Origin of the sequence: Amycolatopsis sp. NPDC049688 (genome assembly GCF_040674975.1) — a bacterium.
Classification (GTDB): domain Bacteria; phylum Actinomycetota; class Actinomycetes; order Mycobacteriales; family Pseudonocardiaceae; genus Amycolatopsis.
The window spans coordinates 1-113355 of the sequence record NZ_JBFANY010000002.1 but is presented as its reverse complement, the minus strand read 5'-3'; the positions used below and the strand labels follow the sequence as shown (position 1 = coordinate 113355).

Sequence of the window (113355 nt, the reverse complement as noted above, 5' to 3'; positions counted from 1 at the left end):
CGCTGGCGGTCATGGGTCAGCGCTGGTCCGCGTACAGCCGGTAGACGACGTACACGGCGAACCAGGTGATGGCCACGCCCGCGAGGACCAGCAAGGTCGTAAACAGTGCTTCCACGGCTGGCAGCTTAGTCCGCCCGGCCCGGGACGGCCCTGCGCAGGGTCGGCGCGGTGAGCACGGTCACCCGCCCGGAAACGCCGTGAAGGCCTCCCTGCCGGAGCAGGGAGGCCTCCACGGGAAACGAACTCAGGCGACCGAGATGGCCAGCTGGTGCAGGCCGGGGCCTTCGGCGGTGACCGAAGCCTCGCCGTTGCCGGTGCGGTGCAGGGCGCGGACCGTCCACTCGCCCGGCGCCGCGTAGAAGCGGAAGTCGCCGTCGGCCGACGAGACGACCTCGCCGGTGAAGTCGCCGCCGCCGTCCAGGAGCCGGACGAACGCGCCGCCGACCGGCCCGTTCGCGCCCGTCACCTTGCCGGCCAGCACGACCTGGCCGCGCGTGTCGTAGTCCGCCGGCGTGGCCTCCTGGACCGGTGCGCCGCAGCTGTCGTCAACCGCCATCACTTGGCTCCCAACTCGACCGGCACGCCGACGAGCGAGCCGTATTCCGTCCATGACCCGTCGTAGTTCTTCACGTCTTCGTAGCCCAGCAGCTCGTGGAGCGCGAACCACGCGATCGAGGAGCGCTCGCCGATGCGGCAGTAGGCGATGGTGCCCTTGCCCTCGTCGATGCCCTCGTCCTTGTACAGCTCCTTGATCTCTTCCTCGGTCTTGAAGGTGCCGTCCTCGTTGGCGACCTTCGCCCACGGCACGTTCAGCGCGCCGGGGATGTGCCCGGGGACCTGGGACTGCTCCTGCGGCAGGTGCGCCGGGGCGAGCAGCTTGCCGGAGAACTCGTCGGGCGACCGGACGTCGATGAAGTTCTTCGAGCCGATCGACTGGACGACCTCGTCGCGGAACGCGCGCAGCGAAAGGTCCTGGTCCTGCGCCTTGTAGTCGGTGCGGTCGCGCTTGACCTCGTCGGAGTTCAGCTCGCGGCCGTCGAGCTCCCACTTCTTGCGGCCGCCGTCGAGCAGCTTGACCTTGTCGTGGCCGTACAGCTTGAAGTACCAGTACGCGTACGCGGCGAACCAGTTGTTGTTGCCGCCGTAGAGGATCACCAGGTCGTCGTTGGAGATGCCCTTCTCCGAGAGGAGCTTCTCGAAGCCCTCCTTGGAGACGAAGTCACGGCGCACCCCGTCCTGCAGGTCGTTCCGCCAGTCGAACTTCACCGCGCCCCGGATGTGGCCGGCGTCGTAGGCGGTGGTGTCCTCGTCGACCTCGGCGAACACGACGCCGGGGGTGTCCAGGTTCTCCTCGGCCCACTGGGTGGTGACCAGGACGTCTTCACGGCTCATGGACAGAACTCTCTTCCTTGGTTGTTCTTCAGGACGCGCGGGCGGGGCTGAAGCGTTTGATGAGCAAGTACATTTCGCAGCCCAGACAGAAGTTGAAGGCCGCGTTGAGGAAGGCGGCGAACAGCGCGAACGCCGTCGCGACGATGCCGAGCGGGGTGAGCCCGACGGCGAAGCCGACCGTGCCGACCAGGGCGAACACGAACCCGACGGCCTGGGCGAACCGCAGCGGCGCCGCGTCCTCCCGCTCGGACGTCGGACCCAGGCGCGGGGCCACCAGCGTCCGGTAGACGATCGAGTACGGCGCCGGCTTCAGTCCGACGAAGGCGCCGATGGCGAACACGACGGTCTGGAGGGCCAGCAGCGGCCACCACTCGGTGACCAGCACGACCGCGAGCACGATCGTCGTCAGGATGGCGGCGAACCGCGGGCCTCGCGGGTCGACGGCCGGTCCGGCGGGCATTCGTTCCTCCAGCTGGAGCAGAGGGGGTGCGTGCGAACGGCACGCGTCAGCGGCATCAGGGCTGGCTGGGTCTCCGGACGTCGTTCAGCGCCGGTCGGTGTGAGCGCGACACAGGCTGCTGCGGACGCGGCAGAGGTCGACTGCGCGTCGCTGCGTCAAGAAGGTGGTCAGCCCGGTCACGGGTGCGAGGGTACCCAGAGCTCCCTCAGAGTGGGAACCACGTTCATACCTTGGGACGATTCCCGTTTTCTGGGACAACGCCCTGGTCAGGGTGTCCGAGTCGTGAGATGCGGCCGCAGCGCGTCGAGCAGTTCGGGCCCCTTGGGGACGCCGCCGACGCGCAGCAGCTCCCGGCCGTCCGGGGTCAGCGCGATCGTGGTCGGCGTCCGCAGCACGGACAGCGACTGCGCGATCTCCGGGGCGTTCGTGACGTCGAGTTCGACGTGGTGCAGGCCGTCGGTGCGCTCGGCCAGCGGCGCGAGCACGGCCTTCGCGTGCCGGCAGGGCGCGCAGAAGGTGGTGGAGATCTGGACCAGCGTCACGGCGGACGCCGGGTCGAGCACGTCGGTGACGGGGCCGGGCAGGTCACGGGCCGGCTTGGCGTCCCGGACCCGGCCGTTGCGCACGCGCAGCAGCACGCCGACGGCCGCGGCGGCCACCAGCGTCGCCACGAGCACCCACAGCCCCGTCACCGCCCGCTCCCTACCTGCTCAGATCCGCGAAGGACACGTTCGCCGCTTCGCCCTTGATCGTCACCGATCCGCTCTGCACCCGCACGCCGGTCGGGGTGACCGACAGCGGCAGGTCCTTCGTGCTGATCGACGCGTTGAAGTTCGGCATCAGCACCTTCTGCACCGCCTGCGGGACGACCGTCGTCTCCTGGTCGTTCCCGAACTGCAGGCGCTTGGGGAGGAAGTTGATCGTGCCCTTGGCCGCGTCCGCCTCGATCATCGCGAAACAGAAGATTTCCAGATCCTTGCCCGCGAACGGAAGGTGTCCCGAAATGCGGACACCGGTGCTCGACTCGTCCTGGTCGGCCTGGCCTTCGGTGGTCTTCGCCGGGGTCGGCGTCGGCTCGCTCTGCCCGCTGTCGCCGTTCTGCACGTACTCGGTGGTCGACGGCTCGATCCGCAGGTCCTTGATCTTGTCCAGCGGGGAGAGGCGGGCCAGGTCGGCGGCCTTGATGGTGACCGAGCCGGTCAGCTTGCCGATGGTGATCGCCTTCGTGTTGCCGTTCGTGAGGTCCGACAGCGGCGCCTTGACGTCCTCCAGCTCGGCGTTCACGGCGACGTCCTGCAGCTTGTCCGCGACCGGGATGCCGGCGGCGGACACGCTGATGTGGCGGTAGTCACCGCCGAGGGCCTGCGTGAGGAACGGGAAACCGTGGATCGTCACCGAGGGGTCGTCGCTCAGCTGCAGCTGCGTGCGGGCCTTCTGCGAAATCATGTGCTCGGCGAACGCCGCGGCCCCGAAATCGGCGCCCACCAGCAGCAGGACCAGCACGACGAGGGCGATCACCCAGCGCCGGGCGCGGCGGCCGCGGCGTCGTGCGTCCGGCCTCGGTGCGGGTCGGTCGTCCCGGGTCACGGGCCTGCTCACCATCGCGTCCGTACTCCTGTTCGTCGGGGACACCCGGATTCCTCCAGGTGTGATCGATCCAGCAAGGGTTAGGTGCCCGGCCGTTCAGCCGCTATTCTCACTTAGCACCGACCAACGCCGCTGTGCGGCGACGACTCGAGAAGGCGGTGCGGCTGATGAGCCTGGACCTTCTGGTACTGACTGCGGAGGCCGACGCCACCTCGGTGCTGCCCGCGCTGGACCTGCTGCCGCACACCGTACGCGTCCGCGCTCCCGAGGTGACGGCCCTGCTCGACGCGGGCCACCGTGACGTGATCCTCCTCGACGCCCGCAGCGACCTGGCTTCGGCGAAGAGCCTCTGCCGCCTGCTCAAGGGCACCGGCGAAGAGGAAGCGGCCACCCCGATCATCGCCGTCGTCGGCGAAGGCGGGCTCGTCGCCGTGAGCGCCGAGTGGCGCACCGACGACATCCTGCTGCCGACCGCGGGGCCGGCCGAGGTCGACGCCCGGCTGCGGCTGGTGACGACCCGCGACGGCGGTTCCGCGCAGGTCGAGGCCGAGCTGCGGGTCGGCGAGCTGGTCATCGACGAGGCGACCTACACCGCCCGCCTGCGCAAGCGCACCCTCGAGCTCACCTACAAGGAGTTCGAGCTGCTCAAGTACCTCGCGCAGCACGCGGGCCGGGTGTTCACCCGCGCCCAGCTGCTGCAGGAGGTCTGGGGCTACGACTTCTTCGGCGGCACCCGCACGGTCGACGTCCACGTCCGGCGGCTGCGCGCCAAGCTCGGTCCCGAGCACGAGCAGATGATCGGGACCGTCCGCAACGTCGGCTACAAGTTCGAGCGGCCGGCCAAGGGCGGCGTGCCTCGCCAGGCGACTCCGGCCGAAGCGCCGGCCGAAGCTCCCGAACTCGCGCACTGACGTCCCCACGTTCACCTGGACGCGGTGACAACCGTCGCGTTGCCTCATCCGCGGGTACGGTCGCAGGGTGACCGGAGAGTGGCGGCAGGAACTGGACGAAAAGCAGCTCGAGGACGTCCGCGGGCTGCTGCTGGCCGTGCGGGAAGCCGACGGGCGGCCCGAGGTCGAGCCCGGGGGTCCGCTCCCCGGCGAGTTCGACGGCGGTGAGCACCTCGTCGCCTGCGTCGACGGCGAAGTCGTCGCGTACGCGCACCTCGACACGACCGGCGACTCCTTCGGGCACCAGGTCGCCGAGCTGTTCGTGCACCCCGCCCACCGCAACCGCGGCTACGGCGCGAAGCTGCTCCAGGCGCTCGACGAGCGGGCCGCGGTCGGCTTCCGGGTCTGGGCGCACGGCGACCACCCGGCCGCGCGGAAGCTCGCGCAGAAGACGGGCCTCGAGCGCAAACGCGAGCTGCTGATCCTGCACGTCGACGTCGAAGGCGCGGACTGGCCGGAGCCGATCCTGCGCGAGGGCGTCTCGCTGCGGACGTTCGTGCCGGGGCAGGACGAGGACGCCGTCGTCCGGGTCAACGCCCGGGCCTTCGACTGGCACCCCGAGCAGGGCGCGCTGACCGCCGACGACGTCCGCGCGGACGAAGCTCGTCCGTGGTTCGACGCGGACGGTTTCTTCCTCGCCGAACACAAGGGCGAGGTCGTCGGGTTCCACTGGACGAAGGTGCACGAGCCCACCCCGGGCCGGTTCGGCGGCGAGCGCGTCGGCGAGGTCTACGTCGTCGGCGTCGACCCGGCCGCGCAGGGCGGCGGGCTCGGGCGGGCGCTCACGCTCGCCGGGCTGCGGTACCTCGCGGGCCGCGGGCTGCGGCAGATCATCCTGTACGTCGAGGGCGACAACGCGCCCGCCCTGGCGGTCTACACCAAGCTGGGGTTCGCGCGGTACGAGACAGACGTCCAGTACGGTCGGTAACCGTTACAAACGGCGTGCCAACAGTCCGTCACAGTGTGCGAACGCCCAGGTCACGGGCCGGACACGGCACTCTTTCGGGCTAGTCGCCCTGCTCACATCGACCGCCTTGTTCACTTTCCGTTCATCTGGAGAGGGGCACCCGTCCACCGTGGCTGCCTAATGTCCGGATCCGGCGCGGCAGCACAGCCGCGACGACCCGGTCAAGCTCCTGATGGAGGAAACAGCAGTGAAGATCATGCGGCCCCTGAGCGCGGTGGGCATCGTCGCGAGCGCCGCCCTCGTGCTCGCCGCCTGTGGTTCCGACCCCGCGGCGACCAACAGCAGCAGCTCGAACTCGGCTTCGGCGCCCGCTGCCACCGGCACCGCCGACGTGGAGTGCGGTGGCAAGAGCCCGCTCTCCGCGGAAGGTTCGTCGGCGCAGAAGAACGCCATCGACATCTTCACGCAGCAGTACGGCAAGAAGTGCTCCGGCCAGCAGGTCAACTACAACCCCAGCGGCTCGGGCGCCGGCGTCAAGCAGTTCAACGCCAACCAGATCGACTTCGGCGGCTCGGACTCGCCGATCAAGGACGCGGACCTCGAGGCGGCCAACAAGCGCTGCGCGAGCGACGCGCTGAACATCCCGCTGGTCGTCGGCCCGATCGCGGTCGCCTACAAGCTGTCCGGGGTGGACAAGCTGGTGCTGACCCCGTCGGTCACCGCCAAGATCTTCAGCGGCGGCATCACCAAGTGGAACGACCCGGCCATCAAGGGCATCAAGGGCAACGAGAGCCTGAACCTGCCGGACAAGGCCATCCAGGTCGTCTCCCGCTCCGACGAGTCGGGCACCACCGACAACTTCCAGAAGTACCTGGGCGCGGCGGCGAAGGCCGACTGGACCAAGGGTGCCGGCAAGAAGTTCAACGGCGGCGTCGGCAACGGTGCGCAGGGCTCCAACGGTGTCGCGACCGCGGTGAAGGCCTCCGACGGCGGCATCACCTACGTCGAGGGCGCGTTCGCCAAGGACGGCCTGACCCCGGCCCTCATCGACAGCGGCTCCGGCGGCGTCGAGCTCAACGCGGCGAACGTGGCGAAGTCCCTGGACGCGGCCAAGTTCCTCAAGGACGGCTCGAAGGACCTGGCGCTCGACCTCAACGGCATCTACGCCAGCAACACCCCGGGTGCCTACCCGCTGCTGCTGACGACCTACGAGATCGTCTGCTCGAAGTACGCGGACCCGAACGTCGCGAAGGCCGTCAAGGCGTTCCTGACGGTGGCGGCCACCGACGGCCAGCAGCCGCTGTCGGCCAAGGGCTACGTGCCGATCCCGCAGTCGCTGCAGACCAAGGTCCTCGACTCCATCAAGTCGATCTCCTGACCCGGTCTTGCGATCGTTTCCCGAGTTGAGACAGGCTGGACCAACTAGTCGATGAGCGAGTCATCCTCGACGCGAACGCCCACCGGCGACCCCGGTGGGCGTTCGTCGTCCGCCACCACGCCCCCGGAGGTCCCGATTTCGGCGCAACCAGCCCCGCCGGCGGCGAACGAGCCGCCCGCGAGTGAGAAACCGAAGAAGGTGCGGCCCGGTGACCGCATCTTCCAGAACCTGACCACCGGGGCAGGGGTCTTCGTCGTCGCCCTGATCGGCCTGATCGGGCTCTTCCTGCTCATCCAGGCCATCCCGGCGCTGCAGGCCGACAAGGCCAACTTCCTGACCAACCACGGCTGGACGACCAGCGACCCGGCGAACATGTCGTTCGGCATCCTCGACCTGCTCGAGGTCACGGTGGCGACGTCGCTCGTGGCGCTGATCATCGCGATGCCGGTTTCGCTGGGCATCGCGCTGTTCCTGACGCAGTACGCGCCGCCGCGCCTGGCCCGCCCGTTCGCCTACGTCATCGACCTGCTCGCCGCGGTGCCGTCGATCATCTTCGGCCTCTGGGGCATCCTGGTGTTCGCCCCGGCGATCGAGCCGTTCTCGCAGTGGGTCAACGACACGTTCTCGTGGTTCCCGCTGCTGGCGCCGGGCAACGTCGCGCCGAGCGTGCGCGGCACGATCTTCACCGCCGGCATCGTGCTGGCCGTGATGATCCTGCCGATCATCACCTCGCTCTCGCGCGAGGTGTTCGAGCGGACGCCGACCCCGCACATCGAGGGCGCGCTGGCCCTCGGCGCCACCCGCTGGGAGGTCATCCGCACCACGGTGCTGCCGTTCGGCAAGGCCGGCTACGTCGGCGCGTCCATGCTCGGCCTCGGCCGCGCGCTGGGCGAGACGATCGCGCTGGCCGTCATCCTGCTCATCCCGCAGGGCAAGAACTTCGACTGGAGCCTCTTCGACGGTGGTGCCACCTTCGCCTCGAAGATCGCCGCGAACTACAGCGAGTTCAACAACGAGGTCTCGGCCGGGGCGTACATCGCGGCCGGCCTGGTGCTGTTCGTGCTCACCTTCGTCGTGAACTTCGCCGCCCGGTCCGTCATCGGCAAGAAGGGGGACTGAGCATGTCCGTCACCTCGCTCGAAGCGCCCGCGGCGACTCCGGCGTTCCAGCAGGTCAGCCTGGCCCGCAAGGTCAAGAACGGGCTGGCCACCACGCTGGTCTGGCTGTCGTTCCTGATCGCCGTCGTCCCGCTGGTGTGGGTGCTCTACACGGTGATCGCGAACGGCATCAAGCGCATCCCGTACAGCAACTGGTGGTCCGAGGACTTCGGGGACGTGCTGTCCGACGAGGTCGGCGGCGGTGTGCTGCACGCCATCATCGGCAGCCTGCTGCAGGGCCTCGTCTGCGCGATCATCGCGGTGCCGATCGGCATGCTCGTCGCGATCTACCTCGTCGAGTACGGCCGCGGCAAGCTCGCCAGGGCGACCACGTTCATGGTGGACATCCTCTCCGGTGTTCCGTCGATCGTGGCCGCGCTGTTCATCTACGCGCTGTGGATCACGACGCTCGGCCTGCCGCGCAGCGGGTTCGCCGTCTCGCTTTCCCTGGTGCTGCTGATGATCCCGGTGGTCGTCCGCTCGTCGGAGGAGATGCTGCGGATCGTCCCGGACGACCTGCGCGAGGCGTCGTACGCGCTGGGCGTGCCGAAGTGGAAGACGATCATGAAGATCGTGCTCCCGACGGCGTTGTCCGGCATCGTCGGCGGCGTCATGATGGCCCTCGCCCGCGTGATGGGCGAGACCGCGCCGCTGCTGGTCCTCGTCGGTTATTCGGCCTACACGAACTGGGACATCTTCCACGGCGAGCAGGCCGCGCTGCCGCTGCTGATGAACAACGAGCGCGTCAGCAACCCGATGGACCCGGGCTCGGTCGGCTTCGACCGGATCTGGGGTGCGGCCCTGACCCTGGTGCTCATCATCGCGCTGATCAACCTCCTCGCCACCGTGTTCGCGCGCCTCGTCGCCCCGAAGAAGAAGTGAGCTGTTCCTGATGGCCAAGCGAATCGATGTCAAGGACGTCGACATCTACTACGGCAAGTTCCACGCCGTGGACGGCGTCACCCTGTCCGTGCCGCCGCGCAACGTCACCGCGTTCATCGGCCCGTCGGGCTGTGGCAAGTCGACGGTGCTGCGCACGCTCAACCGCATGCACGAAGTGATCCCCGGCGCCCGCGTGGACGGCCAGGTGCTGCTCGACGGCGAGGACATCTACGCGTCGTCGGTCGACCCGGTCCAGGTGCGCCGCACGATCGGCATGGTCTTCCAGCGCCCCAACCCGTTTCCGACGATGTCGATCAAGGACAACGTCGTCGCGGGCCTGAAGCTGGGCGGCACCAAGGGCAAGAAGACCCTCGACGACATCGCCGAGCGCGCCCTGCGCGGCGCGAACCTGTGGAACGAGGTCAAGGACCGCCTCAACAAGCCGGGCGGCGGCCTCTCGGGTGGTCAGCAGCAGCGTCTGTGCATCGCGCGGGCGATCGCGGTCCAGCCGGACGTCCTGCTGATGGACGAGCCGTGCTCGGCACTGGACCCGATTTCGACGCTCGCGATCGAGGACCTGATCGGCGAGCTGAAGAAGGACTACACGATCGTCATCGTCACGCACAACATGCAGCAGGCGGCCCGGGTTTCCGACCAGACGGCGTTCTTCAACCTCGCCGGCGTCGGCCAGCCGGGCCGGCTGGTGGAGCTGAACGACACGGAGAAGATCTTCTCCAACCCGGACGAAAAAGCCACGGAAGACTACATTTCCGGTCGCTTCGGCTGAGCAGCCGTTGCTGCGGAAGGCCTTTCTCACCGGCGCTCGGGGCCGGTGAGGAAGGCCTTTCGTTTTGTCCAAAATGGAGAGACGAAAAAGCCCCCGGCGCCGGCCGGGGGCTTTTCCTTTTGCAGGCTCAGATTTCGTCGTCGGTGCCGTAGCCCGGCATCTTGCCGGTGACCACGAAGATCATCCGCTTGGCCACCGAAACCGCGTGGTCGGCGTAGCGCTCGTAGAAGCGGCCCAGCAGCGTCACGTCGACCGCTGAAGCCACCCCGTACGGCCATTCGCGGTCCATCAGGACCGTGAACAGGTGGCGGTGGATGTCGTCCACCTGGTCGTCGTCGGACTCGATCGACTTCGCCGCTTCGATGTCCTTGGAGTGGATGACCTGCTCGACCTGGCGGGCCAGCTTGACCGCCACCTCGCCCATCTCGGCGAAGTACGGGCGCACCGAATCCGGCAGCACCGGCTCGGGGTGACGGCGCCGGGCGGCCTTCGCCACGTGGAGCGCCAGGTCGCCCATGCGCTCCAGGCTTTCGGCCGCGTGGATCGCCGCGAGCACCGTGCGCAGGTCCGTCGCCACCGGCGCCTGGAGGGCCAGCAGGGCGTACGCCTGCTCCTCGCACTGGGCGCGGGCGTCGTCGACCTTCGAGTCGTCGCTGATCACCTGCTCGGCGAGACTGAGGTCGGCCTCCAGGAGGGCGCGCGTGGCGCGCTCCATGGCGTCGGCGACCTGGACCGACATCCCCGCCAGGTGGTCGGCGAGCTGTTCGAGTTCGACATGGTAGGCCTCACGCATGGCCCAACCCTACGGCCAACCGTGGCCAAACACCGCATCGCCGGGTGAACCGCACGTGAACCCGGACTAACGATCCTCGCGGATCAGCCGTTGCTCGTGCTCTTGCGGGTGGTGGTGGACTTCGAGGTGCCGCTGCTCTTCGGCTTCGACGTGCTGGTCGGCGGCGCCTGCTCGCTGCGCGGGATCGGCGCGTTCGGGTCGGGCAGCGGGGTGTTGTTGCGCAGCGCTTCGAACAGGGCCTTCGTCTTGCTGAGGACGAGCACCTCGTTGCCGCGGCTGTTGGCGATGCCGACGGTCGGGACGGTGAGGAAGGTGATCTTCGACGGGTCGAGGCCCTTCATCGACTGCGCCAGCGTCATCATCTGCTTGACGCCGAGGTTGTCGCCGAAGGTGGCCTTCGCGAAGGCGGTGATGAAGTCGCTGAGCTTGCCGGGGTCGAGCACGACGTCCGAGGACATGACCTTCTTCAGCAGGGCGCCGATGAACTCCTGCTGCCGCTTGATCCGGTCGTAGTCCGACTTCGCCACGTCCGCCTTGACGTGCCGCGCGCGCACGAAGTTCAGGGCCTGGTCGCCGGAGATCGTCACATCACCGGTCTGCATCAGGACCTTGCCGAGGATCTCGTCGTCGATCGGGATGTCGGTATGGATGGTGACCCCGTGCACGGCGTCGACCATTTCCTTGAAGCCATTGAAGTCGATGCCGACGAAGTGGTTGATCCGCAGGCCGGTGATCTGCTGGATCACCTTGGTCACGCAGGCCGGCCCGCCCACCGCGTACGCGGTGTTGAGCTTGGCGATCTTCTGCCGCGGGGAGACCTGGTCGGTCGTCTTGTTCTGCGCGGGGTCCCAGCGCTGGCAGTCGGGCCGGTCGATCTCGAGGTCACGCGGGAACGACGTGACGACGACCCGCTTCCGGTCGGCCGGGATGTGCGCCACCATCACGGTGTCGCTTCGCGCGCCCGGGTTGCTGTCGGCGGTGCCGACGCCTTCTTCGGCGGAGGCGCCGTCGCGGGTGTCGGAGCCGACCATCAGGAAGTTCTCGTCGTTGGCCTGCGCGTCGGCGTCCTGGATGTCGGACGAGTTCTCGTCGAGCGCGGAGACCTGGGTGAACTTGGCGTCGAAGTAGGTCTGCGCGCCCCAAGCACCACCGATGCCGAGGAAGACGAGCCCGGCGACGACGGCGGCGGCAATCCGCCCGAACCGCGCCGCCCGGTCGGTCTTCAGCTGCTTCTTCTCCTGCAGCCGCGTCTGCTCGGGTTCGGGCGCTTCTTCGGGCGACGGCGTGGTGGCGACGACGCGGTGCAGGGCGGTGCGGGTGCTCTCGATGAGGGAGGTGGGCGAGAGCCGTTCACGGCGTTCCCGCCGCTTGGCTTCCTCGGCTTCCATCTCGTCGTGCGCGGCGGAGAACCGGGCGAGGGTGTGGTCGATCTTGCGGCGGTACTGGGTCGCCTCGTCGATCGCTTCCATCTCGTCGGTCATGGTGAGCGGATCGAGAGCGGCCCGAGGGGGCACGCCGGCCGGAGCATCGGCGGCTGGGGGGTGGCCGTCGGGCGCTGCGCCTTCGGCTGCGCGGCGGGCCGCGGGGCCGTCGGAAGTGCGCTGGGATGCGGCTGCTTCGGCACCTGGTGTGCGGCGGGGGCCGTCCTGCGCGGCGCCTTCGGCGGCGGCCGCTGCGCGGCGGGCAGCCGGGCCATTGGCGGCGCGGCGGGGCGCTGGGCTGTCCGGGGTGAGCCGTTGGGCGGCGGTTTCCGCTGCGCGGCGAGGGGCGATTCCGTCGGCGCCAGGCGTGCGGCGGGGCGCTGGGCTGTCGGGGGTGGGCCGCTGGGCGGCGGTTTCCGCGGCGGCTGCGCGGCGAGGGGCGATTCCGTCGGCGCCGAGCGTGCGGCGGGGCGCTGGGCTGTCCGGGGCCGGGCGCTGGTCAGCACCTGCACGGCGGGCACCGTCGGCAACGGCTGCGCGGCGGGGTGCCGGGCCATCCGGACCCTGGGGCGCGGCTGCGTCGGCAGCTGCTGCTCGACGGGCACCATCGGCAGCGGCGGAGCGGCGAGGTCCTGGGCCATCCGGGGCCGGGCGGCGCGAGGGCGCCCCTTCCGGTGCGTTCGCTGCGCGGCGGGGGCCATCGAGCGGCCCTTCCGCGGCGGCCCGGCGAGGTGCGGGGTGCTCGCCGGTGCGGCGAGGGGCGATCCCCTCGGCGCCGGCTGTGCGGTTGGGGGCGATTCCGTCGCCGCCGGGCGTGCGGTTGGGGACGATCCCGTCCGCACCCGGCGTGCGGCGGGGTGCCGGGCTGTCCGGCGTGGGCCGCTGGGGCGCGGCTGCGCGGCGAGGCGCGGGGCCGTCTGCCATCGCTCGGCGGGGGGCCGGACCGTCGGGGCGCCGGGTCTGCGCGTCCGCGCGGCGGGGGCGCGGGCTGTCCGGGGTCGGTGCTGCTCCATCTGCCGCGGGGCGGGTCTCCGCTGCCTCGGCGGCTACCCGGCGGGCTCTCCGCGGGGGCTGCGGGGCCGCCGCCGTCTGCTGGGGGCCCGGGTTCGCTGCCGGGGGGCGGCGCTGGAGGGGGGCCTCCGGCTGGGGGGCCGCCGCCGTGGTGCGTCGCGGCTGGCGGGGGCGCGGGGTGCGTGATTGACGCGTCGCGTCCGTGGGTACTGGGTTCTCCGTAGGTCCCTGTGCCGCGCGCGGCTGGGCCGGCGGGACCCGGCGTCCCGGCTGGTCGGCACGGTCCTGCTGCTCCCGGGGCGGCACCGGCCGGGTGCCGGTGGTCCGGGCGACGACGTCGGAGACGCTGATCCCGCCCTGGTCCTCCATCGACCGGCGGCGGCCGGTGCGGCGACCGGTTCCCGGGCTGTCGTGCTCGTCCGGCACTCGGTCTCCTCTCGCGCGTCCGGTGGGCGGACTGGAACTTGGCCGTCTTCCCCCGCAGGAGGTGATCGTTCCCCCGGCGGTTTTCGTTATCGTACGGATACCCCCCGTTCGTGACGACACCCTCCCGGAATTTTCTTCACCTTCAGTCGACGAACGGCCGGTGGGCGTCGACAAACGGGTGATGCACCGCGTCGGTGAACCGGAGTAATGCCGTGCTTGCGTTACTCAGAGTGGGTTATTAACTGTGCCGTTTGCGCGTCGTGATAGGCCACTTTGTTGCGGCCCGCGCGTTTCGCCGCATAGAGCAGCCTGTCGGCGCTGCGCAGCTGGCGCTCCGGCGACCCGGCGCCCCGTGCCGCGTGTGCCAGGCCCGCGCTGATGGTCACCCGCAGCCCCGGCTGGAGTTCTGACCAGGGGTGACGCGCGACACGCAGCCGGGCGCCCTCGACGAACCGCACCGCGTCCCGGGCGTCGACGCCCGGCAGCCACAGCACGAACTCCTCGCCGCCGTAGCGGGCGCAAAAGCCGCCCGGCGGCAGGTCCTCCTGCAGCAGATCGGCGACCCGGCGCAAGACGCGGTCGCCGACGAGGTGACCGTACGTGTCGTTGACGCTCTTGAACCGGTCGAGATCGACCAGTGCGATCCCCAGCGGCGGACGGTCGGTGAACGGTCCGTACAGCCGCTCGTCGAGGTACCGGCGGTTGTAACTCGACGTCAGCGCGTCGCGGAGGCTGCCGTCGCGGGCGATGTCCAGCGCGGACCGCAGGTGCAGGTAGGCGCGGCGCCAGTCGCCCTGGGTGGCGAGCAGGCCGGCGATGGCTTCGTGCAGGCGGAGCAGGTCCGGCGGCCGCGCGCCGGCTGCGCATCCCAGTGCGCCTTCGCTCTCGGCTGTGCCCACCTCCGCCACCCCTTGGTTGTCGTCGCGGTGGCGGCCGCGCTTGAGGCGCCGGTACGGGGGAAGGTGAATTTCGCTCAAACGGGACGGTGACGGTTACTCTGCGACACCGTCAGCCCAGAGTCCGGAGAACGGCTCGATGGCCTTGAGCTGCTCGAACTGGTCCTTGGCCCAGTAACTCACATTGGCCGACGGATCGTTCAGTAACGATGTGTAGTCGGTCCAGGCGACCCAGCGCCAGTCGCCGACCTCATCCGGGTTCGGCGCCGGCTCGGTGTCGGCCCACGCGGCGAACACCGGGCAGAACTCGTTCTCGACGATCCCCTGGAACGGCGGCGTCCGGTAGCGGTAGTTCGGCAGCACACAGTGCAGCCCGGACAGCGACGGCATCCCGAGCTCGTAGCCGGCGCGCCGGCGGACGGCGTCCTCGAGGGTTTCGCCGGGTGCGGGGTGGCCGCAGACGCTGTTGGTCCAGACCCCCGGCCAGACCTTCTTGTGGAGCGCGCGCTGGGTGATCAGCAGGGCGTTGTCGCTGCGCCGCAGGACGTAGCACGAGAAGGCCAGGTGCAACCGGGTGTGCTCGTGGTGGCTGGCCAGCTTCGGGCCGGTTTCGCCGGTGGGCACGCCGTCCTCGGTGACGAAGACGATCTGCTCGGTTTCGGTTTCGGTCGCGGTATCCACGTGCCCCAGTGAACACGACGGCGCGCGGTGGCCCGTACCGCGAGGCGGGTGGGTTACCGGTGGTCCGCCCGGCGGGGTGACGGCCGGTTACCGCGCGTTGAGGTGCTCGACGAGCAGCGTGGTGACGGCCTCCGGGGCCTCCTCGGGCGCCCAGTGCGTGACGTCCTCGAGCATTTCGAAGCGGTAGGGCGCGGTGACCCAGTTCGCGGTGTCGAGAGCGGCGGTCGAGCCGAAGGAGACGTCCTCGGTGCTCCAGACGTACAGCGTGGGGACGGCGATCTTGCCGATTTTCCCGCCCGGGCGCCCGCCCCGGTACCAGTTGAGGGCGGCGGTGAGCGCGCCCGGCTCGGACAGCCGCTGCACGTAGTCATCGACCTTGGAGGGCGGCACGCGCCGCTCGAACATGTCCCGCAGCGCGCGGGCGTCGTTCTCCAGCATCCGCCGTTCGGTGACGCGGGTCTGCCGCCACTCGGTCATGTAGCGGCTGCGCAGGTACTGGTCCTCGTCGGTCTTCATGGCCTCGGCGAGCGCGGCGGGGTGCGGCGTGGAGACGACGGAGAGGCTGCGCAGCCGCTCCGGGTGCGCGTCGGCGGTCCACCAGGCGACGGCGCCACCCCAGTCGTGCCCGACGAGGTTGAACTTGGGCCAGCCCAGCGCTTCGGTGATGGCGACGACGTCCCCGACGAGGTGATCGATCGAGTAGTCCCCGGCCTGCTCGGGCCGCACATCGGGCGAGTAGCCACGCTGGTCCGGCGCGACGGCCCGGAACCCGAGAACACCGAGGGTGGCGACCTGGTGCTCCCACTCGACGGCGGCTTCGGGGAAGCCGTGCAGGAGGAGGACGGGCCGTCCGTCCTCGGGACCGGCGGCGATGGCGTCGAAGGAACCGGCCTCGGTGGGAATGCTGATGTGGTCGATCACGGCTCGAATCTACTTCGCGCGGTTGAACGCCAGGTCAACGGTCGGAGAGCGGCAGCAGCGCGCAGTCCGGGCCCAATCGGTCGAAACCGAGCACCTCGACGTGACTGCTGGTCAGAACGTGCAGGGCGCTGCGGCCGGCCAGCGGGCGCAGGTCCAGCACACCGGTGCCCCGCACGGTCAGTTTTCCGAGGTGGCGGAGACCGGCCAGCGGCGTGAGATCGAGCACGGTGTGTCCGGTGTTGAGCCGGAGATCTTCCAGCCGGGTCAGGCCGGAGAGCAGCGAACTGTCGGCCAGGGTCACGCCCGTGAGGTCGAGGAGCCGCAGTTCGGTCAGTTCCGCGACCGGTGCTGGATCGACGGCGGGACACGCGAGCAGCCGCAGCCGCTGCAGCCCGTTCGCCCAGCGTCCGAGCAGGCTCACGTCCGTGAGTGCTTGGCATCCTTGGAAGGAGAGCGACACCGGCGCGGTGAGGAAGGTCAGCGGCGTCAGGTCGGTGAACCGGAACGCGTTGCTCAGCGACAGCGAAGACAGGCCGGCCAGGGGCACGAGGCCGGCCAGCCGCTCCGGGTCGTCGATCCAGCTCAATTGCAGGTGCCGGAGCTCCGGCAGTTCGGCCAGCGCGTCCCAGCCGTGGGTCTCGACCCTGGCTTCGAAGGACGTCAGCCCGCGCACCTCGGTGAGTGGCGTGAGGTCGAGCGATCGGGGCAACGCCGGTCCGGTGAGGGCCAGCCTGGCCAGCCCGGTGCCGGCCAGCGAAGGCAGGTCGTACCCGGCGATGTCCGCGACTTCGAGGGACTCCAGGCGGCAAAGGTCGCGCACGAAGCCGAGCCGGCCGTATCCGTCGTCGAACGAGCAGCGCAGCCCGACGAGCCGGCGCAGGCGGTCCAGTCCGGCGAGCATCGCGGGGTCGGTGATGCTGAGAAACCCGTCGATCAGCGGGGAGTCGGCGAGCACGCGTTCGGCGAATTCGGCGGGTTCGAACTGTGCCCTTGCCGCGACCAGTTCCATCGCGACCACCGGATCCTGATGGGAGCCGTACCGGGCGAGGAGTTCCAGGGCCTGGGGACCGCCGATCAGCGCGGCCGCGCGCACGGTCGCCGCCGTCGAGAGCGGTTTTTCGGGATCGCAGTCACGCAGCAGGTCGAGGACGAACTCGCCCGCCGACGCCAGCGCCGACGCTTCGGCGAACGTCTTCGGCGGGATCAAGGCGGCGGCCCGGTCTTCGATCTCGTTCCGCAGCTGCTCGTTCAGCTCGGGCGAGGTCTCCAAACAGGCCAGCGCGACGAGGTCGAGTTTGAGCCGCCGCTTTTCGTCCGCGTCCCAGCTGAGGATCCCGTCGAGCAGGGCCTCGCGTTGGGCCGGGTGGGCGTGGCCCGCCGCCAGGACCACCACCTCGCGCCACTCGTCCAAGTGCGCGTTCGCCGTCAGGACGCCGATGTCGTCCTCTTCGATAGCAGCCTGCGCGGCGAGGTACTCCTGGAACGTCCGGTGCACGAAGTCGATCCGGCCCGGCACCGGTTCGCGCAGCACGCCGCCGCGGTCGAGGAGGTGGCGGAACACCGTCCGCGGAGTCACGTCGATCTGGCCCATCGACCGGAGTTTCGCGGCGATCCGGCGTTCCGTGTCACCGGCCGTGGCGTCCGTGTGGCCATTGCGAACCAGCCAGTACGCGAGGTGCCGCAGCAGTACCAGTTTCTCCGTCAGGGAAAGCCGAACGGTGGCTTCGATCCGCCGTTCGACGTCACGGCTGCTGAGCAGCATGCGCAGTGCGACGTCGTAAAGCTCCATGCGGTTGTCCGGCAGGTGCCCGCTGCCTTCGTGGTGCAGGGCGCAGAGCAGCGCGCACAGCAACGGGTTCTCGGCGAGCCGCCGCAACGCGCTGTGCGCGCTGATGGCCGCGAGCAGGGCATCGCGCTGGGCGTCGAGTGGCTCGCCCGGCAGCGCCGCGTGCCAGCGCGTCACGAACGTCCGGACGTCCTGGCGCGTCATCGGCTGCAGCCGCACCTCGCTGAACCCCTCGCCCCGCAGCCAGTCCGGGGCCACCGCGGCCGGGCGGGTCGTGACCACGAATCGAGCGCGCGGGAACGCCACGACGAGCTCGCGCAGCCATTCGCGCACTTCGCGGCGACGCTCGTCCGGGACTTCGTCGAGGCCGTCCACGAGCAGAACTCCGCGACCGCGGCGCAGGCGCTGTTGCACCCAGCCGGCCGGCATCTCGTCGGCGATGTGTCTGCCGACCTCGTCGAGGAAGTGCTCCGGGGTGGGCAGGGGGGTGTGGCTGAACCGCCGAAGCCGCACCAAGAACGGCTCCAGCTCGTCCCAGCCCTCGATGTCTCGCAGGCGACGGCTCGCGCACTGCACGGCCAGCCACTGCAGGAGCGTTGTCTTGCCCGAACCGGCTTCGCCGCGCAGGAGGATCCGCGACGTCCGCGGCAGCACGTGCTCGATCCGGTCGGCGGCTGCCGCATCGTCGTTCGAGGTGACACTCAGGCTCAGGTAGGCGACCGATAGCGGGTACAGCCGCGTCGCGTCGGTCAGGCCCGCGCCGTACAGCGCCATGCGGTCGAGCGCGGTGATCACCTGACGGCGGAAATCCGCCGCGAAGTCGTCCGGGGGCCGGCGTTCCGGCAGGACACTCAGCACGTTCCGGACGGTTTCGAGGATCTCCGTCTCCCGGCGCAGGATCTCGACGAGCGCGCCCGGCTGGAATCGCGGCAGGGTGCTGGTCACCTGGACGAGGTAGGCGCAGCATTCCCGGAGGACCCGCTGGTACAGCTCGACGGCGTCCGTCGAGAGGAGGAACTCGTGCGGGACCCGAGGCGCCGTTCGGAGAAGGTAGCGATAGAGAAAAGCCGCGTCGAGGTCGATATCGAAGAGGTCGTCATCGGTCAACTCGGCGCGTTCGAAAGTCTCCCGCGCGGCGTCGATCGTGGCCGCTCGCTCGTTTTCCGGTACCGCGCGGAACTCGACGTCGAGGAACGGCAGCAGGCGGTCGGCTACCCGGTCTTCGAGGTTGGTGAACAGGAGCCGGAGTTTGCGGCGGTCGTTGAGGCCGGTGACCTGCTTCTCCAGCAGGTCGAGGGCCCTGGCCGAGGCGTCCGCGGCGATCGGGCGGTCGCCCAGCCAGATCTTCGCGGCGGCCTTCACCACCGCAGTCGTCAACGCGATTGCTGAGGCTTCGAGGCTCACCGGTATCAGGTTAGCCCAGCACCTCCGCCGTTGTGGCCACCGTCACCAGCGGGCCGTACAGCCGCAGGATGTCCAGCGCCTTCGCGTGGCTCTCGTCGTCGACACCCGCGCAGGCGTCCGATACCACCGTCACCGAGACGCCCGCGTCCGCTGCCGCCAACGCCGTCGACAGCACGCAGCAGTCCGTCGAGACGCCCGCGAGGACCAGGCCCGCGCCGCCGACGCGGGTGGCCATTCGCGGGGTCCACTTGCCGAACGTGGTCGCGTCCACAGTGGACGCCGGGTGGAACCGGTCGATCACCTGGTACAGCGGTGCGTTCGGTGGCTGCAGGGCGAACGGCCACTGGGCGTAGTACCGCTTCCACGCTCCTTCCGGCTGCGAGGGCGCGACGAACCGCGTGAACACGACGTTGTTGCCGAAGGCCGTCACCAGACGCTCGATCGGCGGGACCACCTCGGCGAAACGCGGGGTGAACCACGGGCTCGCCCGGTCGGCGAACACGTTCTGCAGGTCGATGACTGCCAGGACCGACTTCACGCCGCCTCCTGCACGCGGATCCGCCGCCGGGTCGACAATGTCACCAGGAAGCCCAGCGCCAGGGCCAGCAGGACGCCGAGGTTCGCGTACGCCCATGCCCCGTCGCGGCCGCCGAGGCCGAACGGTGCCAGCAGGTACCCCTGCCACTTCAGCCAGTCCGCGGACGTGTTCGTCACCAGGCCCCAGCCGAGCGCCGTCGCCACCAGCACCAGGGCGATCGGCCCGACGCGGACGTCGCCGTACCGGCCGGCCGGGTCGAAGAGGTCGCGCTCGGCGTAGTCGCGGCGCCGCAGCAGGACGTCCGCGAGCATCACGCCGCACCAGGCCGCGACCGGGACGCCCAGTGTCACCAGGAAACCCTGGAACTGGCCGAGGAACTCGCCGCCGAAGAAGACGATGTAGATCGTGCCGAGGATCATGATCACGCCGTCGACGAGCGCCGCCGCCGGGCGCGGGATGCGCAGGCCCGCCGAGAGCAGGGCCAGCCCGGACGAATAGATGTCCAGCACCGCCCCGCCCACCAGGCCGAGCACCGCGACGACCGCGAACGGCACCAGGAACCACAGCGGCAGCAACGTCGTCAGCGCGCCGATCGGGTCCGCGGCGATCGCCTTGTTCAGGTCGGGTGACGACCCGGCCAGCAGCAACCCGAAGACCAGCAGCACCAGCGGGGCCACCGACGCGCCGAACGTCGTCCAGCCGACCACGCCGCGGCTCGACGACGAGCGCGGCAGGTAGCGCGAGTAGTCCGCGGCCGCGTTGACCCAGCCGAGGCCGAACCCGGTCATCAGGAACACCAGCGCGCCGACCCACTGCTGGGCCGAACCGGACGGCAGCGCGCCGACCGCGTCCCAATGCACGTCCCCGGCCACCAGGACCACGTAGACCACCGTGAGCACGCCGGTGATCCAGGTGATCCACGTCTGCAGCTTCATGATCGCGTCGAAGCCGAGCACGCCGGCGGCGACGGTCAGCGCCGCCACCACGACCAGCGCGACCACCTTGGTCGGTGTCCCGCCGCCCCAGCCGAGCCGCTCGAACACGGTCGCCGTGGCCAGCGTCGCCAGCGCGGCGAGCACGGTCTCCCAGCCCACCGTCAGCAGCCACGAGATCGCCGACGGCAGCCGGTTGCCGCGCACGCCGAACGCCGCCCGCGAAAGCAGCATCGTCGGCGCCGACCCGCGTTTGCCGGCGATGGCGATGAACCCGCACAGCAGGAACGAGAACAGGATGCCGACCACGCCGGCGACCAGTGCCTGCCCGAACGAGATGCCGAAGCCGAGGGTGAACGAGCCGTAGCTCAGCCCCAGCACGGACACGTTCGCGCCGAACCACGGCCAGAACAGCTGCCGTGGCCGTCCGCGCCGCTCGGCGTCGTCGATCACGTCGAGGCCGTTGGTCTCCACCTCGAGCCTGCGGGAACCGGTCATCGCGTGGCCTCCACCAGCTGGTCGATCTCCTCCCGGACCGGCGCGGTCGCCGGCCCGGGGCGGGTCACCGAAAGGGCGGCCGCCGCGTTGGCGCGCACGGCGGCGTCGAGGAGAGTACTGCCGTGCAGCAGCTCCGCGGCCAGCACGCCGCAGTGCGTGTCGCCCGCGCCGGTGGTGTCCACCGCGTCGACCGGAAACCCGGGGACGTCGGTGATCCGGCCGTGTTCGTGCACGCGGCAGCCCTTCGCGCCATCGCGGACGATGGCGACCGGCGGCAGCTCGCCGAGCACCTCGGCTTCGCGGGCGTTGCAGCTCAGGATGTCTATTGTGGACAGTAGGTCATGGAGGTCTCCAGGGTTGATGTCGCCGATGAGCGGGCCAGGATCGAACAGGATCCTCGAGCCGGGAAGACGGGGCAGCCATCCGAGGAGGGCCCCGCGATTGATCTCGTGCAACCAACTGTAGCCGCTCACGTACACCACGTCGTCAGTCTTTGGGGTGATCCGGTCGAGCAGTTCGGCGCGCAGCCGTCCTTCGGCGCCGGTCCCGGTAGCGAAGGTGCGCTCGCCGGTCGCATCGACGAACACGACGACGACCCCAGTGTCTACTTCGGACACTGGCAAGTGCGCCAGCTCCACCCCTTCGGCGGCGAGGGCCGCGCGGGCGATGTCACCGAAGGCGCCGATTCCGTGGCAGCCCGCGTAAAGCACCCGCGCGCCCGACCGCGCAGCGGCGGCCATCACGTTGAAACCACCGCCGGGCAACAGGTTCGCCGACGACGCCAGGACGTCCCCGCCGGCCGGGGGCAGGGCCGGCACCGCCATGACGAGGTCGACGACGACCTGCCCGGTGTGCACCAGCCGCCCGGTCATCGGCGGCGCAGCTTCAGGAGTTCGTCGACCAGCGGCCCGAATTCGAGCCGGTTGACGGCGAGCACGGTCTCGACGACGTCGGGGCGGAACGCGCCGATGCCGTGCGCGGCACCGAGCATCGCCCCGCAGATCGCGGCGACGGTGTCGGTGTCGCCGCCGAGGCCGGCGGCCAGGCGCAGCGCCGCCGGCGGGTCGTCGCCCATGGCTTCGGCCAGCGCGAACGCGGCGACGACGGACTCCTGCGACGCGACCGACGTGCCGATCACCCGCGCGACCGCGTCCGCGACGGCGGCCGGGGCCATGCCCCGCACCCAGCCGCGCGCCCAGCGGATCCGCGCGGCGATCTCCCCGCCGGGTGCCCAGTGCCCGCGTTCCCCGCCGACGACGGCGGCGCGCTCGCCCGCGTCGAGCGCTTCGGCCAGGCCCGCGCCGTCGACACCGGCGGAGACGACCGCGGCCACCGCGGCGGCCGAGGCGATGCCGAGGCTGGTGTTGTGCGTGACCCGCGCGGTCGCGACGACCGCGTCGACCAGCGTGTGCAGGTCCTCGGACGGCGTGGCGATGCCGACCGGCGTGACCCGCATGGCGGCGCCGTTGGTCGTTCCGGTGCGGCCGGCTTCGTCGGCCGGGACGCCGTCCTGCAGCCGCGACAGTGCCCGTTTGGTGGACGGCCCGAGCAGGTCCGCGGATCCGCGGCGGACCATGTCCGCCTCCCAGATGAGCAGGGCGTCGGCGAAGACGTGCGGCTCGACGGTGCCGCGGCCGTCGATGAGCAGCCGGGCCAGCAGGATGGCCTGTTCGGTGTCGTCGGTGACCGAACCGGCGGGCATCGACGGCGCCACCGGCTGCTCGGCGACGGCGGTGAGCAGGCCGGTGACCGGTCCGTAGGTGGCGGCGATGGCGGCTCGGGACATCGACTGCGTCGGCATGCCGAGCGCGTCGCCGACGGCCAGCCCGGTGAACGCGCCGAGCGCCCGGTCCCGCGCGCTCACCGGTGCCCGAAGGTGAGGTGGAACTGGAACCGGTCCGGGTCCAGCAGGCTGACGACCCGCTCGACGAGCCGGCCTTCGACGTCGACCGAGGTGCGCTCGGCACGGAGGAAGAGCTCGCCGATGCTCCGGCCGAGCAGTCCGGCGGCACCGGCGTCGAGGCGTTCGGTGCTGATCCACTGGTCGCCGCCGACGGAGATCCGCCCGGCGGCTTCGAGGGTCTTGGTCAGGGAGCCGTCCCGCAGGCCGGTCCCGGGCAGGTCGGCGAGCGGCCCGGCGGCGGGCACGGTGGCGGTTTCGAGCGAGATGCCGCGGTCGTGCTCCCGCCGCAGCCGCCGCACGGCGACGTAGGCCGTCTCGCCGAATTCTTCGGCCAGGGCGGCGTCTTCGACGGTCTCGATGCCGAGCAGTTCGGTGGTGACCGGCGCGCCGGCGTCGGCGAGCGCGCGGGCCCAGCCGATCCGCTGGTCGAGCTGGACGCCGTCGAAGGTGACGAACGACCCGACGCCGGCCTGGGTGGAGATGAGCTCGAGCTGCTGGAGTTCGGACAGCGCGCTGCGGACCGTGCCGCGGCTGACCTGGTACTGCAGGGCGAGCTGGTGCTCGCCGGGAAGGCGTTCGCCGTGGGCGAGACGCCCGGAGCGGATCAGGTCGGTGAGGTCACCGACCAGCTGTTGCCGCTTGCTGTACATGTACACACCTGTACACGCGGTATCGGTGCAGGTCAAGCGGCCACGAGGGGGCGCGCGGCCGCGTCGGCGGCGATCATCTTGCCCGCCTTTTCGGCGACCTTCCCGGCGACGACCATGATGATCGCGAAGGCGACGGCGAAGATGGTCGTGCTCAGCCAGACCATGGTCGAGACGGGCAGCGTGAACGCGCCGACGATGCGAACCGAGCTTTCCAGCGCGAAGCCGATGCCCCAGATCACGCTGCAGCGCCGCAGGATGGCGTTGAACGCCTCGTTTTCGCCGAGCCGTTCCCACGCGGCTTCGTTTTCGGCTTTGCCGCGGGTGAGGAACGGGCGCATCGTCTTGGTCATGATCGGGGCCGCGGTGAACGCCGAGGCGAGGATGACCAGGCCGGTGATGCCGCTGCCGAGCGAGTCCTTGGCGATCATCATCCGGGCGTCACCGGTGACGAAGGTGAGCAGCATGCCGACGACGTTGGTGGTGAGCACGACCAGCGCGAGGCCGTTGAGCGTGCGGTCCTTGGCGAACTGGTGGAGGGTCCGGGCCAGCGGGAAGACCCCGGCGGCGGCGAGCGCGGCGAAGTCACTCGCGCCGAGGGAGTGGAGGGCGTAGTAGACCGCCATGGGGACGGCGATCTCGATCGCGAGGGTCTTGAGGAGGGCGGTTCCGGGCTGGTTCGTCGTCATGAGATGAGCTTGTCGCGGGGGGAGCTTCGGGAAGGATGCCGTCCGCCACGACTTGGGACTGACAGATGTCACGGCCTCACGTTTCGGGCGGCTGCGTCGTCTACTGGGTATGACGACGTTCATGCGCGGCACGATCGCGCTGCAGACGCTGGCGCTGTTCCTCGCGCCGATCACCGCGGGGCTGCTGCTGGCCACCCCGAACGGGCATGTCCTCCACAGCGCTTCGGCGTACACGGTGTGGGTGGTCGCCGTGGTGCAGGTGGTTGCGGCCGTCCTGGTTTGGCGGTCGGGGCGGGGCTCGCCGCGGGTGGCCCTCTACGCGGTCGTGTTCCTGGGGCTCGTGACCGCGCAGGTGTTCCTCGGGATCGCGCACGTCACGACCGTGCACGTGCCGCTGGGGGTGTTGCTGTTCGGGGTGAGCCTGGTGCAGCTCAGCCGCCCGAGTGCATGTCTTCCGCTTCGGGGACGCAGTCGTCGTCCGGATCGTCCAGCCAGCCGTGTGGCAGCGTGACCTTGCCCGGGGAGCCCTGGCGTCCTCGCGGGCCGGTGGCGGCTTCGGGGAAGGGCGCGTCGTGGTCGAGCTGGGCGATCAGGTCGTCGAGCTGGTCCATCGACGACAGCATCGCGAAGCCGCGGCGGAGTTCGGAGCCGACCGGGAAGCCCATCAGGTACCAGGCCATGTGCTTGCGGATGTCGCGCATCGCCTTGTCGTGGCCGTCGTGCTCGATGAGGAGCTCGGTGTGGCGGCGGAGGACGCCCGCGACCTCGCCGAGGTTCGGCGGGGTCGGCAGCGGGCGCCCGGCGAAGGCGGCTTCGAGTTCGCCGAACAGCCACGGCCGGCCGAGGCAGCCGCGGCCGACGACGACGCCGTCGCAGCCGGTTTCCTCGACCATGCGCAGGGCGTCGGCGGCGGAGAAGATGTCGCCGTTGCCCAGCACCGGGATGCTGGTCACCGCCTCCTTCAGGGCGGCGATCCTGGACCAGTCGGCCTGGCCGGAGTAGCGCTGCGCCGCGGTCCGGGCGTGCAGGCTGACGGCGGCGGCGCCCTCGGCTTCGGCGATGCGGCCGGCGTCGAGGTAGGTGTGGTGGTCGTCGTCGATGCCGATGCGGAACTTCACCGTGAACGGCGTGTCCCCGGCGGCCTTGACGGACTCGCGCACGATGGCTTCGAACAGCTTCCGCTTGAACGGCAGCGCGGCCCCGCCGCCCTTGCGCGTCACCTTCGCGACCGGGCAGCCAGAACTGAAGTTAAAACTGACAATCGAGCAGCTGATGTCACACTGTCGGTATGGGGTAGTCGACGGGCAAAGTTCCTCGTGGTCGCTATGGCCGACGGCATCCGTCGTAAGACTCGCTTCGTGAGTGGCGCCGTCTGCGGTCTGAGGTAACGGGCGAGTTGAAAATTTGGCCGAGCTATCGGGGCAGGCTGGGTGCCGTTGAGTGCCCTTCCCGGTAGTGGCGATCGCTTCAGACGGCGGTTCCTCATCCTGGCGATTGGTCCGTTCCAGTGAGGTTTCGGGCGACGTCGGCGAAAAGTGTCGGAGCGTCCCGCTATTGTGCTGCGTGCACGCGTCATAACAGCAAAGTTACTGATAGTGACTGCTGCTTGCCGGGCTCATGACTTGCGGCTCACGCCTGCTGCTCGTCACTGTCGTTGTCATGGAGGTGACACAGTGAGTGAGCGCAGCCGCTACTACAAGGCGGGAGTCAGGGAAGCTCTGTTCATGCTAAGTCGAGGTCGCTGTTATGCGCCGAAGTGTTCGCAACGGGTCCTACGCATAGTCGACGACGATCCGAGTATCAACATTCAGATAGCGCACATCAACGGCCTGAAACCGGGAAGTGCCCGGTTCGATCCGACGATTCCCGTGAAGACTCTGAACAGCTTCGGCAACTTGCTCTTGCTTTGTCAGTCCCATCATCGTCCGGTGGATGACAAGGCAAAAGAAGACAAATACCCAAAGAAGCTACTTTTGAACTGGAAGAAGGACCGCGAAGTCGGTGCCTATAGTCAGCTCGCCGGACTCGATATTCTTGGCAAAGATGAGCTGGAGGCAATGCTGGTGTCCGCGGTTGTGGACACCAAGGACGAAATCTTGGAAGCGATCGACGAGGTCGCGATGATCAGCAAAAGTACGGCTGCGACGCTGAGGGATCTGGTAAAGGAATCCTTTGACAGCCCCTACCTGGATCTCGATGCGGTAGCGCTGCTCGCGGACTCTGCCGCATCGCTGCGACACTTACCAGACTCTGCAGCAATCCTCAATGATGCCGCAGGACGATTGCGGGATCTTGCTGACAGTGCTGCAACATTGAACGACGCTGCATCGAAACTGAGTAACGCAGCGGACAACGCTGGGATGCTCCATTCGGCGGCTTCGAATCTCAGTTCGGCATTCACGTCGGCGATGAATAACGACACCGCATACGAAATTCGTCAGGTAAAGTCGGAAGTGGAAGCGGCTTCACAACAGTTATCTCAAGTAGTGGAGGAGATCAACGAGGCTACGCGCTACGCAAGTCAGGCTGAATATGGAAACACAATCATCGAGCAGGTGGATGACGGCCGAAATTGGCTCTACTTCAAGTGGGGTTTAGGGACTGGAGCAGTCGCGGTCACTGTTCTCGCTATCTTGATCACAATCATGATCGTTCAGTCCAAAGGTGGGTGAATCGTGCATCGATGGCGTAGTGACCTCGAGGGTTAAGTGAGCCCACTTTAAACCTAGTGTCGCGATATGTCGAAGTGTGCTCAGCCGCCGGAGTGCATGTCTTCGGTCTCCGGGCGGCTGTCGTCGTCCGGGTCGTCGAGCCAGCCGTGGGGCAGCGTGACCTTGCCCGGCGATCCCTGACGGCCGCGCGGCCCGGTGGCCGCCTCGGGGAAGGGTGCGTCGTGGTCGAGCTGGGCGATCAGGTCGTCCAGCTGGTCCATTGACGACACCATGGCGAACCCGCGGCGGAGTTCGGAGCCGACGGGGAAGCCCATGAGGTACCAGGCCATGTGCTTGCGGATGTCGCGCATGGCCTTGTCGTGGCCGTCGTGCTCGATGAGCAGTTCGGTGTGGCGGCGCAGCACCCGGGCTACCTCGCCGAGGGTGGGCGGGGTCGGCAGCGGGCGCCCGGCGAAGGCCGCTTCGAGTTCGCCGAACAGCCAGGGGCGGCCGAGGCAGCCGCGGCCGACGACGACGCCGTCGCAGCCGGTTTCGGTGACCATGCGCAGGGCGTCGTCGGCGGTGAAGATGTCGCCGTTGCCGAGTACCGGGATGCTGGTCACGGCCTCTTTCAGCGCGGCGATCTTGGTCCAGTCGGCCTGGCCGGAGTAGCGCTGGGCGGCGGTGCGGGCGTGCAGGCTGACGGCGGCGGCGCCCTCGGCTTCGGCGATGCGGCCGGCGTCGAGGAAGGTGCGGTGGTCGTCGTCGATGCCGATCCGGAACTTCGCGGTGAACGGAACACCGGCCGGTTCGGCGGCTTTCACGCAGGCGGAGATGATGTCGGCGAATAGCTTGCGCTTGTACGGGAGCGCTGCTCCGCCGCCCTTGCGGGTGACTTTAGCGACGGGGCATCCCCAGTTGCTATCCACGTGGTCGGCGAGGCCTTCGCCGACGATGATGCGGACGGCTTCGGCCATGGTCTTCGGGTCGACGCCGTAGAGCTGCATGGACCGGGGCTTTTCATTGGCCCCGAAGGTCATCATGTGCATGGTGCCGGGGTGCCGTTCGACGACGGCGCGGGCGGTGATCATTTCGCACACGTAGACGCCGGCGCCGTACTCGGCGCACAGCTGCCGGAAGGCGACGTTGGTGATCCCGGCCATCGGAGCGAGCACGACTGGGGGATCGACCTGGTAGGGGCCGATCTTCAGGGCGGGCTTGCTCAGGGTGGTGGTCACGTCCTCCATTGTCGCTTGTGGTGTCGATCACGTCGACCAGGGGCGGTCAAGCTCCGCTTCGGCCGGGCTGTAAGTGGTTGACGAGCCGCGTAGGCGATGTCTGGAGCGAGTGATGATCTCGCCGCCGAACGCGTCTTTAAGGAATGGAAACGCTCCAGACGTCGGCGTTCCACCCGTGGCCCTTCGTGTGGGTGGTGCTCGATTCAGCTTTGCAATCGAAGCGGTGTGGAGTTCACGGTCAGGACGCAGTTTCTTTTTCCAACTCGACTATCTCAGTATCGGTAATCTTTCCGCGCAGGGCGGCGCCGGTCCGCCAGTTGTTCGTCAGGTGGCCGTGGCGGCCAGCAACGATCGAGGTGCCGACGCCGAGGCGTGCTGCGATGACGGCAAGCGAGTTACGGGTCGCGGCGTCGGCAACCTCTTGATTAAATGAGTTGTCAATCAAGGTGTCCGCGGCGAATTCGTCGGCTTCGGACTCCGCGGTATCTTTTTCTGCTTGTTCGACGAACAGGTTTAAATAAGTTTCTCGCTTTGCGTGCAGCAAGATGTGCCCGATCTCGTGCGCAATGCTGAACCAGAAGATGTCAGGCTTCCGTCCACGGGCTGTGATTCCGATGACTGGACTGTCTTTGTTCAGCCATGTGGTGGCCCCGCATAGCCGAGTCTCGGGGATCTCGCGGACGAACACCAGTGTGACGCCTGCTTCGGCCAGTGCGCGGCGTGTCGCAACGAAACCGTCAACGAGCGGCAGGGTCGTGAACCGCGGGAGCGTTCGAGTGAAGCTCCGCAGGGCGCGTGCTCGAAGGGGGCCGACATCGGCGCTCTCGGCGGAAAGCTCGACCAGGCGGAGCCATAGCGCCGTGTTCTTCTCGGCCACGCCAAAGGCTTGGCTTCGTCGGAATGACACGCGAGCCCTTTTCCAGGTCGCTGCGAAGGCTTCGGGGCTGGCGACGCCGAAAAACCTGAGAATCTTCTCAATGCGTGTCACGTCCTCGTCGTCAGGAGAGACGATCTGGTGGCGATGTAACGTCTCGGCGTCGAAATCGTTTGCCCAGTCGACAAAATCGCCGAGTTTCTGTTGTGCTTTTTTCTTACTTTCATAAGTGCTGTGGAATACGTCCAGCTCGACCCAGCGGCGAGCGGGGATATCCAATGCGCGCTCAAGAAGAACGGCGATGTCCGACGAGATTCCTATGGACCCGTTGACGATCTGATTGATGTGCTTGGGGGTCAGTCCGGTGCGCTCGGCCAGTTCGGCCTGGCGTATTCCACGGTTCATCAGGACGTCGCGCAGCACGGTCCCCGGATGGATCGACCAGTCTGGGTTGAATTCCTCTGCGCGCGCGCCGGCCGGGGCGCTCACCCGGCTGCTCCGAGGCAAGAGCGACCGGCCACCGCAAGATCGACGATTTCGAGGTGGGTCACGCTTCCTGGCTGATCGTGAGGGAAAGGCACCCGGGCTCCGTCCTGGTCGTGGGCCACCGCGCGCAGCACGGCCTGGCGGTAGGCCAGGGCGATTGCCGCACTCGGACTCCGGGTGGCCGGCGTCAGCATCCCGATGATGCCCCAGGTCAGCACCTCGGCAAGTGAGGGACTCGTGGTCCGCAGCAGGTGGATAAGCATCATCACCTCCTGGTGTACGCCCGGGAAGGTCTGCTCGATCACGTCGGGAGAGGCCAAAACCGCCGCGAGGGCAGCATTGGACGCGGTCAGAAGCACACCTCAGTATGCCCCGACAAGGTAACGACGGCAACCTCACCCGACCGAGTGAGTCGACCAAAAAATACACCAATCTCGCGACTTTTTGAGCGTAAGGTGATCCCGAGACCGAGTAGAAAATCTTGGTCCAGGTACACCCAAGGAGGCCCCCATGCGGGTCCATGCGTACGCGGCCGGTAACTCGGCCGCGATCACCCACCCCGACGCCGACCCGGCGACCGCACTGGTCGCACTGATCTCGATCGACTCCGGCGACCAGGTGTTCCGCGTCGGAGACGACACGGAGCTCGACGCCGAGCTGGCCATCGGAGAGCTGTTTGGCGACACCCCCGGGCACGTGCTCGTCCACCACTGCCGCCAGGTCACGGTCACCGTGTCCTACGTCGGTACCGCGAAGACGGTTGAGGTTCACCCGTCCGCGCACGTGAAGAAGGTCCGGAAGGAGGCCATCGCGGCCTTCGGCCTGGACCCGGCGACGGCGTCGGACCTGGTGCTGCGCCTGCCCGGGGCCGCCGACGACCTGCCGCCCAACAGCCCGATCGGCGCGTTCGTGCCCAAGGGCAGCTGTGCGCTGCAGCTCGACCTCGTCCACCTCGTCCGCGCGCAGGGGTGACGGCCATGTCAGAAGCCGACCTCGACCCCGGCAAGCGTCGGCTCGAGCGGGACGTGGTCTCGCCGCGATTCGAAAGCGGGGTCGAGGCCGGCTCCTGGCGCCTGATCAGCCTCGCCTGGCCCCACCTGACCGTCGCCATCACCGCCGGAGACGGCCACGAGCTCGGCATGCGGCTCCTGGTCGACGGCTACCCGGGCCAAGCGCCCGCCGGGCAACCCTGGGACCTGGCCACCGACACCCCGCTGCCGCCGTCACGCTGGCCGACCGGCGGAATGACGGCCTTCGTTTTCCGCCGCGAGGACTGGTCGATCCAGAACGGCAACGCCCCCTACCTGGCGTGTGACCGCCGCGCGCTCGCCGGGCATCAGTGGGCGAGCCAGCACCCAGAACGGGCGTGGAACCCGAATCGCTCGATCGAGTTCTACCTCGAGCAGATCCACCATGAGCTCAGCGCCGCGACGATCCCGCACCCCTGACCAGAGGAACCCTTCGATGCCCGACCCCTTCGGCAGCCTCACCATCAACGCGGCGCTGTTGTCGGATCTGCTCATGCAGCTGGCCCACCGCGGTGGCGGCGTCCGTGAATCCGGCGCGTTCCTGCTCTCGCCCCGTGACAGCACAGGCGAGGGCCGCGCGACGGTGACCGGATTCGCGCTCTACGACGACCTCGACCCCCGCTCGCTGACCGGAGGGATCACCTTCCACGCCGAGGGCTACACCGCACTGGCCGCGACGTGCCGCCGTCTCGGGGTGCGGGTGGTCGGCGACGTCCACACCCACCCCCGCGACTGGGTCGGCCAGAGCACCACCGACGCAACCCACCCGATGTCGGCGCTACCCGGGCACATCGCACTCATTGCACCGCGCTACGCCGTCGGCGACATCACCGTCCGAGACCTGGGCGCGCACCGGCATCTCGGCGGCGGGCGCTGGCAGTCCTACTACCGCGACGACGTCGCGACACTGCTCCACGTGACAGGCATGCGGCTGCCGCGCTGGCTGCGCGACCTCACCCACCGGCTCCGCGCCGTGCTGACCTCCAGGAGGAGCCGATGATCGACAACATCGAGGTCGACGCGGTACACCGCACGGCCCTGCTGGCCATGCACGACGACACCGAGCCCACCCTGGACGCCGCACTAACGGCCCAGGCCGAGACCGGGGTGATGATCTTCGCCGACGCGGACGCTTGCGTCACCGTGGACGGGCAGGCGGCGCTGCTGACCGCCGCTGCCACCGGCGTCCGCGCCTTCGGCCACGTTCACGTGCTCGCCGACGTTCCCGACGCCCGGGTACTTGCCGGCGTCGCCCGCGGGCGGTCGCTGATCGAAACCCTGCGCGGCGAGGGCGTCGAGGTGCTCGCCGACACCACCCTCGTCGAGGACCGTCGCCGGCCGATCTTGCTGATCGGAGCGACGGCGGCACCCGAGCACGGAGCCGGGCAGATCGTGCTGCGTGCATCCTGGTTCGGCTGGACGGCGACGGTGACCCCCGCCGCCGACGCCGCCTCCGGGAGCGACACCACCTGCCCGCTGGCCGCCGTCACCGCTGGAGCTCTGGGCATCAGCGAGATCTTCGGGGCCATGCGGGCGCGCCCAGGCGAGGACAGCGGCTACAGGACCGCAACGGTGAATCTGTGGCATCCGGGCAGCGACGAGGACGCCGGCCCGGCGCTGGCACACGCGCCGCTGGGTTGGTGGCTGGTCGGGCTCGGCCACCTCGGACAGGCCCACGCATGGGTGCTCAGCTGGCTCCCGTACCAGGCCGAGCAGCCGGTCGAGGTCGTCCTGCAGGACACCGACCGCACCATCCTCGCAAACCACAGCACCGGGGTACTCACACCTCGCGGATCAACCGGCACCCCGAAAACCCGGCTGGTCGCCGCGGCACTCGAACACGCGGGCTTCACCACTCGAATCGTGGAGCGGCGCCTCGGCGCCGACCTGCATGTCGCCGACACCGAGCCCCACGTAGCGCTCCTTGGCGTCGACAACCTGCCGACCCGGCGCCTGACCTCCACGGCTGGATGGCGCTTCGCCGTCGATGTGGGCCTGGGCAGCGGCCACGCCGACTTCTCGTCGATGCTGCTGCGCCGGTTTCCCGGAACCCGGCGCAGCGAGGACGTGATCGCGTGGAACACGCCGCCGCAGGCGGCGGTGGTTCCGGCCAGCACGGCCTTTCGCGACCTTGCCACACGCGGGGACCCCTGCGGCGTCGTCACGCTTGCCGGCACCGCCGTCGGGGCCGCGTTCGTGGGCGTCATCGCCGCCTGCCTGGCTGTCGCCGAAGCCTGCCGGGAACTACACGGCGGCCCCGGCCACGACGTTCTCACGCTCGACCTCGCCGCGATGGACACCACCACGGCCCCCGCCGACATCCCGGCTGACGTCGTCAGCACCTCGCTGCTTCACCGATGACCCAGCCTTCGCAGGCATTTACGTCCTTTGGGTACTGCCTGCCAGCTGACCGTCTTGGAAACACCGAGCTCGGCGAGAGATGTCGACGCGTTCGGAGAGTTGGTGCAGCGGCCGACATCGGCGAAATCGCGAAGCGGACGCTGTGTTCGGACTCTTGGACGTGCTGACCTGACGCGACATGTTGTCACGATGTCAACGTGTTGACATCGGGCAGCCGGAACCGAAGTTGGAAGTGACAACCGTTCGAATGCTGGCCGCCGAGGCTCTCCGCAACGTGCTGTTCGTGACGTTCGGCTGCGTGAACCATGGGCACCACCTCGGTCAACGATGGCCGGGCTGGTTCGGTCACGGCCAGCCTGTCGCCGGCTGGACTGGCGACGGGCTCAGCCGGTGATGTAGCGAACAGTAGGAACCTCGCGGCGAAGCTTCTGCCGGAAGGGAGCGACGCTGGTTCGGAAGGTTACGGAAGCTACCGGCGCTCCTGCGGGGGCGGTGCGGTCGGGACTCGAAGTGGGCCTGGGCGTGCGCATACCGAGGAGCAAGGGCGATGGCGGTCGGACGCAGGCGACTTCGGCTCGAAATGCAACGGCAGGCAAGCTGCGGAGCTGGCCGAGGCATGAAAAAAGCTGAGTGACAGCCCGATGGCGTCACCCAGCGCAGCAAGGTCGAGTTCTCTCCTACTGCTTACCGACTAGCGCATGCAAGCCTGCCGCAACCGAGATACCAACCAGCATTGCGCAGCTCAGGCCGCCGAGAATTCCGACAGCAACGCCTGCGACAGGGCCAGCCGCGCTTCCGACGGCAAGGCCGGCGTTGATACCTGCGACGATCCCTGCGAGCATTCCCGCGATCCCGGCGAAACTGATGATCATCAGGGTGCGCACCGTCATGAGGCTGGAATCGGCGCGAGGTCGCTCACCGCCTGCCTCTTCCGCCTGGCCGTTCGAGTTGTCTATGGTCGACATCGGAGTCCTTCCTGCTGCCGCGGGACTGGACCAGGACGGCTCCCGGTTGCCTCCGGGGGCCGTCGTCTTTTCGACGGCCACGCCCAACGCCTGCTCCAGAGAACTCAGGGTTCCAGGCGTCCGCTAGTTCGTCAAGATGAGGATAAATTCGCGATTTTGAGGAACTCGGTTACACTAGCGCCATGGAGCGAGGAAAGACGGTGGATGCCATCGGGCCGACGGGGCAACGTCTGGCGAAGCGAGTCGCCGAGCTTCGCCAGGCAGCCGGTCTTACCCAGGCTGATCTCGCAGGCCGGATGACCGAGCTTGGGCGTCCGACGCTGCTGTCCGCTGTGTCCAGGATCGAGAAGGGGCAGCGCCGTGTCGATGCCGATGATCTGGTCGCGTTGGCCTTGGCGCTCAATGTTGCACCGAACTACCTGCTCCTGCCTACCACTCCGGACGCGGACTTGGTGCAGCTAACTCGATCGACGGAGCTCACCATCGGCTCCGCCTGGCGGTGGGCGGCTCAGGAACCTCCGTCGTTCGCAAGCAACCGCGAGGGCTACTTCATCTCCTACTCTAATCGTGACGGATTTGCCAACGCGAAGTGGCTGGCGGAGATCCTTCGAAGCGCTGGCCACAAGGTCTGGTTTGACGCCTGGGAGCTGAAGGTTGGAGACAACATCGCTGCCCGAATTCGGGACGCCATCGAGAGCGCCGACGCGGTGGTCGTGGTCTTATCTGAGGACTATGCATCGCGGCCTTGGATGAGCCGAGAGATCAGCATTGCCGCAGCCCAGCCCAACCCGCGGTTCCTGCCGGTCCGCTTCGAAGAGGTCGAGGCGCCGGGCCTGCTGGGTGACTACAAATACCTCGATTTGTTCGAGCTAGAAGAGGTTGAAGCCAAGAGGCAGGTCCTTGAGGTGTTCGAGTCAGTGAGTCGCGCAACGGAGCCGAGGTCGTCCTAGTTCCTAGCGATCCCTGCCATGGGTGCGAGCACGTCTGGTGGATTGACCTCGTAGGCCGATCTTCAGGGCGGGCTTGCTCGGGGCGGCGGTCACGTCTCCATTGTCGCTGGTGACGGCAAGCACGCTGATCTGGGGCTTACGAGACGGTGCCCTTTGGGACTGAGCCGTGGCACGCTGTTGCCGTGCGCGATTCAGAGCGGCCACCCGGTCCGACTTGCTGTCATCACGGTGGCTTTCCGCCGCGTTTGAGGGATCGTTTGATGGGGCGGTCGGGGCGGTGCACTGCCGTTGGCGTGGGTGGTGCGCGGTGCATGATGAGAGTCGATCGCCGAGGTCGTGTCCGGCGGATCATGGGAGATCGGACGGAAGACGTTATCGATGCCTGGAAGGTGGTTATGGCCAGCCAGCAAGACCAGCCGGTGAAGCAGCGGTCGCCATGGGTTTCGGGTTCGTTCTATCTGACGGTCTTCCTCGCCGTCGTTGCGATTTTGCTCGTCGCCGCTCGCGTGTTGTCGATCTGGGTCGTGCCGATCATCGTCGTAGGCGGCCTGCTTGGCGTCTCGGTCGTGGGTGCGCTCCAACTCCGTCATGACGACCGGCTCAGTGAACGCGGATTCCTGAAACTCATGATGGTTGCTGTAGGCAGGCTGCCTGCAATGCTGGTCCGAAGTCCTTCACGCGTGCAGCCGACGGCCGAAGGTGAGCAGGGCGCTTGAGCGCTGCTTTGAGCAGGGGCGAACCTAGCCGGAACCGGGTATTGTCATCGTGTTGACATCGGGCAGCCGAAGTTGGAGTCGACGTGGTCGGCGAGCCCCTCGCCGACGATGATCCGGACGGCTTCGGCCATGGTCTTCGGGTCGACGCCGTAGAGCTGCATGGACCGGGGCTTTTCGTTCGCCCCGAACGTCATCATGTGCATGGTCCCGGGGTGCCGTTCGACGACGGCGCGGGCGGTGATCATCTCGCACACGTAGATGCCGGCGCCGTACTCGGCGCACAGCTGCCGGAAGGCGACATTGGTGATCCCGGCCATGGGGGCGAGCACGACCGGCGGATCGACCTCGTAGGGGCCGATCTTCAGGGCGGGCTTGCTCAGGGTGGCGGTCACGTCCTCCATTGTCGCCTGTGGTGTCGGTCACGCCGATCCAGGGCGGCTGGAACTGCCGCTCAGCGGCGTGCCGACCGCCGTCGGCATAGGGTCCGGCGTATGACGAACGAGCCCCTCCGCTGGGGAATCATGGGGACCGGCGGGATCGCCGGCGCCTTCGCCCAGGACCTGAAGCTCACCGGCTCCGGTGTCGTCGCCGCGGTCGGGTCACGCACCGCTGGGAGCGCCGGGCGGTTCGCCGACCAGCACGGCATCGACACCCGCCACGGCAGCTACGAAGCCCTCGCCGACGATCCGGATGTCGACGTCGTCTACGTCGCCACCCCGCATCCGATGCACCACGGGAACGCGCGGCTTGCGCTCGAGGCCGGGAAACCCGTGCTCGTCGAGAAGCCGTTCACGATGAACGCCGGAGAAGCGCAGGACCTCGTCGATCTCGCGCGCAGCCGGAACCTCTTCCTCATGGAAGCCATGTGGACACGCTTCCTGCCGCACGTCCGGCACATCCGTGAGCTCCTGCCGCAGCTCGGAGACGTTGTCACCGTGGCCGCCGACCACGGGCAGTGGTTTGCCGAAGATCCGGCCTTCCGGCTGTTCGCGCCGGAACTCGGTGGGGGCGCCCTGCTCGACCTGGGGATCTATCCCGTGTCCTTCGCGTCGATGGTGCTCGGGGCGCCCGAGCGCGTGGCCGCCATGGCCACGCCCGCCTTCACCGGGGTCGACGCGCAGATGTCGATGCTCTTCGGCTACGCCAGCGGTGCCCAGGCCGTCCTGAACTGCACCTTGAGCGCCGTTTCGCCGACCACCGCCTCGATCGTCGGCACCGACGCGCGCATCGAGGTCGACGGGCCCTTCTACGCTCCCGCCTCCTTCACCCTCGTTCCGCGCGGAGGCGAACGGCGTCGCTTCGAATACGTCGACGAAGGCCGGGGCCTGCGGCACCAGGCCGATGAGGTGGCGCTGCGGCTGGCCGCCGGGGAGACCGAGAGCCCGCTCATGCCGCTCGGTGAAACCGTCTCGATCATGACCACCATGGACCAGGTGCTGGCCGCGACCAGGACGTGATCGCGGATTGAGTAGTGCTACGGATCCGCAGGTCGGCGCGGTGCGTGACGCTGTCCGGTATGACCACCGACGCAGATGTGCTCCTCCGGCTCGCCGGCGAGATCGACGACCTGGGGCGTCGTCTCGCCCTGGTGGGTTCCGAACTGCGGACCGTCCGGGACGGGCAGTCCGAGCCGGCCGTCCAGCCGGAACCGGCGCAGCCCGAGCAGGCCGTACAGCCCGAGCAGGCACCGCAACCTGAGCCACAACCCCAGCCCCAGCCCCACCCGCAACCGCCTCCCCGGTCGCTGCGGCCCGAGTCGGTCCCCTGGCCGCAGTACCAGTGGCAGCCGCCGCCGCAGCCGCAGTACGTTCCGCCGCCGCAGTACCCGCGGCCGCCCTACCAGCCCGTTCCGCGGCCGACGCTGGGCGAAAAGCTCGGCCGGGAAGGCGCCGGGAGCCGGGTCCTCGCCTGGGTCGGCGGGGCCGTCACCCTTCTCGGCGTCGTCCTGCTGCTCGTGCTCGCCGTGCAGCGGGGCTGGCTCGGGCCACTGCCGCGGGTGCTCGTCGGGGCCGGGTTCGGGCTGGCGCTGACCGGCGCCGGGGTGTGGCTGCACCGCAAGCCCGCCGGCCGCACCGGTGCCTTCGCGCTCGCCGCCACCGGCATCGCCACGCTCTACCTCGACGCCGTCGCCGCGACCGCGCTGTACGGGTTCCTGCCGGTGCTCGCCGGGCTCGGTGCCGGGCTGGTGGTCGCCGTCGGCGGGCTGCTCGTCGCCGTGCGCTGGGACTCGCCGCTGCTGGCCTCCGCCGTCGTCGTCGGCTGTGTCGTGTGCGCGCCGATGATCGTTCGCGGGTTCACCCCCGAACTGGTCACCTTCCTGCTGATGGTGCAGCTCGCGACGGCGCCGGTGCAGCTGCGCCGCGACTGGTCGTCGCTGACGCTCGCGGCCGGTGTCCCGCCGCTGCTCGCCTCCGTGATCAGCACCGCCGTGCTGGGCGGGGGCGGCAGCTGGGCCAACACCGCCGCGGCCGGCGGCGCCGGGGTCGCCGGCGTGGCGCTCGCCCTGGTCGTGCTGCGCCGCCGCGAGAACGACCCCGGGGCGCTGTCCGTGCTGGCGACCGCCGTGCTGCCGACGCTGATCGCGGCCGTGCTGCTGCCGAAGGCGCAGGCCGTGCCGATCACCGCCGGTGCGGGTGCCGTCCTGCTCGGGGTCTGGGCGGCGCGCCGCTGGTGGCCCGGGTTCGGCGGCCAGGTGGCCGGGCTGGCCGGCCTGCTGGCGATCCTGCAGGCGACGGTCACGCAGTTCGACGGCCCGGCACGCGCCGGGGTCCTGCTCGGCGAAGCGCTGCTGCTGGTCGTGGCCGCGGTGGGCGGCCGCAACCGGGGTGCGCTCGCCGCCGCGCTCGGCTTCGCGGCGATCGGCGGCCTGATCGGGGTCGTCTTCGACGTCACGCCCGCGCTGCTGATCGTGCCGCGCGGCCGTCCGGTCGCCGAGCTGACCGGCGCCCTCGCGGTCGGCGCGCTGATCCTCGCCGTGTCGGTCGCGCTGCCGTGGGCCGCGGCCCGGCTGGAAGTGTTCCGCGGGCCGGCCGATGACCTGCCGATCTGGCTGCTGGCCGGGGTTTCGGCGCTGTACGGCGCCGCCGGGGTCGTGCTGTGCGGTGCCCTGCTGGCGGTTCCCGGCCGCACCGGGTTCCTGCTCGGCCACGCGCTGATCACGGTGTCCTGGACGGTCGCGGCGCTCGTGCTGCTGCTGCGCGGGATCGACGTCGTCGCGCTCCGGGTGACCGGGCTGATCCTGGTCGGCGCCGCGGTGCTCAAGCTGGTGCTGTTCGACCTGTCCGCGCTGGACGGCCTGGCCAGGGTGGGCGCGTTCCTCGGCGCCGGTCTGGTGCTGCTCGCGGCCGGCACGCGGTACGCCCGGCGGGTCGCGTCACGTTAAGTGCGGGAAGAAATTGTCGGTGCCCCGTGGTTATCTGGGTCACCAGACCGCTACCGAGGGGCACCGACATGGCCACACCGAAGCTGAGCGACCGCGCCGACGAGAAGATCGCCTGGCTGACCACCGTCACGCCGAAGGGCAGGCCCGCGCCACGGCCGGTGTGGTTCGTCCTCGACGGCGACGACATCGTCCTGTTCAGCGAGCCGGGCACCGCGAAGCTCCGGCACATCGAGGCGAACCCCGGCGTGAGCTTCCACCTCAACAGCGACGAGCACGGCGGCTCCGTCCTCGTCGTCACGGGGAAAGCGCACGTGGAGGAGGGCAAGGCGTCCGAGGCGCCCGGGTACCTCGACAAGTACGGCCCGCACTACGCGAGCATCGGCTTGACCGCGGACGGGTTCGACGCGAAGTACTCCGTCCGCATCCGCGTGGTGCCCGAGCGCTCCTGGGGGTTCTGAACCGGTCCACTTCGGACCGTCGCCGGGCCGGATCCGTGGGAAAGTCACGGATTTCCCAGCCGGTGGGCGGTCCGCGGTCCGGTTAAGGTGGTTCGGTGGCCGAACACACCGGCGAAACCCGCAACGAACAGCTCACCCGCAACGTCGGCGAACTCCTGCAGGAGTTGCGGGTCGCCCAGGCCGGGGTGCAGATCCTCTTCGGCTTCCTGCTGTCGGTCGTGTTCACCGACCGGTTCCACGACGCCAGCGGGTTCGAGAAGTCGCTGCACCTGTCCGCGGTGGCGCTCGCCGTCGCGGCCACGGCGCTGCTGACCGCACCCGCGGCGTGGCACCGGCTGCTGTTCCGCACCGGCAGCCGGGAGCGGATCCTGACCGTCGGCAACCGGCTGGTGCTGGTCGGGCTGGTCTGCCTGGCGCTGGCGATCACGTCGACGGTCGCGCTGATCGCCAAGGTGGTCTACGGCGGGATCGCCATGGGCGTGATGGCCGTGCTGTGCCTGCTGATCTTCGGGGGCCTCTGGTTCGTCATGCCGTTCCGGCTGAACCCGGACCCTCAGCCGACCGGGCCGCCCGAGTAGAGCGTGTCCTCCTGGACGAAGCAGAGCGGGTTGCCGAAGGGGTCGTCGGCGTAGAACGACCGCTCGCCCCAGAACTGGGTCTCGATCGCGTCGTCGAGCCAGCGCGGGCCGGCGGCGCGCACCCGCTCGAAGGTGTCCTCGACGTCGTCGACCGCGAGGTAGACGATCCGCGGGTCCCGCTGCGGACGCGGCTCGCGGTGTTCGGCCGGCGCCTCGACGCAGGCCAGCACGACGCCGCCGCAGGTGAAGTAGTGCCGGTTGACCGAGATCCGCTCGCCGGGGTCGCCGAAGACGGCCGTGTAGAACGCGACGGCGACCTCGATGTCGTCGACGGGCTGGATCAACCGGAACACCCGCGGGCCGCTCATGCGGGCACAGTACCGCTGTTCATCCCGTGTTCGGCAGCAGTTGCCGGGGTGGTCGGAAGCCGCCCGTAGCTTCCGGCCCGTGACTGACACTTCTCGCCGGACCTTCCTCCTCGGCGCCCCGGCCGTGGCCGCCGCGGCGACCCTGCCGAACGTCCTCGGCGCGCCCGCCGCCCAAGCCACCGGACGGCACCGCCCGGACGCCGAAGATCCGCGCTTCACGCTCGTGGTCATGCCGGACACCCAGTACCTGTTCGACGAGGACCGCGGCGACGCGGCCCCGCTTGACGCGTCGCTGCGGTACGTCCTCGAAGAGCGGGACGACAACGTTGTCTTCCTCGCCCACCTCGGTGATCTCACCCAGAACGGCCGGGCGGACGAGTTCGCCAGGATCAGCCGGTCGTTCCAGGCGCTGGACCGCTGCCGGTTCCCGTACAGCACGCTCGCGGGCAACCACGACATCGACGGCTCGAAGGACGACCAGCGCGGCCCCTCGCCGTACCTGGACGCGTTCGGCCCGCAGCGCCAGCGCAACTCGCCGACGTTCAAGGGCGCGTCCAAGGACGGCTACAACACCTTCCACATCTTCCGCGGCGGCGGCCGCGAGTGGCTGCTGCTCGCGCTGGACTGGCGGCCCTCGGCGGGCGGCCTGAACTGGGCTAAGCAGGTGCTCGCGCAGCACCCGACGCTGCCGGCGATCCTCACCATCCACGAGCTCGTCTGGGCCGACGACGACCACCAGGCCCAGTTCTCGACCTTCGGCGAGCACGTCTGGCAGGAGCTCGTCCAGGGCAACGACCAGATCTTCCTGACGCTGAACGGTCACTACTGGCCGACCGGGCGGACGGTCCGGAAGAACGCCGCCGGCCACGACGTGCACGTCCACATCGCCAACTATCAGGACCGCTACTACGGCGGCAGCGCGATGGTCCGGCTCTACCAGTTCGACCTCGCCCGCGGCGTGATCGACGTCCGGACGATTTCGCCGTGGCTGGCCGCGCAGGACCACCTGAGCGAGATGCAGCAGCAGGAGGTGGAGCGCAGCGGCGCGGCCGACTACTTCAGCCTGGAGATCGACTTCGCCGAGCGCTTCAAGGGCTTCGCGCCCGTGCCGGTCCCACCGGCCCGGCCGGCGAACAAGCTGCTGATCCCCGGAACCGTCGCGTACTGGCGCTTCGAGGGCGGTCAGGACGGCAAGGCGGTGCCGGACAACGTCGTCGTGCGCGACCAGACCGGCCGCGGCAACGACCTCACCCGCGTCACCGCGCCCGGCAGCGGCCCGGACGCGCTGAAGTACTCGAGCGAGTTCTCGCCGCGGCAGCCGTCGCGGGGAAGCCTGCGGTTCGACGGCCAGCGTGATCCGAGCCGGGGCGCGTACCTGCGCACGGTCGACGCGGCGCCGATCAACAAGCTCAAGTTCGAACGGGGCTACACCGTCGAGGCGTTCTTCCGGCTGCCGGCGAACTTCAAGGACGGCCACCACGGCTGGTGCGGGCTGTTCGCCCGGCAGGGCAGCGGCGCGGCCGCGGGCAAGACCGGCGACGACCCGCAGGAGTCGGCGGCCACCCTGTCCCTTTCGGACGGTGGCGAGCTGCAGTGGGCGGTGTACCCGCTCAACCAGGACCGGACGTCGACGAACTGGGGCCACGAGCTGCCGGTGGAGAAGTGGTGGCACGTCGCGGTGGTCAACGACGGCCGGCGCACCACGATGTACGTCGACGGCTGCCCGGTGGTCCGGAACCCGGCCACGCCCGCGGTCGGGCTCGCCGATCCGGGCGGTCCGTGGCTGGTCGGGGCGTCGTCCTACGGCGGGAAGGTGGACCGCAGTTTCGCGGGGCTGCTGGGTGACGTGCGGGTGGCCGACCGGCCGCTGAACCCGCGCGAATTCATGCTGGGCTGATGTCCTGACAGCGGGCCCTTGACAGCGGGTGGACAATAAAAAATCGGCGCGCTCTCCGGAAACACCAGGAGCGATCGCCGAACCTGATATGAGTCTAACCGCTGTGAGGGGAACTTGTCAAACCAGGGGTACGACGAGGAATTGCGGGAAGAACGGGCCTACGTCGCCGCGCTGTACGAGCGGCTCGACCGCGAGCGCGCGGCGGCGCAGGCCCGCTACCACGGCGCGCTCGGGCAAACCGGGGTGACGCCGGGGGAACGGGAGACCGACGTCCGCTGCCGGTCGCGGGAGGCGGCCCGGCTGGACGTCGCCGACAACGGGCTTTGTTTCGGCCGGTTGGACGCCCTTTCGGGCGAAACCAGCTACATCGGGCGGATCGGGCTGTTCGACGCGGAAAACGACTACGAACCGTTCCTGCTGGATTGGCGGGCGCCGGCGGCGCGCCCGTTCTACGTCGCCACGGCGGCGCGCCCGGAAAACATGCGCCGCCGTCGTCAGTTCCACACGATGGGCCGCCGGGTCCTCGATTTCACCGACGAAGTCCTGGGCCGTCCGGGAGACGCCGAACGAGGGGACGCGGCCCTGCTCGCGGCCGTCAACGCCCCTCGCGGCGAAGGCATGCGGGACATCGTCGCGACGATCCAGGCCGAGCAGGACGAGATCATCCGCCTCGGCCACGCGGGCGTGCTGGTCGTCGAAGGCGGCCCCGGCACCGGCAAGACGGCGGTCGCCCTGCACCGGGTGGCGTACCTGCTCTACACCCGGCGGGAACGGATGTCCCGCAGCGGCGTGCTCGTGGTCGGGCCGAGCCCGCTGTTCCTCGACCACATCGGCCGCGTGCTGCCGTCGCTCGGCGAGTCGGACGTCGTCTTCCTGACGACCGGCGACCTCGTGCCCGGCCTGCGCGTCACCGCCGAGGACGAGCCGGAAGTGGCGCGGCTCAAGGGTTCCCTGGCCATTCTCGACGTGCTGGCGGCCGCGGTCGCCGACCGCCAGCAGGTGCCCGCGGAGCCCCTGCCGATCGACCTGGGCGACGTCGTCGTGGCGCTCGACGCCGACCTCGTGGCCCAGGCCCGGCTGAAGGCGCGCGAGACCGGTCTGCCGCACAACGAAGCCCGCGCGGTCTTCCGCGAGCACGCCGTGGCGCTCGTCGCCGAGCGGGTCGTGGCGAAGATCGGCGAAGGCTGGCTCACCCCGGGCGACCGCCTGCTGTGGGCGGACCTGCGCGCCGACGTCCTGGATGAGCTCGCGGACCACGAAGGGCTCGTCGCCGCGCTCGACGGGCTGTGGCCGTACTTGACGCCGGAAACGCTGCTGGCGCCGCTGTACGCGTCCCCGCGCCGGCTCGAGGCCGCCGGGGCCGATCCGGCGTTGTTCCGGGCGGACGGCACGGCCTGGACGGTGTCCGACGTGCCGCTGCTCGACGAACTGGTCGACCTGCTCGGCCGGGACGACACCGAAGAACGCGCCGCCGCGCGCCGGCGGGCGGAAGCGGAGGCCGAGTACGCCTCCGGCGTCATGGACCTGATGAAACTGGACGAGGAAGAGCTCGACGAGGACGTCGCGCTGGTCGCCGAGGACCTGCTCGGCGCCGGGGACCTGGCCGAGCGGTTCACCGAGCACGACACGCGCGACCTCGCCGAGCGGGCGGCCGCCGACCGCGACTGGACGTACGGGCACGTCGTCGTCGACGAGGCGCAGGAACTGTCCGAAATGGACTGGCGGGTGCTGATGCGGCGGTGCCCCAGCCGGTCGTTCACGATCGTCGGCGACCTCGCGCAGCGCCGGTCCGCGGCCGGGGCGCAGGACTGGGCGACGATGCTGAGGCCGTACGCCGGGGACCGCTGGCTGTACCGCGAACTGACCGTGAACTACCGGACGCCGGCGGAGATCATGGCCGTCGCGGGCGGGGTGCTGGCCCGGTTCGCGCCGTCCGCGCGGCCGCCGGAATCGGTGCGTGCCTGCGGGGTCCGCCCGTGGTCCAGACGAGTGGCGGACGACGAGCTGGCGGACGCCATCGAGGACTTCGTCCGCGACGAGGCCGGCCGCGAAGGCACCAGCGTGGTGATCGGGCCGCCGGGGGTCCCGGGAACGATCCCGCCGTCGGCCGCGAAGGGCCTGGAGTTCGACGCCGTCCTCGTCGTCGAGCCCGCGCGCATCCTGGCCGCGGGCCCGCGCGGCGCGGCCGAGCTCTACGTCGCGCTCACGCGCGCCACGCAGCGCCTCGGGGTGCTGCACCGGGATCCGCTCCCGGCGGCGCTGACCGGCCTCGTCGAGGCCGGCGTTCCGGCGCGGGCGGGACACCGGCGGTTCCTGTAGCGGAGGAGGGGGTGGCGGGTGCAGGCCCGTCATCCCCGCACCGCTACGCCGTGAGCCGGCCCCAGGAATAGTCCTGCTTGGCCAGCTTCAGGTACACGAACAGCTCGGTCCCGGACACGCCCGGGATCTTGCGCACCTCGTCGCCGAGCACCTCGAGCATGTGGTCGTCGTCCCGGCAGACGAGTTCGGCCAGCAGGTCGTAGCGCCCGGCGCACAACACGACGTAGTGCACGTTTTCGAGCTCGGACAGCTTGTCCGCGACCTCGCGGGGATCGGCGCCGTCGACGTTGATGCCGACCATGGCCTGGCGTGTCAGATCCACGTTGGCGGGGTCGGTCACCGCGACGATCTGCATCAGGTCGTCGCGCAGCAGCCGCTGCACGCGCTGGCGGACCGCTCCCTCCGAAAGCCCGACCGCCTTGGCGAGCGCGGTGAACGAGGCGCGGCCATCCTGCTGGAGCAGGCCGATCAACGATCTGTCCGTATTGTCCAGCGCGCGCGCCCGTGTTTCGTCACCCATGCCGTCCCTCCCTGTGTTTCGGCATGTGATTTGTCAAGTGCGCAGCGTATCGAGACCTGCGGAGAAAGCGAGCCCTCCGCGGCAGCTTCGCGTGATTCGGCGTACACGCCGCGCTCAGCCGAGGAATCGGTGGTCAGCGAGGAAACTGACGAGGCTTTCCGAGGCGGTTTTGTGCGCCCGCGCACAGCGGGACGCGCGTACCGCTCCGCGGCAGGTACCGTCTGGCGGCTCTGTCGTACCAGCACCCCAGGAGGACCAGCGCATGTCGGAGGCCGTGGCGCTCGGCGTCGCCCCCGCCGTTCCCGCGAAGGGACTGCGCGGTGGCGCGCTGGGCATGGTGTCGTCGATGGTCATCGGGATGTCGTCGACCGCGCCGGCGTACTCCATCGCGGCCACGCTCGGGCTGATCGTGCTGGCCGGCACCGGGTTCAAGGCGGCCGCGTTCGTGCTGCTCTCGTTCGTGCCGGTGCTGTTCGTCGCCTTCGCCTTCCGCGAGCTGAACACCGCGGAACCCGACTGCGGCACCAACTTCACCTGGGCGGCGCGCGCGTTCGGCCCGCACGCCGGGTGGTTCACCGGCTGGGTGGTCACGGTCGCGCAGCTGCTGGTGATGAGCAGCCAGTCCGCGCTCACCGGACGGTACACGCTGCTGCTGTTCGGCGCTTCGGACGCGGCGGGCAACCGGTGGGTGACGACGGCGATCGGGGCCGCGTGGCTGCTGGCGCTGTGCTGGCTCTGCCACCGCGGGATCGAGGTGTCCGCGCGGGCGCAGTGGATCCTGCTCGGCGTGGAGCTCGCCGTCCTGGTGCTCTTCTCCGCCGTCGCGCTGGTGCGCGTCTTCGACGGCACGGCCGGGCCGCAGGCGTCGGTGCCGCGGCTGGACTGGCTGTGGCCGGGCGGGGTCTCCGCCGGCACCGCGGTTTCGGCGGTCCTGCTGGCCGTGTTCATCTACTGGGGCTGGGAAAGCTCGCTGTCGGTCAACGAGGAGTCCGCCGACCCGCGCCGCGCGCCGGGCCGGGCCGCGGTGCTGTCGACCGTGCTGCTGGTGCTGAACTACCTGCTCGTGACGGTCGCCGCGCTGGCCTTCGCCGGGGTCGGCTCCGAAGGGATCGGCCTGGCCAACGAAGCCAATTCCGAGGACGTCCTGGCCGGCCTCGGCGGCGCGGTGTTCGGCGACGGCACCACGGGCAAGGTCCTCGGTGTGCTGCTGATCGTGTCCGTGCTGACCAGCGGCGCGGCCACCAGCCAGGCGACGATCATGCCGGCCGCGCGCACGACGCTGTCGATGGCCAGTCACGGTGCCCTGCCGCGGGTTTTCGGCCGCGTGCACCCGCGGTTCCGGACACCGACCGTGGCGACCTGGGCGTTCGGGCTGGTTTCGCTGGCGGTGTACGTGCTGCTGGCGCTGATCAGCGACCACGTCCTGGCCGACTCGGTCGACGCGGTGGGCCTGACGATCGCCATCGAGTACACGATGACGGCGCTGGCCTGCGTCTGGGTGTTCCGCCGGACGCTGCTGGCGAGCGTGCGCAACTTCGTGCTGCGCGGGCTGTTGCCGTTCACCGGCGGTCTGTTCTTCCTGGCCGTGCTGGTGTTCGCGCTGATCGAGTACGCGCGGCCGGACGCGGGCGAGACGACGGTGTTCGGCATCGGCGGCGTCGCGGTGATCGGCGTGGTGTCGATCGTGCTCGGCGTGCCGCTGATGTTCGCCGTCCACCGCGCCTGCCGGGAGTTCTTCGCCGGCCGCCGCCTGCCGCGCGGGTTCGTGCCGCGCGGCGGCGACAGCGTGGTCACCCCAGATCGCGCCGGCTGAGGTCCTCCTCGGTTTCGCGGCGCACCAGCAGGGTCGCGACGCCGTCGCGCACGCCGACCAGCGGCGGGCGGCCGACCTGGTTGTAGTTCGACGCCAGCGAGTGGTGGTAGGCGCCGGTGCACGGCACGGCCAGGAGGTCGCCGGCGTGCAGGTCGGCGGGCAGGCCGATGCCGTCGGCGAGGATGTCGCCCGCTTCGCAGTGCCGGCCGACCACGGTCATCGGGACGCGCTGCGCCTTCGACCGCCGTCCCACCAGGCGCGTGGTGTAGCGGGCGCCGTAGAGCGACGGCCGCGCGTTGTCGCTCATGCCGCCGTCGACCGCGACGAAGGTGCGGCTGCCGCGCTTGACCGCGCACACGCGGTACACCGTGATCCCGGCCGGCCCGACGATCGCCCGGCCCGGCTCGATCGTCAGGCGGGGCAAGGGGAAGCCGTGCGCCGCGCATTCGTAGGCGAGGGCCACGCGCAGGCGCCGCGAGTAGCCGCCGAGGTCGAACGCGGGCTCGCCGCCGACGTACGGGACTGCGTGCCCGCCGCCGAGGTCGAGTTCCCGCAGGGTGACGCCGTGGGTGTCGCGAATCCGGACGAGGACCTCGGCCATCCGCCGGGCGGCGGCCTCGTAGCGGTCGACCCTGGTCACCTGCGAGCCGATGTGGCAGTGCAGGCCTTGGAGCCGCAACGCGGGTTGTCGCTTCACGGCTTCGACGGCGGCGTCGACGTTGTCGGGTACGCCGTCGAGGAGCGAGAAGCCGAACTTCTGGCCTTCGGCACCGGTGCTGATGGCGGCGTGCGCCCCGGCGGCGACGCCCGGCGTCACCCGGATCATCACCTGCTGCGCGCCGTGGGCGAGGGCGCCGAGCTGCTCGATCTCGTCGAGCGAGTCGACGACGATCCGGCGCACGCCGTAGCCGAGCGCGGCCTTCAGGTCTTCGGGCGTCTTCGCGTTGCCGTGCAGCAGCATGCGCTCCGCGGGGAAGCCGACCGCGCGCGCAACGGCGATCTCACCGGCGGAGCAGGTGTCGAGCGACAACCCCGCTTCGGCGACCCAACGCAGGACAGCGCGCGTACACAGCGCCTTGCTCGCGTACGCGACTTCGACGTCCGGCAGCGCTTCGCGGTACTCGCGCGCGGTGTCACGGACCTGCTGTTCGTCGATGAAGTACGACGGCGTCCCGAAGCGGGCGGCGAGGTGGCTGACGGGCGCGCCGGCGAAGAGCAGCTCGCCGTCTTCGCCGAGTCGGGTGCTACGCGGCCAGACTCCTGGCTCGAGGTGATCGGCGGCTTCGCAGCCGAGGCTGGGAAGAAGCTCGCTGAGCGTCACGGGTGCCTCCGGGCATCACGGCGGATCGGACTCCGTCAGGACACCCCCGCCGGCGCGCCCGAAGATCACCCGTGAATGCCGTCCTGACGGATTCCGGGCGCCCGCTGACGCCTTGTTAACGCGCGAGTAACTTCGGCCACACCTCGGCTGAGCTGCGGTGATCCCGGATCAGCGGATGGCTTCGGGCCGCGGCGCCGTCACGGTGTCGCCTTCGCCGTCCGAAGGGGTTCGCCGACCGCGTGGAGGTGCTCCAGCACGTACCCGTAAGAGCGGGCCCAGCCGCACTCGGCGTAGGAAATGTCGTGCCGGGCGCAGAAGGCCCGGACGATCGCCTGCGCGTGCTTGAGGTTGGGCCGGGCCATGCTGGGGAACAGGTGGTGCTCGATCTGGTAGTTCAGCCCGCCGAGTGCGAAGTCCACCACCGGGCCGCCGCGGACGTTGCGCGAGGTCAGCACCTGCTTGCGCAGGAAGTCGAGGGTGTGCCCGGCCGGCAGCAGCTCCATGCCCTTGTGGTTGGGCGCGAACGAGCAGCCCATGTACAGCCCCCACAGGAACTGGTGCACCAGAACGAAGACGATCCCGGTCAGCGGCGACAGCACGGTGAACACCGCGGCGAGGTAGGCCACCAGGTGCCCGATCAGCAGCGCGGACTCCAGCCGGTGCTTGCGGATGTCCCCGCGCCACACCGCCTTCACGCTGGAGACGTGCAGGTTGAGGCCTTCGAGCAGGAGCAGCGGGAAGAACAGGAACGCCTGGTACTTCGCCACCCAGCGCAGGAAACCGCGCTTCCGCGAGCTCTGCGCCTTGCTGAACGCGAGCGCGGCGATGTCGACGTCCGGGTCTTCGTCCTCGTGGTTGGGATTGGCGTGGTGGCGCGCGTGCGTGCTGATCCACCAGCCGTAGCTCAGCCCGGTGAGTCCACCGTGGACCAGGCCGGTGGCGTCGTTCGCCCGGCGGCTGCGGAAGATCTGCTTGTGCCCGGCGTCGTGGCCGATGAACGCCAGCTGCGCGAACACCATCGCGAAGAACGCGGCGAGCAGCAGCTGCCACCACGAGTCGCCGAGGTAGGCGAAGGCGACCCAGCCGCCGCCGAACGCGGCGAGGTTGAGCCCGATGCGCACGGCGTAGTAGCGGCGTCGCCGCTGCAGGAGCCCCGCGTCCTTGATGAGCCGGGACAGCTCGGCGAAATCGCTGCCGGGCATCGCGGGGGTATCCGAAATTTGGGTGGAAGTCATCGGCGCACCGCTCTGGTTAAGTCGTAACGGCTTGTCCAGCAACGGTTTCCAGCCCTGACGGGTCTGGGTCCGGTTCGGGAAAGGGCACTGGGGCCTGGTCGCGGTGGTACCGCGTCCTGCGCACAGCCTCCCATCCGGCGGTCTCGTTGGCAATTCCCTGTTGACCACCGAAGAGGTGTACAGTCAGCCACATCGGGATGACGGTGACCCACCACACACCCGAGGCCGTCCGGCCGGTTCGCCTGGCCGGAGACAGGAGTCGTAGCCGGGTTCGTGAGCCCGTTCGTATTGCAGCCGTGCCGGTCTTCGACCGGTGAGCAGCCGCCCGCAGTTGCCCGAGGTGACGCCCGGGGCGCCCGAATTGGTTGCTACGAAGAGGTTCGTGTCCGGCTGACCCCTGTCAGCGGGTGGCTCGTCGACGAGCCGGGGTTCGGCACTGCCGCCGCCCCCCGACCCGCCGACGAGCCGCCATTCACGAAAGCCCCCACGACGACAACAGCCCGAAGAGCTGTTCCCGCTCGGGCCCGGTCAGCAGCCGGCTGGGCGGGCGGACGTCCGGGCGGCACAGGCCGAGCTGGCCCAGCGCGTCCTTGACCACGCTGACGTTGTTGGCGTTCCCGTTCGCCGCCCGGAGCTCCTCGAACGGGCGGATGCGCTCCCAGACCGCCATCGCCGCCGGGTAGTCCCCTGTGGACAGCGCGCGGAACATCTCCAGCGAGATCGCCGGGTCGACGTTCACCAGACCGGACGTGAAACCCGTTGCCCCGACGGCGAAGTAACCCGGCGCCGACAGTTCCGCCAGGCCCGCGATCCACACGAACCGCTCGAAGCCCGCGTCCCGCGCGACCGAGCCGAACCGCACCGGGTCCGGCACCGCGTACTTCACCCCGATCACGTTGGGGGCCGCCTCGCCGAGCGCGCGCAGCTGGTCGCCGGTGATCGCCGGGTTGCGGACGTACAGCACGACGCCGAGTTCGGGGACCGCCCCGGCGATCGCCGCGTGGTAGTCGACCCAGCCGTCGCCCGAGACGTACGGGTGCACCGGCTGGTGGATCATGACCATGTCCGCGCCGGCGTCCCGTGCATGCGTCGCGGCCCGCGTCGCCGAGGCGACGTCGTGGCCGATCCCCGCCAGCACGCTCGCCCGGCCCGCCGCCGCTTCGACGGTGACTTCCAGGCACTGCCGCGCTTCGCCCTCGTCGAGCGCGTAGAACTCGCCGGTGTTCCCGTTCGGCGTCACGACCTCGATGCCGCCGGTGATCAGGCGGTCCACCAGCTTCGCGTACGTCTGGCCGTCGACGGCGCCCTCGGCGTCGAACGGCGTGACCGGGATGGCCACCACCCCGGACAGCCGCCGCCTCTGCTCCTCGAACGTCATCGGGCCCCCTTCGGATCGCCGGTCTCGGTGGTGCGGTCGCCGGGCAGCCCGAAGGCGACCCGGTCGATGAAATCGGTGATGTGCTTGCGCAGCAGGTGCTCGGTCTGCCGCGCGTTGCCGCTCTCGGCGGCGTTCAGGATCGCCCGGTGCTCGGCCGCCTCGCCCTGCCAGGTCGGGCTGATGCCCCAGCCGGTGACGGTGATCAGCGCGGCCTGGTCGCGCAGGCCGTCCAGGACCTCGACCAGCAGCGGGTTCCCGCACCCGGCGTAGAGCGCGCGGTGGAACAGCCGGTTGGCCAGGCTCGCCTTCGCGCGGTCGGACGCGGCCGTGCCGGTCTCGACGCCGGCCAGCACCTGCCGCGCGGGCCCGAAGTCCGCGCCCCGCTCAACGGCACGCCGGACGGCTTCGGGCTCGAGCAGCGCGCGCAGGTCGTACACCGCGTACGCGCTCTCGGCGTCCATGACCCGGACCGCCGCTCCCTTGTACGTGCTCATCGTGACCAAACCGGAACCGGCCAGGATCCGCAGCGCCTCGCGCACCGGCGTCTTCGACACCCCGAGCAGGGCGCCGACCTCGGCTTCGACGAGCGTTTCGCCCGGCTCGAACTCGCCGCTCAAGATCGCTTCCTTGACCGCGTCACGCACGAAATCCGTCCGCGAGACGGGCGGCGGCGGCCTCCGGGCCGAAGAAGTGCTCGCCACTGGCATGTCCGATCTGATATACGATGCGACATACAACATTATCACGGACCTAGGGAGCAGCCATGCAGCGTTGCACCGGCTTCCGATTCCGACGCGTGTTGCTGGCGGTGAGCCTCGCCGCGGGCCTGGCGGCGTGCGGCGCGCCCGGCGGTGACGGCGGCCAGGCGGCGGACCCCAAGGCGGTGCCGGACAAGCCGGGCAAGCCCGTCGAGCTGAACATCCTCGACGTCGCGGGCAACCTGCAGCTCACCAAGCAGATGATCGAGAACTTCAAGGCCGCGCACCCCGAAGTCCTCGCGAAGGTCACCTATTCGACCGCGCCCGCGCCGAGCATGGCGGGCAAGCTGAAGGCCGAACAGGACGGCGGCGTCGCCCAGACGCACCTGGTCCTCAGCGGCACCGACGGCCTCTCCGCCGGCATCGCGAACGGCACCCTCACCAAGGTGCTGCCGGACTTCTCGAACCGGTTCCCGAACCTGATGCAGAACTACCAGGAGCCCGCGGCGAAGATGCAGGAGCTGGCCAACGGCTACGGCGTCGAGGTCGTCTACTACCCGTCCGGCCCGCTGCTGGAGTTCAACCCCGGCGCGGTGCCCGCCGCGCCCGCGTCCCCGCAGGAACTGCTCGACTGGGCGAAGGCGCACCCGGAGAAGTTCCAGTACGCCCAGCCGTCGAACTCCGGCCCGGGCCGGACGTTCCTGATGGGCCTGCCGTACCTGCTCGGCGACAAGGACCCGAAGGACCCGGACAAGGGCTGGGACAAGACTTGGGCGTTCCTGCAGGAGCTGGGCAAGTACGTGAAGTACTACCCGTCGGGCACCACCGAGACCATGAAGAACCTGGCGTCCGGTTCGGTGGACATGATCATGTCGACCACCGGCTGGGACATCAACCCGCGCAAGCTCGGCACCGTGCCCAACACGGTCAAGACCGCGATCATGCAGCCGATGCACTGGGTCACCGACGCCCAGTACGCGCTCATCCCGAAGGGCCTCTCGCCCGACCAGGAGTCGGCGATCCTGCAGCTGATCGCCTGGATGCTCAAGCCGGACCAGCAGGCGATCGCCTACGACGACGGCTACTTCTACCCCGGCCCGGCGGTCAAGGACGTCACCCTGCAGATGGCGCCGCAGAAGAGCCAGGACACTCTTCGGCAGTTCGGGCGCCCGGAGTACGAGCAGTGGATCTCGCAGTACCCGAAGGAGACCTCGCTGCCGGCCGAGCAGCAGGTGAAGGCGTTCGACAAGTGGAACCAGCTGGTCGGCGGCTCGAAGGTCGGCAAGAAGTGACCTTCGGGCAGCTGCGGCTGGACGGCGTCTCGCGCAGCTTCGGCACCGCGAACGCCCTGCGCGGCCTCGACCTCGCCATCGCGCGTGGCGAGTTCGTGGCCCTGCTCGGGCCGTCCGGCTGCGGCAAGTCGACGGCGTTGAACTGCCTGGCGGGCCTGCTGCCGCTGACCGAGGGCAGCATCTGGCTCGACGACGACCGCATCGACGGCCGGCCGCCGGAGCAGCGCGGGTTCGGGATGGTCTTCCAGAACTATGCGCTGTTCCCGCACATGTCCGTCCGCGCCAACGTCGGGTTCGGCCTGAAGATGCGCAAGGTCGGCCGCGCCGAGGCCCGGCGCCGGGTCGACGAGGCGTTGCGGCTGGTGCAGCTGACCGAGCACGCGGCGAAGTTCCCCGCGCAGCTGTCCGGCGGCCAGCAGCAGCGGGTCGCCATCGCCCGCGCGGTGGTGCTGGAGCCGCCGGTGGTGCTGATGGACGAGCCACTGTCCAACCTGGACGCCAAGCTCCGGCTGGAGATGCGGATGGAGATCCGCCGCCTCCATCAGACGCTCGGCCTGACCACGGTCTACGTCACCCACGACCAGGAGGAGGCGCTGTCGCTGGCCGACCGCCTGGTCGTGCTGCGCGAGGGCACGGTCCAGCAGATCGGCACGCCGGAGGAGGTCTACGCCCAGCCGGTGAACAGCTACGTCGCGTCCTTCATGGGCTACCGCAACCTGCTGGACGTGACGGTCACCGGCGCCGCGGGCTCGTCGGTCACCGTGTCGGGCGCGGGCGTCCGCCTGACCGGCCGCGGCTCGCTCACCGAGGGCCCGGCGAAGGTGGCGATCCGCCCGGAGGACTTCGTCGTCGGCGACGGCACGGAGAACGCCCTCGACGTCACGGTCGAGATCGTCGAGTACCACGGCCGCGAGCTGTCGGTCTCCGCCCGGCTGCCGACCGGGGTGCCGGTCTACTTCCGGACCGACAAGCGCCTCGCCCCCGGCGACACCGCGAAGATCGGCGTCCCGGCCGAGCGGGTCCTGGTGTTCGCGCCGTGACGGCCGTCGCGAGCGCCCGCCCGGCGTTGCGGCACCGGCTGGCCGAACGCGGCGTCGACCGCACCCTGCTGCTCCTGGTGCCCGGCCTGCTGGTCACCGCCTGCCTGTTCCTGTACCCGTTCCTCTACGGCCTCCAGCTGTCGTTCACGCCCCGCAAGGGCGGGGTCTTCGCGAACTACGCGCGGTTCTTCGGCGACCCGTACCTGCGCGACACGATCTGGACGACGCTGGGCATCGCGCTGCCGGCGACGTTCATCAACGTCCTCGCGAGCATCCCGATCGCGTACGTGATGCGCGGCCGCGTCCGCGGCAAGCGCCTGCTGACGACGATCCTGGTCGTGCCGATCACGCTCGGCACGGTGCTCACCGCGCAGGGCCTGATCATGTACGGCGGGCCGGCGGGCTGGCTGAACAAGGTGCTCACCGTCCTCGGGATCACCGACCAGCCGCTGCCGCTGATCCACAACTACACCGGCGTGCTGCTGTCCCTGGTGATCACCGGCTTCCCGTTCTCCTTCCTGCTGACGTTGTCCTACCTCTCGGGCATCGACCCGTCGCTGGAGAAGGCGGCCGCGACGCTCGGCGCGAACGGCGTCCAGCGCTTCCGGCGGATCACGCTGCCCCTCCTGGCGCCCGGCCTGGCGATCACCTTCTGCCTTTCGTTCGTGATGGCGTTCTCGGTCTTCCCGAGCGCGCAGCTCGTCGGCGACCCGGCGAACGAGACCCGCGTGATCTCGATCGCGGCCTACCACGCGGCGTTCGAGGAGTACGACTATTCGATGGGCTCGGCCGTCGCGATGCTGATGGCGGTCATCATGCTGATCGTGATCGGGCTGGTCATGGCGTGGCGCGGCACGCTGTACCGCGGAGCGACCGGAGGCAAGGGATGACCGGCTGGGTCGCGCGTCCCGGACGTTGGGTCGTCTGGGCCGTGGTCGCGTTCTTCTTCGTCAACCTCGCCGGCGTGGTGCTCTCGGTGGTGGTCGACTCGTTCGGCACGCAGTGGTTCGGCAGCTGGCTCCCGGACGGCTTCACCACCCACTGGTACGCCGACGCCTGGCGCGAGTTCGGCCTCTCGGACGTCCTCCTGACGACGGCAGTCGTCGCGCTGGTCGTGATCGCCGTGTCGGTGGCGGTCGGCGTCCCGGCCGCCTACGCGCTGGCCCGCCGCTCGTTCCCCGGCAAGCGGCTGGTGATGCTGCTGTTCGTGCTGCCGATCCTGATCCCGCCCATCACCTACGGCATCCCGCTGGCCACCGTGCTCTACAAGTTCCACCTGGCCGGCACCACCACCGGCGTCATCCTGGCCAACCTCGTGCCGTCGGTCCCGTTCGTCGTGCTCACGATGACGCCGTTCATCGAGCAGATCGACCCGAAGATCGAGGCCGCGGCCCGGATGTCCGGCGCGCGGACGGTCTCGGTGTTCACCCGGATCCTCGGCCCGCTGCTGCTGCCGGGCATCCTCGCGGCGTCGATCCTGGTGCTGGTGCGCACGGTCGGGATGTTCGAGCTGACCTTCCTCACCGCCGGCCCGGACTCGACGACGCTGGTGGTGGCGCTGTACAACTCCGTGTTCGCGGCGGGCATCCGCGCGAACCAGTCGGTCGACGCCATGGCGACCATCTACACCGCGTCCATGCTGGTGCTCCTCCTCGTCGCGTTGCGGTTCGTGAACCCGACCCAGCTGGTGACCCGGATCCGGGAGGAGACCTGACGTCAGTCCTGCGGGGTCAGCAGGACGATCGGGATCACGCGCTCGGTCTTCTGCGCGTACTCGTCGTACAGCGGGAAGATGCCGGCCATCAGCGGCCAGAGGGTCTCGCGTTCGGCGTCGGACGCGACGCGGGCGCGGGCGGTGAACCGGCGGGGGCCGACCTGCACGCCGACGCTCGGCTCGGCCAGCAGGTTCTTGTACCACTCCGGATCTTCGTCGGCGCCGCCCTTGGAGGCGACGACGACGAAGTCGTCCCCGGAGGTGCCGTAGATCAGGCAGGTGCGCCGCGGCTGTCCGGTGCGGCGGCCGGTCGTGACGAGGATGAGGGTGAAGACGCCGTTCGATTCGTGCCCCTCGGCCCCGCCCGAGGCCAGGTAGGCGCGGGTCTGCTCGGCGACCCAGTCCCACTTCGAGTCGGTGGCGCGGTCGAGATCGGCGGCGACGGCCATGGTGGCGGTCCTTCCTGTGGCTGGATCACGAGCTTGCTACCTCCGAGACGAAACCGGGGCCGTTATCTCGACACCTGTGAGCGTGCTCACAGGGCGGCTCCCCCGAGGGGAGGTGCCAGGCTGGCGGCATGCGGTATTCGATCGGCGACCTGGCCCGCCGGACCGGGCTGACGACCAAGGCCGTCCGGTTCTACTCCGACCGCGGGCTCGTGCCGCCGTCCGGGCGCAACGCCGCCGGTCACCGGCAATACGACGATGTCGCGCTCGCCCGCCTTGGCCTCGTCCGGACCCTGCGCGAGCTGGGGTTCGGCCTGGCGGCGATCCGAAAGATCGTGGACGGCGAGGCGACCGTCGCCGAGGTCGCGGCGCGGCACGCCGAAACCCTGGAAGCGGAAATCCGCGTGCTGCGGCTGCGGCACGCGGTGCTGACGGCCGTCGCCGGCCGCGGTTCGACCCTCGAGGAGACGAGACACGTGCTGTCCGCCGACGAACGCCGTCGCCTGATCGGCGACTTCCTCGCCGAAGCCCTCGGCGACCGTCCCGAACTGGCCGGGATCGCCCGCACGCTGACGCCGGAACTGCCCGAGGACCCGGGCCCCGGCCAGCTCGAAGCCTGGATCGAGCTGGCCGGGCTGACCCGGGACGCGGAGTTCCGCGCGGTCCTGCGCCGCCTCGTCGACCAGCACGAGGGCGGGCTGCGCCGCGACCTGGCCGCCGAAGTGCGCGACGCCGTCACGCCGGCGCTGGCGGCCGGCGTCGACCCGGCGTCACCGGAAGCCGCGGCGATCGTCGAGCGCCTCGGGCGCGACCGTGGTGAGCTGCGGACCTGGCTCGGTCTCGTCCGAGACCCCCGCCGCGAGCGGTACGTGGAGCTGCTCGCGGTGATCAACGGCTGGGCAGCGCCGGAAAGCCTGGCCCCGGCGCTCGACTGGCTGGCCGTGGCTACGGCCGCCTGACCGCCGCCCGGATCCGCTCGAGCACGTCGTCCGCGGGCTCGGCGTCACGACGGCTCCCGTCCCGCAGCCGCAGCGAGAGCTGCCCGGTGGCGGCCTCCCGCGGACCGATCACGGCCTGGTACGGCACCAGCCGCCCGTCCCGGATCCGCGCGCCCAGGCTGCCTTCCGAGGCGATCTCGGCCCGCAGGTCGCCGCAGCGGTCCAGGACTTCGCGCGCGCAGGGCAGTTCCGCGCCGGACAGCGGCAGCAGCCGCAGCTGCACCGGCGCCAGCCACGCCGGGAACGCGCCGCCGTGGACCTCGATCAGCTGGGCCACCGCGCGTTCGACGCTGCCGATGATGCTCCGGTGCAGCATGACCGGCCGGTGCTTCGCGCCGTCCGCGCCGACGTACTCGAGCCCGAACTGCGCGGGCTGGTGGAAGTCGACCTGGACGGTCGACAGGGTCGATTCGCGGCCTACACCGTCGGCGATCTGGATGTCGATCTTCGGTCCGTAGAACGCCGCTTCGCCCTCGACGGCGTCGTAGGCCAGGCCGCTGCGGTCGAGCACCGAACGGAGGATGCCGACGGCGCGGTCCCAGTCCCCGTCGACGTACTTCCCGCCGTCGCCGGGCAGGGACAGGCGGAAGCGGGCCGGGCTGATGCCGAGCGCGTCGTACGCCCGCCGGATCAGGGCCAGCGCGGCTCCGGCTTCGGCTTCGACCTGGTCGAGGGTGCAGAAGACGTGGGCGTCGTTGAGCTGGATCGCGCGTACCCGGCTCAGCCCGCCGAGCACGCCCGAGAGCTCGGACCGGTACATCCCGCCGATCTCGGCCATCCGCAGCGGCAGTTCGCGGTAGCTGCGGCCGGCCGAGCGGTAGATCAGCGCGTGGTGCGGGCACAGGCTCGGCCGCAGCACGAGCTGCTCGCCGCCGACGTCCATCGGCGGGTACATGTCGTCGCGGTAGTGCGACCAGTGCCCGGAGATCTCGTACAGCTCGCGTTTGCCCAGCACCGGCGAATGGACGTGCCGGTACCCCGCCCGCCGTTCGAGGTCGCGGACGTACTCCTCCAGGCTGTGGCGGACGATCGCGCCGTCGGGCAGCCAGTAGGGCAGGCCCGCGCCGATCAGCGGGTCGGAGCCGAACAGGCCGAGTTCGCGGCCGAGCTTGCGGTGGTCGTGCATCGTGGACTCCCTCGTGGACGGCGAGGCGGGAGGCCACAAGACGAAGCCCGGGGCACCCGCCCCGGGCTCGAAACGTCGTTCAGCGCGCCGGGACACTCTCCGGCGTCGTCGTCAGTGCGCGCTTCATGGGATCGACGGTAACAGCGGCCGCCAGTCCTTTTCAGGCGCCGAGGAACCGCTCCAGCTGCTCGACGACGAAGGCGTGGTCCTCGGCCTGCGGCAGCCCGGACACCCCGACCGTGCCGACCGGCCCGACCCCGCGCACCAGCACCGGGAACACGCCGCCGTGCGCCGCGTAGTCGCCGAGGTCGAGGCGGGAGTGCTGCTCGAACGAGCCGCCGTTCGCGCGGAACTGCGTCCCGACCAGGAACGAGCTGTGCCCGTAGCGGTCGACGACCCGGCTCTTGCGGTCGATCCAGCCGTCGTTGTCCGCCGACGTCCCGGGCAGCGCGGCGTGGAAGAGCCGCTGGCCGTTGCGCCGGATCGAGATCGTCAAGGCCAGCCCGCGGTCCGCCGCCGCGTCCAGCATCTGCCGGCCGAGGGCGAGCGCGGTCTCGTTGTCGAACTTCGTGAACTGGAGGCGTTCCTCCTGCTCGAAGAGCTGGGCGAGGCGTTCGGCTTCGGTCATGGGGCTATTAAATCAACACTGTTGTTTAATTGCCAGCGGCGAACTCGGTCAGGGACAGCACGTTGCCGTCCGGATCGCGGAACCACGCGACCCGGCCGCCCGGCGTGGTCCAGATTTTGTCGGTGTCCTGTGGCAGCGTGTCGAAGGTGAGGAACTCCACGCCCCGGCCGCGCAGCTCGGCCACCGCGGCCCGGATGTCGGCGACCGCCCAGCCGAGCACCGTGAACGGCTGCGGCGTGAATTCGGTGACGGCGGTGACCCGCAGCATGGTCGCGCCACTGCGGAACACACACGCGAAGGGGGTCTGCTCGATGAACTCCAAGCCGGCGACATCCGTGTAGAAGGCGCGCGAGCGCTCGAGGTCGGCCGACGGTGCGAAGGCGACCAATTCCGCTGAGTTGAGCATGGCTTCACCTCTCTCGGTGGCGAACGTACCCCTCGGCCGGGCCGCCGGCCGGGGGACGAGGAGGTGGGCATGGGCCGGATCCGGCGCCGCACGGTGCTCGGTGGTGCCGCCGCGGTCTCGGTCGCGGGTGCGCTGTCCGCCGGCTGCGCCCCGGCGCCGCGGAAGGGCACCGTCGAGGACGTCCGCCACGTCGTCGTGCTGATGCAGGAGAACCGGTCGTTCGACCACTACTACGGCACGATGGCCGGCGTCCGCGGCTTCGGTGACCGCGCGGCCCTGCGCGACGTCTTCCGCCAGCGCGGCGACCGGGGCGGCCCGGTGCTGCCGTTCCGGATCGACACGTCCGTTGTGGACGGTCAGGACCTCGGCGAGCTGCCGCACGACTGGAACAGCACCCACCGCGCGTGGAACGGCGGCGCGTACGACCGCTGGATCACGGCGAAGAGCCCGATGACGATGGGGTACTTCACCCGCGACGACCTCCCGTTCCAGCACGCCCTGGCCAGCGCGTTCACCCTCTGCGACCACTACTTCTGCTCGATCCAGGGCCCGACGCACCCGAACCGCCTCTACCACTGGACCGGCACGATCGACCCGGACGGCGTCGCCGGCGGCCCCGCGACGCACAACGCGCCGGACTACGAGCCGTCGTTCCGCTGGACGACGTACCCCGAGCGGCTCGAGGCGGCGGGAATCTCCTGGCGGATCTACGCCAACGACGAGGAACGCGGCGTCCCGGAGCACTTCGTCGGTGACTACGGCGACAACCCGCTCTGGCTGTTCCAGAACTTCCACGACGCGCTGCACTCGATGGACCCGGTGAAGCGCCGGCTCGCCGAGCGGGCCAACCTGCGCAAGAAGCTGCTGCCGGATTCGGGGCAGGGGAAGAACCTCGACCACGTGCTGGCCGATTTCGTCGCCGACTGCGCGGCCGGGACGCTGCCCGCCGTGTCGTGGGTGGTGGCCCCGTACGGCTACTGCGAGCACCCCGCCGCGCGGCCGGTCGACGGCGCCGCCTACGTCCACCGCATGCTGAAAGCGTTGTGGGACAACCCGCAGCTGTGGGAATCGACCGTCGTCTTCATCAACTACGACGAAAACGACGGCTTCTTCGACCACGTCGTCCCGCCGACGCCGCCCCCCGGCACGCCCGGCGAGTACCTGCCGGGCAACCGGCCCGAGCGGGGTGCGCCGTCCGGGCCGCCGGTGCCGATCGGGCTGGGCCCGCGGGTGCCGATGACCGTCGTTTCGCCGTGGAGCCGCGGCGGCTGGGTCAACTCCCAGGTCTTCGACCACACGTCGGTGCTGCGCTTCCTGGAAACGTGGACCGGCGTCCGCGAGCCGAACATCTCGGCCTGGCGCCGCGCCATCTGCGGCGACCTGACCAGCTGTTTCGACTTCCGGGCCCCCGACACGACCATCCCGCTGCTGCCGGACGCCGACGCGTTGCGCGCCGAAGCCGACCGGACGCAGAGACGGCTCCCGAAGCCGGGGCTGGGGCCGGGAGCGCTGGTGCAGGACGCCGGCACGGCGAAGGCGCGCCCGCTGCCGTACCAGCCGGTCGCGTGGGCCGCGGCCGAGCCGGACGTGCTGCGGCTGCACCTGGCCAACCACGGAACGCAGGCGCTGCAGCTGGCCGCGTACGCCTACCACGACGGCGGGACGTCACAGCGCTTCGACGTCGGGCCCGGAGGCTCGGTGACCGGCGCAGTCCCGCACGGCGGGAGCTACGACGTCGCCGTCCACGGCCCGAACGGCTTCCTCGTCGAAGCCTCGGGCGGGGTGGGCCTCGACGCCGAGGTCACCTACGCCGATACGCCCGCCCTGCTGGTCACGGTGACCAACCGCGGGCCGGCACCGGTCACGCTGCACGACGTCACCCTCGCTCCGGGTGGCTCGCACGGCTTCCCGGTGCCGGCGAGCAACGGCTGGTACGACGTGACGTTCGAGACGCCGAGCTGGCGTCGCCGCTTCGCCGGTCACCTCGAGGACGGCAACCCTTCGCGGACCGGGCCCTGACCCAGGGCGTCGAGCGCGAAGGCGGCGAGCATCGCGACGCCGCTGGGCATGGCGTCCTCGTCGAAGAGCACGCGGTTGGAGTGGTTGGCCGCCGCCTCGGCCGGGTCGACGCCGGGCGGGCACGCGCCGAGGAACGCGTAGGCGCCGGGAACGCGTTGCAGGACGTAGGAAAAGTCCTCGGCGCCCATCAGCGGGTCGGCGAGCAGCTCGACGTTGGCCGGCCCCAGCACCTCCGCGCCCAGCCGCAGCACCTCGGCGGCGACGCGGTCGTCGTTGACGGTCACCGGGTAGCCCGGCTCGACGTCGGCGACCACGCGGCAGCCGTAGGCCGCGCCGACCTGCTCGCACACCTTGGGCAGCTCGGCGCGGACCAGCGCCCGCGTCTGCTCGGACAGCGTGCGGATGGTGCCCTCGAGCTCGGCGGTCTCCGGGATGATGTTGGACGTCGTGCCGGCCTGGATCCGGGTCACCGAGAGCACCGCGGGGTCGAACACGCTGACCCGGCGCGTGATCATCGTGTGCAGTGCCCCGACCATCGCCGCGGCGGCCGGCACCGGGTCGATCGTGTGCTGCGGCGCGGAGCCGTGGCCGCCCTTGCCGGTGACGCGGACGTGGAACGAGTCGGCCGACGCCATCAGCGGGCCCGGCCGCAGCTGCAGCAGCCCGCTTCGGGCGTTGGCGAGGATGTGCACGCCGAACGCGCGCTCGACGCGCGGGCCGGCGGCGTCGAGCACGCCCTCGTGGAGCATGAACCGGGCGCCGTGGTGACCCTCCTCACCCGGCTGGAACATGAACACGACCGATCCGGCCAGCTGGTCGCGGCGCTCGGCGAGCAGCCGGGCGGCCGAGGCGAGCATCGCGACGTGCGTGTCGTGGCCGCACGCGTGCATCGACTCGGGGTCCTCGGACGCGAAGTCCAGGCCGGTCTCCTCGGTCAGCGGCAGCGCGTCCATGTCGCCGCGCAGCAGCACCGCCGGGCCCGGCCGCGCACCGCGCAGGACGGCGGTGAGCGACGTCGTGGCCTTGCCCTCGGTGATCTCCAGCGGCAGGCCGTCGAGGGCGGCCCGGATGGCGGCCTGCGTGTGCGGCAGGTGGAGACCCTGTTCCGGCCTGCGGTGCACCGCGCGGCGGAGCGCGACGGTGCGGTCTTGCAGCGCCCGCGCGTCGTCCAGGAGGCCGGCGAACGGGGTGCCGGGCAGGGTGGGCAGGTCAGCAGGTCCGGTCATGCTCCCGATAGTGGCGCATGCGGCGCTTCGGGCGCACCGTGCGTGCGCCGGATCTCCCGGCGGAATACGGTGTGCGCATGGCGGTGGAAGAGCCGGTCACGGGCTTCGCGGTGGCTGTGGTCCGAGAAGACGGTCGGTGGCGGTGCAGTGCGCTCGACCCGGGGGCGCTGACCGAGCTGGACGCAGCGATCACGGAGCTGGGCAAACTACGTTCCACCGGCGCGAGCTTCGGGCTCCTGGCGGTCGACGACGAGTTCTTCGTCATCGTCCGGCCCAGTCCGAGGGGGCCGTCGCTGCTGCTCTCGGACGCGGCGGCGGCGCTGGACTACGACATCGCGGCGGACGTCCTCGACGTCCTGCGCGTCGACCCGCCGGACGAGGAGGACGACTCCATCTGGCCCGAGGGTGATCTCGAGATCCTGGCGGACCTCGGCCTGCCGGGTCCGGAGCTGGAGGTCATCGTCGGCGAGGTCGACCTGTACCCGGACGAGCAGCTGCAGATGGTGGCCCAGCGCTGCGGGTTCGGCAGCGAGTTCGCCAAGCTCCTGGACGAGCTCTGAGACGCCCGTCCGACACCGAAGCCGTGGAGGCGGCGCTGGAGGCAGCGCGCGCCCCGGGCGCGGACGTCCCGATCGGCGCGGTGGTCTTCGCCCCGGACGGAACCCCGCTGGCGGCGGCCCGCAACGCCCGGATCGAGCTGGGCGACCCGACGGCCCACGCGGAGATCCTGGCGTTGCGAGCGGCGGCGAAGGTGGTCGACGACGGCTGGCGCCTGGAGGGCTGCACGCTGGCGGTGACGCTGGAGCCGTGCACGATGTGCGCGGGGGCGCTGGTCCTGGCGAGGATCTCGCGGCTGGTGTTCGGGGCGTGGGAGCCGAAGACGGGCGCGGTGGGCTCGCTGTGGGACGTGGTCCGCGACCGGCGGTTGAACCACCGCCCGGAGGTCCACGGAGGTGTGCTGGAGTCCGAGTGTGCTGCGGTGCTGGAGACGTACTTCGCCAACTGCCGCTGACCTGCGCCGTCGCGGGCAGGTGACCCCTCGTTCAGGGTGCGCGGGGGCTCCGGTATTGTTCTCGGCGGTGGCGTGTCCGAGCGGCCGAAGGAGCACGACTCGAAATCGTGTGACGGTTAATCCCCGTCCGTGGGTTCAAATCCCACCGCCACCGCTCTCGAAGCAGACGCCCGGTGACCCTTGTGGGGGTTGCCGGGCGTTTTGCATGACAACGGTCTTGTCACGACTACGGGGAGCGAGCAGCATGGCGTACCAGCCTGCCGATAGGTGACGACAAAACCATTCGGCAGCGGGAGGGCGGGAGCCGGCGTGCGCGGTGCGGTGTGGGTGGCGATCGCCGCGACTCTGGCCGTGCTTCTCAGCCTGGTGGGCAACATCGCCACGAACACCGTCCAGCTCCCGACCGGCTGGGCCGTCGGCTTGTGGGCCGTGGTCGGCCTCATGGGCGTCACGTCGGTCGGGCTGGCGGTGCGCCAGCACCGCGCCGACAGCTCTCCGCCCACTCCGACCTCGAACCAGGTCCGTGACGTGCACGGCCCGGCTTTCCAAGCCGGCAGCATCGGCAAGGTCGAAATCCATCCCCCCGGCACCAGGGCAACCGCCGGGCCGACGCGGCACCGGGTGGGCAATCTGCCGCCCCGGGCCGACGGATTCCAGGCGCGGACCGAACTGGGGACGGTGGCCGAGGCCGCGGACACCGGCGCGACCGCCGTGCTGACGGGCCGCGGTTCGCACGTGCTGTCCGGCCTCGGCGGGGTGGGCAAGACCCAGCTCGCCGCCGAGCACGCTCGCACGCTGTGGGAACGCGAAGAGATCAACATCCTGGTGTGGGTCGAAGCGATGACGCAGGAGGCCATCATCGCCGGTTACGCACGCGCCGCGGCCCAGATCGCCCACGTCACCACGGACGACGCCGAGCAAGCCGCACGCGAGTGGCTGGACTGGCTGGCCGGCACCGACCAGCAGTGGCTGGTGGTCTTGGACGACCTGCAGGATCCCGCGGACCTTCGCGGCCTCTGGCCACAGCCCACGCCATCGGGCCGGGTGGTGGTGACAACCCGGCGGCGTGACGCCGCGTTGCGCGGCGACGGCCGGCGCATCCTCGAGATCGGCTTGTTCACCCCTGCCGAGGCCACGGCGTTTCTCACCCACCGGCTTGCGGTGCGGCCTGCGCAGGCAGAGGGTGCTGCCGGGTTAGCGAAGGCGCTGGGGTACCTGCCGCTGGCGTTGGCCCAGGCCGCCGCCTACATCGCCGACCAGCCTGGGCTGACTTGCAGTAGTTACGAAAGCAAGCTCGTTGACCAGCGTAAGCGTCTGCAACAGTTGCTTCCCGACTCCAGCGGGCTGCCGGACGACCACAGTGCCATCGTGACGGCGACGTGGTCGATGTCCATCGAGGCGGCGGACAGCCTGTCGCCGGCCGGGATGGCTCGCCCGCTGCTGAACCTGGCTGCGCTGCTCGATCCCAACGGCGTTCCCGACCGGGTGTTCGCCGCTCCCGCCGTGCTCGCCTACCTCGGCGATGAGGTAGACGCGGATGCCGTGGCTGGAGGCTTGTCCTGCCTTCACCGGCTCAGCCTGATCACTTATTCGCCTGACACTCCACATCAGGCAGTTCGCGTCCACGCTCTGCTCCAACGGGTGGTCCGGGAAAGTCTCAGGGCCGACCAGCTCGCCGTCATTAGTCGCGTCGCGGCTGACGCTCTGAGGGAAGCCTGGCCGGAGGTGTCCCGCGACACCTCACTTTCCGCTGCTCTGCGCAGTAACGCGACCATCCTGGTCGCGGTTACCGGTGATCTTCTGTGGCAGCTTGGCGGTCATTCGGTGCTGCACAAGATCGGCAACGATCTTGGGGACACCGGACAGGTAGCCGCTGCGGTCACTTATTTCCGCCACCTCGCAACTACCGCAACGCAACAACTCGGCCCCGATCACCCTCAGACCCTGGCCGCCCGCCACAACATCGGCTACTGGCGGGGGAACACGGGCGACCTGGCCGGCGCCGTCGAAGAACTCAAGGCGGTGTTGGAGGACCGGCTCCGTGTCCTCGGCCCCGAAAATCCCCAGACCCTGACGACCCGCCACAACATCGGCTACTGGCGGGGGAAGGCGGGCGACCCGGCCGGTGCCGTCAAAGACCTTGAAGCCGTGTTGAAGGACCGACTTCGCGTCCTTGGTCCCGACCACCCCGATACCCTGACCGCCCGCTCCAACATTGCCCGCCTGCGGGGGGATGCGGGTGACCTGGCCGGTGCCGTCAAAGATCTCGAAGCCGTGTTGAAGGACCGACTCCGCGTCCTCGGCCTCGACCACCTCAGTACCCTGATCACCCGCCACAACGTCGCCTTTTGGCGGGGGAAGGCGGGCGACCCGGCCGGCGCGGTCAAAGACCTCGAAGCCCTGCTGAAAGACGAACTCCGCATCCTTGGCCCCGACCACCCCCACACCCTGACCACCCGCTCCAACATCGGCTACTGGCGGGGGGATGCGGGCGACTTGACCGGCGCTGTTAAAGATCTCGAAGCCGTGTTGAAGGACCGACTCCGCGTCCTCGGTCCCGATCACCCAGACACCCTGACCACCCGCCACAACCTCGCCTACTGGCGGGGGGATGCGGGCGACCCGGCCGGCGCCGTCAAAGACCTCGAAGCCCTCCTGAAGGACCGACTTCGCGTCCTCGGCCCCGACCATCCCAGCACCCTCATCACCCGCTCCAGCATCGCCTACTGGCATAAGCGCCTGGATACGGATTGACCCGAGGTCGCCGGGCGTTTTGCTGTCTTTGGTATGAATTGCCGCATGCAGACGCAGGTGTGGCTCGCGATCCTGTCCCTGGTCGGCGTCCTGCTCGGCGGCGGCCTCTCCTACCTCGTACAGACCAGCGTCCAACGCCGCACCGAACGCACCGAACGTCGGCGGCTCGCCGCAGAGCGGGCCGAGGCTCGGCGGGAGGAGCAACTCGACCTGTTGCGCCAGTTCATCCGCGTCGCCCAGCAGGCCGAACGCGCCGCCGAGGACCGGAACAATACCCAGGCATGGAAGACGGCCGCCCTCGACGCCCTCGATGAGCTGTGGGTGTGCGAACGGATGATCCACGTCCTGTTCACCCCCGCCCTGCACAGCCTCGCGCGTGCCTACGTGAAGGCCCTGGATCACGTCCTGTGGCACGAGCCCGGCGAAGGTTCCCTCTGGGACCACCTCCGGGCCCCCAAGGTCGCCTTCCTCGACGCGACGCGGGAAGAGCTGAGCCGCTTGACTTGAAGGGCGCTTGAAGTGTGACCGTGGTCGGTACCAGCTGATCACGAGGAGCGCATCAATGACCGTTCTCGTCACCGGGGCCACCGGCCACACCGGACGCCACGTCGTCGCCGGGCTGGCCGCCGAGGGTGTCCACACCAGAGTTCTCGTCCGGGGCGAGACCAAGCCCCCGGGCGACATCCGGAACCTGGCGGAAGCCGCCGAAGGGGTCGACGCCGTCTACCTCCTCTGGCCCTTCTTCACCGCCGACGGCATCGAAGACGCCCTGGAACCACTGAACGGCAAGAAGATCGTCTACCTCTCCGCAATGTCCGCAGAGGACGGCGGGGTCTGGGGCGACGTCGAGGCCGCCGTCCGGAAGGTCACCGACGACTGGACCTTCCTCCGCGTCACCGGCCTCGCCACCAACGCCCTCGCCTGGGCGCCGCAAGCGAAAACCGGCGTCGTCCGCGCGCCCTACGGTCAGGCGAGACGGTCCGTCGTCCACGAGCGGGACGTTGCCGACGTGGCCGTGAAAGCGCTCACCGGCGACCACACCGGACAGATCTACCTCGTCACCGGCCCGGAAGCCCTGGCGCAGGCCGAACAGGCCCGGCTCATCGGGGACGCGCTCGGCACCCCTGTCACCTGGGAAGAACAGCCGCCGGAAGAGGCGATTGCGCAGCTGGGTGCCCATCTCGGTGCGGAATTCGCGAAGAACGCCGTCGGTTACTGGGCGTCGCTCGTCGACGAGCCGGAACCCGTGTCGCTGGACGTCGCCCGCGTCACCGGGCATCCCGCGCGGCCCTTCGGCGAGTGGGCGCGGGAGCACTTCAGCTGAGCTGGACCGCCGGGGTCGTCAACGGCTCCAGCTCCGCCGCCAGCCCGGTCAGCGCCGCGACCTTTGCCGACACCGTCCGCAGGACGGCCGTGCACGCGGCGCTGACCTCGCTCACCACCTCGGCGGACCGGTCGCCCGCCAGCACCGCGTCGACCGCCGCCGAGGCCGCCGCGGCGAGCGAGCACACCTCCGTGGCCGCCGATTCCGCGAGTTCGTCCAGCGCGGCGGCGATCCGGACACCCAGCGCTGCCGTCGAAGCGGCCGCGCGGGCGGCCGCGGCGTACTGACCGTCCACAGTGTCCGCCCAGGTGCCGAAAGTTTCGCTGCTGCCGCCGGTTTCCGCCCGGTCGACGCCCGCGCGGAACTCCTCCTGGGCCGCGGTCATCCCCAGCGCGCCGGTGTCCACCGCCGACGCCGACGCGCTGATCGACGCCGGTGCGCAGTCGAGGTGCCGCAGCGCCGCCACCGGATCCGGGACGCCGAGCCGGCCCGCCGCCGCGCGCAACGCCGACAGCTGCACCGCCGCCGACGACAGGGCCGGGTGTTCGAAGACCTCAGCGGTCACGGCGCCACCGCGATCCGGCCCCGGAAGCCGGTGCTCCGGGTGCTCTCCGCCGCCATGCGCAGCCGGCCGGCCAGGTCGGACGTCGCGTCGCCGAGCACGCGCGCATCCGCTTCGCGGGCCGCCAGCGCCGCGGCCCAGCGCGCCGCGAGTTCGCGGGCCTGCGGCGAGATGCCGAACGGCGTCGACTCGACGCGGGCTTCGGCGAACCGGCCCGCGGCCTTGTCGTCGGCGGCTGCCGCCTGGTCCAGCAGGTCGGCTCCGGCGCGCAGCCGCTCCGGCTGCTTTCCGGGGGCCCGGATGACTCCGGGGCGCAGCCCCGCGAAGCCGTCCGGATTGTCACTGTCGATCCGCGAGCCTCTGCCTTCCGGCATGGGGACCTCCGTCGTCAAGGGCGCTCACCCGATCGTGGAAGATCTTGCCTCATGCTCCCTGAGCCGCCCGCATCGCGGTGACCTGCGGCGTTGAACACTGTTCCACCAAGTGGACGTCTTGACCGCGCAGCGCGGGGAAAGCGACCATGAACGCATGCCCGCCACCTCGGAAAGCACGCCGATCCGGGCCTTCGCGCGGTCGATCGGGGAGGGCGTCGTGGAGCTCCTGCTGCGCCGCGGCCGCCTGGGTTCGCCGCCCGCCTGAGGCGAACCCGGCGCCCGAATTCCCCGAAACCCTTGGAGCACAACCATGTCTGTAGAGCTGCCTGCCCGGATTAAGCTGCGCGAGGCCGTCACGCCCGCGGATGGTCTCGTCGAAGGCCCCCGAATCCTGCGGGAACCGCAGAAAGACTTCGCACTGTTCACCCTCCGCCCGCTGAGCCGGGTGATCGGCGCCGAGATCGACGGCGTCGACCTCGCCGAGCCGCTCACCCCCGCACTGCGCGAGGAGCTCAACCGCGCCCTGCTCGAGTGGAAGGTGCTCTTCTTCCGCGACCAGCGCATCACGTCGGCGCAGCAGCGCGCCTTCGCCGCGAACTGGGGCGAGCTGGAGACCAACCCGTTCATCCCGAAGGGTGACGACGACACCGTCACGCGCTTCGAGCGCACCGCGGCCATGCCCGGCTACGAGAACATCTGGCACGTCGACGTCACCTGGCGGCCCGCCCCGGCGCTCGGCTCGGTGCTGCGGCTGATCGAGGTGCCGCCCGTCGGCGGCGACACGCTGTGGGCCGACATGGCCGCGGCCTACGACAACCTGCCCGAAGACGTCCGCACCCGCATCGACGGGCTCACCGCCGTCCACGACTACCTCCCGGGTTTCGACCGGTTCACCGATCCCGCGCTCCTGGCGCGGTGGCAGGACCGCTTCCCGCCGGTCGAGCACCCGGTCGTCCGGACGCACCCGGAGACCGGGCGGCGCACCCTGTTCGTCAACCAGGCGTTCACCACGCACATCACCGGGCTGGACCGCGACGAGAGCGACCGGCTGCTGCGGTACCTGTTCCTGCAGGCTCACACGCCGGAGTTCCAGGTCCGGTTCAGCTGGCGGCCGGGCTCGGTGGCGTTCTGGGACAACCGCGCGACGCAGCACTACGCGGTCAACGACTACCACCCGCACGCCCGGATCGCGGAGCGCGTCGCGATCGCGGGCGACCGGCCGTTCTGAGCCTTAGCCTGGGGTCATGACCGAAGAACCCAAAGCGGTGGTGACCGGTTTCCTCAAGGCCCTCGAAGACCTCGACGTCGACCGCGCGCTGACGTTCGTGGCGAGCGACATCGTGTACCAGAACGTGCCGCTGCCGCCCGCCCGCGGCATCGCGGCGTTCGAGAAGCAGCTGCGTGCGATGGCCAAGTACGGCTCCGGGTTCGAAGCGCGGACCCACCACATCGCCGCGGACGGCAACGTCGTGCTCACCGAACGCACCGACGTGCTGCGCCGCGGCGCTTGGGAAGCGGAGTTCTGGGTGTGCGGCACGTTCGAGGTCGAAGGCGGCCGGATCGTGCTCTGGCGCGACTACTTCGACTGGACGACGGTGCTGGCCGCGAGCGCCAAGGGCGCGGGCCGCGTCGCGCTGGCCGGTGCGCGGACGCTGCTGGGCCGGTACAAGGCGCGGCAGCCGGTGCGCTAGACCCGGTGTTCGCCGCGGTCGTGGTCCCGAAGGTCCACGACCGCGGCTATCCCCAGCACCAGCACGAACACGCAGCTGAGAACAATCAGCCCCCACATGATCGTTCCCCCTCCCCCCGTGTCGTGCCGACCGAGAGCTGTCGGGGAGTGGTCTGTGCCACTTTTCCGGCGGCTCACGCAGACCGTACCGCCGCTTGACACGGGTTGTGCCCGTCCTTGAGCTGCATTTAAGGCAGATGCGCCGGATGGGTGACAAGGTCGTGTCCGGCTGTCACAGATCAAGCGCAATCCGTTACGCGCCAACGGCTACGGACGCGATTCCCGCCTGGACGGTCACCCTCGTGGCGCGCAGCGCCGAGATTTCCGCGACGTATCGCAGCACCCGGTCGGCTTCCTCCCCGGCGAGGGGACGGCACTCGCCGTCGGCGGTGCGCCGCACGGGGATGAGCTCGAGCCGCGGCTCGTCGCCGAACATGCACCCGGCCAGCAGCCCGTCCGGCCGGTCGGAGACGAGGTTGCCGAGGCTGTAGAGGATCGGCCGGCCGCGGTGGACCTCGACGGCCTGGATGGTGCGCGGCCCGTGCCCGGCGACCAGGTCCGCGCCGGCGTCGATCGCCGCGCGCCCGTAGGTGACCTGGTACTCGGCGAGGTCGGCGCCCGGCAGGCCCCAGTGCATCGAGACGACGACGTGGTCGTGGTCGCTTTTGGCCTGCTTGATGTCGGCGACGAGCCGGTCCAGGTGTTCGGGGACCGGCGCCGTCCGGACCAGCGGCGGGCGGCCTGGGATCTCCGCTACCCGCGGGTCGGGCTGGTACGCCGTGGTCGCAAACGCTTGCGCGACGACTGGCGCGGCCTGCCCGGGAAGGCGAAGTGACGTGTACGCGAGGAATGCGACCTTTCCGCCGGATCGCTCGATCACGGCGGGTGCGTGCGCGGCGTCGAGGTTCGCCCCCGCGCCGCAGTGCGCGATCCCGGCGGCGTCGAGGACCGCGAGGCTCGGCTGCGGGGCGTCATTGGCGCACGAGACCACGTCGACGCCGGCCGATGCCAGCGCTTCGGCCATCGCCGCGTCGAGCGGTCCTTCCAGGTTGGCGAACCGGACGTCGGCGCCCTTGAGCAGCGGTTCCAGCTGCCCGAAGGCCGACGTCGCGGGGCCGTGGAGCGTGACGTCTCCGCCCAGTACCAGCGTGATCACGAAACCTGCTCTGCCGAGTGAGTGACGACGAAAGTAGTTGTTACGAATCGTTGCATCTTTGTCTTCCTCCTCCTCACTTGTTCGGGGGACTATGCCACGACTGTTCAAGCACAAAGGGGACTCAGGGTGACCAAGACCCACAGATCCAAGGCCGCCTTCACGGTGGCCGTCGCGTCGGGCCTGGTGCTCGGCGGCGTGGCCGCACCGGCCGCGCTCGCCACGCCCAGCGCCGACGCGGTCATCGCCGAGGTCTACGGCGGCGGTGGCAACTCCGGAGCTACGCTCACCAGCGACTTCGTCGAGCTCGCCAACCGCGGGGCGGCGGCCGCGAGCCTGGCCGGCTTCAGCGTCCAGTACCTGCCGGGTTCGGCGAGCCCGTCGAGCACCTGGCAGGTGACGCCGCTGGCGGGCAGCGTCGCGCCGGGCGGCCGCTACCTCGTCGGCGAGAGCAAGGGATCCGGGGGCACCGTCGAGCTGCCCACCCCGGACGCGACCGGCGCGATCGCGATGTCGGCCACCGCCGGCACGATCGCCCTCGTCTCCGGCACCACCGCGCTGACCTGCAAGACCGCGGCCGACTGCGCGGCCGACCCGCGGATCAAGGACCTCGCCGGGTTCGGCGCGGCGACCGTGCGCGAGGGCAACCCGGCCGCGGCGCCGTCGAACACGACGTCCGTCGCGCGCGGCACGGCGCTCGCCGACACCGACGACAACGCCGCCGACTTCGCCGTCGGCGCGCCGACCCCGACCAACACCGCGGGCGAGTCGACCGGCGGGGACCCCGGCCCGGCGCCGACCCCGGCGAAGATCCACGACATCCAGGGCACCACGCGCATTTCGCCGTTCAAGGACAAGAAGGTCGGCGACGTCACCGGGGTCGTCACCGCGACCCGGACGTTCGGCTCGTCGCGCGGCTTCTGGCTCACCGACCCGAACCCGGACAGCGACCCGCGCACCAGCGAAGGCCTGTTCGTCTTCACCGGCTCGACGAGCCCGGCCGTCGCGGTCGGCGACGCGGTGACCGCGACCGGCACCGTCCGCGAGTTCTACCCGGACGCGCCCGCGACGTCGAACTACCAGTCGCTCACCGAGCTGAGCAGTGCACAGTGGACGGTCGGCTCGCACGGGAACGCCCTGCCGGCGCCGACCGTGCTGAACCCGGACACCGTGCCGGTGACGTACGCGCCGTCGCCCGGAGGCAACATCGAGTCCCTGCCGCTGGAGCCGTCGAAGTACGCGCTGGACTTCTGGGAAGCACACGAAAGCGAGATCGTTTCGATCACCGACGCGCGGGTCGTCGGCCCGTCGAACTCGTTCAACGAGCTGTACGTGACGTCGAAGCCGGACCAGCACAAGTCGGTCCGCGGCGGCAGCGTCTACCTCGGGTACGACCAGCTCAACAGCGGCGTCATGAAGGTTTCGTCGCTGATCCCGTTCGCCGAGCGGCCGTTCCCGAAGCTCAACGTCGGTGACCTGCTGACCGGCACCACGTCCGGCCCGGTCGAGTACAGCAACTTCGGTGGCTACACGCTGTTCGCGAGCGTGCTCGGGACCGAAAAGGACAATGGGCTGCAGGCGGAGTCGACGCGCAAGCAGCGGACCGGCGAGCTCGCGGTCGCGACCTACAACGTCGAGAACCTGGCGCCGGGCGACCCGCAGGCGAAGTACGACCGGCTCGGCGAGGCGATCGTGACGCACCTGGCGACGCCGGACATCGTGAACCTGGAAGAGATCCAGGACAACACGGGCGCGACCGACGACGGTACGGTGGCCGCGGACCAGACGCTGCAGAAGTTCACCGACGCGATCGTCGCCAAGGGCGGCCCGCGCTACGAGTGGCGCGAGATCGACCCGGTGAACGACCAGGACGGCGGCCAGCCGGGCGGCAACATCCGGGTGGCGTTCCTGTTCAACCCGGCTCGCGTGTCCTTTGTGGACCGCCCGGGTGGGACGTCGACGACGGCCGTCGGCGTGGTGCGCGAGCACGGGAAGGCGCACCTGACGGCGTCCCCGGGCCGGGTCGACCCGGCGAACGAAGCCTGGACGACCAGCCGCAAGCCGCTGGCGGGCGAGTTCGTGTTCAAGGGCCGCACGGTGTTCGTGATCGCGAACCACTTCAACTCCAAGGGCGGCGACCAGCCGACGCACGGCCGGTTCCAGCCGCCTGCGCGCAGTTCCGAGGTGCAGCGGGCGAAGCAGGCGACCGTGCTGCGCGGGTTCGTCGATGCGTTGCTGGCGGCCGATCGCAGCGCGAACATCGTGGTGGCGGGTGACCTGAACGACTACCCGTTCTCCCCGGCGGTCCGGACGCTCACCGCCGGTGGGGCGCTGAAGGACCTGATCGCGTCGGTGCCGGAAGCCGAGCGGTACAGCTACGTTTTCGAGGGCCAGTCCCAGGTCCTGGACCACATCCTGGCGTCGAACGCGCCGCGCGGTGTGGATTACGACGTGGTCCACATCAACGCGGAGTTCGCGGACCAGGCCAGCGACCACGACCCGCAGGTGATCCGGTTCCGGCCGGGTGCGGGTAATCCGGTGCTGGACGGGTTGTCCGACCTGCTCGACTGGCTGGAGCAGGTCTTCGGGAAGTAGTTTTCCCTGCACTGAGGCCACTTCCGGGCCCTTCGCCCGGGAGTGGCCTTTTTGTCGCTCCACTCCATCGGGTGATCGGGGAACCGCGGAGTGTTGCCGGTCGTCATACGGTGGACGGGACCACAAGGGGAGGGTGGCGTGGACGGGTACGCGGTGAAGGTCGACGAGCTGGGCAAGCTCATCGCCGACCTCGACACGGCGGCGGGCCGGATGACCGACGCCAACAAGAAGCTCGGCGGCGGCGGGGCGTTCGGCTCGTTGGGCACGGCGGAGCTGGGCCAGGCCGGCGTCGAGTTCGAGGAAGCCTGGGGCTACGGAATCGGCCGGTTGGGCGAGGCGGCTTCAGAGGTGACGGAGCGGCTGAAGGCGGCGAAGCAGAAGTACGAGCAGATCGAGGCCCAGTTCGGCGATCAGCTGGGGAAGTTCGGCGCGGCGGTGCTGGGAGCCGGTCCCGCCGGTGGTGAGCCGACGGGTGGGGTGAAGGGGAACCACCCGCGGATCGGGCAGCCGGCCGGCGGCCCGGTGGGCGGCGGCCACACCGGCGAGGGCCCGGTGGGTGGCGGCGCGACCGGCGGCATCACCGACCTCCTGAACGGCCTCGACCGGTGAGCGCCCGCGACTTCCCGGCCCTGGGCTTCGACCCGGCGCCCGGCGACCTCGACGGCATCACCGACCTGGCCGGCAAGTACCGCGAGGTGGGCGACGACCTGGCCGAGGCGGACGACTCGCTGCGCCGGATCGTCCGGAAGCAGGGCATCTGGCAGGGCGAGGCGAGCGACGCCTTCGCCCGCCGGATCGGCCCGCTGCCGGGCTACCTCGACGACGCGGCCAAGTCGATGAGCCGAGCCGCCGACGCACTCGAAGGCTGGGCGCAGAGCCTCGGTGACCTGCAGAAACGCGCGGCCGACCTGGAGGCCCGGGCGGAAGCGGCGGCCCGCGCGGCCGAGCAGGCCCGCGCGAACCCGGACCTGGCGCTGGCGAACCGGACGTTCCCGGACCAGCAGTCCCTGCAGATCGCCCAGCGCCTGCTGGACAACGCGGGACAGCAGCTCCAGGCCGCCATCGCCGGCTGCCAGAACGTCCAGGACGCGGCGAAGGAGCTCCAGCGGGAGCACACGGAAGCCGCGGCCAGGGTCGCCGAGCAGCTGCGGCAGGCGAAGGAGCTGGCCCCGGACGAGCCGGACCTCCTCGACAAGCTGAGCAACGCGGTCGTCGGCGCTTTGGGCGACCTGACGAACACCCTCGCGGACGGGGTGGATGAAGCGTGGAACTTCGTCCAGGACCACGCCGAGCTGATTGCCAAGTTCTCGGACGTGGTGGGTGACATGGGCAATGCCCTCGGGCTGGTCGGTGAGTTCCTGCCCGATCCGTTCAAGGAAGCCGCCGGAGTCGTGGCGACCACGTTCGGGGTGGCAGCGCTCGCCGGCCACGGCGCGGCCAAGCTGGCCGGCGCCGATGTCGCCCCGGAAACGTTGATCTTCGATGCGGTCGGGGCGGGGACTTCGCTCATCGGCGGGTTCCTGCCGACAGGAAGCGCGGCGGTGGCGAAGGGCATCGGGTACGGCGCGGTCGGCGCCCAGCTCGAGGCCGACGCCGGCGCCCGGATGGCCGGCGCGAAGTTCGAGGGGCCGATCGGCGACTTCCTCAACTACTGGGTCCCGAAGGATGCCGGCCAGCTGGCCGTCGCGGGCTCATCGCTGGTCGTCGGGCCTGCTCCGCTGGCAGTGGTGGCGGTGGAGAACGCGGCCGACGCCGGAGAGCAAGCCGACAACGCGCCGGGCCGCCGGCGGCAGCGGGCGGAAGACGAGGTGTGGAACTGATGCCTCTCCGAATCGATCTGCCGCCCGGGTTCGCCGGTCTCCCGGTGAGCAACGACGACCAGCTCAACCGGCGCCACGCCTGGATGGTGGCCGAGAACGTGGCCAAAACCAGCGTCGAGGAGTTCGGCAGCTACCTGATGACGCTGGTGCCGACCATGCAGGCCAACGGCATCCGGGTGTTCGGCAAGTTCGCGGTCGGCCCGCGGAAGGGTGACGTTGCCACCCTGACGCTCGGGGTGGCGCAGTGGCCGGACACCGCACCCGGCAGCCGGGATGCCATGGTGGCAGCAATGGCTGAGCAGTACCGGGGCCGCCACAAGCGGGCGGTGGTGCAGCCGGTGCGGCTCCCGATCGGGCCGGCCGTCGTGGCCATCAGCGGCGGTGAATTCCACCTGCCCGAACGGGACGTCCGCACCCAGATCAAGGCGGAGTACCAGATCCCCATGCCGGACGGCCGGTCCGTGGTGATCCTTTCGGTGGTCGCGGAGTCCGAAGACGCGTGGCCCGCGGTGGCCGAGGCGACGGCCAAGGTGGCCTGGAGCCTCCGGAGCGGGGAGGCAGCGCGATGACGGGCCTGGCCGCCCACACCGGCAATGCCCTCGCACCCCTGCTCGTCGTGCTGATGTTTGTGGTGCTCGGCGGTCTTCTCGTAGCGAGGTGGAAGGTGAGCGCCACTCGGATCGCGCGAGGCCGGGAACCACGGGAACAGCAGCTGTCCCGCTTGGCTGCCCGGCTCGACGGCCGGGAGCGCGTCTCCATCCGAACGGTGGAACTCGGTGTGACCGAGGCAGACATCCGCTGGGTCGCGCACAGCCGCGGCTACGGCCTGATAAAGCACTCGTTCGGCAGCTACTACGAGTTCGTCCGTGTACCGGGGCGACCGTGAACAACGCAGAGTTCGCCGGAAGCACCGGGAGTCTCCGAAGCGGGGAAACGTCGTGATCAGCACGGTGACGGCCGGTACGACCGAGTCACCGGCCATGCGGGTGATCTTCCTCGTCCTGATGGGCGTGGTGGTCGTGGCCGGCCTGACGTTGACGATCGTCCGCGCCCTCCACTCGACGAAGCCGCGCGAGGCGCAGATGGCGCGCCTGGCCGCGGAGCTCGACGGCCGGAACCAGGTGTGCATCCGGAAGATGGAGATCGGGTTGTCCCAGGAGGATCTGCTGCGGGTCGCGGGCAGCCGGGGCTACTCGCTGATCGACCACCGGGTCGGGAAGTACTACGAGTTCGTGTACACGCCGCACCAGCCGGGGAGATTCGCATGACCGACAACACGCAGCTCATCGAGGAAATGCGCTGGCAGCTCAAGCAGATCGAAGACCGCAAGGCCGAGAACCGGCGCCTCCTCGCCGGAATCGCCGCGAGCAACCACACGACCGTCGTCTCGCCGGATCGGTCGGTCACCGTCCTGGCCGGGCCGGCTGGGATCAGCGAGGTGCGGCTCGCGCCCGAAGCCATGCGGCTCGACGCCGGCACGCTGAGCCGGACCATCACCGCCGCCATCCGGGAAGCCGCCGGGGCCAACCCGCCACCGGCGCCCCCGCCGGCACCGCAGCCCCGGCGACCGCCGCAGCGCAAGCAGGCCCCCGCGGACGACGAAGACCCCTACGACACCGTCTTCGACGTCTAGACCGGCGGCTGCTCCCCGCGCTTGGCCGCCGCCCGCTTCGCCCGCCATCCCAACCCCAGCACGGCCTGCACCAGCTCCTGGTAGCTCGGCTTGACCTCCTCGAGGTACCGCTCCAGGTAAGCCGCCCGGGCCGTCGGAACCGGGCGGGGGTCGTCGCCCGGCGGCAGCCACGTCAAGCCCTGGATGTTGTGCAGCGCCATCCTCCACCAGCGCGTTGCCCGCTCGGCCGCCCTCGCCTCGCGCTCGGTGGCCGCCTCGATCGCTGCCGTGGCCGCCTCGATCTCCGCGTCCAAGGCCTCCGCCCGGGCCAGTTCCCACTGGCGCAGGTTGTCCGCCGAACCGCGGGACAGAGCGATGATCTCCTTGTACCGCATGGCCGCGGTGGCGCCGTCGTCGGTCATTGCACGTTCTCCGGACGCTGGAACGGGATGATCACTTCGGGTGCGCCGTGGGTGGTGCGGTCGAAGAACAGCGCGCGGCCCGGGCGCGGTGACCAGTGCACCACCTGGCCCGCCGCGAACGGCGACAGCTCGTTGCCCTGGACGTCGAGCGCCGCCCACGTGCCGATGTCGTCGGTGCCCCCGAACCCCAGCGTGTCCTTGAGCCGGGCGATGCTGCGCCACCAGCCGATCGTGTGGATGCCGTGGCCCGGCCCCTGTTTCAGGACCACCCGCAGGTGGTCGAGGCCGCTCTTGAGCTGGCCCACCGCTTTCGCCTCCAGGGCAGGCAAAGCCGCGTCGACGCCGTACAGCAGCAGCACCTTCGCGCCGCCGGACATCGAGCCGGTCATCGACTCCAGGACGCCGGTCAGGTCGTCCACCAGCGTCGCCGCGTGGTCCTCGCGCAGCCGCGAGGCCAGCTCCATCGCCGCGTCGGCGCACGACTCGATCGGGCAGCTCAAGATGAACTCGACCTCGCCCGGCTCGTACTGCCGGGCCAGCGACCGCGCCGCCGAGTCCATGATGGACAGTGCCTCCGCCGTGGCCGACCCGAGCACCGCGACGTTGCGGCCGGGCGCGCGCGGCAGGTCGACGCCGCACGCCGTCTCCGTCACGTCGATCGACTGGCCGAGCAGGGCCCGCGGCTTCGAGTTCGGCTTCAGGTCCAGGTACGCCGGGAACTGTTCCAGGATCGGCGAATGCGCGCCGTCGAACAGGCGCGGCCGCGGGAAGCGGGCCGCGTACTCCTCCCACAGCCGGTGCTGCAGCCGCACGAAGACGTTCTTGCTGCTCGCGTCCGGGATGTGGGCCAGCTGGTTGCCGTGCGCGACGCCGGAGTCGTGGTTGATCACCGCGTGCCACTTCGGCGCCGACACCGCCGCGTTGTTCGTCTCGGCCAGCACGCGCCGCGCCTTCGGCATCGCGATCCGCAGCGTGCACTGCTCGAACACCGCCGGCTTGCCCCAGAACGCCTCGATGCCGGCGACGTCCTGGCTGGCGAGCACCAGGTGGATGCCCTGCGACCGGCCGCGTCGCGCGATGTCCTCCAGCAGCTGCGTGGCCGTGGCCGTCACCTGGTCGCGGCCGGCGAACAGGTACTGGAACTCGTCGATCACCGCGACGATCCGCGGCCAGTGCCCGGCCGGATCGGCTTCGCGGAGGTCGGCGAGGTTCGTCACCTCGTGCTCCTTCGCGGCCGCGGACCGGCGGCGCAGCTCGTCGGCGAGGAACCGCAGCAGCGCCAGGCCGAACTCGCGGTCGGTGTTGACGTTGACGCCGACCAGCCGCGCGTGCGGCAGCCAGCTCGCGTCCTTCCGGCCTGGCGCCAGCCCGGCGAACGAGACGCCTTCCTTGAAGTCCAGCAGGTACAGCGCCAGCTCTTCCGGCGGGTACCGCGCCGCGAGGCTGCCGAGCAGCGCGTAGAGGAAGTTCGTCTTGCCCGAACCGGACGGGCCGCCGATCAGCGCGTGCGGGCTCGCGTCGCCGATCACGACCTCGACCGGCTCGCCTTCGAAGAACCCGACCGGCGCCCGCAGTTCCCGCGCCGAGCTCTCCCGGCCCAGCTCGGCCGGCAGCAGGTCGTCGAACGACCGCGGCCCGCCCTGCTTGGCGATCAGCGCCTTGGCGATCTTGTCGACCGCCCGGATCACCTGCGCGGACGGCATCGCGGGATCGAGGTCGACGACCAGGTCGGTGCCGGTCATGCTGCTGATCGCGTGCCGGTCGTCGAGCAGGCTCAGCGTCTCGACGGGCGCGCTCACCGCGGTCGGCACGTCGACCATGATCAGGCAGATGCCCGCGGCCAGCGCGCCGCTCGCGACGCGCTTGAGGTCGCGGGCGCGTTCGGGTTCGAGGGTCTCGCCGTTGCCGTACAGCACGACGATCCGGTACGGCTCGCCCCGCTGCCCGGTGTTCTGCCGCATCTCACGCAGCGACGTGAACCCCGCCGACATGCAGCTGGCGTGGATCCGCCGGATGTGCCCGGCCAGCTCGTCGAGCAGGTCCTCGAGCCGGCCCGGGTCGTACAGCGAGAGCGCGCTGGTCTGGCTCAGCGGGTAGAGGTCGGGCAGGATCGCCGTCAGCTGCCCGATGTCCCACAGGTGCACGCGCACCGCGCCGGGCTCGAACGTCGAGAGCACGCGGAGCAGCAGGTTCTGCACGATGCCGTCGATGACCGGCCGCGTCTTGGGTGCCGACGTGATCGCCAGGTGCGACTCGTCGAGCAGCGGCACGGCGACGTCGAAGGTGCGGGTGGCGTCGTTGCCGGCGGCGGTGGCGGAGCCGACGCGCCACAGCCCGGGCGACGTCAGCCCGGGGTTGTGCCCGACCGTGCCGAGCCAGTCGCCCGGCGGCAGCCCGGCCGGGCCGGGTGCGTTCTGCGCGACCAGTTCCCGCAGCGTCGCGGGCCCCTGGCTCCAGTCGGTGTAGAAAGCGCTTCGCACGGTGCCGAGCGCGCCGAACACCTCGTGCGCGGCGGGGTGGCGGGCCCACTCGTTCTGCTGCTCGGTGCTGGCGTGGTTCAGGCCGACGCGGACGATGTCCTGCTCCAGCCGGAGTTTGGCGAGGTCGGCCTCCGCGGCCTGGCGCGCGCCCGCCGCCGCGCCCAGCACCAGTCCGATCTGATGGCGGACCCGGTCGAGGGCGGTTTCGACGCGGTTGCGTTGCTCGGCTGACTTGTTGGCCATCGGCGTCCCCAAGAAAAGGTGTCCCCTACAAGGATTACAGGCGCGACCGGTATCCGCTCACCAGGTCCTCGGCGGCGTGCAGGCGGACGAGGAGCTGGTCCAGCCCCTCGCCGGCCTGTGCGTACTGCGAAGGAAGCCAGGGATCGGCCTTGGCCTGGGCATCCACGAGCGCTTGCCGGGCTTCTCCGAGCAGGCTTGTGGCCCGTTCGGAGTGGGCGCGCGCGTCAGCGAGCCCGGTCACGGCAGCGGTGAGCAGCTGGTGGAGTTCGGCGAGCGTCATCCGGCTTACAGACGCGCCGAGTAGGAGTCGGCGGAGGAAATGCTTGCTTGGACGGTGCTCTGCAGGCCGTTGATGCCCTGCAGGGCCTCCGCCAGGAGTCCGTGCGCCTGGCTCACTTCGTGCTGGCTGCTCCCTTGGGTCGCCTGTGCGAGCGACTGCTGGGCTTCTTCGAGAGACTGCGCTGCCTGCTGCAGGGCGGCGATGCTCGCGGACGCCTTCTCGTTGGCGAGCGCGATGCCAGCGCGGATCTCTTCGACTCCGGCCATCGGGCCTCTACTCCTCGAAATCTGGTGGTCGTACGGGGACGGATTCCATTGAAACAGATCCAGCGACTCAGCGTGATCATCAGACTTTGCCGAGTGATCGCGGGTCCGGAATCAGCAAGGCCCCGGACGTGTAACGTCCGGGGCCGGGCCGATCACGTTCTGTGCGGGGATGTCCCGCCACCAGAACCGCACACTGAAGTCGCTGGCCAGCGCTACCCCAGGTCAGAGCGGTTTTCGTGCCACTACTGGCCTTTCTCGACAGGGGCGGGCGAGGCAAGGCTGAGACTAGCGCGACCGGAGTAACGGCCTGCGCTCAGCCCTGTTCGTAACTCCGCGTACAGGCAAAGAATTCCCCGGCACCGAAGGCAATTCATGTTCCATTCGGCCGAAAGCGCCGGGCGAGCGGGTCGCGGACCTACCGACGGTGGGCTCGGCGAGCCTGACCGGCGAGGGCTGGCGCCGGCCGGCCGTTGCCGGTGTGGCGTCCCCGATCACAGGTCGCGCCGGTGCTCGATGAGCCACTCGGCGACCTGGTGGAGTTTCATGTTGGCGTTCTGCGAGCCTTCGACGAGCATCCGGAACGCGGCGACGGCGTCGACGTCGTGCCGTTCCATGAGGATGCCCTTGGCCATGCCGATGACGTCCCGGCTCTTGATCGCGGCGCTCAGCTGCGCCTCGGTCTGGGCGCTGACGAGCGCGATCGCCGCGTGCGTGGCGAACAGCCGGCCGTCCTCCTGGGTCTGGCGGCTGAAGGCGTCGCGCGCTCGCGAGTAGAGGTTCAGCGCGCCGAGCGTGGTGTCGGTGACGAACAGCCGGTACGACAGCATCGAGCGCACGCCGAACTCGCCGGCCGCGGCCGCGAACGCCGCCCACCGGGCTTCGGCGGCGAGGTCGCCGGTGCTGAAGACCTGGTGCTCGGCGATGGCGTCCAGGCACGGCCCCTGCGCGGTGCGGTACTGGACCTCGTCGATGGCGGAGACGACGTTGTCGGTCGGGGCGACGGTCCGGATGGGCCGCCCGCGTTCCACGAGGGAGATCCCGGCGTACTCGGCGCCGTCGACGTGGTCGACCGCGGCCTTGACGATCGCGGCGAGGGTGGTCTCGACATCGGGTTCGGCCTGTAACGTCCGCGCGAGCGCGCTCAGCGTCGCCCCCAGACTCGCGTCCAGGTGGTCCGGATGGTCGTGCACGGGTGGCCCCCTCGCCTGCCTCCTTTTTCGGGCTACCGAGTTTAGCGAGGCGTGGGGAAGCGCTCATCTCGACGAGAAACCGGGTGACCGGACGAAGAAACGCCGGGCGGCCCGCGAAGGCTGCCCGGCGTCTCGTCTGTTCGAAGCGCGGAGGATACAGGATTCGAACCTGCGAGGGCGTGAACCCAACACGCTTTCCAAGCGTGCGCCTTAGGCCGCTCGGCCAATCCTCCGCAGGAGACGATACCGGATGGCCTCCGTCACTCGCGAAGGTGGGTGACGTCGGCGACCACGCACGTGATGTTGTCCGGGCCGCCGCCTTCGTTGGCCAGGCGGATCAGCTCCGGGATGACCTCGGCCGGCTCCGCGCCCGCCGCCAGGACGTCGCGCAGGGTGGCTTCGGAGACCGGGCCGCTCAGGCCGTCGGAACAGAGCAGGTAGCGGTCGCCCGGCTTGGCCTTGAACGTCCAGATGTCCGGGTCGCCCGAGCCCGTCGTCTGCAGCGCCTTCATCAGCAGGGATCGGCGGGGGTGCTTCTCGGCGTCTTCCGCCGCGACGCGGCCGTCCTCGACCAGGGCCTGGACCAGCGTGTGGTCGCGGGTCAGGCGGCGCAGGCCGCCGTCGCGCAGGAGGTAGCCGCGGGAGTCGCCGATGTGGGCCGCCGCGAACTCGATGCCGTCGAACAGCAGGGCCGTCAGCGTGGTGCCCATGCCTTCGGTCGTCGGCTCCTGCGACGCCACCTCGAGCAGCCGCTCGGCGATCGACTTGACCACGCCGGCCAGCGTCGCCGCCAGGTCGACGCCGGTCAGGTCCATCCGGCGCAGGTCGACCTCGAGCTCGCGCAGCACGTCGACCGCCGTCGCGCTGGCGACCTCGCCGTGCGGCTGACCGCCGATGCCGTCGGCGACGGCCAGCAGGCGGGAACTCGCGTAGACCGAGTCCTCGTTGATCCGGCGTCGCTGCCCGACGTCCGACCCGGCGGCGTACCGCAGGACGTACCGATCTTCTGTCATGCCCCCATGAAAGCATTGGTTGACTGAGTTCACAAGCAACTCGGCTGAATGGACCATCCTCCGATACAGTCCTCGCCATGGACGACGACGCCACGGTCAGCGCGGCCGACATCGCGCGGCTCGCCGGGGTCGGCCGGGCCGCGGTCAGCAACTGGCGCCGCCGCTACCCGGACTTCCCGCAGCCGGTCGGCGGGACGGCGTCGAGCCCGCTGTTCGGCCTGTCCGCCGTCGCCGGCTGGTTCCGCGCCCGCGGCAAGAAGTTCGAGCTGAGCGCCGGCGAACGCGCGTGGCAGCGCCTGCGCGCCCTCGGCGACGACCTCGACCTCGCCGAGCGCGTCAGCCGCGCCGGGGTCTTCTTCGCCTTCCAGGCCGGCATCTTCGACACCTTCGACAGCGCCCTCGACGACCCCGAGCTGCTCACCCTGCTCAGCGAGCTGACGCACCAGGCAGGCCCGGTCGAGGCGTTCGAACTGTTGTGCCGCAGGTACTTCGAGGCCCACTCGCGGCGGCTGTCGGCCACCCCGGAGCCGGTCGCCGAGCTGATGGCCCGGCTCGCCGGCCCGGTGTCGACGATCCTCGACCCCGCGTGCGGCTTCGGCGCGCTCGCGCTGGCGAGCGGCGCGAAAACCGTGCTGGGACAGGACAGTGACCCGATGACGGCGTCGATCGCGGCCCTGCGCCTGAAACTGCGGGGCATTGAGGCCGAGGTCTACGCGGTCGACGCGCTGCGCGAAGACGCCTTCGCCGGCCGGACCGCCGAAGCGGTGTTGTGCGACCCGCCGTTCAACGAACGGGCCTGGGGGCACGACGAACTGGTCGGCGACGAGCGCTGGGAGTACGGCCTGCCTCCGCGCGGCGAACCCGAGCTTGCCTGGGTGCAGCACTGCCTCGCGCACGTCGAACCCGGCGGCCCGGTGGCGATCCTGATGCCGGGCGCGGCGGCCGGGCGGCGCAGCGGGAAACGCATCCGCGGCAACCTGCTGCGCGCGGGCGCGGTCCGCGCGGTCGTGACGCTGGCGCCAGCCGGACCCGACCTCTGGCTGCTGAGGCGGCCGGCTCCCGGCGAACGCCCGCCGTCCACCGTGCTGCTCGCCGAGGCGGGCGACGAACTGTCCACAGTGGAGGAAACTTGGCGGGAGTTCCTGGCCCGCCCCGAATCCGGCGTCCGGATCATCGACCTCCTCGACGACGACGTCGACCTCACGCCGGCCCGCCGCCGCGCCCGCGGGGAGGACCCGGGGCAGGCGTTCCAGGCCGTGCGGGCCCGGTTCGCCGAGCTGACCCCGCAGCTGCCGCCGCTCGAACCGGCGGACGCCGAACCGGTGTTCACGACGATCGGCGAGCTGGTGAAGGCCGGCGTGGTCGAGGTCAGGTACGCGGGGGTGCGCGCGGATGCCGAGCACCCGCTCGCCGAGGCAGGCGACGTGGTCGCGTCCGTGACCGGCATCGCGTACGTCCACAGTGGACCTTCGCGGCCGGTGGGGGCCGGCCTCACCGTGTACCGCGTCGACGCCGGCCGGCTCGACGCGGCCTTCCTGGCCGGCTGCCTGCGCGCGGCCGACCTGCCCGCCACGTCCGCCTCCACCCGGATCGACGGCAGGCGCGTGCGGATCCCGCGCGTCCCGCTCGCCGTCCAGCGCGAGTACGGCCGGGTCTTCGGGCGGCTCGCCGAATTCGACGACGTCCTGCGCGAGGCGGCGGAAATCGGCCGTGACCTGGTCCGGCTAGGCTTCGCGGGACTTGTCGAAGGACGGCTCGAGCCGGGCCGCTAGGGGAACGGATGCTGATCGCCGACCGCTACGAGCTCGACGAGCTGCCCCTCGGCCGCGGCGGGATGGGGGCGGTGCACGGCGGGTTCGACCGCCGGCTGGGCCGCCGGGTGGCGATCAAGCTGCTCAGGCTGCCGGGCCGCGACGAAGAGCTCGAAGCCCGCTTCGCCCGCGAAGCGCGCATCCTCGCGACGCTCGACCACCCCGGCGTCCCGACGCTGTACGACTACGGCACCCACGACGACCGGTTGTTCCAGGTCATGCAGTTCGTCGACGGCGTCACGGTGGCCGACCTGCTCGCCGAGCACGGGCCGCTGCCGGTGTCGTGGGCCGCGGCGATCGCGGCGCAGGCGTGCGCGGTGCTGACCGCCGCCCACGCCCTGGCCGTCTGCCACCGCGACCTCAAGCCGTCCAACCTGATGCTCGGGCCCGACGGCGGCGTGAAGGTGATGGACTTCGGGCTGGCCGTCCTCCGCGAAGCCGACGCGGCGCAGTTCACCCGGGCCGGGCAGCTGCTCGGAACGCCGTCCTACATGGCGCCGGAGCAGATCCAGCGGGGCGGCGCCGAACCGCGCAGCGACCTCTACGCGCTGGGCTGCGTGCTGCACGAGATGCTCACCGGGCGGCGGCTTTTCGACGGGCCCACGGCGTACGCGGTGTTCGAGCGGCAGGTCAAGGAACTGCCGCCGCCGGTGGCCGGGATCCCGAAACCGCTCAACCGGCTGCTCGCCGAGATGCTGGCGAAGGCCCCCGAAGCGCGTCCCGCCGGGGCTGCCGTGCTGTACGAGCAGCTCGGTGCGTTCGTCGGCGGGCTGCCGCCGCTGCCGGGGTTCCTGGTGCCGCCGTCGGTGCCCAGCCCCGGCCGGATGTACGCGCGGATGCTGGGCCGCGTCAGCGGCTGAGCGCCGGACGCCGCTCGGCGAGCGGCAGGCCGCGCCGCTGGATGCGGAAGCAGGTCGTCGCGTTCTGCACCGCAATGCTCACGCCGAGGCTGAACGCGACCGACGCCGTGGTCAGCGGTCCCGCGACGCCCAGGGCGGTACCCAGCGCGACCAGTCCGATCCGGACCGCGACGGTCAGCACCCACAGCCCGACCGTGACGGCCGAACCCTTCTGGAACGTCGTGCCTGCGCGCGCGGTGAGAGTGGTCGTGGTGCTGCGCAGCACGCCGAGACCGGCGAGCACCAGCAGGTCGGCGGCGAGCAGACCCAGCTCGTCCGCGGACGTGCCGGGTAGCGCTTTCAGCGCCAGGTACCCGCCCACCGCGACGAGCAGCAGCGGTGTCGTCACCAGCGTCCTGCGGTTCAGCAGCGTGCCGTGGACCTGCTGGTAGACGACCCGGTAGAGGACGAGGCCGGCGATGGCGAGGTAGAGCAGGACGTTCGCGGCGCTGGGCATGGCGGGCTCCCCCGGTTCGATGGTCTGCCCAGCTTCGGCGGCCGCCCGCCCGGCCGCGTCGGCCCGCGGACCGGGCCCGGGTGGATCCCGGCCTCCACCTGCGGGTTGACCGCCGCTGACCGAATCGTGACCTTCCCCGGCGAACCTCGACCGGGTGAACGCCGTCTTTACCCGTGTCCAAAGGCGATGATCGAGACAGCTGGGGGTACCGGATCGTGAAGAGGCTTCTGGCGGGAGCGGCCGCGCTGGCCACCGCGTTCGTGCTGGCCGCCTGCTCCGGCGGGGGCACGGCACCGGCGGCGAACGTGGGCGGCGGGGCCGTCGCCGCGGGCACCGGCGGGGGGACACCGACCACTTCGAGCACCACCCCGGCGACGACGACCACGGCCGCGCCGACGACGGCCAGCACCCCGCCGTCCACCACGCCGAAGCCGACGCCGACGAGCACCTCGGCCAAGCCGAAGCCCAAGCCGGCGCCGAAGCCCAAGCCGGAGCCCGCGCCGGACCCGGGTGTCCCGTGCGCGGCGGCCGCCGCGGCCCCGGGCACCGCCGCGTGCGTCGACCTCTCGGCGCACAAGGCGTGGATCCTGCAGGGCGGCCAGGTCGTCTACGGCCCGGTGCCGATGCTGCCGGGCCGCAAGAGCAACCCGACGCCGACCGGCACGTTCCACGTGTACTCGAAGGAAAAGATGCACCTGTCGAAGGAATTCGACAACGCGGAAATGCCGAACTCGGTCTTCTTCTACCCGGGCGACGCTTTCCACCAGGGCAGCCTTTCGGTGTACTCGCACGGCTGCATCCACCTCTCGGCGGGCGCGTCGCTGAAGTTCTTCAACACGCTGCACATCGGTGACGTCGTGCAGGTCGTTCCGTAACGGCGTCCGAACGATCACGGACCGTAGGTCACGGTCGGGTAAAATCCACCCGCCGACTGCAACTGGCCCCCCTTCCCACGCGATAAGTGATCGCTTGGGAAGGGGGGCCAGATGGCCTTGCGAAAACTTCGCGCACTCCGCCACGCACTGGTGGCGGCGGTTCTGACGGGGGCTTTGCTGCCGGTCGTGTCCACGGGGGTGGCATCGGCGGCGACACTACTACCGGCGGGATTCGTCCTGCAGGACACCAACACCGGCCTGGGGAACGATCCGCTGACGGACTTCGCCTACCTGCCGGACAACTCCACGATCGTCATCGGCAAGAACGGCGACGTCCGATGGCTGCCGGTCGACGGTCCGGGACGGGCGCTCGCGACGCTCCCGGTCCGCACCAACGAGGACCTCGGCCTGGTCGGGCTCGCGATCGCGCCCGACTACGCCACATCGCACAACATCTACCTGACGCGCTCGATCAACGTCGGCAGCGGCTTCGTCATGCGGCTGGCGCGGTTCACGGTCACCGTGGACGCCGCGGGCGCGCCGTTGGGGCTGAGCGGCGAGCGGTCGCTGTTCGAGGTGCCGGGCATCTCCAACGTCCACGCCATCAACGGCGTCGTCGCGGCCGCGGACGGCACACTCTGGCTGTCGATCGGCGACAACGGCGACTTCCGGAAGGTCGACCCGGGTGCGCTGCGCGCCCAGGACATCAACAGCCCCAACGGCAAGATCCTGCACCTGACCGCCGACGGCAACGGCGTGCCGTCGAACCCGTACTACGACGGGACCAACCCGGGTTCGACCGCGAGCAAGGTGTTCGCGCGCGGCTTCCGCAACCCGTTCCGGTTCAGCATCGACGCGAACCTCGGCCTGCCGGTCGCCGGTGACGTCGGTTGGAGCACCTGGGAAGAGGTCGACGTCGTGCAGCGCGGCTCCAACCAGGGCTGGCCGTGCTGGGAAGGCAACGACCCGACGACCGGTTACAGCACGCTCGCGCAGTGCACCGGCGTGGCGAACCAGCCGCCGATCTACTCGTACCTGCACGGCAACGAAGCCATGCAGGGCAACAGCGTCACGGGCGGCATCGTCTACAACGGATCCAGCTACCCGGCGGCGTACCGCGGTTCGTACTTCTTCGGCGACTACGTGACGAACAAGATCTGGACCCTGCGGTACGACGAGCAGGGCAAGCTCGCGCAGGGGCCGGAGAACCCGCCGGTCTTCACGGGCATCGGCGGCCCGGTCAAGTTCGCCGCGGCGCCGAACGGCGACATCGTCTACGCCGACATCCTTTCCGGCAGCCTGCGGCGGCTGAGCTACCCGGGCGGCAACACCGCGCCGGTCGCCAAGGCCACGACGACGACCGACCCGGACACCCGCACGGTGTCGTTCGACGGCTCGTCCTCGGTCGACTACGACAACGACGCGCTGAAGTACGACTGGGACTTCGGCGACGGCAAGGTCCTGACCGACGCCGGCCCGAAGGTGACGCACCCGTACGCGGCCGGCACCGAGTCGTTCACCGCGAAGCTGACGGTCCGGGACCCGCTGGGGGCCACCGGTTCGGCCACCATCGCGGTCGCGCCCGGGAACCACACGCCGGAGCTCACCCTGACCACGCCACGGGACGACGCGACGTTCGCGGTGGACCAGCAGGTCGCGTTGAGCGCCAGCGCGACCGACGCCGAGGACGGCGCGCTGCCGGTCACCTGGACCACCGCGGTGCGGCACTGCCCGAGCGAGGCGACCTGCCACGCGCACCCGGGCGTCGGCGGCACCGGGGCAACCTTCGCGCAGCCGTTCACCGAACACCCGGACTCCCGGATGGAGTTCACCGCGACGGTGACCGACAGCGCGGGCGTCACCACGTCCCGGACCTACACCGCGATGCCGCGCCGGCACCGGATCACCCTGGTCGGCACGCAGCCCGCGGCGCTGAGCATCCCGGTGGAGGGCGGCGTCAACTCGGCCATGGTCACCGAAGGCGCGTCCTTCGACGTCGAAGCCGCGCCACTGGGCATCGACGGCGTCTCGAAGTTCACCGGCTGGCAGGGCGGACCGTCGGACACGACGTGGGTCGTCACCGTCGGCACGAGCGACATGACGCTGACGGCGAACTACGCGACCCCGATCGACCAGCGCTACGACGGCGACGCAGCGCTGCGGGCCAAACTCGGCCTGCCGACGGCGTTCGAAGTCACCGACGGCCCGGTCCACTACCGCGCCTACACGAACGGCCGGCTGTACTGGAGCCCCGTCGGGGGCACCGTGTACGTCACCGGCCCGGTGCTGGACAAGTACCTCGCCATCGGCGGCTCCAACGCGTTCGGCCCGCCGACGTCCGACACGCTGACGACGCCGGACGGAACGGCCCAGTACAACCACTTCGTCAACAACGGCAACGTGGGTTCGATCTACTACACGTCGGCGACCGGCGCGCACACGATCTACGGTGAGATCCGGAAGAAGTGGGCGGCAATGGACTTCGAGCGTGGTCTCGGCTACCCGACGACCGACGAGCTCGGCACGCCGGACGGGGTCGGCCGCTACAACCACTTCATCAAGGGCGGCAACGTCGGTTCGATCTACTACACGTCGGCGACCGGCGCGCACGCCATCTACGGTGAGATCCGGAAGAAGTGGGCGGCGCTCGACTTCGAGCGTGGTCTCGGTTACCCGTCCACCGACGAGCTCGGCACGCCGGACGGCCGCGGCCGCTACAACCACTTCAGCGTCGGCGGCTCGATCTACTACACGGTGGCGACCGGGGCGCACATGGTGAAGGGCGAGATCCGGAAGCGGTGGGCGGCCCTCGGGTGGGAGTACTCCTACCTGCACTACCCGCGGTCGGACGAGTACGTGACGAACGGGGTGTACCGCAGCGACTTCGAGGGCGGCTACATCACGTTCACCCTCGCCACCGGGGCGGTCGACCGCCCCTGGTGAGGCTGAATGACACGAACGCGGGCCGGTTCCCTTCGGGAGCCGGCCCGCGTTTCGTTCACAGGTCGGCCGGTGTGGTCCCCGCCGCCGTCAGGGGCAGGCCGAGGGCGACGCGCTCGGTGAGCCACGGGCTCGGCCGGTAGCGGGGATCGCCGGTGGCTGCGGCCAGGCCGCGCAGGATGCGCAGCACGACGTCGCCGCCGACGAGGTCGCCCCAGGCCAGCGGGCCGCGCGGGTAGCCGAGGCCGAGGCGGACCGCCGTGTCGATGTCGGCCGGGGTCGCCAGGTGCTGGCCCGCGATGAAGCACGCCGTGTTGACGATCGAGGCCAGCAGGCGCTGCGCGATCGGCGCCGGCCCGTCGCGGACGACCGTGACGGGGTGGCCGGTGGCGGCCAGCGCGCCCCAGGCGGCGCGGCCCGCCGCCGGGTCGAGTCCGGGGTGGACGGACATGGTCAGGCGGCGTTCGTAGCCGCCCAGCGGGTCCACGCCGGCGACGCGGTCGAGCGGCAGCCCGGCGCGGAGGGCGGCGTCCACTGTGGACTCGCCGTAGAGCGGGACGAGCAGGACCGCGTCGGGGTAGGCGTCCGACACCACCTGCACACCGGCGGCGGACAGCACCCGCGCGAGGTGCTCGTCCGCGGTGAACACCGGGCTCGACGGCTTCGGCGGGGCGGCCGGCTCGTCGGCGACCTGCTGCTTGCCGTCGGCGTAGGAGTAGAAACCCTCGCCGTTCTTGCGCCCGAACAACCCGGCGGCCACCCGCGGCCGGGTCAGCCACGACGGCCGCAGCCGCGGGTCGCCGTGGAAGCCGCTCCAGATGCTTTCGAGGACCGCGTGCGAGACGTCGAGGCCGGTGAGGTCGAGCAGCTCGAACGGCCCGAGCTTCAGGCCGAGCACGTCCCGGGCGACGCGGTCGACGTCGGCCGGCTCGGCCAGCGCCTCGGCGAGGATCTGCAGCGCCTCGGTGTTCAGGCCGCGGCCGGCGTGGTTGACCAGGAAGCCGGGCGCGTCCTTCGCCAGCACCGGCTCGTGGCCCCAGCTCTTGACCAGCTCGAGCGCCTGGCCGGGCAGCCAGTCGTGGGTGCGCGCACCCGGGACGACCTCGACCAGCCGCATCAGCGGCACCGGGTTGAAGAAGTGCAGGCCGACCAGCCGGCCCGGGTCGGCCAGCTCGGCGGCGATCTCGGTGACCGACAGCGAGCTCGTGTTGGTCGCGAAGATCGTCTCCTGTGGACAGACGCGCTCGAGGCCGGCGAAGAGCGCGCGTTTCGTCGCGAGGTCTTCCCGGACCGCTTCGACCACGAGGTCGACGCCGTCGGCCGGCGCGTCGGGTGCGTCCACCGGGACCAGCCGGTCCTTGACAGCCTGGGCGTCCTCGCTCAGCTTGCCCTTGGCGGCGAGCTTGTCGAGCATGCCGCCGACGTACTCGATCGCTTCGGCGACGGCCTCGCGCCGGACGTCGGCCAGCTCGACGGTCACTCCCGCGGTCGCGGCCAGCTGGACGATCCCGCGGCCCATCACCCCGGTGCCGATCACCCGGATCCTGCCGACCTTCCCGGCCCACCCCGTCACGTCGCGCCGCCTTCCGCCGTTGGACTTCCCGCCTCAGCGCCTCAGCCTAGAGGCCGACGAACTCCGCCATCCGCTTCGCCGAGTGGGCGAAGAACGCGTCGGCCGGGTCGACGCTGCCGACGTACTGGCCGAACAGGTCGAAACTGATCGCGCCGAACAGCTGGGTCCAGGCCATCAGCAGCCGGGACACGGTTTCGGGGCCGGCGAGGATCCCGAGGGCCTTGGTGAGCGTTTCGGCCTGGGCGCGCAGCTCGGGTGGGACCTCCCCGTCGATGTTCCGCAGCTCGGTGTGCGTGAGCGTCTTGACCAGGGCGAGTGCGACGCGGGACGCCGGTACGACGGTGTCCTGCGGGGCCGCGTAGCCGGGGATCGGGGAGCCGTAGATCAGCGCGTACTCGTGCGGGTGGGCGCGTGCCCAGTCGCGGGTGCCCTGCCAGATCGCCAGCCACCGCTCGCGGGGGGCCGCGCCGGTGCCCGGGTCCGCCTGCTCGGCCGCTTCGCCGATCGCGTTGTAGGCGTCGACGATCAGGTCGGTCAGCAGCCGGTCGCGGCTCGGGAAGTACCGGTAGATCGCGGACGACACGAGGCCCAGCTCCCGGGCCACCGCGCGCAGCGACAGCCCGTGGGCACCGACGTCGGCGAGCTGGCGGCGGGCCTCGTCCTTGATCTCCTGGGTCAGTTCGGCGCGGGCACGTTCGCGTGCGGAGCGGGTGGCGGTCATGTGATCAGTGTGCCACGACCGGAGCACTGCGCACAAAAGAGAGCAGTGCTCTTGACAAGGTGCAGTGCTCCCGTGTTCACTGCTCTTAACCGAGAGCACTGCTCTCCCAAACTTCGGAGGACCCCGTGAACGACACCCGCTACATCAAGCCCGGCAAGTCCACCAACGTCTTCAACGAGGTGGTCGCGAAGCTGACCAACCTGGGCGTGAGCGTCTGGGGCAGCCGGGTGCTGACGGTGGTCGGCCGCAAGAGCGGCGAGCCGCGCTCGGTCCCGGTGAACCTGCTGACCGTCGACGGCGTCCGCTACCTGGTCGCCCCGCGTGGTGAGACGCAGTGGGTGCGCAACCTGCGCGCGGCGGGCCAGGGCACGCTGCGCGTCGGGCGCCGCATCGAGACGTTCACCTTCCGCGAGCTGGCCGACGACGAGAAGCCGGCCATCCTCCGCGCGTACCTCAAGCGCTGGAAGTTCGAGGTCGGCGTGTTCTTCGACGGCGTCGACGCGAAGGCCTCGGACGAGAAGCTGCGCGAAGTCGCGCCGGGCTACCCGATCTTCGAAATCTTCACGAAGTAGGTTTCCGCCGGGTCAGGTTCGCCGCCACCAGCACCACGCCGACCAGGAACGCGACGAGCCCGATGAGGAACCAGAGCTTCTGCCCGGTCATGAAGCTCCCGGTGAGGACCCCGACGCCCTGCAGCACCCAAACGGCGCCGACGAGCACGAGCACGACCCCGACCGCGAGGGTGATCCACCGCCTCATCGGCCCAGCTTAAGCGGACGGCCCGGCCGGCACGTCCCTTTCGCGCCGCGGGTTGGGGCAAGGGTGAGTCCTCCTCACCGGCCCAGTCAGGCGGGCGGCCCGGCTGGCACGTTGCCTTCGCGCCCGCCGGTTAGGGCGCAAGGGGTGCCCCTTCCTCATCGGCCCAGCTAGGGCGGTCCGGCCGGCACGTTGCCTTCGCGCCCGCGGGTTGGGGCACAGGGGTGAGTCCTGCGGCATCGGCCCAGTCAGGCGCGCGGCTCGGCCGGCACGTTGCCTTCGCGCCGCTGGTCGAGGCACAGGGGTGAGTCCTGCGGCATCGGCCCAGCCAGGCGGGCGGCTCAGCCGGCATGTCGCCTTCGCCCCGCTGCTTAGGGCACAGTTGCGGTGTGCCGGACATCAGAGGGTCGCTGCGGCGGCAGTCCTTGCTGGTCGCCCTCGTCTGCGTGGTCTGCGACGCCGCCCTCTTCCTCCTCCGCGGTCCCCTCCCCGACGGCGGGTGGGCGGCCTGGGTGGTGCTGCTCGGCGGGGTGGCCGCCAACGCCGCGCTCGCCGGGGCCGCGCGCTACTCCGGGTGGGTCGCGCTCGCGCACGCCGTGCTCTACGCCGCGTCGCCGGTGCTGCTGTGCACCTGCCAGTGGTACGTCGTCGGCAACAATGCCGGGATCCTCATCGCCGGTTACCGTGCCGGTGCCTGGCTGCGGCCGCGGCCCGCGGTGCTCGCGCTCGGTGCCCTGCTCGCCGGCGTCACCGCCGGTTGCCTCGAAGGCGGCGGGCGCGTCGCGGGCGACTGGCGGCTGATCGGCATCAACGTCGGCGTCTCCGCGCTCCTGCCGTGGCTGGTCGGCCGGTACACCACGGCCCGGCGCGCCTACATCGCCGACCTCGAACGCGAAGCCGACGAACGCCGTCAGCACGAAGAGGAGGCCGTGCGCCGGGCCGTCCTCGAAGAGCGGACGACGATCGCGCGCGACCTGCACGACGTCATCTCCCACCACGTCAGCGCCATCGGTGTGCACGCCGGTGCCGCCCGGCTCGGTCTGCCCGACGGTGCCGGGCCGGCGCGGAAGTCGCTCGGCGCGGTCGAGTCCGCGAGCCGCTCGGCGATGGCCGACCTGCGCCGGCTGCTCGACCTGCTGCACGCCGAACCCGACGCCGAACAGCCCGGGCTCGACAACCTCGACGAGCTCGCCGAGACGGTCCGCGCGGCCGGCCTGCCCACGCGGCTGACGCTGCTCGGCGAGTCCCGCGAGCTGCCGGGGTCCCTGAACGTCGCCCTCTACCGGATCGCGCAGGAAGCCCTGACCAACGCCCTGCGCCACGGCCAGGGCCCGGTCGAGGTGGAGCTGAACCACGGGCGCACCGAGGTCGTGCTGACGGTGACCAACGGCCTGCGCGCGAACCGCCCGGCCGGCGGCGAGCACCCGCACCGCGGGCTGGCCGGCATCCGGCGGCGCGTCACCCTGTTCGGCGGCCAGGTGTCCTACGGCGAGACCGGCGGCCACTGGCAGCTGCGCACGACCTTCCCGGTGGAGAGCACATGATCCGCGTCCTGCTGGCCGACGACCACGCGATGTTCCGCTCCGGGATGCGCGCGCTGCTCGACACCCAGCCCGACTTCACCTGCGTCGGCGAGGCGTCCGATGGCCGCGAAGCCGTCGCCGAAACCGCGCGCCTGCGCCCGGACGTCGCGGTCCTCGACGTCCGGATGCCCCGCCTCGACGGCCTCGCCGCGACCGAGGCGATCCTCTCCGCGCCGGGCAACGACACCCGCGTGCTGGTGCTGACGACGTACGACGCCGACGAGTACGTCTACCGCGCGCTGCGGGCGGGCGCGAGCGGCTTCCTGCTGAAGAGCCTGGCCCCGGAGGAGCTGGTGGCGGCCATGCGCGTGGCGGCCCGCGGCGACGCCTTGATCGACCCCTCGGTGACGCGGCGCCTGGTGGCGAAGTTCGCGGCGGTCCTCGAACCGGCGGCCGAGCCACCCGAGCTGGCCAGGTTGACCTCCCGCGAGCGCGAGGTCCTGCTGCTGCTCGCCGGCGCGTGCAGCAACGCGGAGATCGCGCGGAAGCTGCACGTCGGCGAGGAGACGGTGAAGACGCACGTGTCCCGGGTGCTGAGCAAGCTCGGCCTGCCCGACAGGGTGCACGCGGTGGTCTACGCGTACCGCCACAAACTGGTGCCGGACGGCTGACACCGGCCGAGAGGAACGCCCCGGTGCGGCGGGAGGGGGACGCGGCACCGGGACATTCCCGTCTGGGGACGGCACGTCGGGCGGGCTGGGTGCCCGCCGCGGCGCCGGCCCGGCTGACGCCGGCTTGGCCTCGGTTGGGGCGGGTTCAGCGCTTCGGACGGGCCGGTAGCCGCCGCGGCGCCGGCCCGGTCCCGGTTGGGCGGGGTATCAGCTCGTAGGGCGGTCGGGCATCCGGCCCGGCGCTGACCGGGGCCTTGCTTGGGCGGGCTGGGTGCCCGCCGCGGCGCCGGCCCGGCCCCGGTTGGGCGGGGCTCAGCTCGTCGGGCGGGCCGAATAGCCGCCCCGGCGCTGGCCCGGCTGGCGCTGGCCCGGCTCGAAGCCCTGGCCGAGCGAGGTTGCCGTCGCCGTCTGGCCCTCGACCTTCGCCACCACCGTCACGTTCGTGTCGCCCTGCTTCACGTCGCCCGACTTCTGGGTCGATGCGTCCAGCGTGTACGTCTGCTTGTAGCCGTCCTTGCTGGTCAGCGTCACCGAAGTCGCACTCAGCTCCGTCACGTCGCCTGTCTGGAGGCGCTCGGTCGTGTAGCCGCCGTTGCCGTTCGACACCACGAAATCGCCGTGCAGGGCTTCGCGCAACGCCGCCATTCCGCCGCCGAAGCCGCCTCCCGGCATTCCCTGGCCGCGGAACTGGCCGCCGCCCGGGCCGCCACCGGGGCCGCCGAAGCCGCCGGGGCCCTGGGCCGTGTTGTCGGCGCTGCTGGTGCCCGCCCAGATCGCCGCTCCGCCGCCCGCCGCGATCACCACCGCGATACCCGCCGCGATCGCCGTCTTCTTGCCGGACCAGCCCTTCTTCGGGGCGGCCGGGGCCGGGTCGCCCCAGTTGGCGCCCTGCGGCGGGGTGGTCGGCGTCGGCTCGGTCGTCATCGTGTCCTCCGGTCGTACCCACACTGGTCCCGACCAGGCTCGCCGCCGTGGCTGTGATTGAGCTGTGCGGGGCGTCAGCGGGTGCTGTGCCTCGATCGTGCGAACCTTCACAGCGAACGCACAGCGACCACACAGCGAACACCGACGCGGAGCCGGGAAGGTGGCACCATGACCGCTATGAACGCCACGTCACCCGGCCCCGGCAAGGCCGACCTGCGCCGCGCCGACGGGAGCCCGGTCCGGGTCCTCGTCGTCGACGACGAGGCGACGCTGGCCGAGCTCGTGTCGATGGCCCTGCGGATGGAGGGCTGGGAGGTGCGCAGCGCGGGCGACGGCACCGAGGCCGTCCGGATCGCGCGCGACTTCCGCCCCGACGCCGTCGTCCTCGACGTCATGCTCCCCGACTTCAGCGGTCTCGAAGTGCTGCGCCGGATGCGGTCCGAGGCGCCGAACCTGCCCGTCCTGTTCCTGACGGCGAAGGACGCGGTCGAGGACCGCATCGCCGGGCTCACCGCCGGCGGCGACGACTACGTCACCAAGCCGTTCAGCCTCGAAGAGGTCGCGCTGCGCCTGCGCGCGCTGCTGCGCCGGGCGGGCGGGGTCACCGGCGCGAGCGGGTCGACGCTCGTCGTCGGCGACCTCACCCTGGACGAGGACAGCCGCGAGGTGCACCGCGGCGGGGACTTGGTGCCGCTCACCGCGACCGAGTTCGAGCTGCTGCGCTACCTCATGCGCAACCCGAAGCGGGTGCTGTCGAAGGCCCAGATCCTGGACCGCGTGTGGAGCTACGACTTCGGCGGCCAGGCCAACATCGTCGAGCTCTACATCTCCTACCTGCGCAAGAAGATCGACGCCGACCGCGAGCCGATGATCCACACCATGCGGGGCGCCGGGTATGTCCTCAAACCCGCAGGCTGAACCGAAGCGCGTTCGCCGTCCGTGGTCGCTGCGGCGACGGCTGATCGTCCAGCTCGCCGCGCTGCTCGCCCTCGTGTGCCTGGTCGTCGGCGTGGTCACCGAGTTCGCGCTGAGCGAGTTCCTCGTCGGCCAGCAGGACAAGCGGCTGGCCGCGGCCAGCGACCGCGCCGCGCACGCCGGGGAACGGCCGCCGCCGTGGACCTACGGCGAAGCGCCGCCGCCGGATCCGCTGCGCGTGCTCGGCCAGGGCGAGGGCACCCTCGCCGTCGTCCAGCGCGGCGTGGTCGCCCAGGGCAGCGTGCTCGACTCCACCGCCGCCGCGCCGTCGAAGCGCAAGACGGGGTTCCGCAACATCTCGCCGGACCAGGTGCTGGCGCTGATCGCACTGCCGTCCGACGGGAAGCAGCACAGCATCGACCTCGGCGGCAGCCTCGGCGAGTACCGCGTCGTTTCGACGAAGGCCCCGAACGGGGACAAGACGGTCATCGGGCTGCCGCTGAAGGACGTCAACGAGACGCTGTGGCAGCTCGGGTTCATCCTCGGCGGGGTCGCGCTCGCCGGGATCCTGGTGGCGGGCGCGGTCGGCGCGGCGACGATCCGCCGCACCATGCGGCCCCTCGACCGGCTGGCGGCGACCGCGACCCGCGTCTCGGAGCTGCCGCTGGACCGCGGCGAAGTCGCGCTGTCCGAACGCGTCCCGGAGGCCGACACCGACCCGAACACCGAGGTCGGCAAGGTCGGCTCGGCGCTGAACCGGATGCTGCAGCACGTCGCGAACGCGCTGTCCGCGCGGCACGCGAGCGAAAACCGGGTCCGCCAGTTCGTCGCGGACGCCAGCCACGAACTCCGCACGCCGCTGGCGGCGATCCGCGGGTACGCGGAGCTGACCCGCCGCGGCGGCGAGCAGGTGCCCCCGGACGTCGCCTTCGCGATGAGCCGCGTCGAGTCCGAGTCCCGCCGGATGACGACGCTGGTGGAGGACCTCCTGCTGCTGGCGCGGCTCGACTCCGGCCGGCCGGTGGTGCACGAGTGGGTGGACCTGTGTCGCCTGGTGGCCGACGCGGTCGCGGACGCGCACGTGGCGGGCCCGGACCACAAGTGGCTGATGGACGTCCCCGGCGAGCCGATCGGCGTCCTCGGCGACGCGGGCCAGCTGCACCAGGTGGTGATCAACGTGCTGGCCAACGCGCGCACGCACACCCCGCCGGGCACCACGGTGACGACCACACTGTCCACTTCGGACGGAATCGTCCGGCTCCGGGTGGCCGACGACGGCCCCGGCATCCCGCCGGAAATCCTCCCGGACATCTTCGAGCGCTTCGCCCGCGGAGACAATTCGCGGTCACGGGCGGCGGGCAGCACCGGGCTGGGGCTGGCCATCGTGGCGGCGGTGGTGAGCGCGCACGGCGGCCGGGTCGGGGTGCAGAGCCGGCCGGGCCGGACCGAGTTCGAAATCGGCTTCCCGGCGGCCCCGGCTCCCTAACGCCCCGATGCACAGCTGACGCACAGCTTCGCCACAAGTTCACCACATCCCGCGCCGACACGGTGAACGCCATGACGACCACGCTGCCGGCGCCCGGACACGCCCAGCCCCAGCCCGCCGCGCCGCCGAAACCGCGATGGGTCAAGCCTTCCGTCGCCGCGCTGCTGGCCGGCACCGGCCTGCTCTACCTGTGGGACCTGGCGAAGACGGGCTGGGCCAACGACTTCTACGCGATGGCCGTGCAGGCCGGCACGTGGAGCTGGAAGGCGCTGTTCTTCGGCTCGCTCGATCCGGGCAACGTCGTCACCGTCGACAAACCGCCCTTCTCGCTGTGGGTGATGGGGTTGTCCGGCCGGCTCTTCGGCTTCTCCAGCTGGAGCCTGCTGGTGCCGGACGCGCTCGCCGGCGTCGCCTCCGTCGGGCTGCTCTACCTCGCCGTGCGGCGGCTGTCCGGGCCGGGCGCCGGGCTGCTCGCCGGGGCCGCGCTCGCGCTGACGCCGGTCGCCGCGCTCATGTTCCGCTACGACAACCCCGACGCCTTCCTGGTGCTGCTGCTCGTCGCCGGCGCCTACTGCGTCGTGCGGGCCCTCGACCACGCGAGCACGAAGTGGCTGCTGCTCGCCGGGGTCGCGATCGGGTTCGGCTTCCTCGACAAGATGCTGCAGGCCTTCCTCGTGCTGCCGGCGTTCGTCTTGGTCTACGGCGTCGCGGCGCCGACCTCGCTCGGCCGGCGGATCGGGCAGCTGGCCGCCGCGGCCGGTGCGGTGGTCGTCTCCGCCGGCTGGTGGATCGCCGCCGTCGCGCTGTGGCCCGTCGCGGACCGGCCCTACATCAGCGGTTCGACCGACAACACCGTGCTGGAACTCGCCTTCGGCTACAACGGGCTCGGCCGGATCTTCGGCGAAGGCCGCGGCGGGGGAGGCGGCGGACGGGCGTTCACGCCGCCCGCCGGGATGGAGCTGCCCGCCGGTGGCCGGGGCTTCGGCGGCGGCTTCGGCGGGGAGACCGGCCTGACGCGGTTGTTCTCCGGGGAGTTCGGCGGCGAAGCGTCGTGGCTGCTGCCCGCCGCGGTGCTCGGCCTGGCCGCCGGCCTGTGGTTCACCCGGCGCGCGCCCCGCACCGACCGGACCCGGGCGGCGCTGCTGCTGTGGGGCGGCTGGCTGGTCGTCACCGCGCTGGTGTTCAGCTACATGAGCGGCATCATCCACCCGTACTACACCGTCGCGCTGGCCCCCGGAATCGCGGCCACGCTCGGGATTTCCGCGTGGGAGCTCTGGCGCGGCCGGGCGAACTTCGTGGCGCGCGCGGTGCTCGCCGTCATGCTCGCGATGTCCGCGGTCTGGGGGTTCGTGCTCCTCGCCCGGACGCCGGACTGGCAGCCGTGGCTGCGCTACACGCTCCTGGTGGCCGGCGCCGCCGCCGTCGCGGGGCTGCTCTTCGGCGCCGACCGGTTCCGGCGGCTCGGCCCGGCCGTGGCCGTGCTCGGCCTCTGCGGTGCCCTGCTCGGGACGGGGTCCTTCACGCTCGCCACGGCGGCGGCCGCGCATTCCGGCGGCACACCGTCGTCCGGACCGGCTGTCGCGAGTGGACGGGGCCAGCGCGGTTTCGGCGCGGGGCAGGCCGACAGCGCGGTGATCGACCTGCTGAAGCAGACCACGACGAAGTGGGCCGCGGCGCAGAGCGGCGCGATGCAGTCGGCCGGCCTGGCGCTGGCGAGCGGCCGCCCGGTGCTCGCGATCGGCGGGTTCAGCGGCAGCGACCCGGCGCCGACGCTCGCGCAGTTCCGGCAGTACGTCGCCGACGGCGACATCCACTACTACGTCGCCGGCGGCCGGGGCGGCTTCGGCGGCGGCCGCGGGACCTCCGGGGAAATCGAGGCGTGGGTGGAGCAGAACTTCGCGCCGGTGACCGTCGGCGGCACGACGGTTTACGATCTGACAAATTCGATCGATTGACAGAAATTCGGCCGGGGCGAGCGAATTGTTTCGGGTGTGTAAACAGTCCGGGAATCATTCGGCGCACCAGGGGGCTGTGCGGTAACGGCGGATACGGACAGGTGTTCGAATTCGACCGTGGCGGCAGGCGAATTCCGAACGACCGTTCGGCTTCGCCGGGTCGCTGTCGGTGATGATCTCGGCACTCCCCGCTGCCTCGGTAACGACCAGGCGCGATCTTCCAGGGCGCTGCACGCGAACCGGTTGCGGCGGAACGGAAATCTTGGCCGGGCGGCCGACAGAAACATGATCGAAGTTGATCTTGAACAACAGTGATCATGCAGGTTACGCCGGTTGGCGGTCACTCGTTCGGCTGCAATGGACGGACGTTGTGGGGATCTTGTGTCACTCGCTAGAGTCTCGCCCGGGAGAGGGACAGGGGTGGCTGATCCGGTGCGTTGAGGGCTGGATTTCACTGGGCGTCAGGTGCTTCCTGTCCGCGTTCTCTCGCGATGACCCGATCAGGTGCGGCCGGAAGTGAGCAGCGATGACCGTGCGCGGTGGCGCAGCTCGACCCGTTGACCCTTCCCGTCGTCACCGCCCGTGGCCCTGAGCACCGCAATTCCCCCTTTTGGTACGGCACCACTCCACTTCCCCCGCCATCTGGAGTTCGTTGTGATTTCCCGTTCCCGCCCCCGTCTGCTGACGGTGCTCCTGACCTTGCTGACCCTCGCCGGGGTCACCGCGCTCTCGGGCTGCAGCGACAGCTCCGCCTCGGGCAGCGGCAGCAAGATCACCCTCGGGTTCAGCGCCTGGCCGGGCTGGTTCCCCTGGCAGGTGGCGCAGGAACAGGGCCTGTTCACGAAGAACGGCGTGAACGTCGACCTGAAGTACTTCGACAACTACACCGACAGCATCAACGCCCTCTCCAGCGGCGCCATCGACGCCAACAGCCAGACCCTCAACGACACGCTGTCGTCGGTTTCCGGCGGCGCCAAGCTGTCGATCGTGCTGGTGAACGACAACTCCACCGGCAACGACAAGATCATCGCGCGGGACGGGATCACCAGCATCGCCGACCTCAAGGGCAAGAAGGTCGCCGTCGAGCAGGGCGCGGTCGACCACTACCTGCTGCTGCTCGCGCTGCAGTCGGCGAAACTGACCGAAAAGGACATCCAGCTCGTCAACCTCCCGACCGACGCCGCGGCGGCCGCCTTCGCCGGCGGCCAGGTCGACGCGGTCGCCGCGTTCGCGCCGTTCACCTCCAAGGCCCTCGAGCGCCCCGGCAGCCGCGCGATCTCGTCGTCGGCGGAGTTCCCCGGTGCCATCCCGGACCACCTCGTCACGTCGCAGAAGCTGGTCAAGGACCACCCGAAGGACGTGCAGGCGCTCGTCAACACCTGGTTCGAGACGCTGGCCTGGATCAAGGCCAACAAGGACGCGGCCGTCAAGATCATGGCCAAGCGCGGTGGCGTCTCCGACGCGGACTACAAGTCCTACGACGCCGGCACCACGATCTTCACGCGGCAGCAGAACATCGACGCGTTCACCCCGGGCGTCACCGCGCAGCACCTCGACTTCCAGGCGAACAAGATCATCGACTTCATCACCGGCACCGGTCTCGCCCAGCAGCGGCCTTCGCTCGACGGGCTGTTCGACGACCAGTTCGTGAAGGCCGCGCCACAGTGACCGGTCCGACCCAGCGCACCACCCCGGCCTCGGCGGCCGACGAACGCGCCGCCGAGGCACTGGAGGCCGAGCAGCGGCTCGCCGAAGAGCACGAGGCCGGCCGGGGCCGCCCGGCGTGGGGACCGCTGCCGCGGCGGTCCGCGCCGAAGGCCGCGTCACCGCTGCTTTCCTTGCGCACGCCCATTTCCGTGTCGGCCCGCTGGACGCTGGCGGTGCTGTCGTTCGCGATCCCGCTCCTCGCGTGGGTCGTGCTGAGCTTCAGCGGCGCAGTCGACTCGACCTTCCTGCCGTCCCCGGCGGCCGTGCTCAAGGCCGGGCTGGACATGGCGGGCACCGGCGAGCTGTTCGACGACCTCTGGGCGACGACCCAGCGCGTGCTCGAAGGGTTCGGCCTCGCCGTGCTGGTCTCCGTGCCGCTCGGCATCCTGATGGGCACCTTCACCGCCGGGCAGGCGTTCTTCGAGCCGCTGATCGGCCTGCTGCGCTACCTGCCGGCGAGCGCGTTCATCCCGCTGCTGATCATCTGGCTCGGCATCGGCGAGCCGTCGAAGGTCGCCATGCTCTTCATGGGGACGGTCTTCTTCAACACGCTGATGACCGCCGACGTCGTCCGCGGCGTGCCCAGCTCGCTCATCGACGTCTCCTACACCCTCGGCGCGCGCCGAGGCGAGGTGCTGCGCAAGATCGTCGTGCCGCACTCGCTGCCGGGGATGATCGACGCGATCCGGGTCAACGCCGCCGCGGCGTGGAACTTCGTGGTCGTCGCCGAGCTGATCAACGCGTCGGCGGGCCTGGGCTACCGGATCGCCCGGGCGCAGCGGTTCCTGCAGACGGACAGGATCTTCGCGGTGCTCGTGGTCATCGGGGTCGCCGGGCTGGTCATCGACGTCCTGCTGAGCAAGCTGCGCACGCGGGTCGGGAAGTGGGCGGCATGACGCTGGAACTGCGGAACGTCGCGAAGGACTACACCGTCCGCGGCAAGGTCACCCGCGCGCTCGACGGCGTCGACCTCGAGGTGCGGCGCGGCGAGTTCGTCTGCGTCGTCGGCGCGAGCGGCTCGGGCAAGTCGACGCTGCTGTCGCTGGTCGCCGGGCTCAGCCGGCCGACCGAAGGCGAGATCGTGCTCGACGGCGTCCCGGTGACCGGGCCCGGCCCGGACCGCGGGCTGGTCTTCCAGGCCGGCGCGCTCTACCCGTGGCGCAGCGTCGAGAAGAACGTCGCGTTCGGACTCGAGCTGCTCGCGATCGACCCGGCCGAGCGCGCCGAGCGGGTGAACTGGTACCTCGCCGAGACCGGGCTCGACGGCGTGCGCAAGTCGCTGCCGAAGCAGCTCTCCGGCGGCCAGAAGCAGCGCGTCGCGATCGCCCGGGCCCTGGCGTGCGAGCCGGAAGTTCTGCTGCTGGACGAACCCTTCGGCGCGCTGGACGTCCAGACCAAAGAGGACATGCAGGTGCTCATCCGCCAGGTGTGGGCCGACACCGGCACCACGGTGCTGATGGTCACCCACGACGTCGAGGAAGCGGTCTTCCTCGGCGGCCGGGTGGTGGTGCTCGCCTCCGACCCGGGCCGGATCGCCGCGGACGTCGAGGTGGCGCTGCCGGCCGAACGCGACCTGGCGGTGAAGCGCGAACCGGATTTCCTCGCGCTGCGCGCCCGGATCGAGGACTTGGTCCGGGAGCAGCACCGGGGCCACGTCAGCCGGGTGGCCGCGGTCGAGTGAGAACGCAAGACGGGAAGGTGGCGGGATGAGGCACGGCAGGTCGACCGCGAAACCGGCGGGCGGTGGGGGTTTTCTCGCCCGGCTCGGCATTCGCGGCAAACTGAACCTGCTGCTCCTGCCCCCGCTGGTCGCGGTGGTGCTGGTGTCGGTGCCGTTCGTGCTGACGCAGGCGAACAGCGCCGGGGCGGCCGACCAGTCGGCGACCGTGGCGCGGTACACGCAGCAGCTCGGCGGGCTGGTCTGGCAGCTGCAGCGGGAACGGCTGCAGACCGGCGCCTTCGTCGCCACGCCGTCGATGCCGGCCGACCAGATGCTCCAGCAGCGGAAGACGGTCGACGCGGCGGTCGAGCAGGTGCGGTCGTCCCTCGGGCCCGAGGCGCCGGACGAGCTGTCCGCGGCGCTCACCCGGATCGGCTCGCTGGCCGAGCTGCGGCAGAACGCCGAACGCCGTGGCGTCGCGCTCGACAGCGTCGCGCGCACCTACCACGCGGTGATCGGCGCGGTGATCGACTCGCTGCGGCTGGTCCCGCAGCTGACCGACGACGCGGAGGGCACCAGGGAGCTGTCCGCGCTGGAGGCACTGCTGCGCGCCAACGAGGAAAATTCGTTGCGCGGCATGGCGTTGATCGTGACCGCGGTGTCGCCGGAAGCGGGCCGGCCGATCCTGGACGACGCGACCCAGCAGGCGCCGATCTTCACCGACCGGTTCGTGCAGCAGGCCGACGACGAGACCGACAGCGAGCAGGCGGCCCTGGTCGTCAACGTCGAGGCGAGCGAAGCCGGCCGCCGGATCGAGGAGCTCGCCGGCGTGGTCGGCAACCCGCGCAACGCGGCGGCCACCACGCAGTACGTCGCCGACGTCCTGGCGGCGTCGGAAAGCCAGGCGAGCCAGCGGAAACTGGTGCAGGAGCGGGTGATCGGCGAGATCGCCGACTCGGCGAACGGCCGCGCCGCGGACGCGACCCGGCTGGCCTGGACCGTCGGCCTCGGTGCCGGCGGGCTGTTCCTGCTGGTCGCCTTCCTCGCCGTCGCGGTGTCCCGCTCGATCGCCGGGCCGCTGCGCCAGCTGACCACCGCGGCGACGTCGGTCGCCGACCTCGCCGGCACCGAGCTCGTCCGCGTGACCGACACCGAGGAAGCCGAGGAGCAGATCCCGCGGCTGGCCACCATCGACGTCGTCTCCGGCGACGAGCTGGGCAAGCTGGCCGCCGCGTTCAACCGCGTCCAGACCACCGCGGCCGAGCTGGTCGAACGCCAGGCGCTGACCCGGCGCAACACGAGCCTGATGTTCGCGAACGTCGCGAAGCGCACGCAGAACCTCGTCGGCCGCCAGCTGGCCCTGATCGACGAGGTCGAGCGCAACGAGCAGGACACCCGGCTGCTGGCCAGCCTCTACCGGCTCGACCACCTCTCCACCCGCCTGCGCCGGAACGCGGACAACCTGCTCGTCGTGTCCGGCACCCGCGACGAAACCCGGATCGCCGGCCCGATCGAGCTGTCCACGGCCCTGCGCTCGGCGCTCGCCGAGATCGAGGACTACCAGCGCGTCAAGCTCGGCGTCGTCGCGGAAATCCTGCTGTCGTCGGCCCTCGGTGCCGACCTGGTGCTGGTGTTCGCCGAGCTGCTGGAGAACGCGACGTCGTTCTCGCCGCCGGGCTCGATGGTCGAGGTCGACACGATGCTGCTCGCCGACGGCGCCTGCCTGGTGAGCATCGTCGACCACGGCATCGGCATGACCGCGGACAAGCTGGCCGAGGAGAACCAGCGGCTCGTCGAACGCGAACGCCTGGAGCTCGCGCCGACCAGCGTGCTCGGCCTGTTCGTGGTCGGCCGCCTGGCGCGGCGCCACGAACTGGGTGTCGAGCTGCTCGCGACGCCGACCACCGGCGGCGTGACCGCGCGGCTGACCATCCCGCCCGCGCTGTTCACCCACCGCAACGCGTTGCGGCCCAAGGCCGAGCCGGCGCCGGTGATCCCGGCCCAGGCCGCGGCACCGGTCTCGTCGCCACCGCGGCACGCGGCACCGGCCAGTCTGTCCGATTTGGACGCCATCCGGCCGCCCGCGCCCGAACCGGTCCGCGCGCGGCCGGCCGAGCTGCCGGCGCCGGCCATCCCGGCGCTGCTCGGCCCCGGCAACGGCTTCCGCTGGTTCCGCGAGCTGGAACCGGTGTGGCCGGACGCCGAACCCGACGTCAAGCCGGCCGAAGAACCGGAACCGGCGGCCTCCGAAACCCGCGGCGGCCTGCGCCGCCGGGTCCGCGGTGCCCAGCTGCCCAGCCCGGGCACGTCGACCCCGGTGGCCGACGACAAGCCGCGCCACGACCCCGAAGCCACCAAGGCCGCGATGGACGGCTTCGAGAGCGCTTTCGCGAAGGCCGCCGAGGTCAGCGCGATGGCGGCCGAACCACCGTCCGCGCCGCCCACTCTCGTCACCGCGCCCGTGCCGCCGCCGGCGCCCGTGCCGTCGCCGGACGACGGTTCGGGGCTGCCGGTGCGCGTCCCGGGGAAGTCGGCGATGCCCGCCGTCCGCACGGTCGCCACCGCGCCGATCGCCGCGGCGCCCCCGCAGTCGAGGGACGGCCTGATCCGCCGCGTCCCCGGCGCCCAGCTCGCCCCCGGCCTGCGGCAGCAGCCCGCGGGGCGGCCGATCGCCCGAGCCGTCGCCAACCGCACCCGGCGGGACCCGGCGGCCGAGCGGGCGGCATTCGACAGTTTCGCCGCCGGCCTGGCCAAGGCGGACGTCGTGACGGCAGACAGCCCGCCCCAAGGCGTGGTCGCCGGTCGTGTGATGGAACGAGGAGAAGAGAGCAGGAAATGAGCATCCCCGCACCTGGTGTCAGTGTCGAAGCCCAGAACTTCAACTGGCTGGTGAGCCGCTTCGCGCAGCACACCGCGGGCGCGATAGCCGCCATCGCGGTCTCGGCCGACGGCCTGCTGATCGCCATGTCGACGGAGCTCGAGCGCTCCAACGCCGACCGGCTCGCCGCGATCTCCTCCGCCATGCTCGGCCTCGCCCACGGCGTGTCCGAAAGCCACCCGCTCGGCTCGCCGGACAAGGTGATCATCGAGCTCGAGCACGGCTACCTGCTCGTGTGCACGATCAGCATCGGCTGCTCGCTGGGCGTGCTGGCCAACAAGCAGGCCAGTCTCGGGACGATCGCCTACGAAATGGCGATGTTCGCCAACCGCGCCACCGAAGTGCTCACGCCGGGCCTGATCGAGGAGCTCAAGAACACCGTGGGGTCGTGATGACCGAAGAGCCTTCGCTGCTGCGGCCGTACCTGATGACCTCGGGACGGGCACAGCCGGTCGACCAGAGCCTGGAGATCGAGGCGCAGGTCATGACGTCCCGCCTCGGCGCGGCGTCGCACCCGAAGCTCACGTTCGAACGCCAGGAAATCGTTTCCCTCTGCCGGAACACGATGTCCGTCGCCGAGGTGGCCGCGATGCTCGGGCTGCACATCGGCGTGGCCCGGGTGCTGGTGGCCGACCTCGCCGAACTCGGCTACGTCGTCGTCCGCCGCCCGGGCAACCACAACTCGCACGACCTCGGCATGATCGAAAGGGTCATTCGTGGACTCGAAGCCATTCACTGAACCGGGTACCCGCCCGCCGGCCCCGGTCAAGATCGTCATCGCGGGCGGCTTCGGCGTCGGCAAGACGACGGCGGTGTCGTCGATTTCCGAGATCAAGCCCCTGACGACCGAGGCGGCGATCACCTCGGTCGCGGCCTCGGTGGACAGCACGGGCCACGTCCCGGCCAAGACCACCACGACGGTGGCCCTGGACTTCGGCTGCATCACGATCGACGAAGAGGTCAAGCTGTACCTGTTCGGCACACCGGGCCAGGACCGCTTCGGCTTCATGTGGCAGGACCTGGTCCACGGCGCGCTCGGTGCGCTGGTGATCGTGGACACCCGCCGCATGGACGACTGCTACCCGGCGGTCGATTACTTCGAGAACGCCGGGTTGCCGTTCGTGGTGGCGGTGAACATGTTCGACGGGTCGCTGGGCCACAACCTGGAGGACGTCCGGTGGGCCCTCGCGGTGAGCGAGGACGTCCCACTGATCACGTTCGACGCGCGGAAGAAGCTTTCGGTGCGGGATGCGCTGCTCGCGGTGCTGCACAACACGTTCAAGCGGGCGCGGGCCCAGGCTGGTGCAGGGGCCTGAACGGACTTCGCTACACTGATCCACGGACCCCGCGCGGCGTCCACCCTGTGAACCTCCCCAGGGCCGGAAGGCAGCAAGGATAAGCAGGCTCTGACGGGTGCGCGGGGTCCCCTTTTTGCCCTCAGAACAGGCCCAGCACGTCGTCCGGCGGGCTCGGGGGCCGTGGTGCGTCCTCGTCCGTGATCGGTGCGGCCTTTCCCGCCAGTTTCCGCAGCTCCGCGCCCCACACGCACCTCGCCGGGAATGCCGCCGAGGCCGTTCGCTGCGCTATCTCCGCGGTCGGCAGCTCCGTCGCCGATGCCGCCAGGACCAGGTTGCCGAAGCGGCGGCCGCGCAGCACCCCCGGGTCCGCCAGGAGCATGACCTCCGGGAACACCGCCAGCAGCGTCGCCAGGAAGCGGCGGGCGAACGGGAGGCCCGAGCCGTCCGTGATGTTCGCCAGGTAGAGGCCGCCGGCGCGGAGGATTTCCGCGATTGCGCGGGTCGCCTCCAGCGTGGCCAGGCTGCCGGCCAGCGTGGCCCGCTCGAACGCGTCGACCACCACCAGGTCCGCCGAAGCGGGGCGGCGGGTCGCCAGGCCCTCGCGGCCGTCCGTCACCCGGACGCGCAGCCCCGGGATCCGCAGGCCCAGCTGCGCGCGGACCAGCTCCACCAGCTCGCCGTCGGCGTCGAACACCAGCTGGCGCGAGCCCGGCCGCGACGCCGCGACGTACCGCGGCAGCGTGCACGCCGCGCCGCCGATGTGGAGCGCGTCCAGCGGGCCCGGCGGCAGGCGGTCCACCACGTCGCCGAACCGGCGGACGTAGTCGAACTCCAGGTGGGCCGGGTCGTCCAGATCGACGTACGACTGCGCGACGCCGTCCACCGAAACCAGCCAGGCGTTGCCGCGGTCCGCGTCCCGGATCAGTTCCGCCGTGCCGAAGCGCACCGGGTACCGCCCGGGCTGCGGATCGGCCTTCCGCGTACGGCTCACGAAATCCGAGGTTATCGGAAACATTCCGACCGTCCCGGCGATAAGGGAACGGAACGATCATCGATCGAGGGGGTTTCACCTTGCGTGCAAACGCAGTAATCATCGCCGCGGCGCTCGCGGCCGGGGTCTTCGCGACCCCGGCGGCCGCCGACGTGCTGCCCGACCGGGCGCAGGCCGTTTCGCTGCTGGAGACCGGGGGGCCCGGCGTGGCCCGGGCCGCCGAAGCGGCGTTGCTCGGCTCGCCCGCCGACCTCGCGGCCTTCCTTTCCACCGGCCGGCAGCAGGCGCAGAACGACGACGAGCGGGTCCTCGTCACCCAGGCCCTGTCCACCGGCGGCCCGGTCACCAAGCGCACCGCCCAGGAAGCGCTCAGCGGCACCCAGGACGACATCCGCGAGTACCTGGCCCACGGCCTGCCGCAGGCCCGGATCGCCGACGACCGGATCGCCGTCGGCCAGGCCATGAGCGCCGGCGGCCCGACCGTCAAGGCCCGGGCCCAGAAGGCGCTCGACGGCACCCCCGCCGACGTGCGCGCCTTCCTGGAGACCGGCCTGCAGCAGGCGAAGGACGTCGACGACCGCCTGACGGTCAACCAGGTCATGGCCGCCGGCGGCCCGGAGGTCAAGGCCGCCGCGCAGACCGCGCTCGACGGCACCCCGGCGGACGTCCGGTACTTCCTGTCGCTGTGGCGGCAGGTCGCCGCGAACTACGACACCGAAACGGCCGCGGTCCAGGAGCAGCTCGACGGGGCGAAGGCGGCCGCGGCCGCCCACCGTCCGCTGGTCGTGAAGCTCGCCGCGGAGAAGGCCGCGAAGATCGCCGCCGACGCGCGGCAGGCGAACACCGACCGGCTCGCCGCCCAGCGGGCCAAGAACCAGCAGGACGGCCAGGCGGCCGCGGGCGCCGAGGCGGCCGCGCAGCAGCAGGCCCGTGAGGCCGCGGCTCGCGCCGCGCAGGCCAAGGCGGACAACGACAAGCTGCTCACCGACGCGGCCGACCCGGCGCTCACCGTGCCGAACGGCCGCAAGGCGTCCGTCTACCTGCTGCGCAACGGCGGTGCCGCGGTCAAGAACGCCGCCCGTGCCGCGCTGAGCGGTTCGGACGACGACGTCGTCACGTTCGTGCGCAGCGGCCTCGCCGTCGCGCAGGAGTCCGACGACCGCGCCGCCGTCTCGGCGATCGCGGCGGACCCGAACGCCCGCCCCGGCCTGCGCCAGGCGGCCCGTGACGCGCTCGCCGGCCCGTACGCCGGCGTCGTCGCGCTGCTGCGCACCGGGGACTACCCGGGCCGCGACACCGACGACCGCGTCGAGGTCAACCAGATCATGGCGGCCGGTGGCCCGTCGACGAAGCCGGCGGCGCAGAAGGCGCTCGACGGGACCGTGGCGGACATCCGCGAGTTCCTGGCCCACGGTCAGTACGTCACGCACCTGATCGACCTGCGGGTGTACGCCACCCGGACGCTGGGCGAGGGTCCCGAGGTCGTCGCGGTCGCGCAGGGCGTCCTCGACGGGCCGGACTCGGGCCTGCAGGCGTACCTGGACGGCGAGCTGCTCAAGGCGCGGGCGCGTGACGCGTTCACGGCGGAGCACGTCACCAAGGTGAACGCTCTGGTCGCCGAAGCGGCGGCGCTGGTCTCCTGACCGCACGGCGAAGGTTGTCGGACCCTGGCGGTACTCTCGCGGCGTGGCTCTCGCGCTGTACCGCAAGTACCGTCCGGCAACCTTCGCCGAGGTCGTCGGGCAGGAGCATGTGACCGAACCCCTCCGCACGGCGCTGTCCGCCGGGCGGATCAACCACGCCTACCTCTTCTCGGGCCCGCGCGGTTGCGGCAAGACTTCGAGCGCGCGCATCATGGCGCGCTCGCTGAACTGCGCCAAGGGCCCGACGCCGGACCCGTGCGGCGAGTGCAACTCGTGTCGCGCGCTGGCGCCCGAGGGGCCCGGCAGCGTCGACGTCACGGAGCTCGACGCGGCGAGCCACGGTGGTGTCGACGACGCCCGCGAGCTGCGGGACAAGGCGTTCTACGCGCCGGCCGAGTCGCGCTACCGCGTGTTCATCATCGACGAGGCGCACATGGTCACCACGCAGGGCTTCAACGCCCTGCTGAAGATCGTGGAAGAGCCGCCCGAGCACGTCATCTTCATCTTCGCGACGACCGAGCCGGACAAGGTGCTCACCACCATCCGCTCGCGCACGCACCACTACCCGTTCCGGCTGATCCCGCCGGGCTCGATGCGCAACCTGCTGGAGCGCAACATCGCGGCCGAGGGCGTCGAGGTCGAGCCGGCGGTGTACCCGCTGGTCATCCGCGCCGGCGGCGGGTCGGCACGGGACACGCAGTCGGTGCTCGACCAGCTGCTCGCCGGCGCCGGGCCGGAAGGCGTCTCGTATTCGCGGGCGGTCGCGCTGCTGGGCGTCACCGACGTCGCGCTGATCGACGACATGGTCGACGCCCTCTCGACCGAGGACGCGGCGACGGTGTTCGGCACGGTGGAGAAGCTCACCGAGGCGGGCCACGACCCGCGCCGCTTCGCGACCGACCTGCTCGACCGGCTGCGCGACCTGGTGCTGCTGCGCGCGGTGCCGGAGTCCGCGGGCGGGCTGGTGTCCGCGCCGGAGGAGGAGCTGTCGCGGATGGTCTCGCAGGCCGAGCGGATTGGCCTGGCCACGCTGTCCCGCTACGCCGACATCGTCCACAATGGACTCCTGGAGATGCGGGGCGCGACATCGCCCCGGCTCGTGCTCGAGCTGCTGTGCGCGCGGATGCTGCTGCCGTCGGTCACCGAGGCGGAAAAGGCGCTGCTGGCGCGGATCGAGCGGCTCGAGCGCCGCGCGACCCTCGCCGGCGGAGGTGGCGCTCCCGCGGAGGGCGGCGTCGAGCCGCCGGTGCGTGCGGCGCCGGAACGCGAGTTTTCGAGGCCGTCGCAGCGCCCGGCATCGGCGGGCCCGGCCCCGGTGCCCGAGCCGGTGAAGCCACCGGGCCGCCCGGCCGCCGCCGAACCGGCCCCGGCCGACGGCGGCTGGGGCACTCCGCGCACCCCCGGCGTACCGGCTTCGACGGGTGCCGAGGGTGGCGCCCCTGGGACCCCTACCGCCCGCCCGGGTGCGGACGGTGGCACCGCCGCCACTCGCCCGGGTGACGGCGCCCCAGGGACCCTTGCCGCCCGCCCGGGTGCGGACATCACCGCCACTCGCCCGGGTGACGGCGCCCCGGCCGCGGCATCGACGGGCGCGGCGGGTGGCACCCCCGCGACCCGCTCGGGTGGCGGCGTGCCCGCTCCGGCCGCGGCTTCGCCGGGTGCGGGCAGCGGCGCTCCTCCGCCCCCGGCCGCGGCTCAGCCCGGTGACGGTGGCTGGGGCGCTGTCCGCACGCCCGGTGGCGGCACGCCCGCTCCGGCCGCCGCGGCTGCCGAGCCGGAAGCCCCGGTCGGGGCGGCGGCGGGCGGGATGGACGCCGCCGCGATCCGGAACGTGTGGCCGCAGCTGATGACCGCGTTGCGGAAGTTCACCGGCGGCCGCAGCCTGGAGGCGATGCTGACCCAGGCCACGGTGGCGAGCGTCGACGGCAACTCCCTGACCCTGACCCACAAGTCCGAGCCGCTGGCGCGCCGCCTGTCCGACCAGGACAACGCCCGCAAGATCGCCGGCGCCCTGACCGACGTCCTGGGCGGCGACTGGCAGGTCCGCTGCGTCCACGGCAACGCCCCGGCGGCACCGGCCGCCCGCCCGCAGGCGGCGGCCCCAGCGCCGGAGCGGTCGTTCACGCGCCAGTCGGCGACCGCGGCCCCCGCCGCGGCCCCGGCGGCCCGCCCGGCGACCCCGCCACCCCCGGCGCGGCCCAAGGTCACGACGACCGAGCCGGACATCCCGCTCCCCCCGGAACCCGCCGACGAGGACGACGAGGACCTCTACAACGAGGACGCCAGCCCGGCCCCCCCGCCGCCCCCACCCCCGCCGGACCAGGACCCGGACGAGGTGGCCCGCAAACTCCTCTCCGAGCACCTCGGCGCCCGCCCCCTCGACTGACCCCCGCCCCCGAGCGTCGCCTCCCACCCCCAACCAGCCGCCCCGCATACCCAGCCAGCCGCCCCACGTACCCCGACGGTCGCCCCACGTACCCAGAGAGTCGGCCCGCGCACCCAGCCAGTCGGCTCGCGTACCCCGACGGTCGGCTCGCGTACCCCGACGGTCGGTCCGCCTACCCACAGGGTCGGCTCGCGTACCCCGACGGTCGGTTCGCGTACCCAGAGAGTCGGCTCGCGTACCCAGACGGTCGGCTCACCGAGCCGGCCCCGGGCACGCGAGC

At 70.8% G+C, this 113355-nt stretch carries 110 protein-coding genes, 2 tRNA genes, 1 other RNA gene and 1 pseudogene (1 of these 114 only partly in view); 62 read left to right on the top strand and 52 right to left on the bottom strand.

The features are described 5' to 3' along the window. From AB0J55_RS06420 to AB0J55_RS06395, 6 genes are all read right to left on the bottom strand, one after another. Positions 1–13, bottom strand: partial view of an FABP family protein gene (locus tag AB0J55_RS06420; RefSeq protein WP_364243725.1) — the beginning only. It extends 602 nt beyond the left edge of the window; 13 of the gene's 615 nt are visible here — the first part of the coding sequence; it begins with the start codon at positions 11–13; its stop codon lies off the left edge, out of view. A gap of 231 nt (positions 14–244) precedes the next feature. Continuing rightward, positions 245–556: a DUF1416 domain-containing protein gene (locus AB0J55_RS06415; RefSeq protein ID WP_361087906.1), complete on the bottom strand. Its 312-nt coding sequence runs from the start codon at positions 554–556 to the stop codon at positions 245–247. Then, on the bottom strand, positions 556–1392 hold the full coding sequence (locus AB0J55_RS06410) for a sulfurtransferase (RefSeq protein WP_364243722.1): 837 nt from the start codon (positions 1390–1392) through the stop codon (positions 556–558). The genes AB0J55_RS06415 and AB0J55_RS06410 overlap by 1 nt, the downstream gene beginning before the upstream one ends. 28 nt (positions 1393–1420) lie before the next feature. Continuing rightward, a complete protein-coding gene (locus tag AB0J55_RS06405; protein WP_364243720.1) occupies positions 1421–1852 on the bottom strand; it encodes a DUF4395 domain-containing protein in 432 nt (143 codons plus the stop codon). 266 nt (positions 1853–2118) lie between these two features. Next, positions 2119–2544: a thioredoxin family protein gene (locus AB0J55_RS06400; RefSeq protein ID WP_364243716.1), complete on the bottom strand. Its 426-nt coding sequence runs from the start codon at positions 2542–2544 to the stop codon at positions 2119–2121. A 10-nt stretch (positions 2545–2554) separates the two neighbouring features. Next, positions 2555–3454: a DUF2993 domain-containing protein gene (locus AB0J55_RS06395; RefSeq protein ID WP_364243713.1), complete on the bottom strand. Its 900-nt coding sequence runs from the start codon at positions 3452–3454 to the stop codon at positions 2555–2557. A 152-nt stretch (positions 3455–3606) separates the two neighbouring features. On the opposite strand from AB0J55_RS06395, the gene AB0J55_RS06390 reads away from it, so the two are divergent. The 6 genes from AB0J55_RS06390 (at position 3607) to pstB (ending at position 9500) form a co-directional block, all read left to right on the top strand. Continuing rightward, positions 3607–4350 carry a response regulator transcription factor gene (locus AB0J55_RS06390; protein ID WP_364243710.1) on the top strand — a complete coding sequence of 248 codons (744 nt, stop codon included), beginning with the start codon at positions 3607–3609 and terminating at the stop codon, positions 4348–4350. A 67-nt stretch (positions 4351–4417) separates the two neighbouring features. Then, positions 4418–5317 (top strand): mycothiol synthase, encoded by a 900-nt coding sequence (mshD, locus tag AB0J55_RS06385; protein WP_364243706.1) that lies wholly within the window; start codon positions 4418–4420, stop codon positions 5315–5317. A 226-nt stretch (positions 5318–5543) separates the two neighbouring features. Beyond that, positions 5544–6674 (top strand): phosphate ABC transporter substrate-binding protein PstS, encoded by a 1131-nt coding sequence (gene pstS / locus AB0J55_RS06380; RefSeq protein WP_364243704.1) that lies wholly within the window; start codon positions 5544–5546, stop codon positions 6672–6674. A gap of 198 nt (positions 6675–6872) precedes the next feature. Beyond that, the gene (gene pstC / locus AB0J55_RS06375; protein ID WP_364245904.1) at positions 6873–7793 is read left to right on the top strand and encodes a phosphate ABC transporter permease subunit PstC; all 921 of its coding nucleotides are present in this window, start codon (positions 6873–6875) and stop codon (positions 7791–7793) included. Positions 7794–7795: 2 nt separating this feature from the next. Further along, positions 7796–8713 (top strand): phosphate ABC transporter permease PstA, encoded by a 918-nt coding sequence (gene pstA / locus AB0J55_RS06370; protein ID WP_364243701.1) that lies wholly within the window; start codon positions 7796–7798, stop codon positions 8711–8713. A gap of 10 nt (positions 8714–8723) precedes the next feature. Beyond that, positions 8724–9500 (top strand): phosphate ABC transporter ATP-binding protein PstB, encoded by a 777-nt coding sequence (pstB, locus tag AB0J55_RS06365; protein WP_125308653.1) that lies wholly within the window; start codon positions 8724–8726, stop codon positions 9498–9500. Positions 9501–9627: 127 nt separating this feature from the next. Here pstB and phoU read toward each other — a convergent pair whose 3' ends face one another. The 12 genes from phoU to AB0J55_RS06305 all read right to left on the bottom strand — a co-directional run bounded on the left by phoU (position 9628) and on the right by AB0J55_RS06305 (position 24046). Next, positions 9628–10293: a phosphate signaling complex protein PhoU gene (gene phoU / locus AB0J55_RS06360; RefSeq protein WP_364243697.1), complete on the bottom strand. Its 666-nt coding sequence runs from the start codon at positions 10291–10293 to the stop codon at positions 9628–9630. Positions 10294–10376: 83 nt separating this feature from the next. Next, positions 10377–11807, bottom strand: coding sequence for an LCP family protein (locus tag AB0J55_RS06355; RefSeq protein ID WP_364243694.1), 1431 nt, complete (start codon positions 11805–11807; stop codon positions 10377–10379). Positions 11808–13372: 1565 nt separating this feature from the next. Continuing rightward, entirely contained in the window at positions 13373–14059 is a 687-nt protein-coding gene (locus AB0J55_RS06350; RefSeq protein WP_364243691.1) for a GGDEF domain-containing protein, read from the bottom strand. Positions 14060–14143: 84 nt separating this feature from the next. Continuing rightward, complete coding sequence (idi, locus tag AB0J55_RS06345; RefSeq protein ID WP_364243689.1) at positions 14144–14728, bottom strand: isopentenyl-diphosphate Delta-isomerase; 585 nt, start codon at positions 14726–14728, stop codon at positions 14144–14146. A gap of 87 nt (positions 14729–14815) precedes the next feature. Then, a complete protein-coding gene (locus AB0J55_RS06340; protein ID WP_364243687.1) occupies positions 14816–15649 on the bottom strand; it encodes an alpha/beta hydrolase in 834 nt (277 codons plus the stop codon). 34 nt (positions 15650–15683) lie between these two features. Next, a complete protein-coding gene (locus AB0J55_RS06335; protein ID WP_364243684.1) occupies positions 15684–18839 on the bottom strand; it encodes an NACHT domain-containing protein in 3156 nt (1051 codons plus the stop codon). A gap of 10 nt (positions 18840–18849) precedes the next feature. Further along, positions 18850–19377 carry a cysteine hydrolase gene (locus tag AB0J55_RS06330; protein WP_364243681.1) on the bottom strand — a complete coding sequence of 176 codons (528 nt, stop codon included), beginning with the start codon at positions 19375–19377 and terminating at the stop codon, positions 18850–18852. Further along, positions 19374–20807: a cytosine permease gene (locus AB0J55_RS06325; RefSeq protein WP_364243678.1), complete on the bottom strand. Its 1434-nt coding sequence runs from the start codon at positions 20805–20807 to the stop codon at positions 19374–19376. The genes AB0J55_RS06330 and AB0J55_RS06325 overlap by 4 nt, the downstream gene beginning before the upstream one ends. Further along, on the bottom strand, positions 20804–21679 hold the full coding sequence (locus tag AB0J55_RS06320) for a PfkB family carbohydrate kinase (protein WP_364243675.1): 876 nt from the start codon (positions 21677–21679) through the stop codon (positions 20804–20806). Before AB0J55_RS06320 ends, AB0J55_RS06325 begins: the two co-directional genes overlap by 4 nt. Continuing rightward, complete coding sequence (locus tag AB0J55_RS06315) at positions 21676–22671, bottom strand: ADP-ribosylglycohydrolase family protein (protein WP_364243672.1); 996 nt, start codon at positions 22669–22671, stop codon at positions 21676–21678. Before AB0J55_RS06315 ends, AB0J55_RS06320 begins: the two co-directional genes overlap by 4 nt. Then, positions 22668–23360 (bottom strand): GntR family transcriptional regulator, encoded by a 693-nt coding sequence (locus tag AB0J55_RS06310; RefSeq protein ID WP_364243669.1) that lies wholly within the window; start codon positions 23358–23360, stop codon positions 22668–22670. The genes AB0J55_RS06315 and AB0J55_RS06310 overlap by 4 nt, the downstream gene beginning before the upstream one ends. Positions 23361–23392: 32 nt before the next feature. Then, positions 23393–24046 (bottom strand): VC0807 family protein, encoded by a 654-nt coding sequence (locus AB0J55_RS06305; protein ID WP_364243666.1) that lies wholly within the window; start codon positions 24044–24046, stop codon positions 23393–23395. A 109-nt stretch (positions 24047–24155) separates the two neighbouring features. Between AB0J55_RS06305 and AB0J55_RS06300 the strand changes: the two genes are divergently transcribed. Continuing rightward, positions 24156–24557: a hypothetical protein gene (locus AB0J55_RS06300; protein WP_364243664.1), complete on the top strand. Its 402-nt coding sequence runs from the start codon at positions 24156–24158 to the stop codon at positions 24555–24557. On the opposite strand, the gene AB0J55_RS06295 is transcribed toward AB0J55_RS06300, so the two are convergent. Beyond that, on the bottom strand, positions 24478–25320 hold the full coding sequence (locus AB0J55_RS06295) for a tRNA-dihydrouridine synthase (protein WP_364245901.1): 843 nt from the start codon (positions 25318–25320) through the stop codon (positions 24478–24480). The genes AB0J55_RS06300 and AB0J55_RS06295 overlap by 80 nt on opposite strands. A 399-nt stretch (positions 25321–25719) precedes the next feature. On the opposite strand from AB0J55_RS06295, the gene AB0J55_RS06290 reads away from it, so the two are divergent. Then, positions 25720–26718 carry a hypothetical protein gene (locus tag AB0J55_RS06290; protein ID WP_364243662.1) on the top strand — a complete coding sequence of 333 codons (999 nt, stop codon included), beginning with the start codon at positions 25720–25722 and terminating at the stop codon, positions 26716–26718. Positions 26719–26798: 80 nt separating this feature from the next. On the opposite strand, the gene dusB is transcribed toward AB0J55_RS06290, so the two are convergent. From dusB to AB0J55_RS06275, 3 genes are all read right to left on the bottom strand, one after another. Continuing rightward, complete coding sequence (dusB, locus tag AB0J55_RS06285; protein WP_364243660.1) at positions 26799–27944, bottom strand: tRNA dihydrouridine synthase DusB; 1146 nt, start codon at positions 27942–27944, stop codon at positions 26799–26801. A 229-nt stretch (positions 27945–28173) separates the two neighbouring features. After that, on the bottom strand, positions 28174–29298 hold the full coding sequence (locus AB0J55_RS06280; RefSeq protein ID WP_364243658.1) for a helix-turn-helix domain-containing protein: 1125 nt from the start codon (positions 29296–29298) through the stop codon (positions 28174–28176). Continuing rightward, entirely contained in the window at positions 29295–29600 is a 306-nt protein-coding gene (locus AB0J55_RS06275; protein ID WP_364243655.1) for a hypothetical protein, read from the bottom strand. The genes AB0J55_RS06280 and AB0J55_RS06275 overlap by 4 nt, the downstream gene beginning before the upstream one ends. 205 nt (positions 29601–29805) lie before the next feature. Between AB0J55_RS06275 and AB0J55_RS06270 the strand changes: the two genes are divergently transcribed. Genes AB0J55_RS06270 through AB0J55_RS06255 form a run of 4 tightly spaced genes read left to right on the top strand, consistent with a single transcriptional unit; the run spans position 29806 to position 32684 of the window. After that, positions 29806–30267 (top strand): hypothetical protein, encoded by a 462-nt coding sequence (locus tag AB0J55_RS06270; protein ID WP_364243652.1) that lies wholly within the window; start codon positions 29806–29808, stop codon positions 30265–30267. Between the two features lie 5 nt (positions 30268–30272). After that, positions 30273–30743 carry a hypothetical protein gene (locus AB0J55_RS06265; protein ID WP_364243650.1) on the top strand — a complete coding sequence of 157 codons (471 nt, stop codon included), beginning with the start codon at positions 30273–30275 and terminating at the stop codon, positions 30741–30743. Between the two features lie 16 nt (positions 30744–30759). Beyond that, the gene (locus tag AB0J55_RS06260; RefSeq protein WP_364243648.1) at positions 30760–31323 is read left to right on the top strand and encodes a hypothetical protein; all 564 of its coding nucleotides are present in this window, start codon (positions 30760–30762) and stop codon (positions 31321–31323) included. Next, entirely contained in the window at positions 31320–32684 is a 1365-nt protein-coding gene (locus AB0J55_RS06255) for a hypothetical protein (RefSeq protein ID WP_364243645.1), read from the top strand. The genes AB0J55_RS06260 and AB0J55_RS06255 overlap by 4 nt, the downstream gene beginning before the upstream one ends. A gap of 677 nt (positions 32685–33361) precedes the next feature. Here the strand turns inward: AB0J55_RS06255 and AB0J55_RS06250 are convergent. After that, positions 33362–33649, bottom strand: a complete 288-nt coding sequence (locus AB0J55_RS06250) for a hypothetical protein (RefSeq protein WP_364243643.1) — start codon at positions 33647–33649, stop codon at positions 33362–33364. Positions 33650–33831: 182 nt separating this feature from the next. Between AB0J55_RS06250 and AB0J55_RS06245 the strand changes: the two genes are divergently transcribed. Then, positions 33832–34599 carry a TIR domain-containing protein gene (locus tag AB0J55_RS06245; RefSeq protein ID WP_364243641.1) on the top strand — a complete coding sequence of 256 codons (768 nt, stop codon included), beginning with the start codon at positions 33832–33834 and terminating at the stop codon, positions 34597–34599. A gap of 311 nt (positions 34600–34910) precedes the next feature. After that, positions 34911–35315: a hypothetical protein gene (locus AB0J55_RS06240; protein WP_364243638.1), complete on the top strand. Its 405-nt coding sequence runs from the start codon at positions 34911–34913 to the stop codon at positions 35313–35315. Positions 35316–35368: 53 nt separating this feature from the next. Here AB0J55_RS06240 and AB0J55_RS06235 read toward each other — a convergent pair. Beyond that, positions 35369–35716: pseudogene (locus AB0J55_RS06235) on the bottom strand (tRNA-dihydrouridine synthase); the annotation flags it as partial. Between the two features lie 90 nt (positions 35717–35806). On the opposite strand from AB0J55_RS06235, the gene AB0J55_RS06230 reads away from it, so the two are divergent. The 4 genes from AB0J55_RS06230 to AB0J55_RS06215 all read left to right on the top strand — a co-directional run bounded on the left by AB0J55_RS06230 (position 35807) and on the right by AB0J55_RS06215 (position 39733). Next, the gene (locus AB0J55_RS06230) at positions 35807–36772 is read left to right on the top strand and encodes a Gfo/Idh/MocA family oxidoreductase (protein WP_364243635.1); all 966 of its coding nucleotides are present in this window, start codon (positions 35807–35809) and stop codon (positions 36770–36772) included. A 59-nt stretch (positions 36773–36831) separates the two neighbouring features. Further along, positions 36832–38697, top strand: coding sequence for a DUF2339 domain-containing protein (locus tag AB0J55_RS06225; RefSeq protein ID WP_364243632.1), 1866 nt, complete (start codon positions 36832–36834; stop codon positions 38695–38697). Between the two features lie 68 nt (positions 38698–38765). Continuing rightward, on the top strand, positions 38766–39155 hold the full coding sequence (locus AB0J55_RS06220) for a TIGR03667 family PPOX class F420-dependent oxidoreductase (protein WP_364243629.1): 390 nt from the start codon (positions 38766–38768) through the stop codon (positions 39153–39155). 95 nt (positions 39156–39250) lie between these two features. Beyond that, a complete protein-coding gene (locus AB0J55_RS06215; protein WP_364243626.1) occupies positions 39251–39733 on the top strand; it encodes a DUF6328 family protein in 483 nt (160 codons plus the stop codon). Here AB0J55_RS06215 and AB0J55_RS06210 read toward each other — a convergent pair. Further along, entirely contained in the window at positions 39709–40101 is a 393-nt protein-coding gene (locus AB0J55_RS06210) for a VOC family protein (RefSeq protein ID WP_364243623.1), read from the bottom strand. The two genes, AB0J55_RS06215 and AB0J55_RS06210, sit on opposite strands and share 25 nt — an antisense overlap. 79 nt (positions 40102–40180) lie before the next feature. On the opposite strand from AB0J55_RS06210, the gene AB0J55_RS06205 reads away from it, so the two are divergent. Beyond that, complete coding sequence (locus tag AB0J55_RS06205; RefSeq protein ID WP_364243621.1) at positions 40181–41998, top strand: LamG-like jellyroll fold domain-containing protein; 1818 nt, start codon at positions 40181–40183, stop codon at positions 41996–41998. Between the two features lie 114 nt (positions 41999–42112). Then, entirely contained in the window at positions 42113–44317 is a 2205-nt protein-coding gene (gene helR, locus AB0J55_RS06200; RefSeq protein WP_364243618.1) for an RNA polymerase recycling motor ATPase HelR, read from the top strand. A 43-nt stretch (positions 44318–44360) separates the two neighbouring features. Here helR and AB0J55_RS06195 read toward each other — a convergent pair whose 3' ends face one another. Continuing rightward, a complete protein-coding gene (locus AB0J55_RS06195) occupies positions 44361–44837 on the bottom strand; it encodes an Lrp/AsnC family transcriptional regulator (protein ID WP_364243615.1) in 477 nt (158 codons plus the stop codon). A 262-nt stretch (positions 44838–45099) separates the two neighbouring features. On the opposite strand from AB0J55_RS06195, the gene AB0J55_RS06190 reads away from it, so the two are divergent. Then, positions 45100–46650 carry an APC family permease gene (locus AB0J55_RS06190; RefSeq protein ID WP_364243613.1) on the top strand — a complete coding sequence of 517 codons (1551 nt, stop codon included), beginning with the start codon at positions 45100–45102 and terminating at the stop codon, positions 46648–46650. Here AB0J55_RS06190 and lysA read toward each other — a convergent pair. The 4 genes from lysA to AB0J55_RS06170 all read right to left on the bottom strand — a co-directional run bounded on the left by lysA (position 46628) and on the right by AB0J55_RS06170 (position 51285). Next, positions 46628–47971 carry a diaminopimelate decarboxylase gene (gene lysA / locus AB0J55_RS06185; protein ID WP_364243610.1) on the bottom strand — a complete coding sequence of 448 codons (1344 nt, stop codon included), beginning with the start codon at positions 47969–47971 and terminating at the stop codon, positions 46628–46630. The two genes, AB0J55_RS06190 and lysA, sit on opposite strands and share 23 nt — an antisense overlap. 197 nt (positions 47972–48168) lie before the next feature. Next, a complete protein-coding gene (locus AB0J55_RS06180) occupies positions 48169–49206 on the bottom strand; it encodes an acyl-CoA desaturase (RefSeq protein WP_364243607.1) in 1038 nt (345 codons plus the stop codon). A gap of 472 nt (positions 49207–49678) precedes the next feature. Then, positions 49679–50584 carry a dihydrodipicolinate synthase family protein gene (locus tag AB0J55_RS06175; RefSeq protein ID WP_364243604.1) on the bottom strand — a complete coding sequence of 302 codons (906 nt, stop codon included), beginning with the start codon at positions 50582–50584 and terminating at the stop codon, positions 49679–49681. Next, on the bottom strand, positions 50581–51285 hold the full coding sequence (locus AB0J55_RS06170; protein ID WP_364245898.1) for a GntR family transcriptional regulator: 705 nt from the start codon (positions 51283–51285) through the stop codon (positions 50581–50583). The genes AB0J55_RS06175 and AB0J55_RS06170 overlap by 4 nt, the downstream gene beginning before the upstream one ends. A 95-nt stretch (positions 51286–51380) precedes the next feature. Here AB0J55_RS06170 and AB0J55_RS06165 point away from each other — a divergent pair, with 95 nt between their 5' ends. The 4 genes from AB0J55_RS06165 to AB0J55_RS06150 are packed head-to-tail and all read left to right on the top strand — an operon-like array spanning position 51381 to position 55328. Beyond that, entirely contained in the window at positions 51381–52574 is a 1194-nt protein-coding gene (locus AB0J55_RS06165; protein WP_364243601.1) for an extracellular solute-binding protein, read from the top strand. Continuing rightward, positions 52571–53614, top strand: coding sequence for an ABC transporter ATP-binding protein (locus tag AB0J55_RS06160; RefSeq protein ID WP_364243599.1), 1044 nt, complete (start codon positions 52571–52573; stop codon positions 53612–53614). Before AB0J55_RS06165 ends, AB0J55_RS06160 begins: the two co-directional genes overlap by 4 nt. Beyond that, positions 53611–54504, top strand: a complete 894-nt coding sequence (locus tag AB0J55_RS06155) for a sugar ABC transporter permease (RefSeq protein WP_364243596.1) — start codon at positions 53611–53613, stop codon at positions 54502–54504. Before AB0J55_RS06160 ends, AB0J55_RS06155 begins: the two co-directional genes overlap by 4 nt. Beyond that, a complete protein-coding gene (locus tag AB0J55_RS06150) occupies positions 54501–55328 on the top strand; it encodes an ABC transporter permease subunit (protein WP_364243593.1) in 828 nt (275 codons plus the stop codon). Before AB0J55_RS06155 ends, AB0J55_RS06150 begins: the two co-directional genes overlap by 4 nt. Before the next feature lie 2 nt (positions 55329–55330). On the opposite strand, the gene AB0J55_RS06145 is transcribed toward AB0J55_RS06150, so the two are convergent. Then, entirely contained in the window at positions 55331–55777 is a 447-nt protein-coding gene (locus AB0J55_RS06145; protein WP_364243590.1) for a nitroreductase family deazaflavin-dependent oxidoreductase, read from the bottom strand. Between the two features lie 128 nt (positions 55778–55905). Between AB0J55_RS06145 and AB0J55_RS06140 the strand changes: the two genes are divergently transcribed. Further along, on the top strand, positions 55906–56733 hold the full coding sequence (locus tag AB0J55_RS06140; protein ID WP_364243587.1) for a MerR family transcriptional regulator: 828 nt from the start codon (positions 55906–55908) through the stop codon (positions 56731–56733). On the opposite strand, the gene thrS is transcribed toward AB0J55_RS06140, so the two are convergent. The 3 genes from thrS to AB0J55_RS06125 all read right to left on the bottom strand — a co-directional run bounded on the left by thrS (position 56720) and on the right by AB0J55_RS06125 (position 58932). Further along, positions 56720–57937 carry a threonine--tRNA ligase gene (thrS, locus tag AB0J55_RS06135; protein ID WP_364243585.1) on the bottom strand — a complete coding sequence of 406 codons (1218 nt, stop codon included), beginning with the start codon at positions 57935–57937 and terminating at the stop codon, positions 56720–56722. The genes AB0J55_RS06140 and thrS overlap by 14 nt on opposite strands. A gap of 121 nt (positions 57938–58058) precedes the next feature. Continuing rightward, complete coding sequence (locus tag AB0J55_RS06130; RefSeq protein WP_364243582.1) at positions 58059–58526, bottom strand: heme-degrading domain-containing protein; 468 nt, start codon at positions 58524–58526, stop codon at positions 58059–58061. A gap of 25 nt (positions 58527–58551) precedes the next feature. Beyond that, positions 58552–58932 carry a VOC family protein gene (locus AB0J55_RS06125; RefSeq protein WP_364243579.1) on the bottom strand — a complete coding sequence of 127 codons (381 nt, stop codon included), beginning with the start codon at positions 58930–58932 and terminating at the stop codon, positions 58552–58554. 69 nt (positions 58933–59001) lie between these two features. Here AB0J55_RS06125 and AB0J55_RS06120 point away from each other — a divergent pair, with 69 nt between their 5' ends. Then, positions 59002–60951: a phosphocholine-specific phospholipase C gene (locus AB0J55_RS06120; protein ID WP_364243576.1), complete on the top strand. Its 1950-nt coding sequence runs from the start codon at positions 59002–59004 to the stop codon at positions 60949–60951. On the opposite strand, the gene AB0J55_RS06115 is transcribed toward AB0J55_RS06120, so the two are convergent. Beyond that, positions 60912–62177: a M20 family metallopeptidase gene (locus AB0J55_RS06115; RefSeq protein ID WP_364243573.1), complete on the bottom strand. Its 1266-nt coding sequence runs from the start codon at positions 62175–62177 to the stop codon at positions 60912–60914. The genes AB0J55_RS06120 and AB0J55_RS06115 overlap by 40 nt on opposite strands. A 77-nt stretch (positions 62178–62254) precedes the next feature. On the opposite strand from AB0J55_RS06115, the gene AB0J55_RS06110 reads away from it, so the two are divergent. From AB0J55_RS06110 to AB0J55_RS06085, 6 genes are all read left to right on the top strand, one after another. Further along, positions 62255–62737, top strand: coding sequence for a tRNA adenosine deaminase-associated protein (locus AB0J55_RS06110; RefSeq protein WP_364243571.1), 483 nt, complete (start codon positions 62255–62257; stop codon positions 62735–62737). Positions 62738–62760: 23 nt separating this feature from the next. Further along, positions 62761–63189, top strand: a complete 429-nt coding sequence (locus AB0J55_RS06105; RefSeq protein WP_364243569.1) for a nucleoside deaminase — start codon at positions 62761–62763, stop codon at positions 63187–63189. A gap of 66 nt (positions 63190–63255) precedes the next feature. Then, positions 63256–63343, top strand: a tRNA-Ser gene (locus tag AB0J55_RS06100). 155 nt (positions 63344–63498) lie between these two features. Then, positions 63499–65943 carry a tetratricopeptide repeat protein gene (locus AB0J55_RS06095; protein ID WP_364243566.1) on the top strand — a complete coding sequence of 815 codons (2445 nt, stop codon included), beginning with the start codon at positions 63499–63501 and terminating at the stop codon, positions 65941–65943. 45 nt (positions 65944–65988) lie between these two features. Next, positions 65989–66450 (top strand): hypothetical protein, encoded by a 462-nt coding sequence (locus tag AB0J55_RS06090; protein WP_364243563.1) that lies wholly within the window; start codon positions 65989–65991, stop codon positions 66448–66450. 55 nt (positions 66451–66505) lie between these two features. Further along, positions 66506–67267: an NmrA family NAD(P)-binding protein gene (locus tag AB0J55_RS06085; RefSeq protein WP_364243561.1), complete on the top strand. Its 762-nt coding sequence runs from the start codon at positions 66506–66508 to the stop codon at positions 67265–67267. Here the strand turns inward: AB0J55_RS06085 and AB0J55_RS06080 are convergent. Both AB0J55_RS06080 and AB0J55_RS06075 read right to left on the bottom strand, forming a co-directional pair. Then, complete coding sequence (locus AB0J55_RS06080; RefSeq protein WP_364243558.1) at positions 67260–67832, bottom strand: hypothetical protein; 573 nt, start codon at positions 67830–67832, stop codon at positions 67260–67262. The two genes, AB0J55_RS06085 and AB0J55_RS06080, sit on opposite strands and share 8 nt — an antisense overlap. Then, positions 67829–68203 carry a hypothetical protein gene (locus AB0J55_RS06075; RefSeq protein ID WP_364243556.1) on the bottom strand — a complete coding sequence of 125 codons (375 nt, stop codon included), beginning with the start codon at positions 68201–68203 and terminating at the stop codon, positions 67829–67831. Before AB0J55_RS06075 ends, AB0J55_RS06080 begins: the two co-directional genes overlap by 4 nt. A gap of 310 nt (positions 68204–68513) precedes the next feature. On the opposite strand from AB0J55_RS06075, the gene AB0J55_RS06070 reads away from it, so the two are divergent. Further along, positions 68514–69431, top strand: a complete 918-nt coding sequence (locus tag AB0J55_RS06070) for a TauD/TfdA family dioxygenase (RefSeq protein WP_364243553.1) — start codon at positions 68514–68516, stop codon at positions 69429–69431. Positions 69432–69447: 16 nt separating this feature from the next. Then, a complete protein-coding gene (locus AB0J55_RS06065; protein WP_364243550.1) occupies positions 69448–69894 on the top strand; it encodes a limonene-1,2-epoxide hydrolase family protein in 447 nt (148 codons plus the stop codon). Between the two features lie 291 nt (positions 69895–70185). Here AB0J55_RS06065 and AB0J55_RS06060 read toward each other — a convergent pair whose 3' ends face one another. Beyond that, positions 70186–71088: a CapA family protein gene (locus tag AB0J55_RS06060; RefSeq protein WP_364243547.1), complete on the bottom strand. Its 903-nt coding sequence runs from the start codon at positions 71086–71088 to the stop codon at positions 70186–70188. A 126-nt stretch (positions 71089–71214) separates the two neighbouring features. On the opposite strand from AB0J55_RS06060, the gene AB0J55_RS06055 reads away from it, so the two are divergent. The 7 genes from AB0J55_RS06055 (at position 71215) to AB0J55_RS06025 (ending at position 77133) form a co-directional block, all read left to right on the top strand. Continuing rightward, the gene (locus tag AB0J55_RS06055; RefSeq protein ID WP_364243545.1) at positions 71215–73680 is read left to right on the top strand and encodes an endonuclease/exonuclease/phosphatase family protein; all 2466 of its coding nucleotides are present in this window, start codon (positions 71215–71217) and stop codon (positions 73678–73680) included. Between the two features lie 138 nt (positions 73681–73818). Then, positions 73819–74289 carry a hypothetical protein gene (locus AB0J55_RS06050; protein ID WP_364243542.1) on the top strand — a complete coding sequence of 157 codons (471 nt, stop codon included), beginning with the start codon at positions 73819–73821 and terminating at the stop codon, positions 74287–74289. Beyond that, positions 74286–75500: a putative T7SS-secreted protein gene (locus AB0J55_RS06045; RefSeq protein WP_364243539.1), complete on the top strand. Its 1215-nt coding sequence runs from the start codon at positions 74286–74288 to the stop codon at positions 75498–75500. The genes AB0J55_RS06050 and AB0J55_RS06045 overlap by 4 nt, the downstream gene beginning before the upstream one ends. After that, positions 75500–76069: a hypothetical protein gene (locus AB0J55_RS06040; protein ID WP_364243536.1), complete on the top strand. Its 570-nt coding sequence runs from the start codon at positions 75500–75502 to the stop codon at positions 76067–76069. The genes AB0J55_RS06045 and AB0J55_RS06040 overlap by 1 nt, the downstream gene beginning before the upstream one ends. Continuing rightward, positions 76066–76386: a hypothetical protein gene (locus tag AB0J55_RS06035; RefSeq protein ID WP_364243533.1), complete on the top strand. Its 321-nt coding sequence runs from the start codon at positions 76066–76068 to the stop codon at positions 76384–76386. Before AB0J55_RS06040 ends, AB0J55_RS06035 begins: the two co-directional genes overlap by 4 nt. 52 nt (positions 76387–76438) lie before the next feature. After that, positions 76439–76768 carry a hypothetical protein gene (locus AB0J55_RS06030; protein ID WP_364243530.1) on the top strand — a complete coding sequence of 110 codons (330 nt, stop codon included), beginning with the start codon at positions 76439–76441 and terminating at the stop codon, positions 76766–76768. Continuing rightward, complete coding sequence (locus AB0J55_RS06025) at positions 76765–77133, top strand: YbaB/EbfC family DNA-binding protein (protein WP_364243527.1); 369 nt, start codon at positions 76765–76767, stop codon at positions 77131–77133. Before AB0J55_RS06030 ends, AB0J55_RS06025 begins: the two co-directional genes overlap by 4 nt. Here the strand turns inward: AB0J55_RS06025 and AB0J55_RS06020 are convergent. The 7 genes from AB0J55_RS06020 to AB0J55_RS05990 all read right to left on the bottom strand — a co-directional run bounded on the left by AB0J55_RS06020 (position 77130) and on the right by AB0J55_RS05990 (position 83006). Next, a complete protein-coding gene (locus AB0J55_RS06020; RefSeq protein WP_364243524.1) occupies positions 77130–77534 on the bottom strand; it encodes a hypothetical protein in 405 nt (134 codons plus the stop codon). The two genes, AB0J55_RS06025 and AB0J55_RS06020, sit on opposite strands and share 4 nt — an antisense overlap. Next, a complete protein-coding gene (locus AB0J55_RS06015) occupies positions 77531–80257 on the bottom strand; it encodes an FtsK/SpoIIIE domain-containing protein (RefSeq protein ID WP_364243521.1) in 2727 nt (908 codons plus the stop codon). The genes AB0J55_RS06020 and AB0J55_RS06015 overlap by 4 nt, the downstream gene beginning before the upstream one ends. Positions 80258–80291: 34 nt before the next feature. Beyond that, positions 80292–80537, bottom strand: a complete 246-nt coding sequence (locus AB0J55_RS06010; protein WP_003056173.1) for a hypothetical protein — start codon at positions 80535–80537, stop codon at positions 80292–80294. 5 nt (positions 80538–80542) lie between these two features. Continuing rightward, positions 80543–80803 carry a hypothetical protein gene (locus tag AB0J55_RS06005; protein WP_003056176.1) on the bottom strand — a complete coding sequence of 87 codons (261 nt, stop codon included), beginning with the start codon at positions 80801–80803 and terminating at the stop codon, positions 80543–80545. A gap of 491 nt (positions 80804–81294) precedes the next feature. Then, positions 81295–81993, bottom strand: a complete 699-nt coding sequence (locus AB0J55_RS06000; protein ID WP_364243519.1) for a GAF and ANTAR domain-containing protein — start codon at positions 81991–81993, stop codon at positions 81295–81297. Between the two features lie 148 nt (positions 81994–82141). Then, positions 82142–82226 (bottom strand) — tRNA-Ser (locus tag AB0J55_RS05995). A gap of 27 nt (positions 82227–82253) precedes the next feature. Then, a complete protein-coding gene (locus tag AB0J55_RS05990) occupies positions 82254–83006 on the bottom strand; it encodes a protein phosphatase 2C domain-containing protein (RefSeq protein ID WP_364243516.1) in 753 nt (250 codons plus the stop codon). Between the two features lie 77 nt (positions 83007–83083). On the opposite strand from AB0J55_RS05990, the gene AB0J55_RS05985 reads away from it, so the two are divergent. Together AB0J55_RS05985 and AB0J55_RS05980 are read left to right on the top strand one after the other, a co-directional pair. Next, positions 83084–84778, top strand: coding sequence for an N-6 DNA methylase (locus AB0J55_RS05985; RefSeq protein ID WP_364243514.1), 1695 nt, complete (start codon positions 83084–83086; stop codon positions 84776–84778). Positions 84779–84786: 8 nt separating this feature from the next. Further along, a complete protein-coding gene (locus AB0J55_RS05980; protein ID WP_364243512.1) occupies positions 84787–85677 on the top strand; it encodes a serine/threonine-protein kinase in 891 nt (296 codons plus the stop codon). Here AB0J55_RS05980 and AB0J55_RS05975 read toward each other — a convergent pair. Next, positions 85667–86173 carry a hypothetical protein gene (locus AB0J55_RS05975; protein ID WP_364243510.1) on the bottom strand — a complete coding sequence of 169 codons (507 nt, stop codon included), beginning with the start codon at positions 86171–86173 and terminating at the stop codon, positions 85667–85669. The two genes, AB0J55_RS05980 and AB0J55_RS05975, sit on opposite strands and share 11 nt — an antisense overlap. 215 nt (positions 86174–86388) lie before the next feature. Here AB0J55_RS05975 and AB0J55_RS05970 point away from each other — a divergent pair, with 215 nt between their 5' ends. Both AB0J55_RS05970 and AB0J55_RS05965 read left to right on the top strand, forming a co-directional pair. Further along, positions 86389–87048, top strand: a complete 660-nt coding sequence (locus AB0J55_RS05970) for a L,D-transpeptidase (RefSeq protein ID WP_364243508.1) — start codon at positions 86389–86391, stop codon at positions 87046–87048. Between the two features lie 111 nt (positions 87049–87159). Next, positions 87160–89991, top strand: a complete 2832-nt coding sequence (locus AB0J55_RS05965; protein ID WP_364243506.1) for a PQQ-dependent sugar dehydrogenase — start codon at positions 87160–87162, stop codon at positions 89989–89991. Positions 89992–90046: 55 nt separating this feature from the next. Here AB0J55_RS05965 and AB0J55_RS05960 read toward each other — a convergent pair whose 3' ends face one another. Beyond that, positions 90047–91561 carry a 3-hydroxyacyl-CoA dehydrogenase gene (locus AB0J55_RS05960; protein WP_364243503.1) on the bottom strand — a complete coding sequence of 505 codons (1515 nt, stop codon included), beginning with the start codon at positions 91559–91561 and terminating at the stop codon, positions 90047–90049. A gap of 46 nt (positions 91562–91607) precedes the next feature. Further along, entirely contained in the window at positions 91608–92282 is a 675-nt protein-coding gene (locus tag AB0J55_RS05955) for a TetR/AcrR family transcriptional regulator (RefSeq protein WP_364243500.1), read from the bottom strand. Positions 92283–92407: 125 nt separating this feature from the next. On the opposite strand from AB0J55_RS05955, the gene AB0J55_RS05950 reads away from it, so the two are divergent. Next, positions 92408–92854: a nitroreductase family deazaflavin-dependent oxidoreductase gene (locus tag AB0J55_RS05950; RefSeq protein ID WP_364243497.1), complete on the top strand. Its 447-nt coding sequence runs from the start codon at positions 92408–92410 to the stop codon at positions 92852–92854. Here AB0J55_RS05950 and AB0J55_RS05945 read toward each other — a convergent pair. After that, positions 92844–93041, bottom strand: coding sequence for a hypothetical protein (locus tag AB0J55_RS05945; RefSeq protein WP_364243495.1), 198 nt, complete (start codon positions 93039–93041; stop codon positions 92844–92846). The genes AB0J55_RS05950 and AB0J55_RS05945 overlap by 11 nt on opposite strands. Before the next feature lie 386 nt (positions 93042–93427). Between AB0J55_RS05945 and AB0J55_RS05940 the strand changes: the two genes are divergently transcribed. Both AB0J55_RS05940 and AB0J55_RS05935 read left to right on the top strand, forming a co-directional pair. After that, positions 93428–94582 carry a histidine kinase gene (locus AB0J55_RS05940; protein WP_364243492.1) on the top strand — a complete coding sequence of 385 codons (1155 nt, stop codon included), beginning with the start codon at positions 93428–93430 and terminating at the stop codon, positions 94580–94582. Continuing rightward, the gene (locus AB0J55_RS05935) at positions 94579–95232 is read left to right on the top strand and encodes a response regulator transcription factor (RefSeq protein ID WP_364243489.1); all 654 of its coding nucleotides are present in this window, start codon (positions 94579–94581) and stop codon (positions 95230–95232) included. The genes AB0J55_RS05940 and AB0J55_RS05935 overlap by 4 nt, the downstream gene beginning before the upstream one ends. A 312-nt stretch (positions 95233–95544) precedes the next feature. Here the strand turns inward: AB0J55_RS05935 and AB0J55_RS05930 are convergent, their stop codons facing one another. Continuing rightward, positions 95545–96156 carry a hypothetical protein gene (locus AB0J55_RS05930; protein ID WP_364243486.1) on the bottom strand — a complete coding sequence of 204 codons (612 nt, stop codon included), beginning with the start codon at positions 96154–96156 and terminating at the stop codon, positions 95545–95547. Positions 96157–96324: 168 nt separating this feature from the next. Here AB0J55_RS05930 and AB0J55_RS05925 point away from each other — a divergent pair, with 168 nt between their 5' ends. The 3 genes from AB0J55_RS05925 to AB0J55_RS05915 all read left to right on the top strand — a co-directional run bounded on the left by AB0J55_RS05925 (position 96325) and on the right by AB0J55_RS05915 (position 100512). Beyond that, positions 96325–97074, top strand: a complete 750-nt coding sequence (locus AB0J55_RS05925; RefSeq protein ID WP_033261680.1) for a response regulator transcription factor — start codon at positions 96325–96327, stop codon at positions 97072–97074. Beyond that, positions 97052–98557, top strand: coding sequence for a HAMP domain-containing sensor histidine kinase (locus AB0J55_RS05920; RefSeq protein WP_364243482.1), 1506 nt, complete (start codon positions 97052–97054; stop codon positions 98555–98557). The genes AB0J55_RS05925 and AB0J55_RS05920 overlap by 23 nt, the downstream gene beginning before the upstream one ends. A 71-nt stretch (positions 98558–98628) precedes the next feature. Further along, on the top strand, positions 98629–100512 hold the full coding sequence (locus AB0J55_RS05915) for a glycosyltransferase family 39 protein (RefSeq protein WP_364243479.1): 1884 nt from the start codon (positions 98629–98631) through the stop codon (positions 100510–100512). 54 nt (positions 100513–100566) lie between these two features. Here AB0J55_RS05915 and AB0J55_RS05910 read toward each other — a convergent pair whose 3' ends face one another. After that, positions 100567–100821 carry a hypothetical protein gene (locus tag AB0J55_RS05910; protein WP_364243476.1) on the bottom strand — a complete coding sequence of 85 codons (255 nt, stop codon included), beginning with the start codon at positions 100819–100821 and terminating at the stop codon, positions 100567–100569. A gap of 345 nt (positions 100822–101166) precedes the next feature. On the opposite strand from AB0J55_RS05910, the gene AB0J55_RS05905 reads away from it, so the two are divergent. The 8 genes from AB0J55_RS05905 to ffs all read left to right on the top strand — a co-directional run bounded on the left by AB0J55_RS05905 (position 101167) and on the right by ffs (position 108189). Continuing rightward, a complete protein-coding gene (locus tag AB0J55_RS05905) occupies positions 101167–102180 on the top strand; it encodes an ABC transporter substrate-binding protein (protein ID WP_364243474.1) in 1014 nt (337 codons plus the stop codon). Then, on the top strand, positions 102177–103115 hold the full coding sequence (locus AB0J55_RS05900) for an ABC transporter permease (RefSeq protein WP_364243471.1): 939 nt from the start codon (positions 102177–102179) through the stop codon (positions 103113–103115). The genes AB0J55_RS05905 and AB0J55_RS05900 overlap by 4 nt, the downstream gene beginning before the upstream one ends. Then, entirely contained in the window at positions 103112–103900 is a 789-nt protein-coding gene (locus tag AB0J55_RS05895; protein ID WP_364243468.1) for an ABC transporter ATP-binding protein, read from the top strand. Before AB0J55_RS05900 ends, AB0J55_RS05895 begins: the two co-directional genes overlap by 4 nt. 25 nt (positions 103901–103925) lie before the next feature. Next, positions 103926–106718, top strand: coding sequence for a nitrate- and nitrite sensing domain-containing protein (locus AB0J55_RS05890; RefSeq protein ID WP_364243465.1), 2793 nt, complete (start codon positions 103926–103928; stop codon positions 106716–106718). Beyond that, the gene (locus tag AB0J55_RS05885) at positions 106715–107149 is read left to right on the top strand and encodes a roadblock/LC7 domain-containing protein (protein ID WP_003061341.1); all 435 of its coding nucleotides are present in this window, start codon (positions 106715–106717) and stop codon (positions 107147–107149) included. The genes AB0J55_RS05890 and AB0J55_RS05885 overlap by 4 nt, the downstream gene beginning before the upstream one ends. Beyond that, positions 107149–107496, top strand: a complete 348-nt coding sequence (locus tag AB0J55_RS05880) for a DUF742 domain-containing protein (protein WP_091319104.1) — start codon at positions 107149–107151, stop codon at positions 107494–107496. The genes AB0J55_RS05885 and AB0J55_RS05880 overlap by 1 nt, the downstream gene beginning before the upstream one ends. Then, on the top strand, positions 107474–108073 hold the full coding sequence (locus tag AB0J55_RS05875) for an ATP/GTP-binding protein (protein ID WP_364243462.1): 600 nt from the start codon (positions 107474–107476) through the stop codon (positions 108071–108073). The genes AB0J55_RS05880 and AB0J55_RS05875 overlap by 23 nt, the downstream gene beginning before the upstream one ends. Positions 108074–108094: 21 nt before the next feature. Next, an RNA gene (ffs, locus tag AB0J55_RS05870) (signal recognition particle sRNA small type) lies at positions 108095–108189 on the top strand. Positions 108190–108194: 5 nt separating this feature from the next. On the opposite strand, the gene AB0J55_RS05865 is transcribed toward ffs, so the two are convergent. Beyond that, on the bottom strand, positions 108195–109070 hold the full coding sequence (locus AB0J55_RS05865; RefSeq protein ID WP_364243459.1) for a fused MFS/spermidine synthase: 876 nt from the start codon (positions 109068–109070) through the stop codon (positions 108195–108197). Positions 109071–109126: 56 nt separating this feature from the next. Between AB0J55_RS05865 and AB0J55_RS05860 the strand changes: the two genes are divergently transcribed. Both AB0J55_RS05860 and AB0J55_RS05855 read left to right on the top strand, forming a co-directional pair. Continuing rightward, entirely contained in the window at positions 109127–110689 is a 1563-nt protein-coding gene (locus tag AB0J55_RS05860) for an ALF repeat-containing protein (protein ID WP_364243456.1), read from the top strand. Between the two features lie 43 nt (positions 110690–110732). Continuing rightward, positions 110733–113075: a DNA polymerase III subunit gamma and tau gene (locus AB0J55_RS05855; RefSeq protein ID WP_364243453.1), complete on the top strand. Its 2343-nt coding sequence runs from the start codon at positions 110733–110735 to the stop codon at positions 113073–113075. The last annotated feature ends 280 nt before the right edge of the window (positions 113076–113355 follow it).

Coding starts and splice junctions, on each gene's coding strand:
- AB0J55_RS06415 (WP_361087906.1), bottom strand. CDS start 556: ATGGCGGTTGACGACAGCTGCGGCGCACCGGTCCAGGAGGCCACGCCG.
- AB0J55_RS06005 (WP_003056176.1), bottom strand. CDS start 80,803: ATGGCCGGAGTCGAAGAGATCCGCGCTGGCATCGCGCTCGCCAACGAG.
- dusB (WP_364243660.1), bottom strand. CDS start 27,944: ATGGAGGACGTGACCACCACCCTGAGCAAGCCCGCCCTGAAGATCGGC.
- AB0J55_RS06190 (WP_364243613.1), top strand. CDS start 45,100: ATGTCGGAGGCCGTGGCGCTCGGCGTCGCCCCCGCCGTTCCCGCGAAG.
- AB0J55_RS05925 (WP_033261680.1), top strand. CDS start 96,325: ATGACCGCTATGAACGCCACGTCACCCGGCCCCGGCAAGGCCGACCTG.
- AB0J55_RS06040 (WP_364243536.1), top strand. CDS start 75,500: ATGCCTCTCCGAATCGATCTGCCGCCCGGGTTCGCCGGTCTCCCGGTG.
- AB0J55_RS06075 (WP_364243556.1), bottom strand. CDS start 68,203: ATGCCGGAAGGCAGAGGCTCGCGGATCGACAGTGACAATCCGGACGGC.
- AB0J55_RS06410 (WP_364243722.1), bottom strand. CDS start 1,392: ATGAGCCGTGAAGACGTCCTGGTCACCACCCAGTGGGCCGAGGAGAAC.
- AB0J55_RS06150 (WP_364243593.1), top strand. CDS start 54,501: ATGACCGGCTGGGTCGCGCGTCCCGGACGTTGGGTCGTCTGGGCCGTG.
- AB0J55_RS06110 (WP_364243571.1), top strand. CDS start 62,255: ATGGCGGTGGAAGAGCCGGTCACGGGCTTCGCGGTGGCTGTGGTCCGA.
- AB0J55_RS05955 (WP_364243500.1), bottom strand. CDS start 92,282: ATGACCGCCACCCGCTCCGCACGCGAACGTGCCCGCGCCGAACTGACC.
- AB0J55_RS06300 (WP_364243664.1), top strand. CDS start 24,156: ATGACGACGTTCATGCGCGGCACGATCGCGCTGCAGACGCTGGCGCTG.
- AB0J55_RS05895 (WP_364243468.1), top strand. CDS start 103,112: ATGACGCTGGAACTGCGGAACGTCGCGAAGGACTACACCGTCCGCGGC.
- AB0J55_RS06255 (WP_364243645.1), top strand. CDS start 31,320: ATGATCGACAACATCGAGGTCGACGCGGTACACCGCACGGCCCTGCTG.
- AB0J55_RS06085 (WP_364243561.1), top strand. CDS start 66,506: ATGACCGTTCTCGTCACCGGGGCCACCGGCCACACCGGACGCCACGTC.
- AB0J55_RS06250 (WP_364243643.1), bottom strand. CDS start 33,649: ATGTCGACCATAGACAACTCGAACGGCCAGGCGGAAGAGGCAGGCGGT.
- AB0J55_RS06210 (WP_364243623.1), bottom strand. CDS start 40,101: ATGAGCGGCCCGCGGGTGTTCCGGTTGATCCAGCCCGTCGACGACATC.
- AB0J55_RS05865 (WP_364243459.1), bottom strand. CDS start 109,070: ATGTTTCCGATAACCTCGGATTTCGTGAGCCGTACGCGGAAGGCCGAT.
- AB0J55_RS06195 (WP_364243615.1), bottom strand. CDS start 44,837: ATGGGTGACGAAACACGGGCGCGCGCGCTGGACAATACGGACAGATCG.
- AB0J55_RS05920 (WP_364243482.1), top strand. CDS start 97,052: ATGTCCTCAAACCCGCAGGCTGAACCGAAGCGCGTTCGCCGTCCGTGG.
- pstA (WP_364243701.1), top strand. CDS start 7,796: ATGTCCGTCACCTCGCTCGAAGCGCCCGCGGCGACTCCGGCGTTCCAG.
- AB0J55_RS06245 (WP_364243641.1), top strand. CDS start 33,832: ATGGAGCGAGGAAAGACGGTGGATGCCATCGGGCCGACGGGGCAACGT.
- AB0J55_RS05915 (WP_364243479.1), top strand. CDS start 98,629: ATGACGACCACGCTGCCGGCGCCCGGACACGCCCAGCCCCAGCCCGCC.
- AB0J55_RS06320 (WP_364243675.1), bottom strand. CDS start 21,679: ATGACCGGGCGGCTGGTGCACACCGGGCAGGTCGTCGTCGACCTCGTC.
- AB0J55_RS06175 (WP_364243604.1), bottom strand. CDS start 50,584: ATGACGTTCGAGGAGCAGAGGCGGCGGCTGTCCGGGGTGGTGGCCATC.
- AB0J55_RS05985 (WP_364243514.1), top strand. CDS start 83,084: ATGGACGACGACGCCACGGTCAGCGCGGCCGACATCGCGCGGCTCGCC.
- AB0J55_RS06010 (WP_003056173.1), bottom strand. CDS start 80,537: ATGACGCTCGCCGAACTCCACCAGCTGCTCACCGCTGCCGTGACCGGG.
- AB0J55_RS06265 (WP_364243650.1), top strand. CDS start 30,273: ATGTCAGAAGCCGACCTCGACCCCGGCAAGCGTCGGCTCGAGCGGGAC.
- AB0J55_RS06035 (WP_364243533.1), top strand. CDS start 76,066: ATGACGGGCCTGGCCGCCCACACCGGCAATGCCCTCGCACCCCTGCTC.
- AB0J55_RS06395 (WP_364243713.1), bottom strand. CDS start 3,454: ATGGTGAGCAGGCCCGTGACCCGGGACGACCGACCCGCACCGAGGCCG.
- AB0J55_RS06125 (WP_364243579.1), bottom strand. CDS start 58,932: ATGCTCAACTCAGCGGAATTGGTCGCCTTCGCACCGTCGGCCGACCTC.
- AB0J55_RS06180 (WP_364243607.1), bottom strand. CDS start 49,206: ATGACTTCCACCCAAATTTCGGATACCCCCGCGATGCCCGGCAGCGAT.
- AB0J55_RS06070 (WP_364243553.1), top strand. CDS start 68,514: ATGTCTGTAGAGCTGCCTGCCCGGATTAAGCTGCGCGAGGCCGTCACG.
- AB0J55_RS06130 (WP_364243582.1), bottom strand. CDS start 58,526: ATGACCGAAGCCGAACGCCTCGCCCAGCTCTTCGAGCAGGAGGAACGC.
- AB0J55_RS05880 (WP_091319104.1), top strand. CDS start 107,149: ATGACCGAAGAGCCTTCGCTGCTGCGGCCGTACCTGATGACCTCGGGA.
- AB0J55_RS06145 (WP_364243590.1), bottom strand. CDS start 55,777: ATGGCCGTCGCCGCCGATCTCGACCGCGCCACCGACTCGAAGTGGGAC.
- AB0J55_RS05965 (WP_364243506.1), top strand. CDS start 87,160: ATGGCCTTGCGAAAACTTCGCGCACTCCGCCACGCACTGGTGGCGGCG.
- AB0J55_RS06240 (WP_364243638.1), top strand. CDS start 34,911: ATGATGAGAGTCGATCGCCGAGGTCGTGTCCGGCGGATCATGGGAGAT.
- AB0J55_RS06230 (WP_364243635.1), top strand. CDS start 35,807: ATGACGAACGAGCCCCTCCGCTGGGGAATCATGGGGACCGGCGGGATC.
- AB0J55_RS05980 (WP_364243512.1), top strand. CDS start 84,787: ATGCTGATCGCCGACCGCTACGAGCTCGACGAGCTGCCCCTCGGCCGC.
- AB0J55_RS05945 (WP_364243495.1), bottom strand. CDS start 93,041: ATGAGGCGGTGGATCACCCTCGCGGTCGGGGTCGTGCTCGTGCTCGTC.
- AB0J55_RS06120 (WP_364243576.1), top strand. CDS start 59,002: ATGGGCCGGATCCGGCGCCGCACGGTGCTCGGTGGTGCCGCCGCGGTC.
- AB0J55_RS06015 (WP_364243521.1), bottom strand. CDS start 80,257: ATGGCCAACAAGTCAGCCGAGCAACGCAACCGCGTCGAAACCGCCCTC.
- phoU (WP_364243697.1), bottom strand. CDS start 10,293: ATGCGTGAGGCCTACCATGTCGAACTCGAACAGCTCGCCGACCACCTG.
- AB0J55_RS06390 (WP_364243710.1), top strand. CDS start 3,607: ATGAGCCTGGACCTTCTGGTACTGACTGCGGAGGCCGACGCCACCTCG.
- AB0J55_RS06325 (WP_364243678.1), bottom strand. CDS start 20,807: ATGACCGGTTCCCGCAGGCTCGAGGTGGAGACCAACGGCCTCGACGTG.
- AB0J55_RS06270 (WP_364243652.1), top strand. CDS start 29,806: ATGCGGGTCCATGCGTACGCGGCCGGTAACTCGGCCGCGATCACCCAC.
- AB0J55_RS06090 (WP_364243563.1), top strand. CDS start 65,989: ATGCAGACGCAGGTGTGGCTCGCGATCCTGTCCCTGGTCGGCGTCCTG.
- AB0J55_RS05990 (WP_364243516.1), bottom strand. CDS start 83,006: ATGACAGAAGATCGGTACGTCCTGCGGTACGCCGCCGGGTCGGACGTC.
- AB0J55_RS06405 (WP_364243720.1), bottom strand. CDS start 1,852: ATGCCCGCCGGACCGGCCGTCGACCCGCGAGGCCCGCGGTTCGCCGCC.
- AB0J55_RS06140 (WP_364243587.1), top strand. CDS start 55,906: ATGCGGTATTCGATCGGCGACCTGGCCCGCCGGACCGGGCTGACGACC.
- AB0J55_RS05885 (WP_003061341.1), top strand. CDS start 106,715: ATGAGCATCCCCGCACCTGGTGTCAGTGTCGAAGCCCAGAACTTCAAC.
- AB0J55_RS06305 (WP_364243666.1), bottom strand. CDS start 24,046: ATGACGACGAACCAGCCCGGAACCGCCCTCCTCAAGACCCTCGCGATC.
- AB0J55_RS06225 (WP_364243632.1), top strand. CDS start 36,832: ATGACCACCGACGCAGATGTGCTCCTCCGGCTCGCCGGCGAGATCGAC.
- AB0J55_RS05975 (WP_364243510.1), bottom strand. CDS start 86,173: ATGCCCAGCGCCGCGAACGTCCTGCTCTACCTCGCCATCGCCGGCCTC.
- AB0J55_RS05935 (WP_364243489.1), top strand. CDS start 94,579: ATGATCCGCGTCCTGCTGGCCGACGACCACGCGATGTTCCGCTCCGGG.
- AB0J55_RS06115 (WP_364243573.1), bottom strand. CDS start 62,177: ATGACCGGACCTGCTGACCTGCCCACCCTGCCCGGCACCCCGTTCGCC.
- AB0J55_RS06020 (WP_364243524.1), bottom strand. CDS start 77,534: ATGACCGACGACGGCGCCACCGCGGCCATGCGGTACAAGGAGATCATC.
- AB0J55_RS05930 (WP_364243486.1), bottom strand. CDS start 96,156: ATGACGACCGAGCCGACGCCGACCACCCCGCCGCAGGGCGCCAACTGG.
- AB0J55_RS06260 (WP_364243648.1), top strand. CDS start 30,760: ATGCCCGACCCCTTCGGCAGCCTCACCATCAACGCGGCGCTGTTGTCG.
- AB0J55_RS06310 (WP_364243669.1), bottom strand. CDS start 23,360: ATGTACAGCAAGCGGCAACAGCTGGTCGGTGACCTCACCGACCTGATC.
- pstB (WP_125308653.1), top strand. CDS start 8,724: ATGGCCAAGCGAATCGATGTCAAGGACGTCGACATCTACTACGGCAAG.
- AB0J55_RS06220 (WP_364243629.1), top strand. CDS start 38,766: ATGGCCACACCGAAGCTGAGCGACCGCGCCGACGAGAAGATCGCCTGG.
- AB0J55_RS06025 (WP_364243527.1), top strand. CDS start 76,765: ATGACCGACAACACGCAGCTCATCGAGGAAATGCGCTGGCAGCTCAAG.
- AB0J55_RS05890 (WP_364243465.1), top strand. CDS start 103,926: ATGAGGCACGGCAGGTCGACCGCGAAACCGGCGGGCGGTGGGGGTTTT.
- AB0J55_RS06065 (WP_364243550.1), top strand. CDS start 69,448: ATGACCGAAGAACCCAAAGCGGTGGTGACCGGTTTCCTCAAGGCCCTC.